Source organism: Chitinophaga parva (assembly GCF_003071345.1).
GTDB lineage: Bacteria > Bacteroidota > Bacteroidia > Chitinophagales > Chitinophagaceae > Chitinophaga > Chitinophaga parva.
The window spans coordinates 2,017,124-2,132,466 of the sequence record NZ_QCYK01000002.1 but is presented as its reverse complement, the minus strand read 5'-3'; the positions used below and the strand labels follow the sequence as shown (position 1 = coordinate 2,132,466).

Here is a 115,343-nt window from a genome sequence, read left to right as displayed (position 1 = left end):
CAACTGCATCACTACAAAGCGGAATTGGGCTACGAGCTGCTCCCCGCCTATTGGGGCCAGGGGATTATGACCAACGCCCTGGACCTCCTGCTGCAATACGCCTACGGGCAAATGGACCTCAACCGCATAGAAGCATTCGTAGAGCCAACGAACGAGCCATCCCTCAAACTGCTGCTGCGCCTGGGCTTTCACTATGAAGGCCGCCTGCGCGATAACTTCCATGAAAAAGGCCGCTTCACGGATGCACTGCTATACAGCCTGCTCCGCAAAGACTATGAGCAGATCTCCATCTGGGCGTAAGCCAATTAAAGTTTGAACCTGCATTAAATATTAATATATTTTACATATCTTGTAATCCCAAACGTCCTGACTATCTATGAAATGCATCGGTTTCGCCCTCTTCCTCGCGGGCATTTTTCCTGTTTTCTCCCCCGCACAAGCACAAACCATCGATACCATACGGGTCAATGACCACCGCCTGCAACTGGGCAGGCTGGCCACCGGCACGCACCGCTACCTGGTGTACAATGAAACTGCCGCCGGTGAGCGTACCAACATGTGGATCTGGGAACGTACGGTATCTACCGGCTTCCGCCCCGGTGCTCCCATCAAGGCTATCATGAAGCCTTATTCCTACATTGTTACACAGCACTGGTATGGCTCAGACGCCCAGCACGGCGAACGGAAGGTAACATCTGTGGTGCGCCACGAAGATTTTGCGCCGCTCTACCACTTCAGTGAGCTGACGGCCAGTGGTAAAACCCAGACGGAAGCCTTTGATTTCCGGGCAGACAGCGTGGTGACGCCTGATACGGTGGCCACCACGGCTCCCCGCACGGCCCAGGCGCTCGCGGAGCCCACTTACAACTGGGAACTGGACCTGGAGCTTTTTCCCCTGCTGCCGCTGAAGGCCGGCAAAACCATGGCCATTAACTTTTACCACCCCGGCGCCCCCCTGGCCCCGGCTTATTATAACTACACCGTACAAGGCAGTGATAACCTGCTGCTGTATAATGGCCGCAAAGCCAGCTGCTGGGTGCTCGCCATTGACTACGGCAAGGGCAATTACGCCATCTGGTGGATCGATAAAAAGAAGCATTTAGTGTGGAGAATGAAGGAATACTTCAATGGCCAGTACAGATTTAAAGTACTGATGACCAGCTAGTTTAGAGCATTCAATTACTAAATTGATAAATTGCCGGGTGATGCCATCCCCAGCCGTCCGGCCATTCAACCAACTAACCATCCTGATATGAATACCTGGAGAAATAAAGCCAAGGAATCCCTGCCTGGCCTGCGCGTAAATCTGCAGCGGGCCTCCCTGTACCAGGTTTTTTTTGACCTGCGGAATGCCCTGTATATGGCTCATCAAGCCAAGGACGAGCGCCTGCTCACGAACATCTACGGCTTTGCGGAATGGTGCTACCGCCACTCAGACATGTGGAATGCGGCCGGGGTGGCCTTTTACGAGCACCTGGGAGACGACGACCTGGTGCGCCGGGAGTTTCCCCGTTACGTATCACATTCCATTTACCGGGAAATAGAGCCGCGGCTGGCGGTGAGCCTCAGTGCTGCACAATTATATGAAATTCAGAAAGTCTACAGCTGTATGCGTTAATTTTATAGTAAACGCAAGCCTATGTGGTGGCTCTACGCCTTACTTTCTGCTTTTTTTGCTGCCCTCACTGCCATCCTTGCCAAAAAGGGCGTGAGCGGCGTATCGTCCGACCTGGCCACGGCCATCCGCACGGTAGTGATCCTCCTGGTGGCCTGGGGCATTGTACTGGCCCGTAATGAGTTAAAGGGATTGCCCGGGCTGAGCCGCAATAACTGGATCTTCCTGGTACTTTCCGGCCTGGCCACGGGGCTTTCCTGGGTCTTTTATTTCAAGGCGCTGCAGCTGGGCAAGGTGTCGCAGGTGGCGCCGGTAGACAAGCTCTCTGTAGCCATTACCATCATCCTGGCGGCCGTTTTCCTGCAGGAGGCTATTACCATCAAAACGGCCCTGGCAGCCCTGCTCATCATGGCCGGCACCCTGATCTTAATATTATAGCTTAAATAGAAAGGCCTGATCCTCAGCGGACCAGGCCTTTTGGCTATTGATATTTCCTTAACAAAATCTCTACACTATAACGGCTACCGGCACTATTTCGTATACACAACGCCGGTCGCCCCCAATAATATGTTGGCGCCGGCTCACCGTGGCCATACCCTGCATGACCTGCTGGAAGATGCGCAGCTCTGATTCACAGATGCCCTGGCATTCCCGTGCAGCGGAGCCAATGGGGCAATGGTTCTCGATGAACAGGTAATTATCCCCGTCGGGCTGGCATTCCGCCAGGAAACCTTCCCCGCTGCGGATAGCGGCAAAGCGCTCCAGGCGCCCGGCAATATCATCCCTGTCTTCCAGCTGTTCCAGGTAATGGGCGGCAGCGGCCTGCTCCCGGGCGGTCATTACCTGGTCCAGCCCATCAGGGCCCATGAGCTGCTGGATGGTCTGGATCAATTGGATGGAAAGGTCTGCGTGCGTATCGGGGAAGCGGGCATTACCGGCGGGGGTGAGCTGCCAGGTCTGTACCGGGCGGCCCACGCCTTTTGCTGTGGGCGCGGCGGCTTCAATAAAGCCAGCGGCAGCCAGCTTCTGCAGCTGCAGGCGGGCGCCTTCGCTGGTGATGCCCAACCACTGCGCCACGGCGGCAGCCGTAAGCGGCCCCCGGGTCTTCAGCAACATTAAAAAGCGATCGGCCGTTTGCATTTGCATGGCTATATAATTTTCCAAGTAACTACTTGTATTATTCTCAAATGTCGTAAATTTGTATCAGTTTAAAAAATACAAGACAAAGTGGCTGGTTATAGCGCATCAATTCTACCTATACCTAATATATCAGGAAAGATTGTAGCTTTGTCGCCCAGCAATACCGAAGGTCAGATTCAATTATTTCTTAATACGAATTTCTCCCTCGGGTTTCGTCTGTTCAAACCAAAAAACGGGATACTATGATCACAATATCAGCTAAAGCCCAGGATTATGTAACACGCCAGATGGAGCAGGAAAAGGCAGCAGCAGGAGCATTTCTGCGTGTAGGCGTTAAAGGTGGAGGATGTTCCGGCCTGGAATACCAGATGTCATTTGACACCAACCTGAAAGACAGCGACCAGGTATTTGAAGATAAAGGGATGAAGATCGTGGTGGATATGAAAAGCCTCCTTTACCTGTATGGTACAGAGCTGGATTATTCAGATGGTCTTAACGGCAAAGGCCTGGTGTTTAAAAACCCCAATGCCACCCGCACCTGCAGCTGTGGTGAAAGTTTTGCAGTATAACACAATAAGAACGGCCGCCCATCATCTTTTATTATATGGCGGCGCACCTGGTTCCAGCCGGCAGCCCATTTTGCCGGAGCTAAAGATTCCAAGAAGAGAACATGAAAAATAGCAACGATATCATCGACGACATTGCGAGTAAGGAGTATGAGTTCGGCTTCACTACGGATATCGAAATGGACATCCTGCCCAAGGGCCTGAATGAGGATACCATTCGTTTTATCTCTGCGAAGAAGAACGAGCCTGAATGGCTGCTGCAATGGCGCCTGAAGGCTTACGCTGCCTTCCTCAAAATGAAGATGCCTGACTGGCAACATTTCAAAATGCCGGAAATCGACTTCCAGGGCATTTCTTATTACGCTGCACCCAAGAAGAAAAAAGAACTCAAAAGCCTGGACGAGGTAGACCCCGAGCTGCTAGCCACTTTTGAAAAGCTGGGCATTCCCCTCAATGAACAGAAACTGCTGAGCGGCGTGGCCGTGGACGCGGTGTTTGACTCTGTATCCGTAGCCACTACCTACAAGGAAAAGCTGAAGGAACTCGGCATCATTTTCTGCTCCTTTGGCGAAGCCGTACAGGAACACCCCGAGCTGGTAAAACAATACCTGGGCTCTGTGGTGCCGCACTCCGACAATATCTTTGCCGCACTGAACGCAGCCGTGTTCTCTGACGGCTCTTTCGTATACATTCCCAAGGGCGTACGCAGCCCCATGGAACTTTCCACTTATTTCCGCATCAATGCCGAAAACACCGGCCAGTTTGAACGTACCCTCATCATTGCAGATGACGATGCATATGTGAGCTACCTGGAAGGTTGCACCGCCCCCAAGCGCGATGAGAACCAGCTGCACGCAGCCGTGGTGGAAATCGTGGCGCTGGAACGCGCGGAAGTAAAATACTCTACCGTACAAAACTGGTACCCTGGTGACAAGGATGGTAAAGGCGGTATCTACAACTTTGTAACCAAGCGCGGTATATGCCGTGGCGCGCATAGCAAGATCTCCTGGACACAGGTAGAAACGGGTTCTTCCATCACCTGGAAATACCCGAGCGTAATTCTCCAGGGCGATGACTCACAGGGTGAGTTTTACTCCGTGGCCGTGGCCCGCATGCGCCAGATCGCAGATACCGGCACCAAAATGATCCACCTGGGTAAGAACACCCGCAGCCGCATCATTTCCAAAGGTATCTCCGCCGGCTTTGGCGACAATACCTACCGCGGCCTGGTAAGAGTGGGACCAAGAGCGCAGTTTGCGAGGAACTTTACGCAGTGCGACTCCCTGCTGATCGGTGACCAGTGTGGCGCACACACCTTCCCTTACATAGAAAGCCGTAATAATACTGCTACCGTAGAACACGAAGCTACCACTTCCAAGATCGGGGAAGACCAGATCTTCTACCTGAACGCACGCGGTATTGATACTGAAAAGGCCGTAGCCCTCATCGTGAACGGTTATGCCAAGGAAGTACTGAACCAGCTACCGATGGAATTTGCGGTAGAAGCACAGAAATTGTTATCCATTACCCTCGAGGGTAGTGTTGGTTAATGAAGCAAAAACACAAGCACAAACAAGTATTATGTTATCAATTAGAAACCTGCATGCGGAAGTAGAAGGCAAGCAAATCCTGAAGGGTATCAACCTGGAAATTAACCGCGGCGAGATCCATGCGATCATGGGTCCCAACGGCTCCGGCAAGAGCTCCCTGGCATCTGTACTGGCCGGTCGTGAAAGCTACACTGTAACGCAGGGTGAAATAATTTTTGATGGACAGGACCTGCTGGAAATGGCACCCGAAGAGCGCGCCCGCGCGGGCATGTTCCTGGCATTCCAGTACCCGGTAGAAATACCCGGTGTGTCCAACATCACCTTCCTCAAAACTGCTGTGAACGAAATGCGCGCCCACAAAGGCCTGCCGCCGATGGAAGCCCGCGAGTTCCTGAAATACACCAAGGAAAAACAACAGCTGGTAAGCTTTGACGCCAACCTGATGAACCGTTCCCTGAACGAAGGTTTTTCCGGCGGTGAAAAGAAGCGCAACGAAATCCTGCAGCTCGCTATGCTGGAGCCCAAACTGTCTATCCTGGATGAAACAGACTCCGGCCTGGACATCGACGCCCTGCGCATCGTTTCCAATGGCGTGAATAAACTGAAAAACAGCGACAACGCTTTCGTGATGATTACGCACTACCAGCGCCTGCTGGAGTACATCGTGCCTGACTTTGTGCACGTACTGTACAACGGACAAATCGTGAAGACCGGTACCAAAGAACTGGCACTGGAACTCGAAGAAAAAGGCTACGACTGGCTGAAAGAAGCATATCACCTGAAAGAATCTGTTTAATCTGCATCATGACAAACGAGTTATCCACTCCATTCTATAACTACATCGTGGAGGGCTACCAGGGCTTCCTCGGCGCTACAGCGGGCAATTTCATGCCCCTGCGCGAAGCTGCTTTCAGCCGCTTCAAGGCCATGGGCATCCCCACGCTGAAATGGGAAGACTGGCGTTCCACCAACGTGCAATCCTTCCTGAAAGACGCTTTCACCTTCTCCCCCGCCCCGGCGGTTATCACAGACGCACAACTGGCCCCTGCCGCCATTGTAGGCCTGGACGCCTACCGCGTGGTGATGGTGAATGGTCATTTTAATCCTGCACTGTCCGTACTCCCCGCCATCAAAGGCGTTACCATCCAGCCCCTGGCGGAAGCCGCGGAACACCCGCTGGTAAAGGAACACCTGGGCCAGCACGTACACGTACAGGACCAGCCTTTTGTAGCCCTGAACACTGCCCTCTTTACCGGAGGCCTGTTCATTGAAGTGGCCAAAGGTGTAACCGTAGACAAACCCGTGCACCTCATCAATGTGTACACGGCGAATAATGAAAACGCTTTTGTACAGCCCCGCAACCTCTGGATCGTGCATACCAATGCCGCGCTGGAGATCGTGGAATCTGTGCTGGACCTGAGCGAGAACGGCATTGTACTGGTGAATGGCGTTACCGAAAGCGTAGTGAAAGAGAATGCAGAATTTTCCCACTACAACCTGCAGATGGCTGCCAAAGACGGCCGCTATATCCACTACACCGCTACGGAACAGGAGCAGTACAGCCGTTACCACCACTTTAATTTCACCCTCCCTGCTGCATCGCTCACGCGCAATAACCTGAGCATTGCCCTCCATGGCAGCTACACCGAGACCAACATGCGTGGCCTGTGGGTAGCTACCGAGAGCCAGCATGTAGACAACCATACTTTTGTAGATCACCTGCAGCCGCACTGTAACAGTAATGAACTGTACAAGGGCGTACTGCTGGATACAGCCAGGGCGGTATTTACCGGCCGTATCCACGTGGACCAGGTCGCACAAAAGACCAACGCTTTCCAGCAGAACAACAACCTGCTGCTCAGCGCAGACGCCAACATCAATTCCCAGCCCCAACTGGAAATTTATGCAGACGATGTGAAGTGCAGCCATGGCTTTACCGTGGGCCAGTTCAACGAAGAAGCCCTGTTCTACCTGCGCAGCCGCGGTATAGGCCGTGACGCCGCCCGCAACATGCTGGTAGGCGCCTTTGCCTACGATATTACCGACGACGTAAAGATCCCGGCCATCCAGGATTACATCGTGTCGCATATCGAACAATCGATCACAATTAACTAAGCACATTAGCTTTTAGCTATTAGCTTTTAGCCGTTAGCGAATAGTAGTTAGCAGCCAAAGGCTGACCACTAAAAGCCGACCGCTAAAAGCTTTTTTTATGCTCACAGCTCCCACAGCCACTACTCCCCTCGCATACGACGTAGAGCGCCTGCGCCAGGACTTTCCCATCCTGCGGCAAACCGTGTACGGCAAGCCGCTGGTATACTTTGACAGCGCCGCTACCACGCAGAAGCCAACGGCCGTGCTGCAAACCCTGCAGGATTACTACACGGGCTACAACAGCAACGTGCACCGTGGTGTGCACCACCTCTCCCAGGTGGCCACCGAGGCGTATGAAGAAGCCCGCCGCATCATAGCCCGCTATATCAATGCCGCCCAAAGCCATGAAGTGATCTTCACCAAAGGCACTACAGACAGCATAAACCTGGTGGCCAACGTGGTGGGCCGCAAGCTGGTGCGCAAAGGCGACAGCGTGGTGATCTCCGCCATAGAGCACCACTCCAATATAGTGCCCTGGCAGATCATGTGCGAAGAGCGCGAAGCCAGCCTGCGTGTGATCCCCGTAAGCGACAAGGGGGAACTGGATATGGACGCTTACGAAAAGCTGCTGGACGACAGTGTGAAGATCGTTGCCTGCACCTACGTATCGAATACACTGGGTACAGTGAACCCTGTGCAGGACATTATCCGCCTGGCCCACGCCAAAGGCATTCCCGTGCTGCTGGACGGTGCACAGGCCATCCAGCACATGGCAGTAGACGTACAGGCCCTGGACGTGGACTTCCTGGCTTTCTCCGGCCACAAACTATATGGACCTACCGGCATAGGCGTGCTGTATGGGAAAAGTGAATGGCTGGACAAACTGCCTCCATACCAGGGCGGTGGCGATATGATAAAAACAGTCACCTTTGCCAAGACCACTTACAACGAACTGCCCTATAAATTTGAAGCCGGTACCCCGGACATTTCCGGTGGCATAGGCCTGGGCGCGGCCGTGAAGTACGTGGAAAGCATTGGCGTGGCCAACATTGGCGCATGGGAACATGAGCTGATGCAATACGGCCTGGAAAAACTGGGTGAAGTGGAAGGCATCCGCTTCATAGGTCAGGCTAAAAACCGCGCCGGTGCGATCTCTTTCCTGGTGAAAGACATTCACCCGTACGACCTGGGCGAGCTGCTGGACAAGCAGGGCATTGCGGTACGCACGGGCCACCACTGCACGGAACCAATCATGGATTTCTTTAAAATACCTGGTACGGTGCGCGCCTCTTTTGGGTTGTACAATACCAAGGCGGAAATTGATACGCTGGTGGCCGGCGTAAAAAGGGCCGCCGCCATGCTCAGTTAATTTCCTTACTAACGCTAACGGATATACGCAATGACGATCAACGAAATACAGGACGAGCTCATATCGGATTTTTCTTTCTTTGATGAATGGATGGATAAATACGAGCACATTATTTCCCTGGGCAAAAACCTGCCCCTCATAGACCCGCAGTACAAAACACCGGAGAACCTGATCAAGGGTTGCCAGAGCCAGGTGTGGCTGCATACGGATGTGGTGGACGGCAGGCTGGTATTTACCGCGGATAGTGATGCGGTGATCACCAAAGGGCTGGTAAGCCTTATGGTGGCTGTGCTCTCTAACCACACCCCCAAGGAAATACTGGATGCAGACCTGTATTTTATAGACAAGATAGGCCTGAGCACCCACCTCTCGCCCACCCGCTCCAACGGGCTGCTGTCTATGCTGAAACAGATGAAACTGTACGCGCTGGCTTACCAGAACAAGGCGGGTAGCGCATCTTGAGCCATAAAAGTTTAAAACGATGAGTGAACCTTTAAGAGACCGGATAGAGGCCGTACTAAAAACGGTATTTGATCCCGAGATCCCCGTAAACATCTGGGAACTGGGCCTGGTATATGACGTGACCGCGGAAGCCGATGGCAAAGTAAAAGTGACCATGACCCTTACCGCCCCTGCCTGCCCCGTAGCCGGCGACATTGTGCGCGAAGTGGAAGAAAAGGTGAATGCCCTTGAAGGCGTGACCGATACCCATGTGCACCTTACCTTTGATCCACCATGGAATAAGGAAATGATGAGCGAAGAGGCGAAGCTGGAGTTGGGGTTTTTGTGATTCCATGTACAGCGTACAACGTACAACGTACAGCGTACAACGTACAGCGTACAACGTACTTTTTCCCCTTCATTGATCATCGTATACATACAAGACTTGAAAGGCCGCATCCTAACCAGATGCGGCCTTTTTATTACTAAAGACTAATGTACGTTGTACGCTGTACGTTGTACGCTGTACGTTGTACGCTGTACGTTGTACGTTGTACGATTTACTTAAAAAAACAATCCAATATCCTGAAGTAAATCTCATTATTCTGGTACACGCCACGGAACAGGGCACTACCGGGGCCGTAGGCAAATACCGGTACCGGGATGCCGGTGTGGTCGTTGGTGCTGAAGTGGGCAGTGAGGCGGCCTTCGCTGATCTTGCCATCCATGAGGGCCAGGCCGCTGGTCTCGTGATCTGCAGTAACGATCACCGTCGTGTGACCGTCTGCATCGGCAAATTTCAGGGCTTCGCCAATGGCTTCATCAAAATCCAGCATTTCGCTGACGAGGTATTGCAGGTTGTTCTTGTGACCTCCCACATCAATGAGGGAACCTTCTACCATCAGGAAAAATCCGTGGCCGGATGCATCCAGTTGAGCCAGTGCCTTTTTGAGTGCCGTTACTAAATAATTGCCGCGGCCTTCCGTCATGGACTTCAGATCGTTATTGCGCAGCAGCACCAGGGTGCGGCCTTGCTGGTCAGTGGCCCAGTCATTGATGTTATGGAACAAGGTGATGTTCTTTGCGGACAGGGTGTCTTTCAAACCCTTTCCCAGCGTGGCTTCCAGGTCATCCATACCGCTGCCTACCGCCAGCTGCATGTTAGCATTATTGACTAGCTGGCGCATGAGGGTGCGTACACTGTCGCGGTCTGGTGTGTGGGCATAGAAGGCTGCGGGCGTGGCCCCGCTGATCTCTTCCGTTACCAGCACACCGTTTTTAATATGGCTGCGCACCAGCGTATCCGCCAGGTTGGGAATGGCGGTGTAGGTTTTATCCATGCCCAGGACGCGGTTATTGGTTTTCTGCCCGGTGGCAAAAGCGGTGGCGCCGGCGGCAGAATCGGTATCATAGTCATCTGCACTTTGTGTTTCGGACAGGCCTATCTGCTTCATGGTAAAGAGGTTCAGCTGTCCGTGGTTGGCAGTAGCGCCGGCAAATTGCTGCGCCAGGCCGGTGCCATCACCGATCATGAAGATCACGTTCTTAGACTTTACACCGGTAGCATCGCTGGCGTAGGTGGGCTGGTAGATTGCATGCACGGGCAGGTTTGCCACGGTGTTTTGTTTGTAGCCGTGCAGGATGCCGTACAGTTCTTCCGGGTGGTCAGAACCTATCCAGTCCACGCCTATTTCCATTAGCTTGTAATACGTGCTGGGCGTGGAAGGTGCGCCCCAGTAGCGGAAGCGGAAGCCGGCGGCGTGCATCTTATCCACCAGGCCTTTTACTTTTGCCAGTTGCGCAGGTACCATGGTGCCTTTGCCATTCCAGTTGCTGAAGCGGCCAAAGTCCACGCTCACCATGTCTATGCGGGCATGCTGTGCGGGCGTGTAGGTTTGGGTATAATCGCCATCAAAGAAAAACAGTTTGTCGTATTCATCCCAATGCGCGGGTGTGGGCTTGTTGCCGGAGATCACCACTTTTACGGCATAGGGATTTACGCTGCGGTCAAAGTATTTACGGTAAGGTACCAGCGCCTGTTGCACAGCGGCCAGGGTGGCAGGGCCCGCGGTTTTCAGGTCTATGAGCAGTTGCAGGCTGTCGTCGTTTTCATAAGGCCTGCCGTGGTTCACGGCAAATTGGCGGATGATGGGCTGCACGTACAGGCGGTCAAAAGTACGCGCGGTGTCAATGTCTTTGGCGTCGTGGGCCACGTACAGTTTCCCGTCTTTCAGGTGCACGTCTGCTTCCACAGATCCGAAATGCACCATCACGGCTTCATAAAAGGGTTTGCTGCGTTCATAGTCATTGTGCGAGTGCGCATTCATCATAGAATACGTGCGCTGGGCCATTGCCGCCGGTATAGCGCCCATTGCGGCCAGTAAGAGTGCCGCCACTTGTTTTTTCATGATCTCCTTTTTAAAAACACCGGTGGCCATTGCACACCAGGCGGGAAAAATACAAAAATATATTTCCACCGCGCTAGTGGTGTAATGACCACCGGGCTATGTTTAACCTAAAATTTAAATTACCAACCCTGGTTCTGGGTGATCACACCATGACTGTTGTCGATCTCCTGCTGGGGCACCGGCCACACGTTGTGCACGTCCGGCTTGAAGGTGCGGGCTGGCCATACCACTTCATTTTTAGCACCGTGCAGGGGCAGGGCATATGCGGCCTGTGCATCGCCCCAGCGTACCAGGTCGCGGTGGCGGTCTGCAAACTCACCGGCCAGTTCGCAGCGGCGTTGTTTCTTCAACTCGTCCATACCGGCGTTGGTTACGGGCGGCAGGCCGGCACGTTTGCGCACCAGGTTGATCTCTGCATCTCCGTTCTTACCCTGCATGATCATGGCTTCTGCCTTAATGAGCAGTACTTCTGCATAGCGGATCAGCGGCACGTTCAGGTTAGTAGCCGGGTGGTCGCCATTAGAGCTGATGATGGTGCCAATAGGATTGGCATAAGAGAAAGGCTCCATGTACTTATTGAACTGGAAACCGGAAAGGCTGTTCACCGATTGATAGGCAATGCGCTTGCCGAAGTAAGTGAGGGAATCACCGGGCTTCAGGATAGTGGCTTCGCGGCGTTTGTCGCCCGCTTCGTAAGCTTTGTACAGCTCCATGGTGGGCATGTAATAACCCCAGCCATTGTACAGGCCCCAACCCTTGTTCTCCAGCATTACGCCCGGCAGGATGCTGCCATAGCCATTCTGCGTGGAACCATTGCTGGTTACAGACCAGATGTACTCCGCAGACCAGTTATTGGCGATCTTGAACACATCGGCAAAGTTGTCTAACAGGTGGTGCTTGCCGCTCAGGATCACGGAGTCTGCATAGGCTGCTGCATTGGGATAATCCTTTGCATACAGGTACATCTTTGACAGGAAGGCATAAGCTGCTGTTTTGTGCGGGCGGCCCCAGTCTTCTTTGGCATAGGTATCAAAATAAGGCAGGTTGGCCGCGGCCAGTTTCAGTTCCTGGGCAATGTAGGCATAGTTTTCCGCCACGTTCTTGGCGCGGGGCGTTACTACGCCGGTAGCCGTGGAGTTACGGTCAATGATGGGCACACCGGCTTTATCATTGCCATAATTGGATGCCAGCTGGAAATACATCAGGCCTTCCAGGAAGTAGGCTTCGCCCAGGATGCGCTTCTTCAGCGTTTCATCCATCTGGATGTTTGGTACATTCTTGATCACATCGTTTGCGCGCTTGATCACGATGTAACGCATTTTCCACTGGCCTTCGGTATAACTGCCACCAATAAACGAAGAATTGAAGTTCTTGATGTTGTCTCCCTCCGCTTTCACGCGGCCGGTTACCATGTCATCACTGGCATTGATAAACCAGAAGAAACCGCGACCGTAAAAGTCTTCGTTGTCAAACTGGTCATACATGGCGTTAGCGCCGCTGATGGCATCGTTCTGTGTTTTCCAGAAGTTCGTAGAAGTGGGAGAACCCTGGGGGGTAATATCCAGTTGCTTATTGCACGCGCCCAGCAGTGTGGTGGCGGCCAGCAGGCTTGCTATGATGGTATACTTTTTCATGTGTAATTACGCGTTCGGTTTAGAAGTTTACGTTCAGGCCCAGCAGGAAGGTGCGGGATTGCGGGTAGCGGCCCGCGTCAATGCCGTAGTGGTCCATGCCTACTTCCGGGTCCATGCCGCTGTACTTCGTGATGGTGAACAGGTTGTTGGATGTAACATACAGGCGCACCAGGTTCAGGCCTGCGCGGGTGGTGAGGCGTGCCGGCAGGGTGTAGCCCAGGGTCACGTTCTTCATGCGCAGGTAAGAGCCGTCTTCCAGGTACCAGTCGGAGTTGGTATTGAAATTACCATTGGCATCGCTGGCGGAAACGCGTGGAATGTTCGTATTAGTATGCTCAGGGCTCCATGCGTTGAGAATGTCTGCGAGCATGTTGTAACCCTGGCCGGTGCTTGCATTAAGGCCGGTAAACTTCACGGCGTTGAACAGGCGGTTGCCTTTCACGCCCTGCACAAACAGGTTCAGGTCAAAACCTTTATAGCTGGCGTTAAAGCTCACGCCATAAGAGAATTTAGGCAGTGCACTGCCCAGTACCTGGCGGTCGTTATTATCGATCTTACCATCGCCATTAAAATCAATGAATTTCAGGTCGCCGGGTTTTGCATTCGGCTGGATGGGCGTACCATCTTTACCTACATAGCTGTCTATTTCTTTCTGGCTCTGGAAAATGCCGGCTGTTTTTACAAGGTAGTAGCTGTACAGCGGGCTGCCCACCTGGTTCAGCAGGGGATTGAGGGTGCTGCGGATGTTCTCACCAATGGGTTGCGTGGTAACGCCACCGGGCAGGCCTTCCAGCTTGTTCACGATCTTGGATGCAGTAGCTGTTACACTGTACTGGAAATCACCTTTGGGATTACCGTTAAAGCCCAGGGCCAGGTCAAATCCTTTATCCACGGTATTGCCCCCATTCACCCAGGGGCCGGTGCTTACGCCATCCGCGCTGGTGGCGGGCTGCTTATACAGCATACGGTCGGTGTTCTTGTGGTACCAGTCGCCGGAAAAAGTAAGGCGGTTGGCAAAGAAGCCCAGGTCCAGGCCGGCGTCAAACTGTTTTGACTTGGCCCAGCGGATCCCCGGGTTTGATACGGCATCTACGGCGTAGCCATATACCGGCGTAGCATCAGGGCCCATGTAGGTAACGGTGCGGCTCAGGGGGATGTCCAATGCATTTTCCGGCAGGGAGCCCAGGTCGCCCAGGGTACCGTAGCTGGCGCGGGGCTTCAGGTTGGATAACCATTCCACATCATGCAGGAAGGCTTCTTTTTTCATCTGCCAGCCAATAGACCCGGCATAGTAGGTTTCAAAACGCTGCGCAGCACCTACACGGGAGCTACCATCGCGGCGGGCCAGTGCATTTACCAGGAAGCGGCCGTCATAATCATAGTTGGCGCGTGCAAAGAAGGATTCGATGGCCGTTTGTTTCAGGCTACCGTAAGTAGCACCGGGATCAGTGAGCACCAGGGCGCCGTTCTGCAGGTAGCGGTATTCATAACGTTCGTCATCAAAAGTAGATGCCGTAACCTGGAAGTATTCCTGCTTCCAGCTATCCCAGGAATAACCACCTACTGCATTGATGTAGTGTTTACCCAAATGCTTTTCGTAGGTCAGTGTCTGTTCTGCCAGCAGGTCCGAAGTATTGCTCTGTGCCTGCACCAGCGTATTGCCCAGGAAGATCTTGCCGATCTCCGGTACACGGGGCGTGAACTGTTTGAAGGTGCCATTGATCTTGGTCACTGCCAGGTTGGAACGGAAGGTGAAGTTCTTCAGGAAGTGCACATCCAGGTAAGGGTTCACAAACAGCTTATTACTGGGCTGGCGCAGGTCCAGGCGGCGCAGGTAGGCCACGGGGTTGATCTCATCGCCATAATTGCCCGCAAACTCCAGGGGCAGGCCACTAAAGCTGCCATCGGGCTGGTAAGGGCGGATGGATGGCGGGTAGAAAATAGCGGCGATGATAGCACCGGTATAATCGCTTTGTGTTTCTGCACCATTGCCATCCGTGGAGCTGTAGCTCATGGTTTCACCAAACTTCAGCCAGGGCTTCAGCTGGTGATCGGAATTGAGGCGGAAATTATAACGCTGGCCGTAAGTATTGAGCAGGATAGCGTCTGTTTTGCGGTAGCCAAAGCCCATGAAGTATTTAGACTTTTCATTGCCACCGCTGATGCTGCCATTGTAATCCTGGATCTTACCGGTACGGAAAATTTCATCCATCCAGTTGGTGCGGGTAGTGTAAGCATCCGGGTTCTGGTTGATGTCAAATGCCGGGCTGCGTTGCTTACCAGCGTTATCTGCCGCCAGGTTCTCCACGTCGGCAAACTGTTTTGCATTGAGCGTTTTCAGTTTTTTCCAGGCGTTCTGGTAGCCATACTTGGCATCGAGGTTGATCACCGCATTACCGGCCTTGCCTTTCTTGGTGGTGATAAGGATCACCCCACCACCGGCGCGTGCGCCGTAAATGGCCGCAGATGCGTCTTTCAGCACGGTCATGCTTTCAATTTCGTTGGGGTTGATCGTGGGTACAGACTCTGCATAGTACACAGAGCCGTCCACGATGTACAGCGGCGACTGGCCGTTGATACCACCCAGGCCGTGAATGTACACGTGCGGTGTGGAAGTAGGATCACCCCCTTCGCTGGTTATGGTAACGCCGGCCACTTTGCCCTGCATGGCTTCTTCCACGCTGCTTACAGAGCGGGAGCTCAGCTGGTCCATCTTCACTTCGGAAATAGCACCGGTGAGCTTAGAACGCTGCTGGGAAGTATAACCCACCACTACCAGCTGGTTGAGGTCCTCTCCTTTTACCTGCAGGCGCACGCTGATGGGCGCATCGCCGGTCACTTCCACTTCGCGGGTCTGGTAGCCGATCATGGAGATCACCAGTACTGCCTTTTCCCCACTCACTTCTACGCGAAAGGAGCCGGTAATGTCGGAAGTAGTCCCCTTGTTTGTGTTCTTTATTTTGATGGTAGCACCTGCCACAGGGCCGTTATCGTCCAGCACACGGCCCGTTACCTCATGGCCGGGAGCCGCTGCTACATTGGATGTTTCCGGGCTAACGGGAAAGATGATGATCGTGTTCTGCCGCTCTTCATACTGCAGGCCTGTTTTCTGCAGTAAGCCGTCCAGGATGGTGGACACGGGCTCATTCTTCCACGCGGCATGCTGCACGGTGAAGCCTTCCAATGCACGCTGGTCATAAGAAAAACGTACGCCGGCTTTTTTCTCCAATGCATTTACCGCGGTGGTCAGCGATTGCTTTTTAACTTCAAATACGGGCACCACGCTTTTAAGTGCCTGGGTGAATGCAGCAAAACTTTGTGCAAAAGGCGTAGTTGCCAAAAGCAACATCAGCACCGCCTTTCTACTGGTGTTAGATCGCATTGTTGTGTGTGATTTTGAATGAACTTTTAGGAGGTCCCTCGCCGCCAGCGCTTTTGCGGGTCGGGTACCCGTATCTTTTTTGTGTGGTATGCACTTTTTTTCCGCCAACTTACGGATGTGTGGTGGTGCGCACGAGGTACGTGCGGTCTCCTGCCGGTACAAAACGGATGGCAGGTGTGATGCTGATCTTCTCCAGGATATTCAGTTTGTCTTCCAGGTTCATGTGCTCATTGAAGTGCACATTAAAGCGGCCCTGCTCCGCGGGCATGTTCCTGAAATGCACGCCATAAAAGGCTTCCAGCTCAGTAAGTACTTCCCGCAGGGATACATTGCTGCACACCATTTCCCCGTTCACAAAACCTTTTGCTTCCACGGCGCTGGCACTATCCAGCAGCAGCCGGTTAGTAAGCGGGTTGTAAGTGAGTTTCTGGCTGGCCTGCAGTACACCCAGTGTCATCTTATCATATTGTACCTGTACTTTACCGGTGGCCACCATTACTTTCAGGGGCTCTTCTTTCCAATGGCGCACGTTAAAACTGGTGCCCAGTACTTTTATGCTCAATTGATGGTCGGCTACTATGAAAGGCTGGTCTGGCGCAGGTTGCACGTCAAAGAAGGCCTCCCCTTTTATCTTCACCAGGCGTTCCCTGCCGGTGAACTGTGCGGGGTATTCCAGGGTGGTGCCGGCATAGAGCCAGGCAGTACTGCCATCCGGCAGCTGTACAGATCTTACTTCCTGTGCGTTTGTACTAATGCTCAACCACTGTACGGGAGCGGGTTTCAGCAGGTACCAGCTGGTTACACCGATAAAGGGCAGCAGCACAGCGGCCGCCACCCATTTACGCAGTGAGAAGATCTTAACCGGTTTTTCTTTGATATGAAGATGCGCCATTACGTGGTCCTTCACGGCCTGGCGCGCATTTTCGGGCAGGAGTACCGGCTGGCTACCCGCCGCCAGTTGTTCCATCCAGGTATGCAACAGCACGATCTCTTCGGCGCTGCATTCACCGGCTTTGTACTTTTCAATAAGGGATAATAGTGATGACTTGTCCAAAATCTTACTTCGCTTTTCATGAAGTAGTCACTTTTGAAAGACGGTGTAACTATCCGGCAGGGCGAGTTAACAATTTGGTAATAATGGTTAGAGGAAGAGGGTCAGGAAGGACGACTTCAGTTGCAACCGCAGGCGCTTGGTGGCGGTATTAAGCTGGTTACGGATGGTCTGTTCAGAGGCATTGAGCAGGGAGGCTATTTCAGCCACGGTCTTATGTTCCATGCGGTGCATATAAAAGACCTGGCGCATGCGCGGGGGCAGGCTGTCTACATAATGATGCAGCTGCGCATATACTTCCTTCATATACAACTGGCTGGCGGTATGACCTTCTTCCTGGTCCACCAGTTTTGCAAAGCCCTGCTCATGGCGGCTGCGGATGTCTTCACTGCGCAGCGCATTGAGCAGGCGGTGGCGCAACATAAATACCAGGAACGCCTGTACACTTTCCGGCCGGGGCAGGGTGGTACGCTTCTGCCACAGCTCTATGAAAAAATTCTGCAGCACGTCCTGCACCAGGGCATGATCCTCAATGATGCTACAGGCGTAGCGCATCAGTGGCTCCCATTGCTGGTTAAAGAGCATTTCAAATGCAGTGGCATCGCCCTGCTGGAAACGGTCCCAAAAAATAATATCGGAGGTGGCAGCTATCATTGTACGGGATGACTGCCTCAAAAATAGGGGAAGCGTTGCAGCAAACGATTTTATAAAATTGTTAACACTTCAATGGCACGCCCGGTTTAGCCCCTCACCAGGGTTACCGCACCGGTCTGTTTGCGGTCCTGTCCCTGCGCATCGCGGTAAATGAGCACCCACACGTAAGCGCCTGCTTCCTGTAACTGTCCTTTGAAATACCCGTTCCACCCGGTACTGGGGTCGCGGGTGTCGAACAGGGGCTGGCCCCAGCGGTTGTAAATAGTGAGGCGGTAGTTCATGATGTTGGCGTATGCCCTGGGTTTGAAGATGTCATTGCGCCCATCGTTATTCGGGGTAAAAGCATTGGGCACCACTACCGCGCATTGGGCATCATTGCGGGTTACGCTGGCGGTGCCGCTTACCTGGCAATGGTTGGCATCACTTACCAGCACTTCGTAATTACCGGCATCCAGGCGGGTGAAGCTGTTTTCCGCCTGCCAATGTATGCCATCTACGCTATAGCTGTAAGGTGCCACGCCCCCATCCGGCACAATGGATACCTGGGGCTCCTCATTATCACACGTGATGGGATGAGTGGTGATATTATCGATCCGTAACACCGGCGGGTTATCAATGTCAATGCCATCCACCACGGTGGCACATCCTGCCGCATCGCGCACGCTTACGCTGTAAGTACCGGCGGCCAGGTTGCTGAACTGTGGTACATCCCGGACGGCGAGGCTGCTCATACTGTAGGTATAAGGAGCCTTGCCGCCAACGGTACTGAGCGTAATGGCGGCATCATTACGGTTACTGCAGGTGGGCGGTGTTATGTGCGGGGTAACGCTCAGCGCAGTGGTGCCCACGGTCACGGTACGGTTGCTTACAATGCCCATTGCATCTGTAACGCGTACATTGTAAGTACCTGCGGGCAGGTTATTCACGGTTGCGGTGGTGTAATTTCCCGGTGTCCATAAATACTGGTAGCCGGTGGTATTGTCCGCGATCTTTACCCGTGCGCTGCCATTTTCACTACCTGCGCAGGCGCCTGTCGTTTCCGTGCTGATCACGGGTAGTGCGTGTAGCGCAGTAGCAAAGTTATCAAAGAGGGTGGCGGTGTAGCGGCTGGATGCGCAACCCGCATCATTATCCGGGCCAATGATGATGTACCGCAGGTCTGTGGCGGGGGTGAACACCGCGGTATAACGCTGCCAGTCCTTGTGCATAAAGTTTTCCGTGTGCCAGAGCAATACTTGTTTTTCCGCGGCGGCATTGCTGCCATAAATAGCAAAGGAACCACTGCAAATGCCGGTGGAATAATAAGGCGGGTAAGCCAGGTCGAAAGAAACGGTGTAGGTAACGCCGGCCTTCATAGGCGCGGCGAGTTGCTGGCCAATGGCCTCGTCATAAAAAGGCGCATGCAGGCAACCCATGTAGGTGTTACCATCAGATGGTGCGTGGTGAATGTCACTAATGCCAGGCTGAATATCCGGCGTTTGCCCGAATTTGAACCAGCCTTTGGGTGCAGCATCCACCTGCGCCCCGTCTTCAAACGAGGGATTAGTGATGGGAATATCCACGCCGGTGGCGGTACTGTTATTGCTTCCCAGGCCTGCGCCGTCCGGCGGCATGACTGCCGTTTGGGCCAGGGCGCCGGTAGTAAAACCATTTAGCAATAAGAGCAACCCAAAACATCTAAAGTTGGCACAGGTTACGTCCCCGACGTACCGTAATACATCCAGCATACAAACTCAATAAAGTTGGCAATAGCTGTCAGCGCGGTTTGCTACGATCTCCGGCTGGTGCTCCACAAATAGCCGGTCAGCACCGGGAAGATCTAAAGGGCAGTCCCGCTGGCAGTCCCCGCGATTCCAGGCGGGTAGCATAGAGAAAAAACGCTGATGCGTTGTTGGCTTAGGTTTGGGTCCAGGAAAGATAGCACAGGACGGGGAAGCAGGAGCTCACTTCCACCGGCAACACGGTATTTTCCCCGATTGCAATGCGAAGTTAGTACAGTCTATGTCATGGCGCTTAGGTATAGGTGTTATTGATATGTTATTGCCCATCCCGGCAGACCGGCACAGGCTTTGCCTGCGCAAGGAACACGCGGGCCTTTACATTTATGCTTAAGTTTGTAAAACCGCGCAAAACGCATCGTTCATGTTATTCTTTAAACGAAACCCGGACCCCGTGCAAACGGAAGGATTCCTGGCCTGCATAGGCACCGATCTTCACTCCCACCTGCTCCCCGCTGTAGACGACGGCGTGCAGGACACCGCTACCAGCATTCACTTTATGCGCCAGCTGCAAGCCTGGGGCATCCGCCATTTTATTACCACGCCGCACATAAAATCAGAACGCTATGATAACTCCCCCGCCACCTTGCAGCCTGCGTATGAGCAACTGCAGGCGGCCATGCGGGAAGAGGGCCTTAACGTGCCACTGCACTACGCAGCGGAGTACTACCTGGATGAAACCATTGACGAGCGGCTCACCCAACCTTTACTCACCCTCAAAGACAAGCTGGTGCTGGTAGAAGTATCCATGGCCTTTTCACAGGCACCCATGTACCAGTGGCTTTTCCAACTGGAAACCGCCGGCTATCAACCCCTGCTGGCCCACCCCGAACGTTACATGTATATGCATGAAAATTTCAGCCAGTATGAAACCATCCGCTCCAAGGGTGTGCAACTGCAGGTGAACCTGCTCTCCCTGGCCGGTTATTACGGGAAGCCCATCCAGAAAATTGCGGAGCGCCTCATTGATGCAAAACTGGTGGACTACGTAGGCACGGACATTCATCATCATAAACACCTGGAGGCCCTGGAAGAACTGGGCCAGCGCAGGAAAATAGTGCGTATGCTGGAGACCTATGGGTTCAAAAACCAGCAGCTCTAAGGTCAGCGTATCAACGACAGGCTCCCCGTTTGTTTCATAGCCTGGTTCTTACCATTGGTATAAGTGACCATCCAGAGGTATTGGCCTATCTCCGCCTTACGACCATGGTCCATGCCATCCCAGCCCATCCCCGGATCGCTGGTGGCGAAAACCATGGAGCCCCAGCGGTTGTATACCGTAAGCCGGTAACTGGTCACCGCATCGTGCATCCATAAGCGGAAAACATCGTTCTTCCCGTCACCGTTTGGTGAGAAGGCGGTGGGGATGATCACCGCGCAGGTCACTTCATCCCGCGTGATCTCCGTGCTTCCCTGCACCGTGCAGTTATGACCGTCAGATACCTGGTAGGTGTAAGTACCCGGGGCCAGGTTTATGAACGCACTATCGCCCTGCCAGCTTTCCCCGTTTACTTTGTACAGGTAAGGTGCGGTGCCGCCTGTTGCCGTGAGGAGTATTTTGCCATCGTTGCTTTCACGGCAGCTGGTGGGGAAATTTTTCAAATCCGTGATGCGCAGCCCCTCCGGCTGGTTTACCACTATCCCATCCATGGCGATGCCGCAGCCCCAGGCATCCTTCACTTTTATATTGTAACTGCCGGCCATAGCGCCTTTCAGCACTGCGTTGTCACTGAAGGTGCGGCCACCATCGTAGCTGTACGTATACGGCGCGTTGCCCCCGCTGGGCTGCAGGGATACCTGCCCATCCGGCAGGCCATAGCAGCTGGCGTCTATCACGCTGGCGGTGGTTTGCAGGTCTATCTGGCCTACGTTTACAGACATCACCGTGTCTGTACCATTGGCGCTGCGTACCCGCACCGTATAACCGCCTGCGGCCAGGTGGGCGGCATGGGCAGACCGGAGGCCGGTTTGCTCCCATTCGTAGTTGTAAGGGCCTACGCCGGAAACCACGTTTACGGAAGCCTCGCCAGAATTAAAATCCCTGCAGGTGGCCCGGGAAGAGATGGTCACCACCGGCACCTCGCGGATGTTGCCGGAAAGGTTATCTACCAGGGCACCAGTGTAATAACCTTTACCGCAGGACATTTCCAGGTAAGGCCCCACGGTGAGATAACTATAGTCGTGCTTGGGCTGGAAGGTGGCAGTGAAACGCTTCCATTCCGTGTTATAGAATGCATGGGACACCCAGAGTGTTTCCGCCTTTTCTCCCAGGCTATTGCCTGCCCACACGGCAAAAGAGCCTGCACAGAGTATGTTTTCCGCGTACCTGGGCGGATAAGCAAGATCGAACGACATCGTGTATACATGGCCGGCACGGAGCGTACCGGATAACTGCTGGGAGAAGGCCTCCTGCCAGCCGTTGGAGAAAATGGCGCCTACGTAGGTCTTCCCATCGCTGGCGGACAGGCTGATGCCGGCAATGCCAGGCTGGGTGTCCGGTGTTTTGCCTACCCGCACCCATGGCGGGGGCGGATCACCAATATGGACAGGTCCTTCCAGAGACGGGTTTGTAATTGACACATCCTGTGCGTCAGATTGGATAGTTGCTGATAAAAGGATGCCTAACCAGCAGCAAAGAGGGAACAACCGGCGGGCAAGACCAGCGGAAATAGCTTTCATAGGACACGATCACTTCAAATAGGTATCTACTATAAGGTTTTCATCGGGCGCGTTGTGGTGCGGAACAAAGATATTCTTTAATTCAATAATAATTAAATTATAACTTATATGTTATTATACATCTTTGTGTTAGGGGCGGGTGCTTGTAACCGGGAAATATTGATTAGAATTGTGTTAATCTTTTAGGCCGGCGGCAGCCAGGCCTGCTTTTTGAAAAGGATCCATCGTCTCAAACCCACAGTGATGGCCACTAAACAACTAGGGCGTGTTGCGCGCTCCCTCTTATTTCCTGTATTGTCTCTTTGTGTTACAGCGAGCACAACAGTAGCACAAAAGCTTGCGCTCGGTAATGCGCCCCGTTTGTACGTTGGTATGGATGACTACGGAACTACGGCCGGGAATTTTTTCCGGCAAAACAATATTAGCACGCAGGTGCGCATCATATACGAAGGCAGCATTGATCCGCAGCGCGTGCACCAGGTCAATGCAGATTCCCTGAGGGCGGCCATTACCCGCGCATTCCCCGATCCGCAGCAGGGTGGCATCGGTGTGCTGGATATTGAATCGGCGCCCTACAGTACTATGCGGAAGGCCGATAGAGGTTCTGCGGATTTTAACAGTGCGGTGAATGACTATTTCATCAAGGCCATCCGCATTGCCAAAGCCACCAGGCCTAATGTATATTGGGGCTTCTATGGCTTACCGTATAATAATTTTGCCCGCAACAGTGCCGGCAGCTGGGATGCCACCTGCCAGAAGCTATCCCCCCTGTTCCAAGAAGCGGATATCCTCTTCCCCTCGCTCTATGAACGCAACAGCCGCTTTCTCACGGGCGCGGATCTGAATAGTGATAATGCCGACAATGTGCAGGGTTTCATGCAGCACATTCTATCCTTTGCCGTAAGGATCAACAAACCGGTAATGCCATTTATTTGGCACCGCTGGCATCCCAGTTCTGCCAGGGACGCCAATCACGTGATACCGCAGGATGAATTCTCCAGGTATTTACAATCCATAACAAAAGCTGGAAAAGGCAATCCCCTCTTCAAGGGCATTGTATGGTGGGGGGCAGACGTATACCTGTACCGGTACCATAAGGATCAACTGGGGGACGATGAAAGGCAGCAGAATAATTTCAGTGATTACCATGATTCCCTGCTGATGCAGTATGGGAAGTCCGCATTGAAGGCATTGCAATAGAAGACCGGATATATCCTGGAAACGACTAAGCCTGCAGTACAAAACCGCAGGCTTTTCAATTATGGCTTCATTTATTCAATAATTCATCCAAAAACCGCACCTGGCGGCACTTCCGTCCAGGAGGGCACTTTGGCGTTCCGCAGTACGGTGGCATTAGGGCCAATGACAGCGCCCTCGCCTATTTCCGCGCCGCCACCAATGTAAGCACCGGGATAAACGCTCACATAATCGCCCACTATTACATCATGGTCTACAGCGGCATTCATGTTGATGACGGCGTGTTTGCCTACCTGCACGCTGGCCTGCAGTACCGCGCCGGCCAGCACTACGCTTCCCTTACCCACCTCCGCACTGGCCGCTACTACTGCAGTGGGATGCACTAACGTGGCAAAAATATGCACGGACCTTTCTGCTATCAGCTTTCTCACTTTATTGTTGCCAATGCCGCACAGCAAAGGCACCTCCGGCCGGAAAGCCGTGCTATAAGGCATTCCCCCAGCGGCATCGTCAAAATAAGCCAGTACCTGCAGGCCGCAGGCGCCCGCCAGGTCTGCCAGTACGCGGGCGTGCCCGCCAGTGCCATAGATCAGGATCTCCTTCATATGCCGCGCGTCATCAACTGGGGTTTTACCAATGTATAACAGGCAGCCAGTGGCACCAGTACTGCTGTCCAGATGGCCAACGGCGATGCGAGGACCCCGCTTATCACCAATACAATAACAAGGGCCTGCAACGCTGCATAGGCGCTGCTTACCACCAGGTGGGGCACCTTCTTTTCATTAGCCAGGATCTGGTAAAAATGCAGCCGGTGGGCCTTGAAAATATTCTGGCGCAGCAGCAAGCGGTGCAGGATGGTGAGCACTGCATCTATGCCATATACCGCCAGGAACAACAGGTAGCTCCAATCTCCTGTTTGCAAAATCAGTTTCAACAACAGGGTGAGTACCCAAAAGGCAATGGTAACACTGCCTACATCGCCCGCAAAACATTTTGCCTTTTTGCGGAAATTAAAGAACAGGAACACTACGCAGGCCAGCATTGGCAGCCAGAGCATATCCGGGTGTACAAACGGCACCCGGTAATAATTCACATACTGCAGTCCTCCCAATACCACCAGGCTGTAGGCACCGGTAATGCCGTTGATACCATCCATGAAATTATACGCGTTGATAATGCCAATGACCAGCACATACAGCCCCAGGATCATGTACCATGGCAGGTAGGTAAAAACGCCCAGGTAAAGGAACATCAGCGTTACCGCCGTTATATGGAACACAATACGGATACGGTTTGACAAGGTGTACACATCATCCAGGAAGCTGATAGTGCCGATCACCAGGACGCCGAACGCCGGCAGCATAAAATCACGGGGATGCAGTGTCAGCGCGGCAAGTGCCGCTACCAGGAATATAATACCTCCGCCGCGAATGGTGATGCGGGAATGCGAACTTCTCTCATTGGGTTTGTCAATGATACTGTAATGGTCTGCCACGCGGAAATACACCAGCATGGCCCCAAAGAACACCAATACAAGTAACAGGTAGATCATACGAACTAATTATGCCGGAAAAAACTTTGAATCGTGAGTGATAATCCGTCGCGGGCAGATACGGGCATGTGCTCTATACGGAGCGCGGACTTGATCTTGGTGTTAGACACCACGTAACTCTCCGTGAGTTTCTGTAACCGCTCGGAGTTCAGGGGCAGGTGCAGGCGGTCTCCGGTCTTTGCCAGGAACTGCAGGGCTCCCTTGGGCACCCTGAGCAGGCGGGCCTTGCACTCCAGGGTATCTGCAATGAGGGCTACCAGCTCGTTAGAGGAGAGCACCTCATCATCTGCCAGGTTATACACGCCGGACGGCACGCCCGGGTGGCGCAACAGCTGGTATACCACATAGTTCAGGTTTTCCACGCTCAGGAAAGAACGCTGGTTCTTAAAGGCGGCCAGCGGGTAAGGTATCCCTCGGCGTACCACGCTGTAAAGCAGGTTCAGATTGCCCTTATTACCCGGACCATGGATCATGCAGGGACGGAAAATGATCACGCGTTTATTACGGGGCAAAGTGGCATTCAGCAGGTACAGTTCCGCCTCCCGTTTGGATTGCCCGTAAGCTGTCCTGGGCAATGTATCCGGCGTTTCAGTAAGAATGCCGTCCACCTGGTCAGCTACGGCCTTTACGCTGGAAAAATAAATAAAATCCCGGGCCTCGCTCTGCAAAAAATGATCAAAGAACGTTTTGGTAAGGCCGGTATTGATCTCAAAATAAGCACTGGGATCGCTCACATTTTTGGTATCGTGGGCTTTGCCGGCAAGATGGATGTAAACATCAACACCCGGCACTGGTTTCAAATTGCGAATATCTGTCCAGCTCACATCATCCTGCATTTCCGGCGTGCGGCATACCCGCTGCACGGTCACCTGCCGGTCTTGCAGGTAAGGCAGCAAGTTGCTGCCCACAAAGCCGGAAGCACCTGTTATCAATACTTTCATGGCTCTAAATTTTCTGGTTGGACACCACCATGGTGTCAGGCACCTGGATGGACTGTCCCTGTTCACTAACTGGCGCGGCTATACGTTGTATCAACTGATGATACTGCATGGCCACAGCTTCTTTGGAATAATTGCCTTCAATGAAAGCCCTTCCCGCGGCTCCTTCCGCCGGCAATTGTTCTCTTTCTGCATATGCTTTGGCAATTGCCGCCGCATAGCTTTCATTATCATTGAGCCCTACCTTGCGCTGGGCGTTTGCTTTACGCATCAGGTTACTCAGGGGGGAATCGCTACCGGTGCTTACCAGCACCGGGCGGCCGGATGCCAGGATAGTATAGATCTTGGACGGGAACCCGTCGTTATCCATATCCGCACTCATCACAATCGTATGCAGGTCTGCGCTGGCATTGATCAGGGGCATGGCTTCCCGGGGCTGGTAGTCTAACAGGAGGATCGTATTGATGCCCCGCTCCGCGATCTGCTCCCGCAGCCACGCCTTACGCACGCCATCGCCCACAATGAGGAAGGTTACAGGCAGGTGCTCCAGCGCCTTTGCCGCATGCAGCACCGGTTCCCAGTTCTGCGCAAAACCGATATTACCCGCATAAGCGATCACAAATTTATCATCCAGCCCATGCTGCGCAGAAAATGCGTTGTGGCGTGCACCCGGCATGTATAGCTGTGTATCCACGAAGTTTGGAATAACGTGCAGCTTGCGCACATCTTTAAAACGGGGGCGGATAATGTCAGAGAATTTATCATCAATGGTCACCACAGCGGCACTGCGGTTATAGATAAATTTTTCAATGCCTTTCAGCACCTTAATGAGCAACCCATTCTTCACCACTCCCTGGTTAATAGCAAAATCCGGGTAGATCTCCTGCACATTGTAAATAGCCTTCCCTCCTTTCAAACCTGCTATCAGTGCGCCTACTACGCCAATGGTGAGCGGCGGGGAAGGTGACAATACCACGTCAAATTTATTCAGGGACAGGCCAATGCCTAGTCCCAACACATGAAATTTAATAAAGTCCACGATGCGGCGCAGGGTTCCCTTAGCCTTGGTCATGGGAATGTGATACACCTCTACGCCATCATACATACTGGTGTAATAGAGGCCTCCCCGGCGTTTGATAAGCGGTTGCGCGGCAATGGCGCTTTCTACTTTATTGTAATGTGGCGTAGATGTAAGCACCACCAGTTCATGCCCGTATTTTTTCAGCTCACTTACCAGGTCGGCATACAGGTATGCGGTAGACACCCCATCGGGTTTAAACACAATTGAATGGATCAGGATCTTCGCCACGGTCACTTATTTTAAGATTTTACAATTGCTCACTCCATACCACACGCTTCACATAGTCCGTGTAAGACAGGATAATACGTACCACTTTATCAGACACATTGGGCATGCTGTAGTCAGCCACCGGCCTGAAATTGCGCGGCTCCCGCTGCTGGTTTTGCAGCTCCACGAGGCCCTGCATGATACGCTCCGGGTTGAGGCCTACCATCATCACGGACGCTTCTTCCATGGCTTCCGGGCGCTCATGCGCCTGGCGGATATTGAGCGCCGGGAAATTGAGAATGGAAGACTCTTCGGAAATGGTACCACTGTCTGACAATACTGCCTTGGCCTGCATTTGCAGGGAAATATAATCGCTCAGGCCAAATGGCTTTAGCTGCTGTACCAGGGGATCAAACTGCACGTTCTTTGCCTCGATCATCTTGCGCGTCCGCGGGTGGGTGCTCACGATCACCGGCAACTTATACGTTTGCGCCACGGTATTAAGCGTGGTCACCAGGTTATTGAAATTACGTTCTGAGCTGATATTCTCCTCCCGGTGTGCAGATACCACGAAGTACTCACCCGCCTTAAGGCCCAATGTTTCCAGTACATTGGATTGCCTGATCTTGGGCAGGTAATGGGTCAGCACCTCAAACATAGGGCTGCCGGTCTTGATCACGCGATCGGGCGGCAAGCCTTCCCGCAGCAGGTATTCGCGTGCTATATCAGAATAAGTGAGATTGATGTCGCTGGTGTGGTCTACAATGCGACGGTTGGTCTCTTCCGGCACGCGCTGGTCAAAGCAACGGTTGCCTGCTTCCATGTGGAAGATAGGGATCTTGCGCTTCTTGGCCGGGATGGCGCAGAGGCAACTGTTGGTATCCCCAAGCACCAGGAATGCATCCGGCTTTTCCGCCTCCAGGACAGGATCTATCTTAATAAGGATCTGGCCGATGGTCTCTGTGGCCGTTTTACCGGCAGCTTCCAGGAAGTGGTCCGGCTTGCGCAGCCCCAGGTCCTCAAAAAATATTTGGTTCAGCTCATAATCATAGTTCTGCCCTGTATGCACCAGCACATGGTCTATGGCTGCAGATGCATCCAGCTTGGCCAGTACACGTGCCAGTCTGATAATCTCCGGGCGTGTGCCCACTACGGTCAGTACTTTCAGTTTTTTCACTTTGCTTAGCTGTTAAACAGTTTCAAAATAAGTATCGGGATCATTGGGATCAAAGAATTCATTGATCCAGAAAACCGTGATCAATTCTTCCTCCCCGGTATTTTTGATGTTATGCGAGTACCAGGTGGGCATGTCCACATAAGCCGGTTCGCTGCCATCGAGTTCAAAATTGAGTACCTCCTCCGTGTTGTACTTGCGCAGTTGTATCAATGCCTTGCCTTTGATCACCAGGAAGCGTTCTATCTTCCGGGTGTGAAAATGATTGCCACGGGTAATGCCCGGGTGGGTGGTCGAAAAAGACACCTGTCCCCCCTGCTGCAGCTTGATCATTTCTACAAACACGCCACGGTTGTCCGCATGCTGCTTCAGCTTTACGGGGAAATGGGTACCCTGGTCTATGTAGCTGCGGAAAGTATTGAAGAGATGTACACTGGCCACATCCGGCAGTTCCGGGAAAATACCCTGTTCAAAATACAGGGCCCGGAATTCCTGCAGTTGCGCAAGCAATTCAGACACGTAACTTTCACTGGTATGCGCCACTTCCAGTTCTGCGGCATTTACTTCCCCGCGGATCACGCGGAGGATCTCTTTACACAATTCATCCACGTGGATCAGTTTCAGGTAGCCATCCTGGTCTATCTTCGGTGTTTCCCCATGTGTAAGCTGGTAGCAGAAAGTGGCCACTACGGAGTTGTAGAACGGCTTGCCAAAAGGCCCGTATACATTGGGAATGAGCAGGCCGGTAAACACAGCACCGTTCTCCCTGGCCCAGATAGCCAGCAGCTCACGGCCGCTTTTCTTGGACTGTCCATACAGGTTATCCCTTACCTCCTGGGTGGAGGAAGAGAAAATAACATGGGGCTTGCAACCCGCTGCTGCCACGGCTTCCAGCAGTTTGGTCACCAGCTCCACGTTGGTATCATGGATAAATTGCGCATCCGGGTGGCGGTTCATCGCCGCCAGGTGCACGATCACATCGCATTCTTTCACCCACGCTTCCAGGGCTGCAGCGTCGTCAAAAAAAGATCTATCAAAAGGAACAGGGGTAAATTCTTCCTTGAGCAGGCTCACTGTGTTATACAGATAACTGCCGATGAATCCCTGCTGCCCGGTAATGCCTATTTTTTTCATATCATATGTTGTTCCAGTCCAGCCAAAGGCCGGCATCAAACTGCCAGCGGTCCTCAGCAGATTGTTCCAGGGTAAGGTTTGAGTAGACCAGTAATACCGAATCTTTTTCCAGTGCTTTAATGCCGTTGGCAAAACCAGGCGGCACACTGAGCACCGCGGGATGACCGGCATTTAATGTTTCATAGAAAGCGGGCAGCATTGCGGATGGTTTGGACCAGTCATCCGGCTGTACCCATGCGACCGCAAAGCTGCCTTTTACCACGTAGAAATATTTATGTTCTACCTGGTGGCCCTGCCAGGCACGCACTACCGAAGTATCCGGGTGGGTGATCTGGTAAAAGCGCTTTACACCGGGGAATTGAAAGTCATTCACAAAAGCGATCTGTCCCCGGGCATCTGTGTGAGCGCCGCCCTTCAGCAGTGTTACACCTTCCATTATTTAGCCAGCATTTCAGGAGTGGCCGTAAGTTGTTCCTGCACGTAATCCAGCGCCAGCAGCATATCGCGCAGCTCTTCGTTGGTAAGCCGGTAAGTATTATGGGAATGGTAGTCTTCTGACTGGGCCACGCGGTTGTTGCCTTCAGAAAAATATTTGGCATAGTTCAGGTCACGGTCGTCGCTGGGAATGCGGAAGTAGCCGCCTTCATCCTGGGCTTTGCCGTACTCCTCGCGGGTCAGGAGGGTTTCATACAGTTTTTCACCATGGCGGGGGCCTATCACCTGGATATCGTTGGTGGCGCTGAAGATCTCCTGCAGCACCTGGGCCAGCTGCATAATAGTAGCAGCGGGCGCCTTCTGCACAAAAATGTCACCGGGGTGGGCATGCTCATAGGCATACAGCACCAGTTCCACGGCGTTGTCCAGCGACATCATAAAGCGTGTCATTTCCGGGTCGGTGATGGTGAGCGGTTTGCCAGCCTTGATCTGGGAGATGAACAGGGGGATCACGGAGCCACGGCTGGCCATCACATTGCCATAGCGGGTGCAGGTGATCAGGGGTTTGGTATGCAGGCGTGCTTTTGAAATAGCCACTTTTTCCATCATTGCCTTGGAAATACCCATGGCATTGATGGGATATACCGCTTTATCCGTACCCAGGCAGATGATCTTTTCAATGCGGTGCTTAATGGCTGCTTCCAGCACGTTTTCCGTACCAAGAATATTGGTGCGCACGGCTTCCATGGGATAGAACTCGCAGGAAGGCACCTGTTTCAGCGCTGCGGCGTGGAAGATGTAATCCACCCCTTCCATGGCATTGTCAATACTGCGGAAGTCACGGGCATCCCCCAGGTAAAATTTCACCTTATCATTGCGCAGGAAAATGCGCATATCTTCCTGTTTCTTCTCATCACGGCTGAAAATGCGGATCTCTTTGATATCCGTATTCATAAAGCGTTTCAGTACAGCATTACCAAATGAGCCTGTACCACCGGTGATCAACAAAGTTTTGTCCTTGAACATGGTCTATGTGCGTTAAAATTTTTAAGAATAATGTTGTACGTTATCGTAGATCCTGATCCACTTATCAATGTTCTTCTCTATGGAGAATTGTTCTTCACAAAGACGGAAGGCGTTGCTGCGCATTTCCTCATACTGCACCTCGTCCAGTTCCAGCAGTGCATCAATGGCTTGTGCCAGGCTTGCCGGGGCGTTGGGCACATGCATGCCGGCATTGTATTCCGGCAGCAGTTCCCAGGGTGTATTCAGGGATGCAATAACGGGCGTGCCCTGGTTCAGGGCCTCTATCACTACGTTGCCGAAGTTTTCCGTATGGGAAGGCAGCACCAGCACATAAGACTCTGCATAAGCCTTTAGCTTGGCGGCGCCTGCCAGGTGGCCTGCAAAGATCACGCGTTCCTCCAGCCCTAGGCCTTTGACCAGCTGTTGCAGCTGGTCAAAATATTCCTGCTGCCCGTCATGCTTGCCGACGATCTTCAAAGTGTATCCCTTGTGCAGAAATGCTTTGGAAAGACTTACTGCTTCTATGAGATTCTCGATAGCCTTAATAGGGTGAATACGGCCCACGAACAACAACTGCTTTGTAACGGGAACGGCTATACGGTCTTCCAGGTAACAATAGTTCGGGAACTCTATTACCTGTGTATTATTTCCAAATACGCTCCGGATCTCGGCGGTTTCCTTCGGTGAGGTGGCATGGAAAATGGCCTTGTGACTGATCTTTCGAAGGAGCTTCAGGATAGGTTTTTTCTTCCAGGCGGAGTATTGTAATGCAGCCGTTGCACACTCCCCTCTTGGTGACCAGATCCAGCGTTGGCCTTTCACATAACAATACATGGCTGCCAGGAATGCAGGGTAATAAAAAAGGCTGGATAAGTGCAGGATATCATCCTTCTGTAACTGGCGCAGGGTGCTCCACAACGCACTTACATGATTGCTGCAATATTTTATTTTGCCGAAACCATAGTCGGCCCATTTGTTTACTGCGATGTTGTGCTTGCTATGGTCAATGCCTTCCTGTGTAGTCAGCACCACTACTTCCTGGCTGCGCTGCTGCAAAGCTTTTGCATGCCAGTAAAGCGTGTTACTGGGCCCCCCTGTTTGTGCAGGGTAAAATGATCCGTTCGTTAAAATGATTCTCATTATATGTTGGCTTTCCTAGAAATGGCGGGGACATTGCACCAAAAACAACATTCATACCAATGTAGCCCGGAGGTGTCCTCTCCTATGTTACCTTACTGTTTCCACGGCGCCACCGGTTGTTTTCCACCGTTGGTAACGTGAGCTATCAATTCCCTGAAATACTGTGCAGCAGCGGTTCCGGAGATACGACCGGCCCAGGAGCGCAATGCATTCCTGCGTGCCATATCTATCTTTCCTTTATCTATCTGCATGGCGATCAGTGCCGCCAGCTCCTCTATGTTTTCGCTTTGAAATACAGCACCATTGCTATTATTAATTAACACCGATGCGCCGCAATGGTTACTGCAGATCACCGGTGTGCCCTGCATCAGTGCTTCATTCACTACGGCCCCCCACCCGTCACGGCGGCTGGGCAGCACAAACAGGTCGTGCGATGCCAGGAATTGTTGCGCCTCCTGGTTATCCATGAAATCATAGAAGCGCACCCGGTCCTGCAACTGGTATTGCTCCACCAACTGCTCCAGCAGCGGTTTTACAGGTCCCTGCCCTACTATATCCAGTTCAAAGTGCTGATTTTTTAAACGGCCCAGTGCATGTATCAGCAGGTCCACGCCTTTACGTGTGATCAGGGAACCCGTGAACAGGATACGGAACGGCGGCATCTCCACTTGCACCGCAGCTTCCACCGGCACTATAAAATATCCCCATTCAAAGATCTTATGATCTGGCCATGCTGCCTTATGGAACAATTCGTAGCCTTTATTACCGATCGCAAGTATAAAGCTCACGTGCGCATTGTAGCGCATGCGCTGCCAGACACCGCGCAGATGCCGTAACTGTCCACGCCAGCCAAGCCAGTCATAGGGCTCCGCCATGATCCCAATGCGCGCTTTCCTGCGCACCGCCAGTTGCAGCGCCTTTGAAGACACCGGTGAATAGTTGATACCACTGAATATGTGTACGGTCTGTGCATCAGCAAACTGCTGCTGCACCTGCACTTCAGATGGTCCTGTGATCACGGCAACCCCTTGCATGTCCGGCAACTGCCAGCCCATGCGCGCACGCTCATCGCTCATCGCTTTATCTGCCATGAGAACGATCTGCCAGCCACTTTCCTTTGCCAGTGCCGTGAGAAATGCAGATTGGTGAGGGCTTACGATGCCCTGCCAAAAAACAACTTGCATGTTACAATGCGTTATGACTTACTAAGAGCCAGATTATCAAAAATAGAAGGCGGGAAAACAGGCTGTGGCGAAGGTGCCGCCGGTACAACTTCAGGGGCAGGTTTCATAACCCCTATACCAAACAGCAGCCAGATGAATAGCCCCATTCCCCCGAATGAAAATAACGTAGCTTCCCCCACGTTTGTGGCAAAAGCCGCCAGTACCAGCCAAGGCAACGCGATACTGCGAGCACGGATGAACTGCCGGAACAGAATGAACAGGAACAGGTAAAAGAAAAATGCACCTATATACCCGATCTCTTCAAAAACGGAGATAAATAACAACCCTTTTTCCACAGTAGCACCCACCGGCAAATCAAATATGGGATCGCGCTGTACTTCCAGGTCACCACGATTTGATGGCAAGCCAAAGCCAATACCGAACACCGGGTGGGCGGCGATATTGCGCTCCTGGTCACCCAGCTTCTGGCCACGCGACATATTATACGAACCTTTGAGGTCGGCCACCGTATCACGTTTCAGTAAGAATTTATAAACAGAAGACTGGATATCATCATACTTAAAGATCACCAGCACCGCAATAGCCAGTATCGCCACCATGCCGCCAAGTTTCCTGAACGGGGTGCCAAACTGTTTCAGTAAAGAACGGTGGAAGAATAATGCAAATATGATCAACAGCCCTGCTGCCACTACGATAGCCGCCAGCCCTGTACGCCCCTGCGTTAGCACAAGCGACCCTGCACCTAGTAATAACATCAGTATGTTGAAACGGTTATGCCGCTGAAGGAACACAACCTCCGCCAGTAGCAGGGCTATGTAAGGTGAAAGGAATACCGCATATGCCTGCGGATGGTTGAGGATACCCTGGAAGCCGGTGCCATTGCGGGCAAAACCCACAGAAGGGATGGCCAGGAATGGCAAGGAAAGCAATACTACCAATACAAACAAAGTATAAAACCAGTTGATCCAATAATCAACGGTTTTGCGTGAATTAGCAAAGCCCAGCAGGATACTGGAAGCTGCCAGCCCAAACTGGAACAGCTTACTTATAGACACCATGCTTTCATAGCTGCTGTAAAAAGTGATCAGTGTAACTACCAGCAAAAAGCCCAGCAGTGCTTTATAATACACCGGCATGCCTGCCCGGTTACTGGTGATCACCTTGCCAGCAAACACAAAGATGAGCACTATGCGCAGGAGCGAGATCACCGTCGACAAAGGCGCGTGGAACAATACCGGGTTTACCGCAAAGATCAGGAAGCTCACCGTAAGTGCCTTAATGCCCTTGTCCACATCCTTGGCAGCCCAATAAATACAAAGAACGCACAGTACAGCAGCGCCGGCTTCCCCGGCCAGCAGGACCGCCAATACCAGGCCGAAGAACTTCGCGAATTCCTTCGTGAATTTCAGTTCGCTATTCCGTAAGCTTTGTAACATATTTTTCTCCTGAAATGATTGTTATAATGTTTTAAATATTGCCGCATCCTTTATCCAGCTCCCGGTTTCCGGATCAAAGCTTCGGATGGGTTTTGCCGGCACACCACCCACAATGGTGTAAGGCGGTACATTTTTGCTCACCACACTGCCGGCGGCTATCATGGCCATATCACCGATCGTAACACCCCCCAGGATGGTGGCGCCTACGCCTATCCAAACCCCATTGCCGATGGTAATATCCAGTGATTGGGGCCGGCCTGCCATGCGCGGGCCTGCAGGGTCCAGCTCATGCGTGCCGGTGATGATATTTACCCGGCTGGAAATATCACAGCGGGCACCAATTCGCACAAACGAGCGGCCGCCCAGTATTACGGTATCGTGCCCGATAAAAGTATCTTCGCCTACGCTGAGACGGATGGCCTGTGAAATACGCACGGTGGAAAAAAGGCGGCAGCTTGGATGCACATCCTGCCCTGCACTGCGCCATAGCTTTGCCTTCAGCCCAAAAAAACGGGAGTCGGGCAGGCGCTTTATAAATCCGGTGATCAGTGCATACTTCATAATAACACTACTTTTTTACGCAGGTACAAATAGCAAGGCAAAAAGAAAGTAACGAAGTAAAGACCGGCGTTGCACATATAGGTGTAGGTAACGCCTATCCGGGGCAGCAGCAACACTTTCATCCCAAAGCTCAATACGGCAAACACCCCAAAGAACCAGGTAAACCGCTTGATCTCATCAATAGCGATGAAAAAGGCGCTGTAAAAATTGTAGTTGATGATGATCACGGCATTCACCGCTACCACGGTGATCAGCAGCTGGGTCATGTTCTCCACGCTGCCATGCGTGAACCATTTAAAGAAATGCGCATTAACAATGAGCGAAAGCACCACCAAAGCCAGCAGAGCCGCACCATTCATCAAGATGCCTTTTGTAAAGAAATTATTCAGCCAGCGCATGTCTCTTCTCAGAAAGGCTTCCCGGTTGGTCACCCAGAAACTGGGTGTGGCCAGGGCCACCATCATCGGGAAAAGGTCGTACACCCGCTTTACCGTGGCAAAGCCCGCCACCGCACTCGGGTTGATAGCATTTGTAATGAGGATGTTATCAAACGATGAATAAAAAAGGTAAGCCAGGTTGATCACAAAAAAATAAACGCTGGTACCAAAGATCTCCTTCACGGTGCCTTTGTTAAACAAAGCCAGGCTGGGTACAAACTGGGGTTTGTTGATCATAAGCGTTATGGTATTGATCAACTGCCCGCTCACAGGCCCCAGCACATACATGAGAATGAGCTGCGACAGGGAAAAATGCAGGTAAATGCCCAGTAATACCAGCAGGATGGTCACTATTTTGCCGCTGGCCTCATAGTAATTCAGAAAGTGCCGTTCCTGTATAGCATAACGTATTTTCTGGAAGATCACCAGCGGAAAGTTTATTACAAAGTAAAGCACCACGATAGTGAGCGACCGCTTTGCCTCGCCAATGAGGTGCTGGTCGTCCACCTTGAGCAGGTGTGCCCAGTCCACATGATCCTTGGTGGCCAGGTACATGCCGCAAATAACGCAGGCAATGACAATGATCATCACGAAGGAAGAGGATACGATCTTTCTTTCCGTTTCCACATCCTTCTCCAGGTAGGTTTTGGCTACCATGTTGATCAGGTTATTCGTGATCCCGAAATCTGCAAAATTGAGGATCTCAATCACTGACACCACGGTGAGCCACAGACCCAGGGCTATTTCGCCGTGGGCCTTCAATACCAGGGGAATAATGAGTATTGTATACAAGTACCCCAATCCCCTGGGTATTACAGACGTAAGCGTCCCTTTGAGAATCACTTTGGCTCTATCGCCTATCACGAGTTTCATGTTTCCGTTTCACATTTTTAGAGCCTGGCATCTACCAGGTTCCGGTCTATCAGCGCCTTCGTATCAAAGATCACGGCGTTGTTACGTTTGAATTTCAGATAGTCGAAGTCGGCAAATTCGCGGTGGGATACGGCGATGATAATAGCATCATATACCACGTTCTTGTCCAGTGTTTTATGGATATCCACACCGTATTCTTCTTTCACTTCCTGCACATCTGCCCACGGATCATAAATGTCTACATCCAGGCCAAAGTTCTCCAACTCATGGTAAATGTCTACCACGCGGGTATTGCGCACGTCGGGGCAGTTTTCCTTGAAAGTGATCCCCAGGATCAGGGCTTTGGCACCTTTGATCTTGTGGTCCTTTTCAATCATCAGTTTTACTACCTTGTTCGCCACAAACTGGCCCATCATATCATTCACCCGGCGGCCGGAAAGGATCACCTGCGGATGATAGCCCAGTGACTGTGCTTTATGTGCCAGGTAGTAAGGATCCACGCCAATGCAGTGGCCACCTACCAACCCGGGTTTGTATTTCAGGAAGTTCCACTTGGTACCCGCTGCTTCTATCACGTCGTTGGTATCAATGCCAATGCGGTCAAAGATCAGGGCCAGTTCATTCACAAAACTGATGTTCACATCGCGCTGCGCATTTTCAATAGCCTTGGAAGCCTCCGCCACCTTAATATTGGACGCCTTGTGGGTACCCGCTTCAATGATAGAGCCATAAAGATTATCCACGCGCTCCGCCACTTCCGGGGTAGATCCGCTGGTCACTTTTTTGATCTTGGTCAGCGTGTTCACCTTATCACCGGGGTTGATGCGTTCCGGGGAATAGCCGGCAAAGAAATCCTTGTTAAATTTCAGACCGGACACTTTTTCCAATACCGGCACGCAGTCTTCTTCGGTGCAGCCTGGGTATACGGTAGACTCATAGATCACGGTATCACCCTTTTTCAGGATGCTGCCCAGCATTTCAGATGCCTTGATAAGCGGGCGCAGGTCCGGCGCTTTGAACTGGTCAATGGGCGTGGGCACGGTTACGATAAAAATGTTGTAGGCCCGGAGGTCTTCTTTGTTGAAAGAAAAACGCAGTCCGGTTTCTGATTTCTTATCTTTTCCTTTGGCAATGGCCTCATTCAGCGCTTCCAGGTCGGCTTCCTGGGTGCGGTCTTTACCAGCACTCAGTTCTTCTATACGTTCCTTGTTGATGTCAAACCCGAGGGTGTCGTACTTTTTTCCGAATTCAATGGCAAGTGGTAGTCCCACATAACCTAAACCGATAATAGCAATCTTGGCGTTTTCGACCTTGTCTTTAAGAACCTGGCTCATATATTTTTTCGAAAGTTTTCTATTGATAGATGTTATCTGGAGCTAGTTGTTTTTTTAAACCGTTTGAAAATCCCCTTGTTTGTTTCCTGATAACCATATGCATCGCCATAACCATAACCGTAACCATAACCATAGCTGTAGCCACTGCCAGCTTTTACATCGTTCACAATAAGGCCCATGTTTCCCAGCTTACGCTGCAGGTACAGGTCTTTGCAGAACAACAGCTGATGCTTGAACGTGTGCCCAAGTCTTACTACGTACAGGGATGCATCCGCGTAGCGGCCCAGCAGTTGGGCATCTGTCACCAGGCCTATAGGAGCACTATCTATGATCACGTAGTCAAATTCCGCACGCAGGTAAGCAAAGAGCGCCTCGGTCTTCTCCATCAGCAGTAGCTCTGCCGGGTTGGGAGGGATAGGACCGGAAGGGATCACCCAGAAATTCTCATGTTGGCCGGACGGCTTTAATAACTCATTTAATGGTGTCTGGCCAATTACATAGCTACTGAAACCGACATGATTGGCAAGGCCCAGCCTTTCGGATATTTTGGGCTTGCGCAGGTCCATTTCCACGAGCACCACTTTTTTGCCAGACATGGCGATGATGGTGGACAGGTTCATGGCGATGAAGGACTTGCCCTCGCCGCTCATGCTGGAGGTCAGCAAAATTACCTTTTTACCGCTGCCAGCCAAGACAAATTGCAGGTTGGTACGCATGGCGCGGAACTGCTCTGCCAGGGAGGTATGGGTATTTTTGCCTACCGTGAGGATGGCCTCACGCGGGCTATGCCCTATTTCGGCAATGATCGGCACCGGTAAGATACTGGTTATGTCCGTACGTTGGTTGATGCGTTTGTTCAAAAGATCCCTGAAATACAGCCAACCCATGGGAAGGCCCAGGCCTATGAGCAGGCCCAGGGCATACACCAGCGGGCGTTTGGGCTTAAAGGGCAATGGTTCGCTCTTACCGGCATCTACGATGCGGGCAATAGCAATATTTGAAGTTTTGGATATGGCGGATTCTTCGCGCTTTTTCAGCAGGAACAGGTACAACTCCTGCTTCACTTCCTGCTGGCGGGAGAAGTCAAGGTAAATGCGCTCCTTGCCTGGCACCTGGTGGATCTTATCCGTAAGCATACCGGCCTGGCGCTGCAGCTCTGCAATGCTTACATCAATGCCCCTGTTCAGCGAGGCCAGGTTGCTCTGCAGGTCTGTACGGAGGCCCGCCAGTTGCTCGTCAATATTGCGCACTACGGGATTATGCTCCGTGCTGGACATCATCTGGCGTTCCCGCTCCATTTCCAGGGTATTGTACTTCTGTACCAACGCCATGAAGCCGGGGTCCTGCACAATGAGAGAAGAGGGCATCACGCGTTTGTTATTCGTTTCATCTGCCAGGTATTGCTGCAGCGACTCCACCACGCTTTTACGCACCTGCTGGTCCGTAAGCTGCTTGGCAAAGTCTGTGGTACCTTCCACCAGGGCCTTTGACTGGGCCTGGAGGTCGGCTACCTCGTTCTGCTGCTTAAAGTTCTGGATATCCTTCTCTACCCCGCTCAGTTCCTGGCTTACCAGCTGCAGGCGGTTATCGATAAAGGCGATCGTACTGTCAGCGATGCGGTTCTTGTCGTCAATGCTGGCCTGCTGATAGGTGTCCAGCAGCGCGTTCACGATCTGCTCACCTTTACGGGGAATGGAAGAAATGAGGGAAAGATTGATCACGCTCACATCCTTGTTGGGGATGGCCGCCTCCAGGGCGGCCTGGTAATTCGCGGTGGCTTTATCGATGGAGGTTACGGACACCGTGTAATCTGAATTGGCCATATTTACCAGTTCATTGCGCATCACCTGCAGGATGCCTTCCTGTACATGCAGGGTATCTCCCCAATGGGCAGTTTTATCAACCCCGGCTTTTTTATTCTCCAGGTGAAATTGCTTACCGTCTGCAGTTTGCTGCACGGTATATTGCACATCGTTCAGGGTGTCTTTGAGGTAGATCCAGTGAAAGGTGAAAGGCAGGGCGCCCCATTCCTCCGTTTTCTTGATGCGGCCCTCCGCAAAGTAGGCTACGTTCAGCTGCAGTTTGCGCACCACATTTTCCATGAGGGTACGTGATTTCACGATCTCCAGCTCATTCTCCACGTTGCTCTTGCTATTGAAAAGATCCAGCTCGTCCAGCACATCTTTACCGGGTATATCACCACCCTTCTGCTGGTCTTCTACCAGGATCTTTGCATTGATCTTATAGTCCGGGGTTACATAACGCAGGTAAGCCCACGTGCCGGCCATACACACGATCACAGACAACAGGAACCAATACCAGTTCCTGGTAAACTTATCAAACAACTGCTGGAAGTCCGTGCTGCTATCCGCGGAGGTGCCAACGTGGTGCGTTGCGCCATTCACGGGGGTACCGTTTATATAATTATTCTCCTGCATAAAATAACTTTTAACTTTCTACTTCCTATTTAATCCTTGTCAACAATACGATCGCCAGCGTAGTTACCGCGGTGATGATCGAGATCCTTCTAACCGCAGAAACATCGGTGCCGGTCACCTTCTGCTTGTTCGGTTCTACATACACAACGTCTCCCTGTTTCAGGTAATAAAAAGGGGAAGTGAACAGGTTACTGTTATTCAGGTCGAAGCGTGCAAATTGTTTCTGGCCATTTTCCTCGCGGATCACCATCACGTTTTCGCGACGGCCGTAAATGGTCATATCCCCCGCCATGCCCAGGGCATCCAGCAGGGTTACTTTTTCGGAGGGCATAATGTAAGTAGAGGGGCGATTCACTTCACCAAGAACAGTGATCTTAAAATTGGCCAGTCTCACGTTCACTACCGGGTCTTTATAGAATTGTGCGGCCTTCTGGCGTACCAGTTCCCGCACTTCGTCAGTGGTCTTGTCTTTCACCTGCACCTTACCAACCAGGGGCAATTCAATATTGCCGTCATGGTCTACCAGGAAGCCACTTACTGCGCTGCCGGTATTAGGTACTACTGCCGCACCTGTGCCGCCACCGGGAGTGCCGGATGCCGCACCGGAACCAGCCAGTGGCCAAGATGCGCTATTAGGCTGATTGATCGCCATGGTAGCGCCAGGGTCCAGCGTCTGTACGGTTATCTGCAAAATGTCATCTACCTGTACCGTAGGGCTTTTATATACTGCTTGTGCTACTGCTTTACTGGTTAACGAATCCGGTACATCCTGGAAATATCCCATTCTTTTAGCGGAGCTGCAAGCCACCATTGAAAAAACAACTGCGATAATAATAGTGGTACGGATAAATACTACACCTTTCGCTTTGGCAAAAGCGTGCGTTCCCCAACTGAAAAATTTCATAAACTTGATAATAGTTTTAGCTCGTTGCTGCCCTGGCAAAATACATGCCATGCAGCCTGCTTCTGGCGTAATTATAAAGCGATCTTATCGTTTTTGTTCTGGTCCAGTTGTTCATACGCGGAGTTCTTGCTCAGGAACTCCGGCACCAGCTGCTTCATGCGCGCCACAGTGGGCATTACGTAATGTTTGCTGGCGCATTCTATCAGTTCATTGATCTGCTCAGACACTTCGCCAAAGTCATATTCCCGTACGGTTGCTATCATTATTTTTTCATGGTATGTAGGCAGTGTATTCTCTGCATTATTCAACAATTCTTCATACAGTTTTTCGCCCGGTCTCAGCCCCGTAAAAATGATCTTCACATCGCGCCCTAACTGGCGGCCAGACATCCGGATCATCTTCTTTGCAAGGTCCAGCACCTTCACGGGCTGTCCCATATCAAACACGAAGATCTCTCCCCCATTGCCCATGGCACCAGCTTCCAGCACCAGGCGGCAGGCTTCGGGGATGGTCATAAAATAACGGGTAATATCGGGGTGTGTAACGGTAAGCGGACCGCCGCTTTCCAGCTGTTTCTTAAACCGCGGGATCACAGAGCCATTGGAGCCCAGTACATTCCCGAAGCGGGTGGTGATGAAACGCGTAGGCGGTGCACCATACACCGGTCCGCCCTTGCGGTATACGTCCTGTAAATGCCTGTCGTATGATTGGGTGAAGATCTCCGCAATACGCTTGGAAGCCCCCATCACATTGGTAGGGTTCACCGCTTTGTCTGTGGAGACCATCACAAATTTTTCCACTTCATAGGCTACGGCCGTTTCCGCAAGAATGCGTGTACCTAACACATTGTTCATTACTGCCATGGACGGATGCTTTTCCATCATGGGCACGTGCTTGTAAGCAGCGGCATGATAAACCACCTTGGGCTCATACACTTCAAACAACTGCTGGATGCGGATCCTGTCGCACACATCAGCTATGTACGTGATCACCGGCATGGACGGATTGCTTTCTGCAATTTCCAATTCCAGTTCATGCAGCGGTGTTTCTGCCTTATCACAAAGAATCAGCACAGAAATGTCGTATTTCATCAACTGGCGGGCTATCTCGCTCCCAATGGAACCTGCCGCGCCGGTTACCAGCACGCCCTTGCCTTTCAGTTCACGGGCCAGTTCCTGGTTTTTAATATCGATCACAGACCGTTCCAGCAGGTCTTCAATACGAATGTCTTCTAACTGTTGAGGGCTCCAGCCCTGGTTCACCCAGGTAGATACGGCCGGCACTTTCTGGATCTTGAGGTCCAGCGCCAGGCAATCATCCACCAGTTTGTTCAGCGCTTCCGGCTCCATATGTTCTTCCGCCACGATGAGCAGCTTCACCTTCTCCTGCTTTACCATACGGGCCAGCTGCAAGCGGCGGGTACCATAAATGGGCAATCCATACAGGCTTTTACCAACACGGGTTGTATCGCTTTCCAGGAAGGCCACTACTTTAATATCAGAGGTCACATCATCCTGGATGGCCTGCTTCACCATCAGGCCGGAGTGCCCGGTATTATAGATGGCGGCGCGCGTAGTCTGGTTCTTGGAAGACTGTATAATAAAGGAGTACAAGCGCTTTACAGCCATGCGGTAAGTCAGCATGAGGAAGGTGACAATAAAGAAATTGATCAGCACTACAGAAATAGGAAATGCGCGGCCACTCTGGTTAAACAGGCCGGAGTAGTCTATATAAAAATAGAACAGCGTGGCCATAAGGTTCACGGTAGTGATGCGGCCAATGTCTGTTATGCTGGTATAACGTACCACACCAGTGTAAGTACGGAACAGGAGGAATAATACAAAGGAAGTGATGCCTACAATCTCCCCGATCTGCAGCAATGGATAATTAAAAAAAGCATCAAAGTCGAAATTGAGACGGAGCGCGAAAGCGGCATATACGGAAAAAAGGGCACAGGCAAGATCCAGCAGCAGGATAATCCAGGCTGGGGAAATGCGGTTTCTAAAAACGATCGGCTTGGTCATATAAAGAAGCATAGTTGCCAGGTGTAGCGCACACAAGGACCCGTCATCTTCAGAAGGCAAAAGACAAGGCAATGCGGCACTTACAACGTAGCACGTTGAAGGTGTAACTGGTAGAAAAAAGGTAATCCTACTCCGTAATGTGCACGAAGCATTTCATAAGGCTAGGAGAAAGGAAATAGAACAAGTGTAGCTGTTAGATCAATCGGTAAATGACAGTCCTACGTAGCTTCATAGTGATCGATGGTCATTGATGCTCTTCAGTCGCGTAGCAAACAACACGGAGGAGACGTGTTGGTCAAAAGCTGTGTCACAATTATCAATACATTCATCCTTCAATTGGCTCCGGTCTGAGTAATTAATAATAAATACAATCTGATAATAATGCTCGCTTTAGTTTCCTGCCGAACTAATGATCTCCGGCAGTTTTGTTGATTTAAAGAGACAAACATGGTACCAGTTATTCAAGAGATATGGTGCTTTGCAATATCGTTAATTTAAAATTAACTTTCATTCGTTTTTTTTAAATATTTGTTATTGCTTGTGCATCCTCGTTAAACAAATACTATACCAAGGTTTAGCCGGACCTAACAATAAACTTACGCACTTTTATCACATATTTATTAATCATAATGCAACGATTTCTGTTATACTTCCCCCTGGCTCCGCACCCGCCCGCCTGGCCCTTTGCTGCAAAAGAGCCTAAAATTGTTGTCTTAATACCACGTTCCGTTGCATTAAAGCACTAAAATGGAGAATTATTTATGGCTGACATCGCTATCAGTCCGGCAGGAATCCTTTACAATTAGTTAACGGATAAGCCCTGATTACCGTGCCAGATGGTGCAAAACCCGTTGATAAATATTCCATAAATGACGCCTCCATGTCGAAAAAAGTCGCCTTTATGTGCATGAGGCCGCCATCTAAAGCTAAGCACTCCTTATCCATTTTATCTATTCTCACTGTTGCGGTGCGCCGGCTGGCATACTGAAGTGAAGGTACAGTTGCGTACTGTAATTTGGCAGGACCCCATTCACCATTAAAACGATCAATCTATGCTATTGCCGTTAACCTACGGGGGCCAGGGAATCCGGTTCGACACCCTGCTACCCGCCCATTGTGAGCGGTACCGTATTGCGCACACCACGCTGAACGCCGCACAGGCACCAGGCCTCACTATCCTGATGCAGACCTCCCAATTGCCGCACAGCCAGATCACCCTTACCCACCTGCTGGCCAATGAGCCGGTGGAACTGCCCTTCCAGGCCAGTAAACAATGCGCCGTGATGCTTTTTGCCCTCAAAGGCAAGCTGGAGTTCCGGCTGGACCAGGGGCCGGATGTGCACCTGCAACATGTGCATTATAACCTGTTCCGCATGGACCGCAGCAGCGGGCACCTGCTGCTGCCCAGGGGCAAACACATCCTGCTCACCATCGCCTTTGACCGGCACTACCTGCCGCAGTACACTGCCAACTTTCCCTCATTGCAGGCCTTCCAGGAAACATCCTTCCCCGGCTGGCAGCCCCTGTACGCCCGCCACCGCACCATTGCGCTGGACATGCAGCGCACCATTGGCAGCCTGCGCCACTGCGCTTTTGAAGGCGCTGCCCGCGACTATTTCCTGGAGGCCAAGGTGGTAGAACTGCTAATGATGGCGCTCTATGAAACCCCCGAAAACGCAGCACCCCGCCAGCTCATGGTGCTCAAAAAACGGGACCAGGAAATGCTGGCCAGCGCCCGGAACCTGCTGCTGGAAAATATGGATGAGCATATCAGCACCCTGGAACTGGCCCGCCGCATCGGTATGAACGATTTTAAACTGAAACGTGGTTTTAAACAACTTTTCGGCACCACTATCTTTGAGTTTGTGACCGTTGCCAGGATGGAAGAAGCCAAACGCCTGCTGCGGGAAACGGACCTTCCCATTAAACGCATTGCCGCCGGCGCCGGCTATAAGAATATGAGCAACTTCATTGCGGCCTTCAAAAGGAGGAATGGCATCCCGCCGGGGGATTTTAAAAGGAAGAGCTATCAAATGGCAATGGGCGCCTGACGTAGTATCCATCCATATACCGGGTCATCAACCAAGCTATAAAAAGACAATATCCAATCCTGCTCATCTACACGTCTGGCGGAGGCGTAGCGCGGATTGGATATTGTTATTGGTGGGCCGGCAACGGTTATGTGCACCGCCAGGGCCTTGGAACGCGATCTTTTAGTTTACAGGGATGATGCAATAGCAGTTGTATGCATCACTTTGGAAATTGAAATTTGATGTTATGATTTTCCTGAAGGTTGAAATTGCTTCCTGGAAACTGAACTTACATCTTCCCCGGATAGATCCTCAGGAACACCTCTCCTGACCAGGGATTTTTTCCGTACAGGTTATTCAACCGGTTGTCTGCCGCATAGCCGGTGGCCTGGGCACCCGCGGCTACCCGCATATGGCCCACGTTAAGTATATCACGATTGAAGCCCAGGGTGAGCGCGTTTACAGGAAACACGGCATCATGCGGGAAACTACCTTCCAGGTTAAGTTCTTCCACATCTTTCTGCACAAACTCGTAGCGGGTGTATAACGCCCATTTTTGCAGGCGCAGGGCGGCTTCCAGCAGGGCGGCATTCTCTCCATCGTGGTCCTTTACTTTATTCAGGCCCCAAAGGGCGGTGACATCCAGCTGGCGGGTGTCGCCCAAAGGTTTGCTGTAGATGGCGGAAGCCGTGGTGCGGTGCACGTTCTCATCCGGGTGCAGGTCCTCGGGGCCTTTGATGTAACCATGCGATACCTGCAGGCTCCAATTCTCGCTGGGTGCAAAGGACAGGCGGCCGCTGTACGAATCAAAGCGCATGCGGTCAAAATTATAACGGTGTTCATCCGGCTCGCGGCCCGTGAAGCTGGAGACTTCCAGTTTCCATTTATCATACCGGTAGCCAATGGTGGCCACCCCGAAAGTGATGTGGGTACCATCATTCCAGTGGTGGCTCAGTGGGGCATCCGGGTCATAGGCCGCCGAGGGGCGATGCATGAACGCTACAGAGCCCAGGGCCGGCTCGCCGGGGTAACCGAAGTAAAAGGTGAGGTCTGATTTTTCATTAAAGGAATACGTATAGGCAACAGACAGTTCAGAGAACAGGTCGTGCGGGTGCTGATAGTCTACCAGGGGCTGTCCCTTATAGCTTTCACCCGTCTGGAACAGTAATGGGTAGCCATGGTTGCCGCCTATGAGCGCATCCAGCGAGAACATACTGCTAAAGCTGAACAGCCCTTTCTTCCCGACTTTGGTCTGGCCCATGAACATAAACCAGTTGGGCGCATCCCACTTCTCTCCGCCCCTTACGCCCTGGTGGCTTACATCCTGGCGCCCGTACCGCGGATAGATGCTTCCGTGCAGCATATACATCCACTTCTTAGACATGAACATATAACCATACATGGGCGATGCATCCGGCAGCCAGCCGGTACCCGAGCCATTGCGGTTCATGGGCAGGTGCAGGGAATAAGCGTGGCCCATGGGCATGGACATATCTCCCATGTCCATATTCATGTCCATGGCGGGTTTGCCGGTATCTGTAGCATGCTGCATGGAATCTGTTCCCATATGCATGTGTTGCATATCATGTTGTGCATTGGCCGCCAGGCCGGAAAAAAACAGCGCGGTAAATAATAGTACAAGCTTGCGTTTCATATTTGCAGGTCTTTTGTGTAATGAAATGAAATCATGCGCCAGCCAGGCATAATGCCTGCCGGCAGATCGGGGTGATACAACAAAAAGATCAGATCCTGAAAACGCAGTTGCGGAGGAATACCGGCACATCCGGCCCCGGTGGCCGCTGTGCAGGCAAATAGCCGCCAGCAGCAGGTACTGCCGCTACAGCGGGAGTATAACGGTAACGGTTATACGGTAATATAAAAGGCAGTAATCCAGGCAGCTCCGGCAGGCTGTGCACCGTGGCAGGGGCTTGCTTTTCTGACACCGTGCAGGCAGGAACATCCTTGCAGCACCCGCCGCCTGCTTTCTTTTGCATGCCACAATTAGGACAGGTATTGCCGGTACGGTCTTCACAAAAATCCCACCCGGTCAGCTTTCCCATGCAATAGTGCAAATGCACGGTGGCCCCGCTGGCCGTACCCAGGTAAAAGAAGGTGAATAAAAGTAGCAGGGCGCTTTTCATAAACCAAAGGTAGGATTCGTTTTGGAGACCTCGTTATATAATGATGAAACGTTGTTGCATAATTTTTTGTTCAAGGCACAGCGCACAATGTATTAGGTAACATTATCATGTAATCCAGCGGCAACCCGGTTTGATCGGGTGCGGTGGTATATTTTTTTGTGCGATCATTATACTTTGTACATTGTACACGGTTCGCTGTACAATTTAATACCTCGTACACTTTTTGCGGAGCAAACACAAAAACAACAGCATGGCACTTCTCTTTTCCCCCTTTACTATGGGTTCACTGACCTTGAAGAACCGCATCGTGGTATCGCCCATGTGCGAATACTCCAGCTATGATGGATTTGCAAACGACTGGCATTTAGTACACCTGGGCAGCCGCGCTGTGGGCGGGGCGGGCCTGGTGATCACGGAAGCGGCGGCGGTGCTGCCGGAAGGGCGCATCACCTCCCACGACCTGGGGATCTGGAAGGATGACCATATTGAATTCCTGAAACGCATCACGGATTTTGTGAAGGCCCAGGGCGCGGCAGCCGGTATACAACTGGCCCATGCCGGCCGCAAAGCCAGTACACAGCGGCCCTGGGAAGGCAACAGCAAAGTACCCGAAAGCGAAGGTGGCTGGGCGCCGGATGCACCGAGCGCAGTGCCTTTTAAAGAGGATTACCCCATACCGGTGGCGCTGGACCTGGCAGGCATAGACCGCGTTACCGACGCCTTTAAGCTGTCAGCAGCACGCGCGCTGAAGGCAGGTTTCCAGGTAATTGAAATACATGCGGCACATGGTTACCTGCTACACGAGTTCCTCTCCCCTTTCAGCAATGAGCGCACGGATGATTATGGCGGCAGCTTTGAGAACCGCATCCGCCTGCTGCTGGAAGTAGTGGCAGCTGTGCGTACGGTGTGGCCGGCAGACCATCCCTTGTTTGTGCGCATCTCCGCTACAGACTGGGCAGAGGGAGGCTGGACCATTGATGATTCGGTGAACCTGGCGGCGATCCTCAAAACCAAAGGGGTAGACCTGGTGGACTGCTCTTCCGGTGGCAACCTGCCCAAGGTGAAGATCCCTGTAGGCCCGGGCTACCAGGTACCGTTTGCGGAGGCCGTGCGCAAAGTAGGCATACCCACCGGCGCTGTTGGTATGATCACGGACGCCATACAGGCAGAGTCTATTTTGCAGGAAGGCCAGGCAGACCTGGTGATCATGGCCCGGGAGCTCCTGCGCGATCCCTACTTTCCCCTGCGTGCGGCCCACCAACTAGGCGCCCATGTGCAATGGCCGGTCCAGTATGAGCGCGCCAAGCTGTAGACCGGCCCGCTGGTCACCGTGTCCCAGCGGCCTCAATTGTAGAATTTTGTGGAGAATACTTCACAGCTGTACCCGCCAGGTGGGGCAAGCACTTGGAGAAACGGTGGTCAGCCAGCCGTTACACGGCCGCTTTACTGTAAATAGGAGCAGTCTGTTTAAGTAGCGCACATAAGCACCCGGCCACAGGTAGTGGCCTCACCCGTACAGGAAGTAAATGGTCCCTAAATAAAAAGCCCGCCTGCGAAGGCATCACGTGCCGGAACCCAGGGCTCCTTTACGCAACCTTACACGAAGCGAGGCATTGGAATAGTCAGGACAAGAACACGGCGGCAGCAGGCAGCCGTAAGGTGATCAGCAGCGCATAAGTTGGTCACTACCCTGCTACGTTGCAAGTAGTTTGCAAGGTAGCGTGAGCAGTGACCAATAAAAGCTTATTGCTGATCGTCTGACTGATGCTGTTGGGCTTGTCTTTTCTTACGGTTCTGATGGGCGGCTTCCCCGCCTTTGCGGCCTATTTCCGCCATGTGGCGGGAATCGCGGCTTACGGCCATACCGCCTTTACGTCCTGCGGCACGGGCCTCTTCAGAGTCGAACTGGTGCGCAGTACCTTTGGCATGTGCAGCCTGGCCGCCTTTGCTAGCTATTGCCCTTTGCTTTTCAGGGTCCATGGCTGCAAAGCCGCGGTGAGAAGTTTTACTTGCGTGCTGCTGTGTACCTACGTTACTGTTATTCATGATGTTTAAGTTTTTTGGGTTACGAAGGAAAATGTGAACATTCGCTGCAGTAGTATTCGAAAAACGCGTTTACATTAGAAAAACCGCCAAGAACTATGCCATCACCATATTTGGGCCGATGCGGCAGCTACCGGTTTACGGGGCTATATATAGGAGTACGCCGGCAGGATTCCTTCCAAATATGCAGATATATACCATATCTAATTGTGTCTTTGCGGGGAGCCTCATCCCCACTGCCATCCCCATTCTACAATTAGTCGAATTTTAAAATATCACTAATCGAATATGTGTAGACAAATGCCATTCAGCTTAAAACCCCGCTACTGACCATTATAAACGCCTGCTCCGCAGCTTCAGCAGGGTTTTAGCAGTGAATCCCATAAAAGCATATGATCATTACCAGGCACAGCTGTAGCAGACAATTATCTCCCGCCGGGGACCTGCCACCCCGTGAAAAGGAGCCCAACCTGGGCAAAACCAGCCGCGTCGTGTCCGTATCCGTGGGCGCGGCCATGCTCGTCAAAGGGCTGGTGCAACTGGAAGATAAACCGTTCCGTAGCCTGTTCCGCCTGGTCATAGGCGGTTACCTGCTGTGCCGGGGTATCAGCGGCCACTGCCCTGTCACTGAAAAACTGGACGACACCGTAGACAAGGCAGCAAACCTGGCCGCCAACACTTTCGCATAACCATTTCTCACATAAAACACATCATATGAAACACATGAACATCCTTGCCCTGGCCCTGCTGCTGGCCACCGGCACCGGGTTTGCCGCAGCAGCCCACCAGGACAGCACTTACCGGCAAGACACGACCAAAGTGCACAAGAAAACCACCAAGACGTCCAAGATGCACAAGAAAATGCCGAAGGACAGCACTAACACCAAACCCTGAGGCACTTAAAACAGCTGCCGGAAAAACGCTTTACAGCCGCCGCTCTTCCACCCGGGCTTCGCACCCACCGGAAGACCGGCGGCTTTTTTCATGTGGAGAGGCACCATTTTTGCGGTGGTCCCCGCCTGCACCAGGCGCTGATTTTTAACCACTACGGGTGTAACCGCCCTTGTTTACCATTGATCATTTAACCATTAGCCGCCAGCCGGGTAATTGTTGATTGCAGCAAGGGGCTGCGCTGACCACAGCGCCGGGCGCTTAACTTTTAACTTTTGCTAAAGCGATTTACTTTTTAACTATTAACGCCTTATTTTTAACCATTACACAATTGACCAATAACGGTAAAGATTATACGATAATCGCTACTGCTGGTACCATTAACGCCCTATACCTGGCATCGAATTTTAAAAATCACACGGTTCAATGAACAGTACTTTCAAGCGAAACTTAGTTATCGGCTTCGGATTGTCCCTATTCCTGCTGCTGGTAAGCTCCATTGCCTCTTATACCAGTATACAGAATTTGCTGCGCAGTGCTTACTGGGTGGACCATACCAACCAGGTAACGCTGGGATTGGAAAATGTAAAGAACTTCCTGGAAGGTGCGGAAACCGGCCAGCGGGGCTTCCTGCTCACCGGTGATGGCGATTTCCTGGAACCCTTCAACGGGGCGTTTGACAGTGCCCGCGCCAACATCAGGTATGTACGGAACCTCACTACGGATAACCCACCCCAGGTGGTAAGTTCCAGACAACTGGAACTGCTGGTGGACCAGTTATACCGGCTGCAGATAACCATGATGGAAGACCACAAAGCCGGCCACCCGGTGAACTATGACAGCCTGCGCAAGAGCAAAATGCTGATGGATAATGTGCGCGGTATTATTGCCACCATGGAAACCCGTGAGCAGCACCTGATGGGCGAACGCACGGAGCAAATGAAAAAGTTTGCCCTGTATACACCTGCCTTTATCATCCTGGCCGCCCTCCTCTCCCTGGTGATCACCGTGTTCTTTTACATCCGCGTGCAGCGCGACTTTGCGGAGAAAGAAAAAATGCAGTCCGCCCTGCAGCAAAAGGATGTGGAGATGGCCAAACGCATTGGCATTATCCGCGACATTGCCGCTACCATCGCGGCTGGCGATTATGCCGTGCGTGTGAGCGATACGGAATCTGATGCGCTGGGCAATGTGAGCGTGGCCCTCAATTCCATGGCCAACTCCCTGGAAACTTCCTTTACAGACCTGGCCAATAAAGAATGGCTGCAAACCGGCGTAGCGACTCTCAATAACAAAATGGTGGGTGAAAAAGATGTACAGAACCTCACCAGCCAGATCATAGAATTTGTAACCACTTATATACACGGCATTGCCGGTGCGCTGTACCTGCTGAATGCGGAAGACATGCTCTTCCTCAGCGCCGGCTACGCCCTGGACCGCGAAGCCAGGGAACGCAGGCTGCGCCTGGGTGAAGGCCTGGCCGGCCAATGCGCCCGAAGCGGGGAAATGATCCAGCTCAATGACATTGAAAGCAGTGATATCCGCGTGCGCATAGCCGGTGGTGAACTGAAACCCCGCTACCTCATTGCCCATCCCGTGTTCCATGAGCACCAGGTAAAGGGCGTGCTGGAAATTGCCTCGCTGACACCCTTCACTGAAAATGATCTTAACTTCCTGCAAACGATCTCGCACAACATAGGCCTGGTGATCGTAGCGGCAGAGAACCGCAACCGCATGCAGGAACTGCTGGAAGAAACCCAGGCACAGGCCGAAGAGCTGCAAAGCCAACACTCGGAGCTGGAAAACATTAACGCGGAACTGGAAATGCAAACCCAGCGCCTGGCCACTTCCGAAGAAGAACTGAAAGTGCAGCAGGAAGAACTGCAACAGGCCAACCGCGAACTGGAAGAACGCTCCAAACTGCTGCAGGAACGTAACCAGGTGATCCTGGAACGCAACCTTGAGATACAACGCAAGGCCGAGGAACTGGAACTGAGCACCCGCTATAAATCTGAGTTCCTGGCTAATATGAGCCACGAGCTACGTACCCCGCTCAATTCGATTTTACTCCTGTCGCGCCTCATTGCAGAAAATAATGAAGGCAACCTTTCCAAAGACCAGGTAGAAAGCGCGGAAGTGATCCAAAGCTCCGGCAAAGGCCTGCTGAACCTCATTGACGAGATCCTGGACCTCTCGCGCATAGAGTCCGGCAAGATGGAACTGGAATATACAGAAGTGCCCATCAAGGCGGTGGCGCAGGATATGCAAAGCCTCTTTGCCCCCATTGCCAAAGAAAAAGGCCTGGCATTTAATATTGCCACAGACCCGCTGCTGCCGTCTCTCATGGAAACGGATAAAATGCGCCTGGAACAGATCCTGAAAAACCTGGTGTCCAACGCGCTGAAATTTACCGCCGCGGGCAGCGTAACCCTCACCTTTTCCTCCCTGCCCGGTGATGCCGGCAGCGTGAAGATAGCCGTGCGGGATACGGGCATTGGCGTGCCGGTGGACAAACAGGCCGTGATCTTTGAAGCCTTCCAGCAGGCAGACGGCGGCACCCGCCGCAAATATGGCGGTACCGGCCTTGGACTGAGCATCAGCCGTGAACTGGCCAAACTGCTGGGTGGGGAAATACACCTGGACAGCGTACCGGATGAAGGCAGTGAATTCAGCATCATCATTCCCCTGCGCAAGCCGCGGGATACTGACGGTTACGCGCCCCCTGCACCTGTCACCAACACTACAGCCCCCGTGGCCGGTACTCCCGCGGCCAGTGGCAACGGCAGCGCCCACATTGCGCCCCGCCTCACCGCCGCGGTGATCCCACAGGATGTGCCGGACGACCGTAACAATATTACGCCTCATGATAAGATAGTACTGATCGTGGAAGATGATACGGCCTTTGCCAATGCCCTGCTGGCCTTCACCCACCAGCGCGGCTTCAAGGGCCTGGTATCTGTGCGCGGTGACCTGGTGATGGAAATGGCACTGCAATACAAACCTGCCGCCATCCTGCTGGACATTGTGCTGCCGGTAAAAGATGGCTGGGAAGTAATGGCCGAGCTGAAAGAAAACCCGCAAACGCGCCACATCCCTGTACACATCATGAGCTCCATGGAAGTGAAGCGGGAAAGCCTGCTGAAAGGCGCGGTGGACTTTTCCAACAAGCCTTTCCAGATGGAGCGCATGCAGGAAATTTTTCAGAAGCTGGAAGATGTGCTGAGCCGCCATCCCAAGAAAGTGCTGATCGTGGAAGAGAACATCAAGCACGCCAAGGCACTTTCCTATTTCCTCGATTCTTTTGAAGTGCAAACAGAGATCACGCACAGCATCAAAGACAGTATCAGCGAATTGATGAACCCCGACGTGAACTGTGTGATCCTTGATATGACGCTGGCAGACAAGCAGGCCTACGAGGCACTGGAACCCATCAAACACAATCCTGGCCTGGAAAACCTGCCTATCATCATATTCACAGGCCGCAACCTTTCCAAATCCGAAGAGAACCAGATCAAGCAATATGCAGACAGCATCGTGGTAAAGACCGCCCACTCTTACCAGCGTATCCTGGATGAAGTGGCGCTGTTCCTTCACCTGATCCAGGAAAAAAATGACCTGTACAAGAACACCAGCAACCGCCACACCACGCTGAAGGAAGCACTGGAAGGCAAAACGGTACTGATCGCAGATGATGATGTGCGCAACATTTTCTCCCTTACCAAAGCGCTGGAGCAACATAAGATGAAGATCATCTCCGCGCTGGATGGCAAGGAAGCCCTGGTACAACTGGAGCGCAACCCGCAGGTGGACATTGTGCTCATGGATATGATGATGCCCGAGATGGATGGCTACACCGCCATCAAGGAGATCCGCCAGCAGCAGCGCTGGAAAGGCCTGCCGGTGCTGGCAGTAACAGCCAAGACCATGAACGGCGACCGGGAGAAATGTATTGAAGCCGGTGCATCGGATTATATTTCCAAACCGGTGGATGTGGACCAGTTGGTGTCGTTGCTGCGGGTGTGGCTGTATGAGTAAAAGGAAGTGGCGGGCAGCTGATCTGATAGGGTTCACTTTGCCCGCATCTGTACCCGTTGTATATGCCGCGTATGCCGCATTTTTGCAAAAACAACAATGCTATGCAAGCCATTCCTTTCTACCAGGTAGATGCGTTTACCACCCTGCCTTTCAAAGGCAATCCCGCGGCAGTGTGCCTGCTGGAAGCCCCCCTCCCGGATGCCACGATGCAGGCCATTGCCATGGAGAATAATTTATCCGAAACCGCCTTCCTGCTAAAAGAAAATAACGGTTACCGCCTCCGCTGGTTCACGCCCACCAGCGAGGTAAAGCTATGTGGCCACGCTACCCTGGCAAGCGCGCATGTGCTCTGGGAACAGGGACTGGCGCCGGTTTCAGCGCCGTTGCATTTTTATACCCTCAGCGGGGAGTTGCTGGCCAGCCGCACACCAGATGGCGCCATTACGCTGGACTTCCCGGTGGCGGAAGGACAACCCGTTACACTGGGCGAGCGCCTGCAGGCGGCTATCCCGGCGCGGATCGTGCACGCCACTTTTCATAAAGACCGGTATGTAGTGGAACTGGAAAATGCAGCCGCGGTGGAACAGTTGCAGCCGGACTTCAGCGTATTTAAGCAGGAAGGGGGTGTGATCATTACGGCCCGCGGTGCGGAAGGCTCGGGATATGATTTCATTTCCCGCTTCTTTGCCAGTCATTTGGGCATTGATGAAGACCCGGTGACAGGATCGGCACATTGCTGCCTTGCCGCTTACTGGGCGCCGCTTTTAGGCAAGACGGAGTTCCTCGCCTACCAGGCATCGGCACGTGGCGGGGAGCTACGGGTGGTGCTGAAGGGTGAGCGGGTATTAATGACCGGCCATGCGGTAACAGTGATAGCGGGAAAGCTATTGAAATGGTCGTAACCATTCCTTGCAGCATGATGCAAAAGGCCTGAAATGCTTTACTGATAAGCATTCCAGGCCTTTTATAATATAACAGGTATTTTATTTCAGCTTTCCCGGGTCAGAGATAAAATTAAGGAAGGAATGGAACTTCTCCTGGTACCGGCGTTTGTCCAGCTTGTAGTAATAAGCGCCCTTCTTGGAGGTTTCTTTGTCCTTTTCCTTTTGCTTTACCAGCAGGCCGGTAGAGAGGATCTTGCGGCTGAAGTTGCGTTTATCAAAAGTGGTTTCATATACCGCTTCGTAGAGCTGCTGCAACTGCGGGATGGTGAAACGGGCCGGCAGCAGTTCAAACAGGATGGGATGGATGGCTGCCTTGTAGCGCAGGCGGTCCTTGGCCTGTTTTACCATTTCATCATGGTCGAAGATGAGCCGGGGCGTTTCCTGCAGGTCAAACCAGGCGGCCTGGTAATCGTTGCTGAGCTGCAGCTTATATTGATTGATATCGATGAGTGCAAAGTAAGCGATGGACACGGTGCGCTCCTTGGGATCGCGGTCCGGGCGGCCAAAGGCGCCCAATTGCTCCAGGTATACCCCTTCCAGGCCGGTGAGGGTCTTAAGGATACGGGCCGCTGCCACCGGCAGGTCTTCATCATGCTGCACAAAGCCACCCATGAGGCTCCATTTGCCCTTTGCCGGCTCAAAACTGCGCCTGATCAGCAATTGCTGCATGCTATTACCATCAAAACCAAAGATGATGCAATCCACCGCTATCAGTACGTGCTTTTGGCGGGTATATCCTGTCATAACGTAGTAATTCAATTGAACTACGAATATAATAAAAGCACGCACTTCCGTTCCTTTTTTTCCAGCACCGGCATCAGAAGCCAAACTTGTCGAACCGGTAGGAAAAAGACAGCATACAGTAGCGGGACAGGCGGTTGTTGCGGGTATCGGTGATCACGGCGCCATTCACGCTATGATATATACCGGTGTTTTCGTTGAGCAGGTCAAATCCCTGGAAGCGCAGGGCGCCCCGGTTGCCTTTCAGGAACTGGCACTCCACGTACATATTCAGTACTGTAGGATTGGCCCCTACCCCGCTGCTTAAGCCACTGTTCACTGACTTGGTGGCATTCCATCCCAGGATCATGTGCTTGCCGATGTAGTGCCTGGCATATAGCTCTACAAACAGGGTATTGGTGGTGGTATTGAAACCGCCGGTGGTGCTGTAATGCACGTTGTTGCTGTTAAAGCCGCCATTGGCTTCAATGTCCATCAGCCTGGGCAGGTTCAAACGCAGGCGCAGGCTTTGATTCCAGCTGGTGTTGGCACTGCGCTGCGCCAGGTCATTCATGTAGGAAATATTGTTGCCATAACTTACCGTGCCACTATACGTGAACGTCAGCTTGCGCTGCCACAGCGGCTGGGAGAAGTTGTAGTACACGTTGGCCGAGCGGGCGCCGTCTGCATTGACGTAGCGGATTTCCTGGATCACGGTGCTGCCCATGCCCGCCAGGTGGGCGGAGTCGTTGAGGATGTTAGCCACCACGCTGTTGTTCGTAAGGCTGCCGGTCATGCCCACAAAAAAGGAGTTGCCCTTCTGCACGTTAAAGCTGCGGTAGTTCAGGCTCACCGACTGGCTGAAACTGGGCTTCAGGCCGGGGTTCCCTACAACAGGATATTGGGGATTGGTGAGGTCTGTAACCGGCATCAGCTGCATAAAACCCGGCTGGCCGGGATTGCCGGCATAGGAAAAAGAAAACGACCTGCTGTTGCTCACCTGGTAGGTATAGTGTATGTTGGGACTGAAAGAGAACTGGGGCGTGCGTGTGGTGAAATCCGGGTGGGTAGAGGCGCCGGAAAGCACCTGTGGCAGGGCGCTCAAACCCAATAGCAGCCTATGTTTGGTACCACGCAGGTCGTAGCGCAGGGAAATGCGCTGGGACAGGAACGTATAATGGTAACTGTTACTCTGGGAGTCTACCCGTGTCTTCACATCGTCCGGGTCTATGTTCCAGGTTTCCCGGCTGGAGGTGTTGTTGTTCCGGGAGAAATTATAGGCCAGTTCCAGTACACTGGTCTTACCCACGGGCTCCGTGTACGAAAGACTGGAACTGAAAATATTGCTGCCGGCGGGTGCATGCACCTGCTGGTGCAGGGCAGTGTCCATGGCCAGGCTGTCCACGTAATCCAGGTGCGTGAGCGTGCGCACGTCCTGCTGGCTGGTCATGGTGTTATTGCCATAGGTAAGGTTGATGTTAAAATTGCGCCCCTTCTTCCGGAAGCGGTGGTTATACATCAGGGAAGCGTTGACACTGGTATTATCATTATCGCTGTAATTAGTATTGGTGCCATCAGAGATCTTTACCGGGTGCAGGTTATTCTGGGCAATGTGGAACTGGCTAATGCCTTCCGTCTCTCCCCTGCTCCGGTTGAAGCCCGGCGAAAAGCGCACCTGGTTCAGCGTATCCGGCTTATATTCCAGGTTGTAGTTGATGGCATAGCTGCGGTTATGACCCGTGTTCCGGTTCTGCTGGTTGTTCACGTTCACATAACTGCCGTCTATGGTCTGCTGGGCGGTGGTGCCGGTTACCAGTGACCTGTTTTCCGCGTAATTAATACTGCCATAACCGGTCAGTTTTTTACTGAAGGCGTCGCGGTAATTGAAGCCCAGGTTGTGCACCGCGTTACTGCCGTCGCTGCCGCTGATGCCGCCGTTGTCCCCAAAGCTGAAAAGCCCGGCGTTGCTGTTGTTCATATCGCCGGAGAGCGATAGCTGGCGGTCGCCTTTGAAGCGGCTTACATTCAGGCCGCCCAGGTGCAGGTTGCCTGTGCCGGCGCCCGCGGTGGCGGTCCCAAAAACACCACTGCTTTTGTCTGGTTTCAGGGTAAGGTTCAGCACTTTCTGGGGCTCCCCAACCTTGATGCCGGTAAGATTTGCCTGGTCTCCATAGTCGTCTATCACCTGCAGTTTTTCAATGATGCTGGCGGGCAGGTTTCTCAGGGCCTTGGCCACATCTGCCCCAAAATAATCCTTGCCATTGAGGCGCACCCGGGTCACTTCCTTGCCCTGGGCAGTCACCTTTCCGTTGTGGTCCATTTCCACCCCGGGCAGCTGGCGCACTACTTCACTCACGTTACTGCCATCCCGCACCTGGTAGGCCGCAGCGTTGTACTCCACGGTATCGCCATGGAAGGTAACCGCCAGTGGGCTGCCCCGCACCGTGACGGCTTTCAGCTGTTGTATATCAGACCGCAGCACAATGGTGCCCAGGGTGGCAGCGGTATCGGTGGGGGAAAAACTATAATCGTGTTTAAAGCCTGCATAGCTCATCATGAACACGGTGATATTAAAGCGGGGCTCTGTAACGTGGGGCATCTCAAAACTACCGTCATCACGGGTGATGGTGCCCGTAGTATCGCGGGGGCTTACCAGGCGGATGGTGGCGCCGGGCAATGCCTGGCCGCTGCTATCGCGCACCTGCCCCCTTACCACGCGGGTAGTGGTTTGGGCCCGGGTGGGAAGTCCGGCCAGCAGCAGGGTTACAAACAGCAAAAGCCTGTAGCAATTCATAAAGTCAGCTTTTTAACGAAGCCGTTGGCAATAGATGCATGGGTCTCCTGATCATTAAACATACATGGTACTGCGGAACATCCGTCATTTTTTTTTGTGTGTGCACTACGCCTGTACAATGATAAGCAAACAGGGAGTACCGTTACTGCAGCGAAATTATTTCGCTAAGTTGGAATTGGTTAACTGTTAATGGCCAGTGGTTAATCATTAATGGTTAACGGTCAATGGGTAATAATTGACGATCAGCGTTGATGATCATGGCGGGCCGCCACCGGTGGTGATTAACGGTTACCGGGTAAAAAAAGCGGGTGCGCCTGTAACCGGCACACCCGCTTTATCTGTAATTAAACAATTATTACACATGGCCCTGGGCATCATGGTCGGGCACGGAATTGAACTTCTTTTTCATCTCCTCCAGCTTGGCCTTACCATAAGCCCAGCGGGTGATGTTGAGGTACAATACCGGCACCATGAAAATGGCCAGGAAGGTAGCGGCCAGCATACCACCCAGTACGGTCACCCCCATGGTTTTACGGGAGTAAGCACCGGCACCGGAGGCAAATACCAGGGGCAGGATACCGAGCAGGAAGGCCAGGGAGGTCATGATGATGGGGCGCAGGCGCAGCTTGGCTGCTTCCACGGTGGCCGTCATCACATCCATACCACGGTCCACACGCTCCTTGGCAAATTCCACGATCAGGATGGCGTTCTTTGCCGCCAGGCCGATGAGGGTGATCAAACCGATCTGTGCATATACGTTGTTCGTAATGGTGGGGCCGGCCAGGTGCAGTGCGGCAATGGCGCCAAACACGCCCAGGGGCACCGCCAGCAGTACGGAGAACGGTACAGACCAGCTCTCGTACAGCGCCGCCAGGAAGAGGAATACGAACACGATAGACAGTGCAAAGATGTAAACCGTCTTGGAGCCGGAAAGGATCTCCTCGCGGCTCAGGCCAGAGAACTCATAGCCGTAGCCTTCGGGCAATACCTGGGCAGCTACTTCCTGCAGGGCCTTGATGGCATCACCGGAGCTGTAGCCCGGGGCCGCATTACCGTTGATCTCCGCGGAGCGGAAAAGGTTGTAGTGGGAAATCACCGGCGCGCTTTCAATCACCTTGTAAGAGGTAACGGTGCTCAGGGGCACCATATCACCATTCTGGTTGCGCACGTAGTACTTGGCCAGGTCCGTCATGTTACCACGGAAAGAGCTATCCGCCTGGGCTACCACGCGGAAGTTACGGCCGTAAATGGTAAAGTCGTTGATGTATACAGAACCCATGTAGGTTTGCAGCGCAGAGGCGATGGCAGAAATGGGAATGCCCAGTTTCTTGGCTTTCTCACGGTCTATTTCCAGCTGGTAGCCGGGCGTGCGGGCCGTGAAGAAAGAGAAGGGTCGGGACAATTCCTTGCGCTGGTTTGCCGCAGCCACGAAGGTGCGCAGCACGCTTTCAAATTCCTTAATGTCACCAGCGCCTTTTTGTTCCAGCTCAAAGGAGAAACCGCCGGTATTACCCAAACCAGGAATAGCAGGCGGCGGGATCACCACCACGTTTGCTTCCTTGAACTTGGACATCTGCTGTTGGAGGCGGGCCACCAGCGCGAAGATCTTGGACTTTTCCTGCTTGCGGTCGTCCCAGGGTTTCAACTGGCAGAAGATGGTAGCGGAGTTGGATTTAGAGGCGAAGGTGATGGCATTCAACCCACCCAACGCAGCGTAGTGGCCTATTTCGGGCACACTGTCCAGCTCATGCATCATCTGTCGCAGCAAGGTTACCGTACGTTCTGTGGAAGAAGATTCCGGCAGGTCAAAAGTGATATAGATACGGCCGTCATCTTCCGTGGGGATAAAGCCGGTAGACTTGCTGGCAAACAGGAAGTAAGCTGCCACGATGATGCCGCCCAGCAGGGCCAGGGCCAATGCGGAATGGCGCAGCACTTTTTTCACGCCCACGGAGTAGCGGGACGTTACATGGCCAAACCATACGTTGAACCGGTAGAAGAACTTATTCAGGCCCCTGGACTGGCTGCCCAGGTTAGAGGGTTTCAGCAGCAGGGTACACAGCGCCGGTGTAAGGGACAGGGCCACAAACGCGGAGATCAGTACGGAGATGGCGATGGTGATGGCAAACTGCTGGTACAGGCGGCCTACGATGCCGGGGATGAAGCCCACGGGCACAAACACCGCGCAAAGGATCAGTGCAATGGCAATTACCGGTCCCGAGATCTCTTCCATGGCGCGGTGTGTAGCATCCCTGGGCGACATGCCTTCATGATCCATGTTGTGCTGCACCGCTTCCACCACCACAATAGCGTCATCCACCACGATACCGATGGCCAGTACGAAACCGAACAGGGTAAGGGTATTGATCGTGAAATTTAGCGGGAAGAAGAAGATAAACGTGGCGATGATAGACACCGGGATGGCCAGTACCGGGATGAGGGTAGCGCGCCAGCTCTGGAGGAACAGGAACACTACGATGATCACCAGGACAAGGGCTATCAGCAGGGTTTCCACCACTTCATGGATAGATACGCGCACCACGGTCACAGACTCAAACGGCACTACATAGTCTACGTCTTTCGGGAAGGCTTTCTTCAGCTGCTCCATGGTGGCGATCACCGCATCGGCGGTGGAGATAGCGTTACTACCGGGGGCCTGGTATACGAGCAGGTAGGAAGCGCGTTTACCATCCACGAAGGAGTTACCGGAATAGTTGAATTTACCCAGTTCCACGCGGGCCACGTCTTTCATGTATACCACCGCACCATCGCTGGGGCGGGTTTTCACGATGATGTTGCCAAATTCTTCCGGTGTAACCAAACGGCCTTTTACAATGATGGAATACTCAAACGTCTGGCCCATCTGCTGGGGGGGCGTGCCTACAGAGCCGGATGCGATCTGCTGGTTCTGTTCAGAAATGGCAGCTTTGATATCATCCGCGGTAACGCCCATCTGCGCCAGTTTGGAGGGATTGAGCCAGATGCGCATGGAGAAATCATCTGCGCGGGTAAAGATATCACCTACCCCTTTTGCGCGGAGCAAGGCGTCTTTCAGGTAAATGTTGGTGTAGTTATCCAGGAAGGTAATGTCGTGCGTACCCTTGGGAGAAAACAAGGCCACCAGCATGAGGATACTGGGGTTACGCTTTCTAACGGTAAGGCCTATACGCTGTACTTCCTGCGGCAGGGTGGGCGTGGCAATGCCCACGCGGTTCTGCACGTCCAGTGCGGCAATGTTGATGTCTGTGCCCACCTCGAAGTTTACGGTGAGCGACATGGAGCCGGCGCTGGTAGAGTTAGAGGTCATATAGGTCATACCGGGGGTACCGTTCACCTGCACTTCCACGGGCGTGGCGGTGGTTTGTTCCACCGTTTGTGCATCCGCGCCAATGTAGGTACCGGTTACCTGTACCGTGGGGGGTGAAATTTCCGGGTATTGCCCTATTGGCAGGTTAATCATTGCCAGCAGGCCTACCAGTACCAGCACCACCGAAATAACGATGGCGGTCACCGGCCTGCGTATAAAAGTATCTGCAATCATAATCTTCGCTGTTTGAGCTGTTGAATCAATTATATCCGTCCAATCTGTGTTTCCTGGAGGAGCTGCCTATATGCGGCCCCGTTACTGCTGCAAGACGGTGTTATTTAGTGACCTTCCGGCTTTTTGCCACCTGCTTCTGCACTGGCGGGTTTGGCGCGCTGTGCACCAGCGGCGGCAGGCGCACCAGCGGCACCGGCGGGCGGGCCCAGGGTTATCTTGGAACTGTCGCGCAGGCGCTGGAAGCCTTCCGTGATCACCAGGTCTCCGGGCTGGATGCCGTCTGTTACCACAATGCGGTCGCGCAGCTTGGGGCCCAGGTGGATCTTACGTTGCAGGGCAATGGAGTCCTGTGCTACAAACACGAAAAACTCGCCCATCTGCTCTATCACAGCTTTGTACGGAATAACCATGCGCTGGCCTGAAAGATCATTCAGCACGCGCATGCTTACGCTCATACCATCTTTCAGTACATCTTTCGGGTTGGGTATTTCCACCTTCACGTTGATGGTGGCGGTCTGGTTGTCCACCCCGCGGTCTATAGCGTACAGGCGGCCATTATTTGTGTACATGGTACCATCCGGCAGCTGCACCTGGAAGGTAGAATCTCCTGCGCCACCTTTGCGGCCTTCATAAGCCACGAAACGGCTTATCTCCGTTTGGTTCACCACGAATTGTACGGCGATGGGATCTTCAGAAGAAATAGTGTTCAGCAGCGTAGTGCCGGGGCTTACCTGGGCACCCAGTTTTACCTGGGAAATGCCAATGCGGCCGGTAAACGGGGCTTTGATCACAGCATAATCCAGGTCTGTAGCGGCGCTGCGCACGGCTGCTTCCGCCACGGCCACCTGTGCCTTCTGGCTTTCAAATGCTGCTTCAGCATTATCCACCACCTGGCGGGCAATAGCGTCCTGCTCTGCCAGTTTATTGTAGCGGTCTATATCTTTCTGGGCCTTTACCAGGTTTGCCTTTGCGGAAGCCACGTTGGCTACGGCCTGGTTGTAAGCCGCTTCATATTTGCGACGGTCTATTTCATACAGCGGCTTACCTTTTTCCACCACCTGGCCTTCCTGGAAGAAGATGCCGGTAATGAAGCCGGAAACCTGTGCCCGTAATTCCACGGTATTCAGTGCCACCACGGTGGCAGGGTATTTATCATAGTAAATGGCGGCGGTATCCTGTACGGGTGCGGTCTGCACCGGCGTGGCGGGCGGGGCCTGCTGCTGTTGCTGCCCGGACTTGTTACCACAAGCGCTCCAGGCCATCGCACTGGCCGCACAGATCAGTAAAAGAGAGTGCTGTTTCATTCTGTCAGTATAAAGTATTATGTCTAAGGATTCCTTTCTTTTTATTGTACAATGTACAGCGTACAACGTACAACGTACTTAATATGCTAAAGTCAATGCTAACTGTTTTGACCCCGGATCAACGTAGGCGGTACGCGGTACGTTGTACGCCCTACGATTAAAACGTTTGCGGCGTCAGCGTGCCCACTGATTTCTGCAGGTCCACCTTGGCTACCAGTACATTGTAAAGGGCGTTGAAGTAGTTGAGCTGCGCGGTGCGCAGGTCGGATTCTGCCACGATCACGTCCAGGTAGGTTTTTACACCTTCGCGGTATTGCAGGTTTACGGTGCTGTACACATCGTTGGCCAGGTCTACGTTTTCTTTCAGGGTGTAGAAATCGTTGAGGTTACCCCTATAGGTAGCCATGGCCTGGGTGTACTCAGTGTTGATCTGCTCGCGGAGCTGCGCCAGGTCCCAGTCAGAACGTTTCAGCTGCAGTTCTGCAATGCGGATGTTCTGCGTACGCTTGGTGCCCTGGAAAATGGGGATGGCCAGCTGCAGGCCGGCGTATGAGTTAGGATAATCTGCGCTGTACAGTTTCCCGAATTGTTCGTTGAAATAAGCCAGGTTGTAATTGGCGTAGGCCGAGAGAGTGGGCAGGAAGGCCTGTTTATTATAACGGACCTCCGCCTGTAACAGCTGGCGGGTGGTTTGTTCCAACTGGTATTCAATACGGTTCTCGTACACCACCTGGGTGCTGGTATCCAGGGTGGTGGCCTGTTGCAGCATGGCTACAGAATCATACACCAGGGAGAGGGTGCCCGTTTCGGGGTAGCCCATTACCTGTTTCAGGAACGCATACTTGGCGCTCAGCAATTCCCCGGCGCTTTTCAGCTGGGCCCTGGCATTGTTGAGGGATATCTGGGCCTGCTTGTAATCCACCTTGTCCACTACGCCGCCCTGGTATTGGTTATACGCATCGCGCAGGCTGCGGGCCAGGCGGATGGTATCTTCCACGAGCACCTGGATCTGGCGCTGGGTGAGCAGTACATCGTAGTAGGCCTTACTCACATCCGCAATGGTGCTGATCTGGGTGTTGGCCGTGTTTTGGCGGGCCTGCAGGCGCACGGTCTTGGCAGTGTTGCTGGCCAGCAGTACATCCCGGTTGAAGATGTTCTGGGTAAGGCCCGCTCCCAGCGTGGAGGTGTTGGTCACACCCTGCCGGATCACCTGGCCGTTAAAGTTGGCCTTGGGCACCTGGAAATAGTGCTGGAGGCTGGCCGTGGCGTTCACCTGCGGGTACCAGTCTGCCAGCTTGCTTTTTACCTGCCGGTCGGTGATAGATTCATCGATCTGGGCTTGTTTCACTGCCGGCTGGTGCTGCAATGCGTACTGTACACAATCATGTACAGACGCCGTGGCCAGCAGGGAGTCGGTGGTGGTGGTCTGTGCCTGGGCACGGAAATGAAACGCAAGAACGCTCATTACCGACAGTACACTCATAATCGCTCTTTTCATAAATGGCTTTTGACAATCAAATGCGGCTTATACCAATCAAAATAATGAACAACAATAATAACAGAAAGACCTTTCTGTTTTGGACACGTTCGACGAATAACAGGTATTAACGACGAAATACAGCAGTCCGTTTGGTGAAATGACGAAATAGAACAGGCAAATCCGTGACTTCTACAAAGAACTGAGATAAGTACAAACTTTCATACTGTATTGTTTCAATATACATGAAAAGGTTTCCTTTTTGCTATCCGTACGGGTTTAAATGGTGATGCGAGGCGGTCAGGGTTCCGGGCCAGGTCGTCATCGCATTGTAATAAAAAATAATATTAATCGATTATTACGCTTAAGTGATTGCAGGTTGAGGTGGGGCAAAATTATGGATATATTCAATAGCGAGGCGCAACAAAATTCTGTAAATGGTAAAAAACCGGGTTTGCCGGGTGGGTTTGTTAAATAAGGTTAAGCCACTTGCAAATGTGCGCCCGGCAACACCGCGACAGGAATTTCCTGCACCCCGCCCCTGCCGCGGCTTTGTGCAAAACGCCATCTTCAGACCCTGAACAAAAAAACCCGGCCACGACAGCCGGGTTTTTCTTTTAATGCTACCTGAAAACTTTACGGGTTCTGCACCAGGTTCTTATTCAGGATGGTCTCATTTTCCGGGACAAAATGCACTACCCGCGGGTCACTGGCTTTGATAAGCTGGTAACCGCTGCCGGTGGGGCCGCCTGCCACATGGGTGCCCGGATAGTTGCGCACCAGGTCCAGGTTATTGCGGAACAGGTCCAGCTTGCGGGAGCACTCAAAGGCCAGTTCCAGGTGCCGCTCTTCCAGCACCACTTCCAGTACGGAGGCATGTCCCTTCAGGTCTCCCACGCTATAAAGCGCCGTGCCGGTGAGGCCTGCCCGCTGGCGGATGGTATTTACATCTTCAATGGCGGCTGCGTTGTTTCCCAGCTTGGCACTGGCCTCCGCCCGCACCAGGTACATATCGCCCAGGCGCAGGTATACCGGTGAGCTGAGGGTCACGATCCCATCCTGGTTGGAATATTTGAGGATGAAGTATTTCGGGTAGCCGTTACGGGTATTCACCGTGCCGTCGTCTGCCAGGGAGGGTTGTATGAACTTAGCGCGCACATCGGCCGGGTATTGGGCATACAGGTCGCGGATGGCACGGCTGGCATACATTTCACCATAGCCCAGGCCACCGGGCGACGTGTAATACATGGAACCGATGGAGCTCCAGTCCTGGTCATCCTTCAGGGTGTGATGGATAGCAAAAATGGTCTCGGGATTGTCTTCATTGCTCATGGTAAAATAACCCGGCAGGTCTTTGGTGGCCACCAGGGAATAATTGCCGGAGGTGATCACTTCATTGGCAAAATAGTAGGCAGAATCATTCTGGCCTCTGAACAGGTACACCCGGGCCATCAATGCGGCGGCGGCATTCTTCGTGGCATAGCTGCTGCTTTTATCATTACCCATCAGGCTATACGCTGTGCGCAGGTCGCTGACCACCTGGGCGTACACTTCCTTCACGGTGTTGCGGGCCGGCAGGTCCGTAATGCTGGGCTTCAGCACCAGGGGCACGCCCAGGTTGGTTTCCGCGCCCTGGATGTAAGGTCGGCCAAAGATATTCACCAGGTCAAAATAAGCCATGGCGCGCAGGTAATAGTTCTCCCCCAGCAGCTGTTGCTGTGCCGGTGTGCTGCCGGTGGGTATGGCTTCCAGCACCTGGTTTACCCCGTTGATCAGCTGGTAGGCTTTTCTCCAGAAGGCATTGGTGTTGGCCTGGTTAGCCAGGTGGGCGTAGTTGTAAGAATAGAATAAGGGGTCTGTGGTGGTACCACTCAGTGATACATTGTCACTCGCATATTCTATCATGATGTGGTAGTTGCGCACATAGTCCCCGTTCTTTAGCAGGGCATAGTTGCCCAGCGTCACAGATTCCAGGTTGGACGGGTCTTTCAGCACCACGTCTGATGCCTTGCCATCGTAAGGTTCTTTCTTGATGCTGCAGGCGCTGAAGCCCATGAGGGCCAGTAACAGTGCCGAAATGAATATGTTCCTTTTCATAAGAAGTTGCTTGATGGGTTAAAAGTTGATTTGCAGGCCTACCAGTAGTTTGCGGGCAAATGGATACTTGGTGCCAATATCCCCGCGGCTGTCTGCATCCGGGTCTATGCCGGAGAAATGTGTCAGCGTCCACAGGTTTTCCCCGCTCAGGGAAAGGCGGATGTTCTCTACTTTCAGGCGTTGCAATACGGTGGAGGGAAAATTGTAACCCAATGAAACATTGCGCAGGCGCAGGTAAGAACCATCTTCCAGGAAGCGGCTGGAGGTCTTCTGCGAATTTTTGTTGCCGCCTACCACGTACTTTGGATGCGTAGCATGATCGCCGGCATGCTCCCAGCGGCTCCAGCCCTTGTACAGCTCCATCATATTGTAACGGTTGTAGGCACCATCGTTGTCAAACAGCTCCCGGTTGCCATTGTATACCTTATTGCCCTGCACAAACACCAGGAACGCGCCCAGGTCAAAATTTTTGTAATTGAACGTAGTGCGGAAGCCCCCGGTGAATTTGGGCGTGCCGCTGCCTACAGCCATCTGGGTGGCGCTGTTGTAAGAATTGGTGGTGCCTTTGGTGCCATCCTGGTTGGTGATGGCCCAGAGCGGATCGCCGGTGGCGGGGTCTACGCCCATCCATTTACGCATATAAAAAGTGCGTATATCCGATCCCGTTATAAAGCGGAAGCGGCCCTGGGGGTCGTTGATCTCGGTAACCCCGTTGTAAAGAGAGGTGATCTTGTTCTTGTTATAGCTGATGTTAAAATCCGTGGTCCACTGGAAGTCCCTGGTCTGGATGTTTACGCTGCTGATGCCCAGTTCCACGCCCTTGTTGTTCACATCGCCTACGTTGCGCGCTATCGATGCAAACCCGGTGGTGCCGGGCAGCGGCACGTTAAAGAGCAGGTCTTTATTTTCCTTGTTGTATACATCCACGGTAATGTTTACACGGTCATGTACCAGGCCCAGATCAAGGCCTACATTGGTGGTGTACGCTTTTTCCCACGTGAGGTCCGGGTTATCCACCACGCTGGGGTACAGGCCGGGCACCCCGTCATAGGAGCCGGTCACGTTGTACTTGCCGTATGCTTTGTAGTTGGCGTTAGGGTCTGGCGACGGAGCGTGGGAATCGCTGAAGTCTGCATTGCCAGTGGTGCCGAAACTGGCGCGCAGCTTCAGTTTGGAGATAGTGTGACTGTGTTTCAGGAAGGCCTCTTCAGAAAGCAGCCAGGCGCCGCCAATGGCATAAAAATTACCATAAGGATGGGCGCTCCCAAAGCGGGAGGAACCATCCCGGCGGAAAGACCCCGTCAGGAAATAGCGCTGGTCCAGGTTCCAGTTTGCCTGGAAAAAATAGGAAATAAAGGCACTGGAATTTTTAGTGCCACCTACGCCCAAAGCCGCGCTGGTGCCGTCCAGGATGGAAATGCCCTGGGCTATACCGGTGCCGGAAGCGTCGGTGCTTTCAAAATAATTGTTCTGGTATTCTTCACCCAGCAGCAAGTCCAGGTCCTGGTTGGAACTGAGCCTGGTGCGGTATTTCAGCAGGTTGGAAGTGAGGTAGGAATATTGAAATTCGCTGTAATCCTCCAGTTGCCCGTTCACATCGGCGCCCGCGGCGGTGCGGGCATCGTAGATGGTTTGCGCGCGGAGGTAATCACCCGTCACCCGGTTGGTGGAGGAGAGGCTCCAGTGATCGCTGATGGTGTATTCCCCTTTGAGCAGGATGTCGCCATCAAAGGTTTTATAGCCGTAGCGGTTGTATTGCTGGTCGTATACAAAGTTGGTTACGTCGCGGCCATACCAGTTCACCGTACGGGGATCCACCGGCTTGCCATCTGCGCCGTAAGCCGCGTCCCAGGGCAGGTTCAGGTAGGACTGGTAACCACTGCCATTACTGTTGTTTGTCGACTTGCTGTAGCGCAGCGCAGTATTGAAGGTCACTACAAATTTCTTGCTTACCTGGTAATCGCTGTTAAGGCGCACGGAGCCGCGTTTGAGGCCGGTTTGTTTAAGGATCCCATCTTCGCTGTAGTAATTGCCACTCAGGTAGTAGTGGCCTTTGTCTGCGCCGCCGGAAATGGACAACTGGGCATCGGTGGTATTACCGGTGCCGTAGGCTTCCTTCAGCCAGTTGGTGTTATGTTTCAGGGCATCGCCGGGCAGTACCGTTTCCAGGTAGCTGTCAAAATCATTGCCGGTGTAAGTGGATTGATAATAGGCTTTTTGGAGGGCGTAATATTCAGGTCCATTCATCAGGTGAAAGTGGCCCTGGGAAAGGGAATTAGCGCCTTCCGCCACGCGGGCCACCACCTTGGCGCTACCGCTTTTACCACGTTTGGTGGTGATCACCAGCACCCCGTTGGCTGCGCGTGCCCCGTACAAGGTGGTAGCGGCAGCGTCTTTCAATACCGTCACAGATTCCACATCGCTGGGGTTGGGGTAATCACCGATCACGCCATCCACTACAATGAGCGGGTCACTGCCACCGGTAAGGGTGCCCACGCCGCGGATGCGGATGCTGGGCGCCGCATTGGGGTCGCCACTGCTGTTGCCAACGAAAACCCCGGCCACCTTGCCTTGCAGCATTTTGTCCACGCTGGCGGCTGTAACATCTTTGAGTTTTGTTTCGCTCACCACCGTGGCGGAGCCAGTTACAGATTTTGCGGCTTTGGTGTTGTAACCGAGTACTACCAGTTCCCCCAGGCTGGAGGTGCTGGCATCCAGGCCCACGCGCATGCCTGCCTTTGCGGGCAGGGTTACGGCGTTAAAGCCTACAAAGGAAAATGTGAGCGGGGCGGCCGGGGTGGCGTTTACAGAAAAATGGCCGTCGGTGCCGGTAACGCCCAGGGCTTTGTGGCCCTCAGATACGGATACGCCGATGAGCGCTTCGCCGGTAGAGGCGCTCACTACGCTGCCTTTGATGATTTGTTGCTGGGCGGTTGCTGGCTGGTACAGGCAACAGCAGATCACCCATGCCATCATGGTGATAAAATGCTTCATAAATACTTTTTGCGTGATGAAAGAGTTGGGTTACTGGATCCCTATGCTGAATAAATATTGGTGATGAATAAGATTGACAGTGCGCGGAGCGTTTTTAGGATGCCTGCGGGTGGGCTGACATTACAGATATGGCCGCGCCGGTTTTGCGTTTTTCATTCAGGTGATTCGTGGTTGATAACAGGTGAACAATGATGCCGGCTGATAGGATAATATTAGCGATGAAAAATTATCTTTGTAGCTATCAAACGTTTGCTTAAAATTTGGCATTGGGGGAAATGGGGTGCGCAATCGTTTGAGTGGTATTTTTTCCGTAACTTTTCCCCACCTGTTACTGTAGCATCCACCTGCTATGCATTTACTGGCCATAAAACCACCCTTATGACTGTCGTGGCATGCTCAATTTAAGACCGCTATAATACTTTTTTAAGCCCTTTTTAAGGGGTGCGGATTGCGCCCCGGCAATATTAAGGGTAGCTTTGTTCTCCATTTAATTTCAGAACCAAAACGTACAATGCAAATCCGGGTATCCTACTTACTGGGTGCTGCTATGCTGTTACTGGCCAATTTGCCGTTGTCTGCCCAGACAATTTATACCCTGCAAAAAGCCCTGCAAACGGCCAAAGCCACCAACCCAGTGCTCAAGACGCAAAGCTTCGATGTACATATTGCCGAAAGCGATATCACCACCGCCAGGCTGCGGCCCAATCCGAACCTTAGTAACCAGACCTTGCAGCAGCTGGACAAATACGCACCTAACACCAGCTGGTCCAGCGGCTATAACCGCCAGACCCTCTGGCAGCTGGCCAAGCCTATCCAATGGCCCAACCAGCGCAAGTACCGCATCGACGTGGCTAACCAGGGCTTCAACGTATCCCAGAAGAACTACGCGGAAGTGGAACGCAACCTCTTCCTGGAAGTGGGCAGCAAGTGGCTGGACGTATGGACCGCCCAGCGCCAGCTGGAACTGTTGAAGATTGCCAACACCAACGTGGACAGCCTTGTGGCCATCAACAAACTGCGCCAGGAAAAACAGGTGATCACCACCACCGACCTGTACCGCACCCAGTTACTCAGCAACCAGTACCGCCTGCAGATCATCAATGCACAGCAGGTATACGACAACGAGTTGAAGAACCTGAAGCTCTTACTGGGCGTGGCCGACAGCGTAGCGGTGGACACTACGGACACCTTTGCAGCCATTGACCATAACGCCAATGCAGATGCCCTGCTGCAACAGGCCATCAGTAACCGCAGCGACCTGCAACTGGCCAACGCCGCCCTGACCGCCAGCGCCAGCAACGTACAGTTCCAGAAGTCACTGGCCGTGCCCCAGCCACTGGTAGGCGTGATCTACAACCCGCAGAATAAAATTCAATACGTGGGCATCACCGCCGCCATAGACCTCCCCTTCTGGAACCGCAACCAGGGCGAGATCCGTAAGTCGCAATACATGCAGCAACAATCCACCCAGAACGTACAGGCCATCCAGCAACAGATCAATACCGAGGTACAAACTGCCTACAACAGCTTTGTGACCCAGCAGCGCAACCTGGAAAACTTTGCCCAGGTGCTGAACCAGTCTGAGGCCATCCTGAGCAGCGTGCGCTATGCCTACCTGAAAGGTGGCACCACCATCGTGGACTACCTGGAGGCGCAACGCAGCTGGCTGGAAACCCGCCAGGGCTATTATGACACCGTGGATGCTTACCGCAAGGCTTATATCCAACTTTTATTCGCGACCGGATTGATTAACCAATTAGCTCAATAATGCACATGAAACGCATCTTTTATATATGCTCCGCCCTTGCCGTGCTGGCAGCCTGCAAGGAACAGCCAAAGAACACCACCGCCGTAACGGCCTTCGTTCGCCCGGAGATCCGCGACAGCGGCCGGGTGATCTCTTTCCCGCAGGATACCGCCACCCTCTCGTTCTTCCAGACAGAAATCCTGGGGATGGACAGTGTATCTGCCAACTTTACGGCACCTGCCCACGTGGCCGCCACCGTGGTGCCTTCCACGGAAAACACCGGCCATAACCTGGTCCTGTTTGACGACGAAGCACTTACTACCAGCTACACGGCCCTGATCCAACACCAGATCGCGATCAACCAGATCTCCAATGTGAACATCCGCCAGAAACAGATCGACTATGACCGCCTGAAAGACCTGGCGGAACATGGCGCCGCCACCGGCAAGGATGTACTGGATGCGCAAACGGCACTGGCCATGGAGCGTACTAATTTGCAGAACGAACGCGCCGGTATCATTGACCAGGAAGCCAAGCTGAAAGAGGCCGGCTTTGACCCACACACCCTGCTCAACGCAAAAGCAGGCCAGGTGTGGATCACCTGCGATGTACCGGAAAGCCAGCTGAATAAACTGAAAGTAGGTGGTGTGGCCAGTGTGCACTTCACCTCCTTCCCGGATGAAACCTTCCAGGGCCGCATTGAATCTTTTGGCGATGTAGTGGATGACGTAACCCGCATGGTGAAAATGCGCATCTCCCTCAACAACAGCCAGAACCGCTTCAAGGCCGGCATGTTCGCTTCCGTATCCTTTGGCTTGAGCGAAGGCAAGCTGCTGAGCATTCCCCAATCTTCTATTGTAACCGTGCAGGGCAGGAACTACGCTTTTGTACAGGATTCTGTGAACGTGTTTGAACGCCGCGAGATCATCAGCGGGCAGCAGATCGGGGAGCGCATCGTGATCTTCAACGGCCTGCAACCCGGCGACAAGGTAGTGACCAAAGGCGCCATACAATTGAAAGGCTTATCATTCGGCTATTAATAAAAACCCCTATTGAACACTATGTTACAGGCACAGATCTACATTGATAAAGATGAACTGCGGGGCATGCAGCCCCTGTACCAGTTCATCATGCATTTCCTGCTGGAACAAAATGCAGCGGGAGCTACGGCTTTCCGCGGGCAATGGGGTTTTGGCGCAGGCCACCGGCTGAAAAGACCGGACCGCATCTTCTCTTTTGATGAACCACCTATGCTCATCACCTTTATTGACGAGGATGAGAAAGTAAAGCAGATCATAACCGAATTAAGAAAACACTACAAGGGTGGACTCATTGTCACCAACAAAGTAGAGCAATGGTAAAGCATGATTAGGAATATTCTCATACAAGCACTCAATACCCGCTGGGCAGTGATTGCCGGTGCAGTGGTGTTAATGATAGGCGGTATCATCTGCTTTAAGCTGATGAAGATCGAAGCTTATCCCGACATCGCGGATACCAACGTGATCGTGATAGCGCCTTATGAAGGCCGCGCCGCCGAAGAAGTGGAACAACAGGTGACTGTGCCGCTGGAACGCGCCCTCAACACCGTACCCAATGTAACTTCCCGCCGCAGCCGCACCATCTTTGGCCTTAGCCTGGTGCAGCTCAACTTTGAAGATGGCGTAAGTGATTACTTTGCACGCGCCCAGGTAAATGAACACCTGGCCACCGCGGAACTGCCGGATGGTGTAGTGCCCCAACTGGGCCCCCTCACCTCCGCTGTGGGCGAGATCTTCCGTTATGTAGTGGAAGCCCCACCCACCTATACCCCCATGCAATTGCGTGACCTGCAGGACTGGGTCATACGCCCCTACCTGTTGCAAACCCCGGGTGTGGCAGATATTGTAACCTTTGGCGGCCCGGTGAAGCAATACCATGTGCTTACCTCCCCGGATAAACTGCGCAAATACAACCTCACCCTCCAGCAACTGATGGACGCCGTGTCCAAGAACAACCAGAACACGGGCGGCAACATCGTGGAACGCGGTGGGCAAGGCTTTGCCGTGCGCGGCCTCGGTGCATTGAAAAGCACGCAGGACCTTGAAAGCATCGTAGTGTCCAATGTGAATGGCGTGCCGGTATACGTGCGGGATGTAGCCAGCGTGGAAGTGAACCCGCCGCCTCCCCAGGGCATCCTGGGCTATACCAATGCCAGTGCCGGTGTGGATGAGAACAGCGGCGTGGAAGGTATCATCTCCATGCGCCGCGGCGAGAACCCCACCGAAGTACTGAAGGCCATGACGCAGAAGATGCAGGACCTGCAGGCCAATGAACTGCCCAAGGATGTGCACCTGCGCGTAGTGTACGACCGCAGCACGCTGGTGAATTATACCCTTACCACGGTATCACATACACTGTTTGAGGGCATCAGCATCGTGGTGATCATCCTCATCCTGTTCCTGGGCAACATCCGCTCTGCACTGGTAGTGGCACTCACCATCCCGTTCTCCCTGCTGTTTGCCTTTATCCTCATGCGCCTCACCGGTGTACCGGCAAACCTGCTGTCGCTGGGTGCGATCGACTTTGGTATTATCGTAGATGGCGCGTGCGTAATGGCGGCGCATCTTATTCATAAGTTCAAGCATGCCACACCGGAAGAACGGTCTGAAGGCATCGTGAAACTTACACTGAATGCCGCCCAGGAAGTAGGCCGTGAGATATTCTTCTCTGTAACCATCATCATCCTGGCTTACCTGCCCATCCTTACCATGCAGCGCGTGGAAGGCAAGCTCTTCTCCCCCATGGCCATCACCCTGGCCTTTGCGGTAGTAGGCTCCATGATCGCGGCGCTCACCATCATTCCCGTGCTCATCTCTTTTGCCTATAAAAAAGAACTGCTGAAAACGGAAGACCATCACCATAAAAAGCCCGGCTTCTTTGCCCGGTTTAACCTGCTGGCATGGCTGGAAAAGAAATACGCGATCCTGGTAGAGAAAGTATTGACCAGGGCCAAACCCGTTACCATCATTGGTTTTGCCATCGTATTCATTCTCCTGGGCCTGGGTAGTAAAGTAGGTACAGAGTTCCTGCCGGCGCTGGACGAAGGCTCCATTTTCATGCGCTCCTTCCTGCCCGCGGGTACCAATATCCACGAGAACCAGAAGATAGCGCCCATCATCCGGCACATCGCCGCCAGCCACCCGCAGATTGAAACGGTGATCACCCAGAGTGGCCGTAACGATGATGGCACGGACCCCTTCCCGAGCAACCGTACGGAGATCCTGATGATGCTCAAAGATTACAGCGGATGGGTACATGATACCACCAAAGCAGAACTGGTGCAGACCATCAAGAACCAGCTGCAGCGGGCCTTACCAGGCGCCCAGCTTTCCTTTGGCCAGCCTATCATTGACCAGGTAACAGAGATCGTGAACGGCTCTGCCGCCGACCTGGCCATTGAAATTTCCGGCGATGACCTGATCTACATGCGTAAAGTGGCCGATTCCATCGTGAACATTGTGCGGGTAATACCCGGTGCTACGGAAACGGGCATTGAACAGGAGGGCCAGCAGGACCAGCTCTCCATCAAAATAGACCGCCAGGCCGCTGCCCGCTACGGTATTAACGTGGCAGATATCCAGACCATGGTGGAAGCAGCCATTGGTGGCAAACAGGTATCCGACCTGTACGACGGCACCAAGAAATACGACGTGATCGTGCGCTATTACCCGCAGGCGCGTAATAATATTGACGTGATCCGCTCCCTGCAGGTACCCACACCCGGCGGGGCCCTTATTCCCATGAACCAGCTGGCAGACATCCAGCTCACCCCCGGCCAGACCAACATCTACCGCGGCGACGGCAAACGCCTGCTCACGGTGAAGACAAACATCCGTGGGCGCGACCAGGGTGGCTTTGTGGCTGAGGCACAAAAGAAAGTAGGGGCCGCCATTCACATGCCCCAGGGCTACACAATTGCCTATGGCGGCCAGTTTGAGAACCTGGAACGCGCCAGTAAGCAGCTGGCCATTGCCATCCCGCTCACGGTGCTGATCGTGCTGCTGGTGCTCTTCATCCTGTTCCGCAACATCCGCTATGCACTGATGACCTTTGCCTGCATTTTCTTTGCGCTGGCAGGCGGGATCTCCGCACTGCTGATCCGTGGGTATAACTTCAACGTATCGGCCGGTGTGGGCTTTGTATCGCTGTTTGGCATTTCTGTAATGGCAGGGGTACTGCTCATTTCTTCGTATAACCGTGAGCGTGAGATGTTCCCCCGCGAGGACCTGCGCACGGTGGTGTCCCGTGCATCTTCCCAGCAACTGCGGGCGGTGATGATGATGCTGATCGTGGCCATCATTGGCCTGATCCCGGCGGCAAAGTCGTCCGGCATTGGGTCTGATGTGCAGCGTCCGCTGGCTACGGTGATCATCGGTGGGTTGACCACTACCCTGTTGTTTACGCCCTTCCTGCTGCCGCCATTCTATTACTGGATGGAGAAGCGTAAGCTGGAAAAGGCCGCCAGGCAAGCGCCTCCGGCTACTGAATAGGACACTTTTTAGTGAGAACTGTATATTGCGAAAAAGCGCACGCTATGATGGCGTGCGCTTTTTTTCGTATGTTAGCCGCAAATTACAACAGATGATAGACCAGGAAGAAATAGATGCCCTGCTTGCCGCCTCCGCGCTGGACCGTGTGGAGTATTGCATAGAACAGATCGTGGAAGAAGATGCGTTATGGGTACTGGGCACTGCGGAGGGGTTTACCATGTTCACCCAGGAAGACCAGGCGGTGTTTCCCGTGTGGCCTTACCAGGCGTTTGCTGAATTGCTGCGCACGGGTGATGAGAAGCCGGAATCCATAGCGCTGGAGCGTTTCCTGCAGCATTACCTGCCTATGTTCAGGGAGCAGCAATATAAGATCGCTATCATGCCACTGCCTACCGGGAAAGGTGTGGTAGTGAGCCCGCATGATTTTGCGGAGTATATTAAGGTGGCGCAGGATGCGAAGGATGATTATTAGTTCTCACCCGCTATAAAAAAGAGAAAGGCTGTTCATACAAAATGAACAGCCTTTCTCTTTTATTACCTTTTGCTTACTGTACCGCAGGCGCAGTCCAGGTATTATTAGATATTTTTGAATCCGGGAGTTGATGATCCGGGTCCAGGGTTACAGACTGGATCTCATCACCAGTCCATTTGTATGAGAATACTTCATTGCGCATCCAGATGTCTACCGGCAGTTTCACGCGGGTTACGGCGCCGTTCTTGGTCTTTATATCCATGATAACCGGCATGGCCGCGGGTTCCAGGTTTTCCAGGTAGATCACGGTTGCTTTCAGGCGGTCATTGTAACGCACGTCGTTCACGGCCTGGTCCAGTTTGCAGGTGCTGTAGAACCATTCTCTCCAGAACCAGTTCAGGTCTTCCCCGGCCACATTTTCAATGCTGCGGAAAAAGTCATCCGGCTGAGGATGTTTGAATGCCCAGCGCTCCACGTAGGTGCGGAAAGCACGGTCAAAACGTTCGGGGCCCAGGATCACGTTCCGCAGCAAATTAAGCCCTGTAGCGGGTTTGAAGTAACAAAGCACGCCAATGTTGCGTTCTTTCATCGCATCCGGCATGGTCATTACCGGTTCAAAAATAGGGCTGCTGAACATGCCTGCACGGGCGGTGATATTTTCCGGTTTTACGTTCCAGAAATTGTTGTTATACCCTTCGGTGGCCAGGCCATTGATAAAGGTATTGAAACCCTCATCCATCCAGGCATACAGTCTTTCATTGCTGCCTACGATCATGGGGAACCAGGTATGGCCAAATTCGTGGTCGGTCACATCCCACAGCTCGCGGTCGCGGGCAGTGTAACCGCAGAACACGATGCCGGGATATTCCATACCGCTCACATTGCCGGCCACATTGCTGGCAGCGGGGTAAGGATATTCAAACCATTTTTTGGAATTGAATTCAATGGAGGCTTTCGCGTATTTAGCAGCATTGCTCCAGCCATTGGCCACGTTACTTTCTACCGGGTAGGCTGCAATGGACAATGACTTTTTACCGCTGGGCAGGTTAATGCGGCAGGCATCTACGATAAATGCGGGGGAGGCACCCCAGGCCACATCGCGGCTGTTCTTGATCTGGAAATGCCAGGTCAGTTCTTTCTTAGCCGGGCGCGATGCCGGGTTGGTCACCTCTGCTGCGCCGCGGATGGTCACGGTGCTGTCGCTTTTCTTAGCGGCTTCCCAGCGTTTTACCTGCTCGGGGGTGTATACTTCCGCTGCGTTGAGCAGCTCACCGGAGCACACTACAATGTTGCGCGCAGGTGCGGTGATCTTTACATCATAATTGCCATATTCCAGGTAGAACTCGCCGGGGCCATTGTAAGGCTTGGTATTCCAGCCCAGCACATCATCGTATACGCATACCCGTGGGAACCACTGTGCAATGGAAAACACTTTGCCATTGGCAGTTTTCAGGATACCGTTACGGTCAGAGCCGTGCTCCGGGGTGGTAAAGCTGTATTCGATCTTCACCTGCAGCTTGCCGCCATTGGCTGCCAGCGCTGTGGGCAAAAATATCTGTATGCGCGTATCGTTCACCATGTACTCCGCCTCCGTTGTTTTGCCGGTAGCAGGATTTACGATCTTAATGGATTTGAATTTATAACCGCCGTCAAATATTTCACCGCGGGTATCATAGCGGCTGGCATTAGCCCCCAGGATGGCGGCGCCACGGGAGTCGTTGCGGAACAGGTTCTCATCGGCCTGCATCCAGATGAAGGACAGCTTATCCGGGCTGTTATTCACATAGGTCATTACTTCACTACCGGTGATCTCGTTGGTGCTGTCGTTCAGCGTGGCGCTGAGTTGGTAGTCTGCACTGTTCTGCCAGTACTTGCTGCCCGGAGCGCCGCTGGCAGAGCGGGTGTCCGTACCGTTCTTGGTGTAGAACAGGGGGCTGAACAACGCCTTGTAATCGTAATGATTGACGGGCTTACCAGTGTCGGCCGGGGCTTGCGCCATTACCGGCAACCCTGCACAGAAGGCCAGGATGCCGGACAGAATTGTACACTTCATCGTATTGGTTTAGATTATCTGATTGATGGTCCCTTGTGGATTATACAGTATAAACGGGTTGGTCCGCCTCAAGATAATAACAAAAAGCCGGATGTTATCGCAGTGGGGATCATTGGCCGTAATCAAGGATAACTGGCGCAGCGGTCAGCTGTGCTGGGTCATCATCACAATGGCGATGATAAGCGCCAGGATGGCCAGTACCAGCAGCGCGATCTTCATGGCGCTGTAAGGCCGTTCACCCGCCACCTCGCCCGTGCAGGCATTCACCACTACGTGATACAGTTTGTTGTTATACCGGTAAGCGCTGATCCACACCGGCAGCAGGATGTACTTCAGCCCCAGGTTATGATAGTTCACATCGTAAGTATCAATATGCTGCTCATCCCCGCCAATATCGCCACAGATGGAACTGCGGATCTCCCCGTCCATACGGCGTTTGGCAATGCCCAATGCTTCCGGTGCGGCGATGGTATAGGTTTCAGAGCGGAAGCCGCTGAGAAAGCGTTCATCAAAAGCACTCAGGTCCTGCAGGCGCCAGGGTTCCAGCTTTTCAGACAGTTTTTCCGGCAGGGATGGACTGGCAGATACCAGCACATCCTGGAAATCGCAATCCACGTATCCGGAAACATTGGACCAGCGGGTCTCTCTTTCCTCGTACGTTTCCGTGTGGGAGTCGCCATTGCTGTCTGTTACTGTGCGGGTACGGGTTACATAATAATAATCGCCACGCTGGCCCGTGTAGGTGGTATGGGTATCGGTATCAAAACTCCAGTAAGGAATGTAAAGCCCTTTCAATTGCTGGGAGGAGGTGTTGTTCACCTTCTTCACCAGGTCAGACGGGGCAAACCAAAGCTTGCCCAGCCAGGTGCGGAAATGACCGTAGGCATCCTGTTGCTTTACGGCAAATGGCAGCACATAGTGTGGCTTGGGAAGGGTCATGTCCTTTGCCTGCGCGATAACCAGCGGTGAGGCGCAGAAAGGGCATGCGTCTGATGTAACGTTGGGCAGCAAGGTAGTAGAAGCCCCGCAGTTGCTGCATTTCACCACCTTGGCGGCCTGGCCGTTCTGGGGTGTTATGGCGCTGGCAATGTAAGTATCATAATCTACCGGGGCAATGGCCACGGCTTCCACTTCAATTTTATTGACCGCACCACAATACTCGCAGGTAAGGCTGGAAGTGCCGGGGGCGTAATGCAGGGCTGCACCGCAATTGGAGCACTTGAGGGTGTTGTGGAGGGTGTCCGCTGTTTTCTCTTCAAAAGGCATTGGAAGCAAATACAAAGGGTGACGTAGTACCTGTTGCTAACAGGCGTGCGCAGCCTTTGCAGACTGCGCACGAAAGCTATTATTGTTCCGGTCAATGATCAAGGCAAGGGAGGCGGCATATTGGCCAGTATACCAGCCAGTTCCGGCAGTGCGCCGGCGGGCGACCATGCGGCCAGGCCGGCTTTCCATACCAGGGTTTGTGGGTTCAACTGGCCGGCGGTGACCATCTGCTGCAGGGCAGCCAGGTCAAACGGGCCTTGCTGCTGGCCATTCACCGCTACAAAAATCTGCGCGGTGGAGGGTAAGGGCGGCGGGGCAGCGGCACCAGGAGCCGGGGTGTTGCCGGGGAACTGGTTCTGCTGGAACACATTGCCCATCTGGCCGGCCATGGAGGCACCCAGGCCTGCACCAAAACCGGCGCCTACCAGGCCGCCGCCATTGGGATTCTTGGCGGCATCGCCCATGGCATTGGCAGCCTGGAACTGCGCATAAGCGCCCAGGTTACCAATAATGCCCATGCTGGAACGCTTGTCCAGCGCGGCTTCCACTTCTTCCGGCAGGGAAATGTTCTCGATGAGGAATTTGGTAAGATCGAGGCCCAGCTCATTGAACTCAGGGCTGATCTTGGTGGTGATGAGTCTTGATACTTCATCATATTGGGAGGCCAGGTCCAGGGCAGGGATCTTTGCTTCCGCAATGGCATCCATACCACGGCTCACGGCCAGGTTACGCAGTTGTTCATTGATCTCATCCACCGTGAATTCGGGATTGGTAGCGGCGATCTCTTTCAGGAAAATGCCGGCATCCTTCACGCGGAAGGCGTAGCTGCCAAACGCCCGCAGGCGGATGGGACCAAACTCGGCATCGCGCAGCATCACGGGGTTCTTGGTGCCCCATTTCTGGTTGGTGAACTGGCGGGTGCTTACAAAGAACACGTCCGCTTTAAAAGGACTATTGAAACCATACTTCCAGCCCTGCAGGGTGGCCAGTATAGGCATGTTCTGGGTGGTGAGGGTATACATCCCGGGCTGGAACACATCCGCGATCTTACCTTCGTTAATGAACACCGCTACCTGCGACTCTCGTACAGTGAGCTTGGCATTCATTTTAATTTCATTCTGGAAACGGGGGAACTTCCACACCAGGACGTCCTGGCTATTATCCACCCATTCAATAATGTCAATAAACTCGTTCCTCAGTTTGTCAAATAAACTCATTTGGCGGGGATTTTATTGGATTGAAATTACAGGAAATTCCGGTAAGTGCGATGCGTATTTATCACAACACCCTGTACTTCACAAACGCAATCATCTTCCCATCCGGGCTCCAACTCGGTACATTGATCGTCCCCTGACCGCCAAAGAACACCGGCGTAAGATCCCTTACCGTATGCTCCTTCAGATCATACAACCGCAGCTTCACCTGCTTCCCAAACGGATGGTCTCCATGCTGGCGCTCCAGGTACGTGATCACTACAAACTGGCTTCCATCCGGTGAAAGGTGCGCAAACCAGTTGTCATACCCATCCGCCAGTACCGGTTCCTGCCCGCTCCCATCCGGGTGCATGCGCCAGATCTGCATGGTGCTGTCGCGGTAAGCACAATAGTAGATGTACTGCCCGTCGGGACTGTATTCCGGGCCGTCATCCAGGCCGGCGTTGTCTGTGAGGCGCCTTTCTGTACCACCGTTTGCGGGAATCGTATATACATCAAAGTTACCATTGCGCTCCGCGCAGTAAGCCAGCGTTTGTCCGTCGGGGCTCCAGCCGTGCCAGTAAGATGGCCCGGTGGGTGTTATGCGGCGCGGTGCACCACCACAGGAAGGAATAATGGAGATCACAGAAGCGCCTTTCACACCGGCGCTATCGGGTATAAAATGGGAAATAGCGAGGTAATCGCCTTCCGGGGAAAAGCCATGGTCATTGTTCACGTCATGGGCGCTGCCGGTGGGGATAGGGCACAGCAGGGAATTGGCCAGGGTCATCTTCTGTCCTTCCGGCCAGCGCAGTGTGTACAATTTTCCATCACTGTTCACCAATAAACAAACGCCACTCGGAGCCCAGTTAGGGGCTTCCAGGTGGCGTTTGCCTTTATAGACAGTGGAAATGCCGCCGGTGGTAAGGTCTACCACCTGCACGGTACTTTCCACGTTATCGCGGTATTGTGCCGTAGCGGCGGTGGCGGTAAGAAGCAACAGTGCGGCGGGGAGTAAACGTCTCATAGCATGGATTTGTATCCTTTAATTTACAACATCCATGCTAAAACCCGCTTACCGTTCCAGTAATTCCCGTATCGCCGGGTCATGGTAATCCTTTACAAATGCAAGGATGTTCGGGTACTGCGCAAACTCATGGGCTTCATGCAAAGTAGTAATGGCCACTGCCTTCATACCCGCATTCAGCGCGGCTTCCACGCCTTTGGGCGCGTCTTCAAACACGATGCATTTTGCAGGGGCCACGCCCAGCAGTTCCGCGCATTTGAGGAACACTTCCGGGTGGGGCTTGCTTTGCTTCACATCGTTGGCGCTTACAATTACGGGAAAGTATTCGCGCAGTTGCAGGTTGTCCAGCACAAAATCAATATTGAAGGGAATAGCCGCGGTGCCGATGGCCATTTTAATGCCCTTGCGCTGCGCTTCCGCCAGCACCGGTCCCAACCCGCTGATCAGCTGCAGGTGTGGCTTGTAGGCGGCCTGGTAGGCCCGTTCCTTATCCATCGCAATGGCATCCGCCTGTGCCTGCGTAAAGTGATCTTCTCCAAATACGCGGGCCAGCAGTTCTTCATTCTTGCCATACATCTGCTGCTTCACCTGTTCATCCGTCAGGTTGGCGTGCAGTTCATTATTCAGCACATTGGCCCAGGCAATGAGATGGAAGCCCATATCATCTATCATGGTACCGTTCATATCAAACAGGTAAGCTTCCGGTGTAAAGTCCAGTTGTAGCATGGTATCGGTTTAAAACAACAATGGGCCTTTGCGGGGCCCATTGTGTAAATGATCTATTTGCCTTTGCGCTGCAGCACCTTCTGTACTGCGGCTACGATGTGGGCATCGTCCAGGCCGTATTTTTTCATCAGTTGTTCGGGGGTGCCGCTCTCGCCAAAGCTGTCGTTCACCGCCACATATTCCTGGGGCACCGGGTCGTTCTTGACCAGCACCTGGGCTACGCTGTCGCCCAGGCCACCCAGGCGGTTATGCTCTTCAGCAGTGACCACGCAGCGGGTCTTGGCTACAGATTTCAGGATGGCTGCTTCGTCCAGCGGTTTGATGGTGTGGATGTTGATGATCTCTGCATCAATGCCCATTCCTTCCAGGATCTCGCCAGCTTTGATGGCTTCCCATACCAGGTGGCCGGTAGCGATGATGGTCACGTCTTTACCTTCGTTCACCATCCAGGCTTTGCCGATCTCAAATTGCTGGTCGGGGGCGGTGAAGATGGGCACTACCGGGCGGCCAAAACGCAGGTACACCGGGCCTTCATGTGCTGCAATGGCGATGGTGGCAGCCTTGGTCTGGTTGTAGTCGCAGGGATTGATCACGGTCATACCGGGCAGCATTTTCATCAGGCCCAGGTCTTCCAGGATCTGGTGGGTAGCACCATCTTCACCCAGGGTAAGGCCTGCATGGGATGCGCAGATCTTCACATTCTTGTTGGAATAGGCAACAGACTGGCGGATCTGGTCGTACACACGGCCGGTAGAGAAGTTAGCAAAAGTACCGGTAAAGGGAATGTGGCCGCCAATGGTCATACCGGCTGCAATGCCGATCATGTTGGCTTCCGCAATGCCTACCTGGGTAAAGCGCTCGGGGAACGCTTTGATGAAAGCATCCATTTTCAGGGAGCCGACCAGGTCAGCACAGAGTGCCACTACCTTCTCATTGCGCTGGCCCGCTTCCAGCAGCCCGGCACCAAAGCCGGAACGGGTATCTTTCTTTTCGGTGAAAGTGTATTTTTTCATTGTTGATGTGTTGAGTGGTGGTATTAATAATCCTTTTCCGTAGAGGTCAGCTGTGCCAGTGCGGCGGCCAGCTGCTCATCGTTGGGTGCAGCGCCGTGCCATTTGTGCGTACCCATCATGTAGTCTACGCCCTGGCCCATGTTGGTGTGCATCAGGATTACCACCGGCTTGCCTTTACCTGTGCGGGATTTGGCTTCTTCCAGGCCTTTCACCACGGATTCCATATCGTTGCCGTTCATCTCCATTACATCCCAGCCAAATGCTTCCCATTTGGCGTGCAGGTTGCCGAGCGACAATACTTTTTCAGTAGGGCCATCGATCTGCTGGCCGTTGTAGTCAACGGTGGCAATGAGGTTGTCTACCTTGTTGTGGGGAGCAAACATGGCGGCTTCCCAGATCTGGCCTTCCTGCAGTTCGCCATCGCCATGCAGTGAGAATACCAGGTTATGATCCTTGTTCAGTTTTTTAGAGAGGGCTGCGCCAATGGCTACAGACAGGCCCTGGCCCAGGGAGCCGGATGCCATGCGGATGCCGGGCAGGTGCTCGTGGGTGGTGGGGTGGCCCTGCAGGCGGCTGTTCAGCTTACGGAAAGTTCCCAGTTCTTCTACCGGGAAGTAACCGGCGCGGGCCAGCGTGGAGTAAAACACGGGGGAAATGTGGCCGTTGGAGAGGAAGAAGAGGTCTTCGCCAATACCGTCCATAGAGAAGCCAGGATTGCGCTTCATGATCTGGAAGTAAAGGGCTACGAAGAAATCCGCGCAACCCAGGGAACCGCCGGGGTGGCCGGACTGGGAGGCGTGCACCATGCGTACAATGTCGCGGCGCACTTGTGCAGCAATATTGCTTAACTGTTGAACATTCATGTAACTAGAAATTTTATCCCGGGCAGGACCTGCCGGAAAATACGGATGTGGTATCAGGATGTGGTGTCAGTCACGCCCGGCGGCGCTATCGGGGCGAAAGCGCCGCGGGGTGAATGGTATACTACATTTTCTTGGCGTCTTCCAGGAACTTAGCCAGGCCAATGTCTGTAAGCGGGTGCTTCAGCAGGGCCAGGATTGCGTCCAGCGGGCAGGTACAAACGTCAGCGCCCAGTTCAGCACACTGGATAATGTGGTTGGCGTTGCGGATAGAAGCAGCCAGGATCTCTGTTTCAAAGCCCTGGGTAGCGTAAATGCTGGCAATCTGGCCAATCAGCTGGGTACCGTCCCAACCACTGTCGTCAATACGGCCAATGAAGGGAGATACGTAAGTAGCACCTGCCTTTGCAGCCAGGATAGCCTGGCCGGCAGAGAATACCAGTGTACAGTTGGTCTTGATACCGTTGTCGGTAAACCATTTGATAGCTTTGATACCGTCTTTGATCATCGGTATCTTCACCACGATATTTTTATGCAGGGAAGCGAGCTTCTTGCCCTCTTCTACCATGGATGCAAAGTCGGTGGACAGTACTTCCGCGCTGATGTCACCATTGGGCACGATCTCGCAGATGGTTTTGTAATGTTGCAGGATGTTATCCGTTCCTTTGATGCCTTCTTTAGCCATCAGGGAAGGATTGGTGGTCACCCCGTCGAGAATACCCAGGTCCTGGGCTTCCTTAATGTGCGCCAGGTTGGCGGTGTCAATAAAGAATTTCATGTCTGATGTTTTATTATTTGTCCTTTTGTAAAATCCAACATCAAAGAAAGTGATTTATCATGTAAAACGAAAACCCTAAAGGGAATAAATATAAAAAAGCCAATATTTAAAAGAATTCCCCAAAAACAATTTTCAACAGTAAAGCCTTAACAACAGGCGCTTTCAGCCTGCACGGCGTCCTGTATAAACAAAATGCTAAAAAAAAATTCCAATACCCCTATAGCGCTTATCTATTGGGATATTGGAATATGATCGTATGCCCTTTTGTCAGGCAGATAATTGTCCGGATGACATTTTCCAGGCTATTTCAGCCCTTAAGATGCAAAATGTACTTCGCTCAGCCCGCGGAGCTGGTTGGCGGCCATTTCCGGCGTAATATCCCGCTGGGGGCTGGCCAGCATTTCATACCCTACCATGAACTTCTTCACCGTGGCAGAGCGCAGCAGCGGCGGGTAAAAGTGCATATGCCAGTGCCATTCGGGGTGCGCACCGTCATTTACAGGCGCCTGGTGCATGCCGGCGGAGTATGGGAAAGAGGTCTGGAACAGGTTATCGTACCGGGTGGTCAGCCTTTTCAGGATGCTGGCCAGCCCTTTTTGCTCGTCCACGGTAAACTCCCGGATGTCTGCCACCTGGCGGCGGCTGATGATCATGGTTTCGTAAGGCCATACCGCCCAGAAAGGCACCAGGGCCACAAAATGTTCGTTCTCGCACACGATGCGTTCCTGTTTTTTCAGCTCCAGGTCCAGGTAATCCGCCAGCAGGCTGCGGCCATGTTTGGCAAACCAGGCTTTTTGCTGGTGCAGTTCCTTGACCAGTTCCGTGGGGATCTCGCTCTGGGCCCAGATCTGGCCGTGAGGATGCGGATTGCTGCAACCCATGATCTCCCCCTTGTTCTCAAAGATCTGGATGTATTTTATGAAGGGCTGTGCAGCAAGGGCCTCAAATTCATTTTTCCAGAGCGTCACCACTTTTTCGATCTCGCCCAGTTCCATCTGGGGCAGGGTGAGATCGTGCCGGGGAGAAAAGCAGATCACACGGCACTGGCCTTTCTGGCTATGGGCAATGAGCAGATCTCCTTCATTGACCTCGCCCGCCGGCGTATCCGGCAGCAGGGCGGCAAAATCGTTGGTAAAGGCGTATGGCTCCGTGTAAGCGGGATTGGCCACGCCTTCTGCGCGATGGTTGCCCGGGCACAGGTAGCAATCTGCCACGTAAGCCGGGCGCTGCAGGCCGGCAGCAGCTTCCACCTTGCCCTGCCAGGGGCGCTTGTTGCGGTGGGGCGATACGAGGACCCACTCACCGGTGAGCAGGTTGAAACGGGTGTGTACGTTTTGCAGTAAATCGGCTGCCATAGTGGAATCGTTGAGAATTGGATAAGGTTTATTGCCAGCGGCCCCCCGGGCCAATGCCGGCCCGTTGCCGGCACAAAAGAACAATATTTTTTTAATAAGCGTATTTTTTACCCATAAAAAATTTTGAAAGGCTATCGCCCTCCGGGATGGATAACATTAAGCAGGTTGGACCGCCACCACCCGGGAACGTATTTATTATTCCATAAAATTATCGTATCTTATACGCTAACTTACCCTTCCGGCATCATCCTTGAAACCAGTGAAGTATGTTATTTGAACACATTTACCTGACATCCGATCCAAAGCCGGCCACACCGCCGGAGCAGCCGCCTTATTCCACCGTGCCCAACGAGGAAGACATCATCGCCGACGGCTCTGCCGGCGCATTTGAGGCCACAGAGGTGGTCTCTGAAGAAGACCTTCATCCCTGCTATCCCGATCATCAAAAAAAAGGTAAGGATTACTATTGATTGATTATCTTTCAGTTCCGTATAGAACCACCGCTAAATGAGGTTTGTAGTAGCAATACTACAAATTCAATATTTCTATGTATTGTAAAACATTACAACGTAAATTGCGTTCTTGATCATAAGCAGAACCGTGTCCCTGAAAAAGCCGCATTTATCAGCATGCGCCTGTGAGCCCTGACGTGACCCAGTATCATTATTAGACTGAAAAATTCCTATGACTAACATCTTAATTGCTGATGACCACACAATTGTAAGGCTCGGCATCACGATCCTTATCCGCGATATGCTGCCCAAAGTCTATATCCGTGATGTGGACAATTTTGACCTGGCCCTCAAGGAGATGGCCAAACGGCATTATGACCTGATCATCCTCGACATCAATATTCCCGGCGGCGATAACCTGCAGATGATAGACGTACTGCGCCTGCGCCAGCCCAAGATCAAAATACTTATCTTTTCTGCATACGATGAAGAGCTCTACGCGCTGCGCTACCTGCAGGCCGGGGCAGATGGTTACCTGGTAAAACATTCTTCTGAACACGAGATCAAAACTGCCCTGCACCAGATCCTCAATAACGAAAAATACCTGAGCTCCAACATACGGCAACAACTACTGAACGGCAGCGTAAAAGCCCGTCCCACCGGCAATCCCCTGCTGGCCCTTTCTAACCGGGAAACGGAAGTCATGCAGTTGCTCATTAAAGGCAGCAGCGTGGCAGATATTTCCAAGACACTGCACCTGCAACTTTCTACGGTGAGCACTTACAAGACGCGCATTTTTGCAAAACTGGAAGTGAATAATATCATTGAGCTGGCAGACACTGTGCGGATGTATAGCAGCAGTAATTGAGTGTGCATCATGCTCACACCCCCAGCGTCACCTGCGCCACCGTCCCTGTATTACTACTCCACATTTTCAGGCGCCCGTTGATCTCTGCCAATAGCTCCTTTACAATGAAAAGCCCCAGCCCGTTTTCCGCCGGAAGATCCGGCCGGGAGGCGTCCGGCGGCTGGTTCACCCAGGCCATCCAACCTGCGTGCATGCCTACACCGCTGTCGGTTATTTCCAGTTTAATGGCGCCATCTTCCGCGGTGGCCTGCACGCGCACGGTGCCGGTCTCGGTGAACTTGATCGCATTATCCAGCAGGTTGTGTAAGATGATAGCCAGCATGGCACGGTCGCAATAAAGCTCCATGTCTTCTGTTACAGCATTTTCTATGCGGATGTGTTTTGCCGCGGCCATGTTGGAAAAGAGGGCTATCTTCTCGGCCACCAGGGCATGGAGCTGGATGCGTTCCTTTACCTGGTGCTTATGTTGCGCATGCAGTTTCACGTATTGCAGCAGGTTGTCCAGCAGGTGATACATGCGATAAGTAGCATCGTAGAAGGCTGCGGCATCGGCCTGCAGCCCATCGGCAGCGTTGATAACCCGTTGGCTCAGGGCGCGGGCGGAGATAAGGAGATAATATAACGGGCTCTTTACATCGTGAAGTATAGCGGTGATGAGCCGTTCCTGTACACGCAACCGTTGTTGCAGCACGCTTTCCAGTTGCTCCAGCTTTACCACGGTGTGTTGCATGGCTTCATATTCAACATGCATCTGCTCAAGCAGGGCTTTATCCTTACGTCGCCTGCGATAGAGGTCCCAGCGCAGCACGCCCAGCGCCAACAAAAAAAGCAATGCAAGGATGACGCCCCATTGGCCCAGGCCCAATACCAGCAAAGCTGGCAAGCCCGCCACAGCAGCATGTTCCAGCAGGGGTGCGTTTGACACTGCCACCAGGGATGGCGGTGCGGCTACCCTGTACTCCAGGTGTTGCCCACTGGCCGTTGCGGCCACGCCGTTCGCCTGATGCCAGGGTAAAAAAACAAGTAAACACGAAACGATTAAATTCATACCAAATTCCCACAAGAGCAGTACCCCGTATGCACCGGCTCCATCGCGTTTCCATGCAACTAGCCGGAACAATGGAGCAGCGGTTGATAAAATATAATGCAGATAACACAAGTCTTAGCCGGTTTGGGATAACATCGTCACAGTTTGGGTTAATGGCATGTATCTGAATCGGCAGCAATTTCACAGGGAGACGAACACTACTTATGCAATCAAACATCTTTTCTGATGGCGTATGCACTGCCATACCTGGTCAGCGCGCACACGGTTTCCGGCGCTGGTTCCTGGGTATGTTGTTGTAACTGACAGTAAAATCAGAGCTGATATCGGTGCCATCTGTACACGGTTATATTGTTACAAGGTCCTGTTGGGATAGCGTAGGTGTGGCATTAAGAGATCAGGCAAGACTGGCAGCAGGCATAGTCAATATTTACAAACTTAGTGAACAATTTTCACAATTACGTGAAATTAATACCCCCTCCGTCCGCAGTTGAACAACCGGTTATCAGCCCCGGTTTTTACCACCGGTCCGGAAGGGAGCCGCAAATTACCGCCAACCCTAAAAACTATCTGTAGTTTATTTTCTACAGTTACGGCCCAATGTAATGATGACCGCCTGCAATCCGCTACCATGGCTGGATACAGAGCACCACAGCCTAAATGTTATTGTCCGTTAACAATCCTTACGGCCCATAAAAAAGGAGCACGGAAGCCTTCTTTTTTTCTTACCTGCACCTACATAAAAAATCCCTATTCACAAGACTTTGCCTTGCAATAAACAATATCATATTTTAAACAATGAAAACGGGCTACGTACAATTTCGGGATATGGTAAGGCGTTCTTTCCGTTGGAGCTATCCCCGGGCATAAATTGGAATAGTGAGTTGGCACACAAGGCCGCGACGCGCGCAAAATTAAGCCGATAGGCCCTAAGTTGCTGTAGTATAAATGCTACAAATTAGGCAACAGATTGTGTTTAGCTTTGTGTCAACCGATGCCTTAAACCTATTCTTAAACCTATTCTCAAACCTTTTGTACACCTAGCCTGAAAACCTGCACTCCATTTTTCATCTTCATTCCCTATACTAATACAAACTGATTTTTTTCTAAACGCTTTATTAGATATAAGGATAAAATGACGACCGCCTATTCCTGGGCGGTTTTTTTGTCCCCGTGCGCAATGGCACAGGATGTGCTATCTCCTTCGCAGGCACCACTTACTTCTCATCTTAAATCATCATTATGAAAGCGATCTGTATTACGTTTTTAGCACTTACAACCATGTTACTGAGTAGCTGCCAGGTAGTAGGCGATATCTTCAAGGCTGGCGTATGGGTAGGCATTTTACTGGTGGCCGTGGTAGTGTTCGTGATCATCTGGCTGATCTCCAGGGGCCGTAGCTGACCTGCCATCGCACATCTCACCGGGCCTTCCCCTGCGCTTCCACCGCGGCGGTGGCGGCGGCTATCTGCGCGGGATCACCGAGGTAATATTGCTTTAGTGGATGCAGGGCCTCATCCAGTTCATACACCAGGGGGACGCCGGTGGGAATGTTGAGCTCCGCAATGGCATCGTCAGCAATATGGTCCAGGTGCTTTACCAGGGCCCGCAGGCTGTTGCCATGGGCTGCGATGATCACTTTTTTGCCGCTTTTGACCACGGGGGCCAGTTCTGTTTCCCAGTAAGGCACAAAGCGGTTCACTGTATCTTTCAGCGATTCAAATAACGGTAATGACGCGGGGGCAATGCCGGCATAGCGGGGGTCGTGCCCGGGAAAGCGATCGTCGTCCGGGGTAAGGGCTGGTGGCGGAATGTCGTAACTGCGGCGCCAGATATGCACCTGTGCTTCTCCATATTGGGCCGCCGTTTCCGCCTTGTTCAATCCCTGCAGGGCGCCGTAGTGGCGCTCATTCAGCTTCCAGCTTTTTATCACCGGTATCCAGAGCCGGTCCATTTCATCCAGGCAAAGATCCAGCGTTTTAATAGCGCGCTTAAGCACGGAAGTGTAGGCCACGTCAAACGTGTAGCCTTCCTGGTGCAGGATGCGGCCCGCCTGCGCAGCTTCCTGGCGGCCTTTTTCGGTGAGGTCCACATCGGTCCACCCGGTAAACCGGTTCTCTTTATTCCAGGTGCTTTCACCATGGCGGAGCAATACTAATTTGAACATGAGGATTTGTGTAAAAAGCGTGAAAGAAAAGCAGGATTCCCGTGCGCTGATGGCCGCTGCACAACAGCCATCAGCTGCCTGCAATTTTCGGTTAATTCCATGTTACTGACAAGAAATTTATCCTTTTCACCCAACCCGCGCCCGGGAGCTTAAGCAGGGCAGTACCCCCGTGATGATCAATAAAGCGCCGTAAGTGCCATTACTTTTGCAGTGACCGCAACACGATAGCTCCCCCATTTCCAGGCCTCCTTCGCCCAAAACGGTACTCAATTACACCGCCACAAGCCCACATTCCCCTAAAAGGTTAATATCCTATGCCCTTTCGTTAAAATCCGCCGCATTTCCTGCGCAAAACGTTCCTATTTTGTAACTTGATCCACGCCTTATTCCCGGCTCGCCGGGACCATTTGTACAAACGCCTTTAATGCAGAAACGCTCTCTCGGGGTAGCGGTAGTGCTGGTCACCGCCCTCTTTTTTTTATGGGGATTTGCGATCAACCTGAATCCCATCCTGATTCCACATTTGAAAAAAGCCTGCCAGCTCTCCGACATCCAATCGTCTTTTATTGACGCATCTACCTTCATGGCTTACTTCTTTATGGCCATACCTGCGGGCATGTTCCTGAAACGGTTTGGGTACAAAGTGGGCATACTGGCGGGCCTTGGCCTCTTTGTGCTGGGCGCCCTCCTCTTTTATCCCGCTGCCGGCACCCGCGCTTACGCCTTTTTCCTGGCTGCCATTTTCATCATCGGCTGCGGCTGTACCATCCTGGAATCGGCCGCCAACCCATATATGACGGAGCTGGGCGATATGGAGCAGCCCGGCAAGGGCGTGCACCTGCTCAACTTTGCACAATCATTCAACGGGCTGGCCGCCTGCCTGGCACCTTTACTGGGCCGGCAGTTCATCCTTTCCGGCACCACTTATACGGAGGCACAGCTGAAGGCCATGCCATCAGCAGACCTGCTGGCTTACCTCCAGCACGAGGCCTCCACTGTGCAGATCCCCTACCTGCTCATAGCCGCCGTGGTGGCCCTGGTAGCCGTGGTATGCTGGCGCACGCACCTGCCGGAGCCACAACCACCGCAGGAAGCCACTTCGCTGGACTGGTCCGTGCTCTCCGAGCCTAACCTGCGCCTGGGCGTTATTGCCCAGTTCTTTTATGTGGGTGCACAGGTGGGGGTGAGCAGCTTCTTTATCCGTTTTGCCTGGCATGCGGCCCAGACAGATGAAAAGCAGGCCGCCCTGTTGCTGGCCTACTTCCTGGCCTTATTCATGGCAGGCCGTTTTGTGGGCACTTACCTTATGCGGTTCATAGCTCCCGCCCGCTTGCTGCTGCTCTTTGCCGGCATCAACGTGTTGCTGCTCCTGCTGGCCGTTTTTGGCGAAGGACAGGCTGCCGTGTACGCTATTGGTGGGGTGGAATTCTTTATGTCCGTGATGTACCCTACCATCTTTGCACTGAGTATACGCGGCCTGGGCCCCCGTACCAAGGAAGGCACGTCTTTCCTGGTAATGGCCATTGCCGGCGGCGCCGTATTCCCGGTGCTCATGGGCTTCGTATCAGACATTACGCACAACATACAGCTGGCCTACGCGGTACCCATCATTTGTTTTGCCGTGGTAGCCTTCTTTGCATTTAAAAATATTGCGGTAAAGGAAGTACAACTTTCTGCAGCGCATTAACTATCTTCCTCTTATGAACAAATACTGCCTGGCCCTGGACCTGGTTGACACGCCGGAAGCCATTGCCTCCTACGACCGTTGGCACCAGCAGGTGTGGCCCGAAGTACTGCAAAGCATCCGCGATGCCGGCATTACCCGCATGGAAATATACCGCACCGGTAACCGCCTTTTTATGATCATGGAAACAACGCCCGACTTTTCCTTCGCCCGCAAAGCCGCCATGGACGCCGCAAACGGACGGGCACAAGCCTGGGAATCCCTGATGGCACAGTTCCAGCAACCCCTCCCCTTTGCCGCCCCCGGCGAAAAGTGGAAGTTGATGGAACAGGTATTTGCGTTTTGAAAATTGTACAACGTACAGCGTACAACGTACAGCGTACAACGACCCAGCCCGTCAGCAGGAAAGGCCCCGCGCAAACGACATTAAATTAAATACCGAACAAAACACAAGTACGTTGTACGCTGTACATTGTACGTTGTACGATTTTTATGCTCAAGATCGATACTCACCAACACTTCTGGAAGTACGACCCGGTACGCGACAGCTGGATCACGCCGGAGATGGCCGTGATCCGGGGCGATTTTTTGCCGGATGCCGTGCGCCCGCTCATGCAGCAGCACGGTATTTATGACGGCATTGCTGTGCAGGCAGACCAGTCACTGGCGGAGAATAATTTCCTGTTGGGGCTGGCCCATCGTTGTGATCATATCCGGGGTATTGTGGGCTGGATAGATCCGCGCATGCCGGACCTGCGCGCCCACCTGGAACGCTACCGGGAAGAGCCGCTGATCCGGGGCTTCCGCTATATTTTGCAGGACGAAGAAGACCGTGCGCTCATGCTGCAACCGGCATTTAAAAAAGGACTGAAGATGCTGGCGCAATACGATTATACCTTTGATATTGTCGTGCATACGGACCAGTTAGTACATATACCCATACTGGCGGCGGCTTTGCCTGGACAGCGCTTTATGCTGGACCACCTGGGCAAGCCTCCCATCCGCGACAAATCATTGCACACGTGGCGGCTTCGCCTGGAAAATATTGCGGCCCAGGAAAACGTGTATTGCAAATTGTCCGGCATGGTCACGGAGGCCGATTGGCAACGGTGGCAGCCCGCGGATTTTAAGCCCTACCTGGAAACCGTATGGGAATGCTTTGGCGCACAGCGCGTGCTCTTCGGGAGCGACTGGCCCGTATGCCTGCTGGCGGGCAGTTATGAGCAGGTGCATAACCTGGTGGACGATTTCGTGAGCCGCTTCTCCCATGCAGAGCAATCCGCCTTCTGGCACGGGAATGCGCAGCGTTTTTACAATCTTTGATCTTTCGTTTTACAACAGATATGGACCTTCAATTACAACAAAAAGTGATCATCGTTTCCGGCGGGGCAAAAGGCATAGGCAATGGCATTGTGAACGTGCTGGCCGCGGAAGGCGCGATCCCCGTGATCCTTGGCCGCGATCCGCGCGACAATGAAGCGGCCCTGCAGCACCTGGCCACCCTGGGCGCATCCGGCCTGGCCGTGACCGCAGAACTTTCCGATCCGCAGGCATGTGCCACTGCTGTACAAACGGTGCTGAATGCCTACGGGCGCATAGACGGCCTGGTGAATAACGCGGGACTCAATGACGGCATAAGCCTGGAACACGGCAGCTACGAGGGTTTCATGACCTCTCTGCACCGTAACGTGGTGCATTATTACCTGCTGGCACATCATGCATTGCCGGCGCTGAAAGCTTCGCAGGGAGCTATTGTGAACATCAGCTCCAAGACCGCCGAGACCGGCCAGGGAGGTACTTCTGCATATGCTGCCGCCAACGGCGCGCGCAATGCGCTCACCCGGGAGTGGGCTGTAGAGCTGCTGAAATACAATATCCGCGTGAACGCCGTGGTAGTGGCGGAATGCTGGACACCGCAATATGAGAACTGGATCCAGACCCTGCCCAATCCTGAAGCAAAACTGCACGAGATCACGCAGCGCATTCCCCTGCAGCACCGCATGACCACCGCAGAAGAAATTGCCAATACCACGGCTTTCCTGCTTTCCCCCAGGTCGTCACACACCACTGGGCAGCTGGTGCACGTGGATGGTGGCTATGTGCACCTGGACCGTGCGCTGGCCAATGCATAGCATATCGTGGCATACCATAAAAAAGATCCCGCCGCTGGAAAAGCAGGCGGGATTTTTTTATGATGGTGTTCTTTTTATGGCAATTTACTCTGCATAGATCCGTGCAAAATACCCACCACCTGGGGCCATGCTGATGGTCAACTGCTTGTTTGCCGGTACGTCGATGATCTCGCGTTTGTAATCTTTGGCGGCACGGTCTGCATTGGCGCCATCTTTAAATACTTCAGCCTTGTAATGCCCGTTGCCCAGGAAACCCAGGTCCAGCGTAAGATTGCGGGCCGTCCAGTTATTGAGGGAGCCTACATACCAGTAATTGCCAGACTGGCGCGCAATGGAAATGTATTGCCCCATTTCACCATTCAGGGCCATGGTATTGTCCCACACGGTGGGCACTGCCGAAATCAGCTCCGTACATTCTTTTTCCGCCATGTAATTGGTAGGTGCATCGCAGAGCATTTCCAGGGGCGATTCAAAGATCACGTACTCCGCCAGCTGGTGGCAGCGGGTGCCCTGGCTCATGGGCTCCGCATTTACGGCGCGGTAATTCCCACGGGTAGCATTGCGCATGGCGCCTTGTGTGTAATCCATGGGGCCTGCCAGCATGCGTAGGTAGGGAATGCTTACATCATACGTTACCTGGTCTGAATTGGTTTCCCACTTCATGTTTTCCAGGCCGTGCACGCCTTCAAAATTCACCACGTTCGGGTAAGTGCGTTGCAGGCCGGTTGGCTTATATGCCCCGTGGAAATCCAGCAGCAGCCTGTATTTGGCGGCAGTGGCGGCCGCCTGGTAGTAGAAATTTACCATGGCCTGGTCATCGCGGTCCATGAAATCCACCTTAAAGCCTGCCACCCCCATTTCGGAGAAGTGCCTGCATACTTTTTCAAGGTCACGGTTAAACGCGTTGTACCCCGCCCACAGGATGATGCGCACGCCTTTTTGTTTGCCATAATCCACCAGTTGCTGCAGGTCTATTTCCGGGATCACCTGGAAGAGGTCTGCTTTCAGGTTTACGGCCCAGCCTTCGTCCAGGATCACGTAATCAATGTGGTGGGCGGATGCAAAGTCGATGTAATACTTGTACGTATCGTTATTGATACCCGCTTTGAAATCCACGCCGTAAATGTTCCAGTCGTTCCACCAGTCCCACGCCACTTTGCCGGGCTTTACCCAGCTTACATCCGCCACGCGGGAGGGCGATGCCAGTTTGTACACCAGGTCATTGTCCGCCAGCTGGGTGTCCTGCGTGCTCACCGCCATAATGCGCCAGGGGAAGTTGCGCGCCCCTTCGCAATGGGCAATGTAAGGCTGGCGGGTTTTCACCACCCCCTGCAACATGTTGTGGCCACCGGCCTCGATGTCTTTGGGAGCCGGGGCAAACACGCCTTTCAGCGTTTGCCCGTGACCACCATTCACATACATGCCCGGGTAGTTCTCCAGGTCGGCCTCCGTGATGGCAATGTGCTTGCCACCGGCTGCATTGACCGCCACCGGCAAAAACGCCAGGCGGCGGCTGTCCAGGCTGGCCAGGGGCGCCACCGTGTAGGTATTTTCAAAGGAGTTATAGAATTGCGCATCAAACGAAGCGGGATTATCCTGGCGCACGTAAGGCACCCAGGCACTGTCATTGGCCGGGAAGTTGAACGTGGCTTCTTCATTCACCACATCAAAAGCGGCTTTCTTACTGGTGGCAAAACGGTAAGCCACGCCTTCATTATAGGCACGGAACACTACGCTGTAATCGCCTTTCAGCGCAAGTGTAAGTTCATTATAGTGATCATTGACGGTTTTTCTTTTATACACCGGCGCGCTGATAATTTGCTGCACGCTGCCTTTGTGCTGGGAGCGCACCAGGGCGGGCTTACCCAGGATCTCACCGGTGGAGAGCTGCAGGGAAATAGCAGAAGTATCAATGAGGGTTTCCCCATCGCGGAGTAACTGGTAACGCAGCTGAGGGCCGGTAAAAATGCGGGCAGACAGGTGCCCGTCCGGGCTTTGTACAGTATAGGCCTGCTGGGCAAGGGCGGGGGCCGCGGTGGCGCCGGCCAGCAACAGCGATGCGGCCATGGTTTTCAATGCTTGCATATAACGTGGATGCTTTTGAGAACGGTAAAATACAAAGCCCTTTTGATAAAGTGTGTTCTGTACACTATTATTTTTCCGGTGGCGCAAATTTTGATGTTAAAACATCAGTTTTGTTGTGTATTTTGCCCGGACACGTTTATAAAATTTCACTTATGACTACACGCCGGGACTTCCTGCGCAGTGCAGGTTTACTGTCTGCCGCAGCCCTTCTTGCTCCACGTTTTGCGGCTCATGCTGCCACCTCCAAAGAAAAACTGATCGGCCTTCAACTCTACACCCTGCGCACGGATGCACAGAAAGACATTAAAGGCACCATTGAAGCCATTGCCAAAACGGGCTACACCAACGTAGAACTGTTTGGCTACAACAGGCGCCAGTACTTTGGCCTGAGCGTGCCGGAAATGAAGGCGCTGCTGCAAGCCAATAACCTACAAACCACCAGCGCCCACTACGCCCTGATGGACTACCTGCTGAAGGGCAATGATGACGAGGTAAAAACCGTGATCGAAGATGCAAAAACACTGGGCCACGATTTTGTGACCATCCCCTATCTCATTGACAAGCTGCGCACCACTGCGGATGATTACAAAAAACTGGCAGACCGCTTCAACCATGCAGGAGAGCTGGTGAACAACGCGGGCATGCGCCTGGCTTACCACAACCACAATTTTGAATTCGGGGATCTCAATGGCACCAGGGGGTACGACATCCTGCTGGCCAACACAGATCCCAAGCTGGTACATTTTGAAATGGATATTTACTGGGTAGTGTATGCGGGCATCAAGCCGGAAGACCTGTTCAACAAATATCCCGGGCGCTTCCCCATGTGGCATGTTAAAGACATGCGCCTGCAACCGCAAAAGGAGAGCTGTGAAGTAGGTAAAGGTGTGATCGATTTTAAAAAGATCTTCCAACACAAGAAAGAAGCGGGCTTTGAAAACTTCTTTGTAGAACAGGAAGCCTACACTGCCGCGCCGCCCAAACAAGCCATCATCACCAGCATTGACTATATTAAAAAGAACCTGGTGTAATTTTTTTATTCCACATTAACAGATGGCCCGCGCCTTGCTGCGAGGGCTATTTTTCTTCCCCGGAAAAAACTGTTCCTTATGCGCAGGCAATTTTGTTTGATCCTCCTTTTCTTACTGGCTGCGGGCCCGCTGTGGGCGCAGCATACAGGCCAATACTACACCTCTTTTGACGGCACTAAGATCTACTACGAAGTAAAGGGCGATAAAGGCCCCGCCGTATTACTCATTCATGGTTTTATTGTAAACAGCAGTACCTGGAAAAAAGCAGCCCTCCCGGATACCCTCCTGGCACATGGTTTCCGCGTGATCACGCTGGACCTGCGTGGCAATGGCCTTTCAGACCACCCGCACGACAGCAGCGCTTATGCTCATGATGCAGAAGCTAAAGATATTATGGGTTTGCTCAATGCGCTGCATATCCGTAGCTATGATGTACTGGGTTATTCCCGTGGCTCCATCATTGCTGCCCGCCTGCTGGTGCTGGACAGGCGCGTGCACAAGGCCGTGCTGGGCGGCATGGGCATTGATTTTACCAACCCGCAGTGGCCGCGCCGGATTATGTTTTACCATGCCCTGCGTGGCGATAGCGTGCCGGAACTGGCCGGTATGATCCAATATGTGACCACCGCCGGCCTTGACCGCCAGGCCCTGGCCTGCATGCAGCAGGAGCAGCCCAGCACACCAGTGGCGGCATTGCAACAAGTGAAACAACCGGTACTGGTGATCCGTGGCAAAGACGATGTAGACAATGGTTCTGCGCCAGACCTGGCAAAGGTTTTCCCGCATGGCACGCTGATCACATCTGTGCCAGGCGATCATAACCATGCGGCGTCCACGCCGGAATTTGCAGCGGCCGTGGCGGGGTTCCTGCAATAATGCGGTCAGCTAATTTCCTTTCCCATTTGCGCCAGTACTTCAGCCAGCGTATCCGTCAATAACCGGGTATGGCCGGCTACATCATCCTGCCACCCGGTCCTGCTTTCCAGGTCTTCTATTACCGTGTACAGTTTTGAAATGGCCAGGTTGTGAATGCTGGGCCGCATTTTGTGCACTATGGCCTTGATGGTATGCAGGTCCTTTTCGCGGGTGGCTTTTGTGAGGTCACTAATGTAAGCAGGCGTAATGTCTGTGAACACTTTTACCATGCGCTGGACAAAGTCCGTATTGCCGCCGGCCATTTTGCGGAGGCCTTCCAGGGAGTATAGCGCACGCTGGTCATCCACTGCCATGGCGGTTTCCAGGATATTCACCTTTACGTCGGCCATCCGGCCCAGGAGGCGCAGGATGGTGCTGATCAGTTCCTGTTCATTCACGGGTTTCACCAGCCACTCGTTCATACCGGCCTGCAGGCATTTTTCACGTTCTCTCTGCAGCGCATTGGCAGTGAGGGCAATGATGGGCGTTTGCAGGCGCAGTTCCTGCCGGATGAGCCTTGCGGCATCATAACCGTTCATTACCGGCATCTGGATATCCATGAGCACTGCATCCACGTGGTTGCCCAGCATTACGTTCAGGGCCTGTCGCCCATCTTCCGCCTCCAGCACCGTGCCGCCGTGGTTCTTTAACAGGGAGCCTGCTACCAGGCGGTTAAATTCATTATCTTCTACTACCAGTATTTTCAGGCCTTTCAGTTCATCGGTCTGTTTGCGGACAACGCTTTCTTTTTTGGGCGGCGCCTCGCCTATGTTAAAGGTTAGCTCCACGTGTACGGTGGTACCGGTATGTTTTTCACTTTCAATGCTGATCTGCCCACCCATGAGCTCTACCAGCTGCTTGGTGATGGCCAGTCCAAGCCCGGTGCCGCCATATTCACGGGTGCCGGTACCATCTTCCTGTGAGAAGCTCTGGAAAATGCTGCGCAGGTATTCCGGGGAAATGCCAATGCCTGTGTCCTGCACGGCAAAGTGCAGGCTTACCTGGCGCTCCGCAATACGGTTGCAGGTTACGCTGATCTTCACCCAGCCCAGGTCTGTAAACTTTACCGCGTTGTTTACAAGATTCAACAAGACCTGGTTCAGGCGATAAGGATCACCCAGGAGGTGCTGGGGTGTGGTTTCATCAATATCTACGGTAAGTAGCAGGTTCTTTTCGCGGAGGCGGGGCTGCATGGTGGCCTGCAACTGGTACACCAGCTCAAACAGGTCAAAATGCACCTGCTTCAGTTGCAGCTTGCCAGCTTCCATTTTAGAGAAATCCAGGATATCATTGATGATCACGAGCAGGTTGTCTGCAGAGCGGTGTATCACGTTCAGGTAGCCCTGCTGCTGCTCATCCAGGACGGTTTGTTTCAGCAGCTCCGTCATGCCCAGGATGCCGTTCATGGGCGTGCGGATCTCATGGCTCATGTTTGCAAAGAAGATCTCTTTTGCGCGGGACGATTCTGCCGCTTTGAGATTCGCCTCGCGCAGTTCCACTTCCAGTTTTTTCTGTTCTGTAATGTCCAGGTGAATGTTAATAGCGCCTACCTGTGTATGCTGGCCGTCGTACAGGGGGGCGCCACTGATCAGCAGCCACTTTACATGGCCGCGCCGGTCGCGGGTCCGGATCTCGTAGGCGTCAGACACGCCTTTCTTGCGCAGCAGATTCTTTTCCCGCATCAGGGAAGTGTTCTCCCCGCGGGTGAGCACACTGTACACAGAGCGGCCTTTCAGCTCCTCTACCGTATAGCCGGTGATGTCGCAGAAACTTTGGTTGGCATAAATGATGTTTTCCTGGTTGTCTGTTTCCAGGAGGCCCAGGTTCATGCTTTCAATGATGTTGCGGTATTTTTCTTCACTGGTCTTCAATTTTTCGTTGGTGCGTACCTGTTCGGTTACATCGCGGAAGCGCCAAAGCCTGCCTGCAAATTGCCGGCCATCAAGGATCTTGATATGATCGCGCTGCAGAATGCGCTGATCATGGAGCAGCAATATTTCATTAAGGGTGGGGGTTTCCTGCTGCATTACCTTTTCAATGCCGGGCAGGAACATGCCAGGGTCATTGAACTTGCTGCGGATGGCCCTCCAGATCACCCGGGCGGGCAATTGCAATAACTGGCGGGCTTCCCGCCCAATGCCGAACAAGCGGCAAAAGGTATCATTCACCATCCGGGTATTGCCCTGTTCATCTTCCAGCAACACGGCCTCGTTCAGGTTAGACAGCACGTTGAACAATCGCCTGGAATCCTGTTCCAGCTTACGTTGCATGCGCTCTACCCCACTGCGGTCCACCGCCTTCTCCGCCGGCGTTACCGGCCCTGCATGCCCTGCCTGCTCTGCGGCCAGCTGGCGGCGCAAAACATCCAGTTCCGCTTCCGTTTTCCTGATCTGCGCTTCCAGGTCTTGAATGTTTGCCATGTCAGATATGGTTAGATGGTCCGTTTGTTAAATTGATTACCCGCTACAACTCCCCTGTTTGCATCATCTTGTAGATCGTGGAGCGGCCGATGTCCAGTTTCTCCGCCACCAGCACTACGTTATCCTGGTATTTTTCCAGGTAATTTTTGATGATCAGCCTTGTGTATTCGCGCAGCGTCATCTCTTTGCCTTCCAGGGGATCTTTGGTCAGGTCACTCATGAAGGTGATGTCTGCGGCTTCGATCTGGTGGTGCTCAGACATGACGGCGGCCAGTTCCACGGCGGCTTTCAGTTCCCGGATGTTACCGGGAAAAGGGTATTGCACCAGTTTCTGGCGCGCATCCGCGGAGAGTTTGTATTCCGTGTCTTTGTTTTCTTTGCTGTATAATTTCAGGAAATGCTGGGCCAGGAGCAGGATGTCTTCCCGCCGTTCGCGCAGGGGTGGCAGGACGATGGGCATGCCTACAATGCGGTAGTACAGGTCTTCCCGGAAGTGGCCTTTACGCACTTCATCCGCCAGGTTTTTATGTGTAGCTACCACCAGGCGGAAATCCAGTTTCACTTTGCCATTGCCGCCCAGGCGGGTCAGTTCCTTTTCCTGGAGCACGCGCAGCAGTTTGCTCTGGATGCCCAGTTCCAGTTCCCCGATCTCGTCCAGGAAAAGGGTGCCACCGTTTGCCTCTTCAAACTTGCCCGTCTTGCGTTGCTGGGCGCCGGTGAAGGCCCCTTTTTCGTAGCCAAACAGTTCGCTTTCCACCAGTTCTTTGGGAATGGCGGCCATATTCACTGCCACAAAGGGCTGGCTGGCGCGGGGCGAGTGGTAATGCACCGCCTTGGCCACCACTTCCTTGCCGGTACCGGTTTCGCCGGTAATGGACACGTTGATGGTGGAGGCAGCCGCTTTGTCAATGAGGCGGAACACCTGCCGGATAGCCGCACTATTGCCCACGATGGTATTGGAATAATCGTATTTCGTTTTCAGTTCGGCTTTCAGCTCACTGATCTCTTCTTTGAGGGAAAGATTTTCGCGGATGCGGATGATGGACTTCCACAACAGCTCTTTGGTATGATCGTCTTTTACCAGGTAATCATCCACTCCCAGTTTCAGGAGGCTTACGGCCGTAGTGATCTTGTCCTGCGCGCTGATCACGATCACCGGCAGGTGGGGCTGGGTGGCCCGGATCTTCCTGAACAATTCTTCCCCGTTGAGATCGGGCAGGGAAAAGTCAATGGTTACGAGATCCGGCTTTTTCGACAATTGTGCCAGGCACTCTTTGCCGGTTTTCAGCAAGGTCACTTCGTAGTCGGGGTTCAGGCCCAAATGATATTGCAAAATTTCGCCATACCAGGGATCGTCTTCTACAATGAAAATCTTGAACAAAAGCACGCGTTTTAAAAAGGGTTCCAATTGGATTTTGAAGATAGCAAATTTGATGCAAGAAACCGGGGACGCGTGCAAGAAAAACGGGGCGCAGGTATTTAACGGGAAAAAGAAAGCCGGGGGTAATCCCCCAGCTCGTCTACATAAACGGAAACCATGCTAAATTATTTATAAACAGGTATTGAGATCAGGTAATTATTTGTACCGATACCAGGTCATGAATCACGAACGAGGCTATGCCGGCCGGGCGCCGCGTTTCACTGTCACAGGGCATTTATGCTCATCCGCAATTCATACCGGTGATCGTTGTAAGTTTAGACAAATCCGGATAACAGGATAAAATACACATTTTACATTTACATCATCTGCATCAGGTACCCCGCAGGCGGGCGGCTTCGGCTACTTCCAAAACCCACCCCTCAATTCGCCCCGGCTATTGCCCGCCTGGCGGTTCCCTAACTATTCCACTCCTTCACATTCACACACTTCGTTTAATTTTCGTTGGCAAAAAACTCTAAGTTGGCACAGGCTCCACGTCATCAAACCATCCTCCCATTTTCTCAAGGGAACCGGTAATCAGGTTCCGGGATATCTTCTCAAAGGAAGGGATAAACAGGCACTACTCACCTATCAAACGTTCAAAATCAACAGGGATGTCTTCAAAGGCACGGATAAAAAATCTCCTCACAAAACTGCTGCACCGCTGTTAAAAAATGTTGTGATGTTATAACAGCCTGCGATGCGCATTATTTCAAAAAAAGTTAAAGGCACAGATCATGAAAAACCTAGCGGCGTACATTGGGCAGCTGTCGCAGCATTACCGGTTGTGGCTTCAGTGCCTGCTTTCCCGGCATCAATATGCTTGTCAAAAAACCAATCAGTTGCTGTAACATGTTCATAGTTTTTAAGTTGATAATAATACTTCAGAGGCTAAGGATAAACAGGCATCTTCACAGGGATAGTAACAAATATGCGTTGTAATTCTATTCTATTTATTCATCACCATGCTCACAGGAAAAAGAAACGGGAAGACTGTGAATTTTTCTTATTTAAATATTCCTGTACGGTAAATATCCGGTTCAACACTTCGGTGATCCTGGGGAGCACCGCTCCTTCTTTGGTGATGTAATCAAAAGCGCCTGCCTGTACGGCAGCTTCGGCCATTTTTTTTTCCTCCTGGCTGCTCATGAGCACCACGTAAATATTCGGGTTGTAGCGCTTAATGCGGTCCAGCACTTCCAGCCCCGGCATATCACCCGGCCGGTGGTCCAGCAACACAATGTCCGGCCCTTCTTTCAGCTTTTCCAGCACGGTTCCGCCGGAGGCAAAACCAGATACGTTCTTATAACCCTGTCCGTCTAAATAGGCACCGTACATTGTCAGGCTGAATGGATCATCGTCTACCAGGAAGATCTTTCTCTTAAGCTTATCGTCCATGCATCCCGTATTTGACAGTTATATTGCGAAACCAATGCCATCCCGGCCAGAAGCCATTCCAACGGGCCACCATGGCCCATCTGCGGTTTTGGCATCCTTGTGTGCCAGGTCCATTTCCTGGAAATCCGTCCAGAATCTGGAAAACCAGCGCCTTCCAGGAGCCGGCCCCGGCAGTATAAACAGCCAGTTGTGTATAACCATTTCACCCCATATCTAAGCCCTTCATGAACAGCCGGCCCCATGCCTACCTGAAAAAACAATGCGCCAGGCAACGTATTTAGGTGCCTGATTATTATCTTAGCTTTATCAAATTATGCCGCTTTATTCCGTGGACAGACAATCTTTTGAGCCATAAGCTATTACAATCTGAGATGCTGTTTCAGGGGCCCGCTATCATCCCTTCACCCGGGGCCCGCTGGTATTGCCTCACCACAACGTAGTGCACATAGGACAGGAGCATGAAACCGAAACCGCAAAAGGACAAGATCAATAAGAGGTTACTCGGCCTGCTGAACCAAACCCAACTCCGTGATCAGACGGGCAGTTGGGAGTGGAAGCAGGAAGAGGACGTTTTTGTCTGGTCCGATGCACTCTTTGCCCTCCACGAAATTCCTCCCACTAAAAACAACGAGCTTTCCAAAGCAGACGCCCTGGCCTTCATGATGCCGCGCGACAAAGTATTGTTCGAAGTACAACTGGCGGCCCTGCCGCCGGAAGGGGAAACCCGGTTCAACAGCCGCATCAAAGCCAAGAACGGGGAGAAGAAAAAGATCCAGGTAACCGCCTACCGCCTCACGGATGAAGAAGGCCAGGAAGTGGTTTTCGGGGAATACCGCTTTGTGCCGGTAGCAGTAAAACAGGCCAACAGCACCCATCATATTGCCGCCCTGCCGGTGGCTAACGGTAACGGCCATACGAAAATTGGGGACGGGCCGGCGGATGATATTTCACCGGAAATAGCCGCACAGTTGCGCGCTGCTGCGCATTTACAGGCCCTCAACAATTCTTTGCAGGAAAAGAACCAGCAACTGGAACAATTGAACGAGGAGCACGCCTCCTTTGCTTTCATTGCCAGCCACGACCTGCGGGAGCCCCTGCGCAAACTGCAGCTCTTCAGTGATATCCTGCGCAAGCAACATGCGGATGCACTGCCGGACGATGTAAAGGAATACCTGCTTAAAATTGACATCGCCGCCCAGCGCATGAACGCACTGGTGGATGACGTGCTGGTATTTGCCCGCATCCAGGAGCACCCGGAGCCGCCGGAGCCGGTGGACCTTACAGATACGCTGGCCCAGGTGCGGGAAGATCTTTACGATGCCGTAACGGAAACCTGCGCCCTCCTCCATCCTTTTGAACTGCCGGTGATAAAGGGGCATGCATCCATGCTGTACCAGCTGTTCTTCAACTTCGTGGCCAACAGCCTTAAATTCCGCAAGCCGGGGCTATCCCCGGTGATCATCATCCGCGGGCTGGTAAGACAGCCGTGGGAATGGCCGGGCGCAAACCCCGCACCTGCACATCCGTGGCTGCAACTGTCGTTTACAGACAATGGCATTGGCATGGAAGAAAAATATGCAGATACCATCTTCAAAATGTTCCAGCGCCTGCACAATCAAAATCTTTATCCCGGTACTGGCATGGGCCTGGCTATTTGTAAAAAAATAGCCGCCATGCACCACGGCTATATTGACGTGAAGAGTGAACCGGGCAAAGGCACTACGTTCACCTGTTATTTACAAGCGGAAGTGGTGGAGCAGTGATAGCTGCCAGGGTGGCTATGGCTGTGTACAGGATGATCCTGCTGCCGGTACCGCAGCGCATGAAAAAGGAATAAAAAATGGCCGGATATTTTTTATATTGATAGCCGTATAAAAAACGGTTTATGGATTCCTCGGTGGTAAGTTTTGGTGAAGTACTCTGGGATATTTTTCCCAACGCAACCCGTATCGGCGGCGCGCCGCTCAATGTAGCCTATCATTTAACAAAGCAACATATTCCCTGCACTATGATCAGCCGCGTAGGCCGTGATGAGCTGGGTCAGCGGCTGCTGGCGCAATTGCAGGACTGGGGCATGCCGGCCACCGGCATCCAGGAAGATGCCAACCAGCCTACCGGCACTGTGCTGGCCACCTTTGATGAAAAGCACGAGCCGCATTACGATATTGTCCAGCCGGTGGCATGGGATCACATTGAATGGCAGCCTGTGTATGAAACGTTGCTACAGCAGGCAGGCGCATTCGTGTTTGGCAGCCTGGGCGCACGCCACGCCACCACGCGGAAAACGCTTTTTACGGCGCTGGAAATAGCGCACCTGAAAGTGTTTGATGTAAACCTGCGTGCGCCTTTCTACACGTTTGACCTCATCCGGTCCTTGCTGGAAAAGGCCGCTGTGCTGAAGGTGAGTGTAAGTGAGCTGAAGCAACTGCTGGACTGGCTGGACAAGCCTTACGTTGCCGAGGCGGATGGCGTGCATTACCTCCAGGATAAATTTAAGATCAGCGAAGTGTTGCTCACCAAGGGGGTGAAAGGCTCGGTGTATTATGCCAAAGGTTATCACCATGTATTTCCCGCGGTGCCGGTAACCGTGCGGGACACCGTAGGCAGCGGAGATGCCTTCCTGGCGGGCTTCCTGGCGGGTAAACTGCGCCAGCAGGGGCCTGTGAAGGCCATGCAGAATGCCGCATGGCTGAGCGCCTTTGTGACCAGCAAGGCAGGCGCCTGCCCTCCCTATACGGACGAGGAGTATAACGCATTTGTGGGCGCGCATCCGCTATAACCCTCGCAGGTGGCAGGTCTCCACTGCCACTTTTTGTCTTTCACCCCGGCAGGCTTTCAGCAGTTCCGTGACCAGGATACCGTTCCCTGAAGCGACCGGGCATGCGGGCAATTCAGGACATAAACAGGGGGCTTTTATGCCATATTTTGTTATGTTTGCAGCAAACATCAAAACCGCTCCACGTATGAGAACGATCGCCTTGCTCTTGCATGAAGATGTAGTACTGTCAACTGTTTCCGGCGCCCTGGATATGTTTTATCATGTGAACCGCTATTACGAAGCCAATGGCCGGCCCCATCCCTTTAAAGTGAACCTGGTGGGTGTGGCCGATACCAATACCCTCTTGCATTTCCCCGAGCGTTATGTGCAATACCAGTGCCTCTCGCAGGCCAGCCGTCCCGACCTGATCATCGCCCCTGCCTGGTACGGGACCCCGGCAGAAACCCTGCCCAAGCACCAGCAACTGCAGCAGTGGATGCGCCAGCAATACCAGCAGGGCACGGAAGTCGCCAGCCTGTGCTCCGGCAGCTATTTCCTGGCGGAAGCCGGCATACTCGATGGTAAATGCTGTACCTCCCACTGGTATGATATGCCGGACCTGAAAAGCCGCTACCCAAACGTGGACTTCATGGCCGACCGCGTGATCACCGATATTGATGGCGTGTACACCAGCGGGGGCGCCTTCTCCTCCCTGAACCTGGTGCTGTACATGATCGAGAAATTTTGCGGGCGCGAGATCGGCATCTGGGCCAGCAAGATGTTCTCCCTGGACATTGACCGCGTGCAGCAATCACACTTTGCTATTTTCCATGGACAGCGTACCCACAATGATGAACTGATCCTGAAGGCGCAGGCCTTTATTGAAGCGTCTTTTGGCGAGCCGCTCTCCGTAGAGCAACTGGCGGAGCATACCAACATGAGCAAGCGCAATTTCATCCGCCGCTTCAAAAGTGCCACGCAGAACACGCCGCTGGAATACCTGCAACGCGTAAAAATAGAATCGGCTAAGAAAGCACTGGAAAAAAGCGAGGAGAATATCGCTACGCTGATGTATGATGCGGGCTATAACGACATCAAGACCTTCCGCAACGTGTTTAAAAAATATACCGGCCTTACGCCCCAGGACTATCGCCGCAAATACCGCAGGATGGCGTAGAAATCCTATCTTTGCGGATCAACCAAATGCTGTAATTCGATTGTATACACACTTCAAATGCTTTGCAGTGGCCGTTTTGTTGGCCCTGCCCTTTTCTGTACAGGCACAATCCGACCGGCTGGGCAGCTGGGATATTGCCACGGCCATGATCAACCCGAATAACCGCTTTTCTGTATGGCTTGAAACGCAAACCCGCTCCCAGGGCCTTACCCAGGACTTTTATTATTACGAGACCAAGGGTGGTTTAGTGTACAATATCCAGAAGAAAATGTCAGTGATGCTGGGCGTGGGCAACTACCACACCTTTGATTATCCCGGCAATTTCAAGGGGGGCGCGCTGGTAAAGGAGTTCCGCCTGTGGGAGCAACTGATCCTTAACAACAACATAGACCGGGTAAAAATAGAGCACCGTTACCGCATTGAGCAGCGCTGGCTCAATGGTGATTACCGCAACCGTTTCCGTTACCGCATCAATCCCGTGGTGCCCATCAATCATCCCAAAGTGGTGGCGCATACCTTTTATGTCACTGCTTTTGATGAAGTATTCTTCACGAACAGTGCGCCTTACTTTGAGCGCAACCGCTTCTTTGCCGGCGCCGGTTACCAGTTCAGCGACCTGTTTGCCTTCCAGGCAGGCTACATCCGCCAGTTTGATTACAACAAGGTGAATGATGGCAGCGGTAAAAATTCTATCCAGACAGTGTTCCTGTTTTACCTGGATAAGCACACGCTGCATCCCGAGCGCAGGCCCAATGTGATGGACTAAGCAGCTTTTTTCTCATGCCAGTACACGGTTTCCCAGCACCATTACGGCCGCTGCCACCACCGTGGGCCAGTAAGGCGAAGCGCCCACGACTCCCCGCGCCAGCACAGCACCAAAGAGGATAGTGATGATCATGTCCTGGGCCGACTTCTTACCGAAAATACGCATACCGCCCAGGCGCAGCAAAGCCAGGGATACAAAAAAGGTAACGAACGAACGGACACCCATCTGCAGTGCATCCAGGTGCTCACCCGTTCCCCACAACGTGTCTGTAATATTCATAAGGTTTTCTCTTTTCAATCCTGTCTGCCCAGCATGCCCTTAGCCCATGCACTCCATTGCAGTTTGGACACACCGATGGCGCCGGACGCGCCAATGATGGCATTGCGCACATCATCTACCACGTGCCCGGTATGCGTATTGGGCACTTCATTACGCCCGTACACTGTAGCGGTCAGCTGGTCGTAATTACGGGTGATCACAAAGGTGCTGGTAGCATCTTCGTTGAGGAAATGCGCCACCCCTTCCGTTTTGTGCAGCGGGTGCTGTGTGGGCCGGCTGCGCATATAGCTGATCTCTTGGTGGTCATTCAGCACCACATCTTCCACCTTTTCTATCAATACCCAATCGTAGCCCTGGCCAGTGGTGCTGCCGGGACCGGGTATGTCAATGCGGATGTACAGCCCCGCCTGGGCCGGCCCTTCCACGGCATTGCCATGAAGATCTATCAATTGAAAACCGGAGGAAAACCTGCCGCACAGGTCTTTCCAGCCGTTCACTGCCTTGAGGCGCACCACGGCTGCGGTAAATTCCGTGCGGGCGGCGTCTTCGCCGGCGGAGACATGGTGGGCGGCCGTTTCCGTGGCCTCGCCCTGGTGTTGTGCGGGTACAAAAGGAATGGCTAAACTGTCTGACATGGGCAATCCATTTTCCTGTGGAGCCCCGAAATGCATGCCAAACCCACGTATAACCCGTTATAGAAGTTGCAACATTTGTGTGTGTGTTGAAAAAATATTTACCCTACAGATTTTGTAGACTAATATTTTTAACTATTTTTGCTGTGGTAAAACTATTGCCCTTACCACCAGGCAGTTTTCATATCAACCGGTCAATCTTAACTGCAATCCGATGGCACACAGTAAACCGTCAGCAATCTTTATTCAACCAAATAACTTCCGGCCTGTAACAGGCGGTTGTTGTTGCTGTATGGGCTGCTAGTCCTGTATTCCCCTTCCTAATAACCGGTCTTCTTCATCAACATAATTGTATCGATATGCTTATTACCCGGCAGTGCCCGCCTTCCAGCCGGCATGGTCCTCCATAGCATTGAAAGGGGTTTCGTAGGATTCATTGGGCCCCTACCCTCCCGCTTTGGGACAGGGACAAAAAAATGGCCGGGAACAGTTGGCGCTGTTTCCGGCCTGACTAAAACAAAAGGCTCTCGTATGTGACGCGCAGCATTGCTGCCGGCGGCACGCCTATTTTTTAATCGTTAATCAAAAGTAATGAAAAAAAGTTTCTTTGCTGCGGCATGGCTATGCCTTTCCGCGCCGGCACTGGCGCAGGGACCGGCCACTGCTACTACCGCTCAAAGCAAGTCCCTGCACGGTACAGTAACGGACGGGAAGAACAGCCGCATTCCCGGCGCCACCGTGCAGATCAAGGGCTCTAAAGAAGTGAGTGTAACAGACAACAACGGCAACTTCGCATTTACAAGACCTCATACGTATCCCCTTACGCTTTCCATCAGCAACATCGGGTTTCAACCACAGGAAGTAGTGGCCACAGGCCCTGCCGTGGACGTGCATTTGCAGGAAAGCCAAAGCCAGTTGAACCAGGTGGTGGTAGTAGGCTATGGCACCCTGCGCCGCAGCGACATTACCGGTTCCGTAACCTCCGTATCAAAAGTAGCACTGGCACAACCGGCGGCTTCATTTGATAATTTATTACAGGGCTCCGTGTCCGGCGTATCTGTCACCCAGGCCTCCGGCCAGCCCGGCAGCACGGCCAATATCCGTATCCGTGGTGGCAACTCCATTTCATTCAGCAATGAACCGCTGTATGTGATCGATGGGTTCATCGTGTATACCAATAACAGTTACACCTCCACCGGCGCCGGCAGCGGCCCCGCAGTGAATGCACTGAGCACGGTAAACCCCAGCGACATTGAATCCATTGAAGTGCTGAAAGACGCTGCTGCTACGGCCATCTACGGCTCCCATGGCGCCAATGGCGTGATCATCATCACCACCCGCCGTGGTAAAAAAGGATCGGACGATGTGAACTATGCCGGTTACTATGGGACCCAGCAGGTGGATAAGAAGCTACCCCTGCTCAATGCAAAGCAATGGGGATCGCTGGTAAATGATATTAACGTGAGTGATGGCGTGGCCAGGACCTACACAGATGCACAGCTGGATGCACTTGGGCAGGGATACGACTGGCAAAGCGCGGGCTTGCGTCATGCCCCCATTCAAAACCACGAGTTATCCATTGCCGGTGGCGATGATAAATCGCGCTACCTCATTTCCGGTAATTATTTTGACCAGGATGGCATCCTGAAATCCACTTACTTCAAGCGCTATGCTGCCCGCATTAACTATGAACGGAATGTGTCTGACCGCTTCCGTGTGGGCGTGAATGCATTTGGCAGCAGCAGCCAGCAGCAACAGCCCGGTGTGGGCGTGGGCCCGCTGGGACCGGCCTTTTCCAACCTGTTGCTCACCGCACCGGTAGCAAAGATTTACAATGACGATGGCAGCTATTATACCGGCAGCCCGTTCTTCGACACGCCTAACACCAACCCCCTGCAGGATATTACGGCGGTGACGAATGTAAGTGATCTTACCCGAGTGCTGGCCAATATTTATGGTGAATACCGCCTTACCCGCGATCTGAAGCTGAAAGTGGCCGGGGGCGCGGATCTGATCAATACCAAGCAGAATTATTACGCACCCTCCTACACTAGTTTTGGTAATCCCGGTGGCTTTGCATCCGTAGGCCAGATCAAATCCACTACCTGGCTTAATGAAAATACGCTGACGTACGACCACACCTTTGGCAGTGATCATTCCCTCATTGTGCTGGCGGGCTTCACTACCCAGAAAGCCACCGATGAATCGGCAGTAGCTTCTGTGAAGAATTTTTCCAATGACCTTACCGGGTATAACAACCTGGGCGCAGGCTCCACGCCGGTATTGCCCACTTCCAATGCGCATACCTGGACCATGAACTCCTGGCTGGCCCGCATCAATTATTCGTACCTGCACAAGTACAACCTTACATTGTCTGCCCGTGCAGACGGATCGTCTGTGCTGGGTGCCAATAATAAATGGGGCTATTTCCCCTCCGTGGGCTTTTCCTGGAACGCATCGCAGGAAGACTTCTTTGCAGGTATCCGCAACACGGTGTCTAACCTGAAGGTGCGTCTCTCCGCCGGTAAGACCGGCAACTCGGGCATTCCTGCCTACAGCTCGCTGGCTGCGGTGATCCCTACTAACTATTACTTTGGCGGCACCCTGGTAACGGGCTTTGCACCGAACCAACTGGCTAATCCAAACCTGAAGTGGGAAAGCACCGCCCAGTACAATGCCGGTGTGGATATAGGCTTCCTGCAAGACCGCATTTCCGTGGTGGCCGATGTGTACTACAAGAAAACATCCGACCTGCTGCTGAATGTGCCGCTCCCGCTGTACACCGGCTATGCCAGCGCCATTGAGAACGTGGGCAGCGTGGAAAACAAAGGCTTTGAAATAGGCATCAACACGGAGAATATCCGCACCAGCAATTTCTCCTGGAAAACCAACCTGGTGTTTGCGCACAATGCCAACAAGGTAGTGAGCCTGGGCCCCGGGGTGGACAACTTCATCCCCACGGTGCAACTGGGCCAGATCTCTCCCATGATCGTGAAAGTAGGCCTGCCGGTGGGTACCTTCTGGGGCTACACCACGGACGGGTTGCTGACCAAGGAAGATATTGCCAATGGCGTGCCCCTGCTCACGGGCGTATCCCAGCAGGTGGGCGACCGTAAATATGTAGCGCTGAACGGCCACAAAAGCGTGACCATTGCAGACAAGCATAACCTGGGCAACGCACAGCCCAAGTTTACCTTCGGCTTCTCCAACAGCCTTTCCTACAAAGGGTTTGACCTCAACTTTTTCCTCCAGGGCTCTTATGGCAATAAAATCTTTAACCAATACCAGCAAATCCTGGAACGCCCCACCCTGTCGCAAAATGCTGCTGCGCTGCTGGCAGACCGCTGGAGTGAAACCAATCCTGATGGCAAGCTGCCCAAGGCTACCAATGCACCGGTGGCTCAGGTAACAGACCGTTACGTGGAAGACGGCTCCTACCTGCGTTTGAAGAACGTTTCCTTCGGTTATAGCCTGCCCAAATCCGCACTATCACATATCCACGTGAAGCAGATCCGTGTGTATGTGCAGGCGCAGCACCTCTTCACCATCACCCACTACACCGGCCTGAACCCGGAGGTGAACTATTTTGACGGTGACAACACCAAACAAGGCATAGACCAGGGCCTTTACCCCGCCGCAAAGACCTTCCTGGCAGGCGCCAATTTCACTTTTTAATTGTACAGTGTACAATGATACTAACGGTAATGAATAAACGAATTATGAAAAAGGGACTACTCATATTTGGCAGCCTGGTGATGCTCAGTGCGTGCAATAAGCTCGTTGAAAATCCCAACGCGCTGATCTCCCAGCAACAATATTATAAAACGCAGGCGGATGCCATAGCGGCCGCCAACGCGGTATACAACACACTGAACAGCGCCGCGGGCGACTTCCCCATGTACGGGCGGCAGTTAAACCTGATGACGGACAATGCCAGCGATAACCATAACTTCAGTCCAAGCAACACCAACCCGGATGTGCGCGCCATGGGGACAGTGACCTATGTGCCGGCCAACGGGCGCATTCTCAAGAACTGGCAGCAACATTACTTTGGCATTAACCGCGCTAACCTGGCGATTGACAACATACCGAATATCCCGGAAGAAAAATTCACGGACCAGCGCATACAGGCGCGCACTATCAACGAAGCAAAATTCCTCCGCGGGCTGCTGTACTTTAACCTGGTGCGCCTTTTTGGCGATGTGCCGCTCATCCTGCACAATCCCACTTCCGTGGACATCACAGCCCTGCAAGTGCCCCGCACCTCGCGCGACGCTGTGTACCGGCAGGTGATAGCCGATCTTACTGATGCCACCAACCTGCCCAAATCATATACCGGCGCAGACGTAGGAAGGGCTACCAGCGGAGCCGCCCACGCGCTGCTGGCCAAGGTGTATGTGACCCGCCACGACTGGCAACATGCGCTCACAGAATTACAGGCTGTGCTTAACGGCGGCTATGGTTACGGGCTGTTCTCTGATTACAAAGATGCGTTTCAAAAATCTACCAAGAACGGCATTGAGCACATCTTCTCCGTGCAGTTCCAGACCAACGGCGGTGAGGCAAACAGCGTGCAGTACCTGAGCCAGAGCTTCAACTCTTTCAATACCGGCACCTACCCCATTGACATCATCTCCGACAGCAG

Annotated in this window: 90 protein-coding genes and 1 pseudogene (2 of these 91 running past the window's edge); 39 read left to right on the top strand and 52 right to left on the bottom strand. The window is 52.9% G+C overall.

Annotation, left to right across the window (positions count from 1 at the left end; all coding sequences use genetic code 11):
• The 4 genes from DCC81_RS18815 to DCC81_RS18800 form a co-directional block, all read left to right on the top strand.
• Positions 1-300, top strand: partial view of a GNAT family N-acetyltransferase gene (locus DCC81_RS18815; protein ID WP_165806643.1) — the 3' portion only. Its footprint begins 261 nt before the window's first position; only the last 300 of its 561 coding nucleotides appear in the window; its start codon lies beyond the left edge, outside the window; it ends in the stop codon at positions 298-300.
• Between the two features lie 76 nt (positions 301-376).
• Positions 377-1,165, top strand: a complete 789-nt coding sequence (locus tag DCC81_RS18810; RefSeq protein ID WP_108688114.1) for a DUF3108 domain-containing protein — start codon at positions 377-379, stop codon at positions 1,163-1,165.
• Between the two features lie 87 nt (positions 1,166-1,252).
• Entirely contained in the window at positions 1,253-1,618 is a 366-nt protein-coding gene (locus tag DCC81_RS18805) for a DUF7674 family protein (RefSeq protein ID WP_133177717.1), read from the top strand.
• Between the two features lie 21 nt (positions 1,619-1,639).
• Positions 1,640-2,053, top strand: a complete 414-nt coding sequence (locus tag DCC81_RS18800) for an EamA family transporter (protein ID WP_108688112.1) — start codon at positions 1,640-1,642, stop codon at positions 2,051-2,053.
• A 69-nt stretch (positions 2,054-2,122) separates the two neighbouring features.
• Here the strand turns inward: DCC81_RS18800 and DCC81_RS18795 are convergent, their stop codons facing one another.
• Positions 2,123-2,761: a helix-turn-helix transcriptional regulator gene (locus DCC81_RS18795; RefSeq protein ID WP_240613023.1), complete on the bottom strand. Its 639-nt coding sequence runs from the start codon at positions 2,759-2,761 to the stop codon at positions 2,123-2,125.
• 236 nt (positions 2,762-2,997) lie between these two features.
• Between DCC81_RS18795 and DCC81_RS18790 the strand changes: the two genes are divergently transcribed.
• From DCC81_RS18790 to DCC81_RS18760, 7 genes are all read left to right on the top strand, one after another.
• Positions 2,998-3,324 carry a HesB/IscA family protein gene (locus DCC81_RS18790; protein ID WP_108688110.1) on the top strand — a complete coding sequence of 109 codons (327 nt, stop codon included), beginning with the start codon at positions 2,998-3,000 and terminating at the stop codon, positions 3,322-3,324.
• A 101-nt stretch (positions 3,325-3,425) separates the two neighbouring features.
• A complete protein-coding gene (sufB, locus tag DCC81_RS18785) occupies positions 3,426-4,871 on the top strand; it encodes a Fe-S cluster assembly protein SufB (RefSeq protein WP_108688109.1) in 1,446 nt (481 codons plus the stop codon).
• A 31-nt stretch (positions 4,872-4,902) separates the two neighbouring features.
• Positions 4,903-5,667: a Fe-S cluster assembly ATPase SufC gene (gene sufC / locus DCC81_RS18780; protein ID WP_108688321.1), complete on the top strand. Its 765-nt coding sequence runs from the start codon at positions 4,903-4,905 to the stop codon at positions 5,665-5,667.
• A gap of 8 nt (positions 5,668-5,675) precedes the next feature.
• Complete coding sequence (gene sufD, locus DCC81_RS18775) at positions 5,676-6,986, top strand: Fe-S cluster assembly protein SufD (RefSeq protein ID WP_108688108.1); 1,311 nt, start codon at positions 5,676-5,678, stop codon at positions 6,984-6,986.
• Positions 6,987-7,083: 97 nt separating this feature from the next.
• Positions 7,084-8,334 carry an aminotransferase class V-fold PLP-dependent enzyme gene (locus DCC81_RS18770; RefSeq protein WP_108688107.1) on the top strand — a complete coding sequence of 417 codons (1,251 nt, stop codon included), beginning with the start codon at positions 7,084-7,086 and terminating at the stop codon, positions 8,332-8,334.
• 30 nt (positions 8,335-8,364) lie between these two features.
• A complete protein-coding gene (locus tag DCC81_RS18765) occupies positions 8,365-8,796 on the top strand; it encodes a SufE family protein (RefSeq protein ID WP_108688106.1) in 432 nt (143 codons plus the stop codon).
• Positions 8,797-8,815: 19 nt separating this feature from the next.
• Entirely contained in the window at positions 8,816-9,124 is a 309-nt protein-coding gene (locus DCC81_RS18760) for an iron-sulfur cluster assembly protein (protein WP_108688105.1), read from the top strand.
• A gap of 211 nt (positions 9,125-9,335) precedes the next feature.
• On the opposite strand, the gene DCC81_RS18755 is transcribed toward DCC81_RS18760, so the two are convergent.
• The 6 genes from DCC81_RS18755 to DCC81_RS18730 all read right to left on the bottom strand — a co-directional run bounded on the left by DCC81_RS18755 (position 9,336) and on the right by DCC81_RS18730 (position 19,571).
• A complete protein-coding gene (locus DCC81_RS18755; protein ID WP_165806642.1) occupies positions 9,336-11,183 on the bottom strand; it encodes an alkaline phosphatase in 1,848 nt (615 codons plus the stop codon).
• A gap of 119 nt (positions 11,184-11,302) precedes the next feature.
• Entirely contained in the window at positions 11,303-12,817 is a 1,515-nt protein-coding gene (locus tag DCC81_RS18750; RefSeq protein ID WP_108688103.1) for a RagB/SusD family nutrient uptake outer membrane protein, read from the bottom strand.
• Positions 12,818-12,836: 19 nt separating this feature from the next.
• Positions 12,837-16,199, bottom strand: a complete 3,363-nt coding sequence (locus DCC81_RS18745; RefSeq protein ID WP_108688102.1) for a TonB-dependent receptor — start codon at positions 16,197-16,199, stop codon at positions 12,837-12,839.
• A gap of 109 nt (positions 16,200-16,308) precedes the next feature.
• On the bottom strand, positions 16,309-17,253 hold the full coding sequence (locus DCC81_RS18740; protein WP_108688101.1) for a FecR family protein: 945 nt from the start codon (positions 17,251-17,253) through the stop codon (positions 16,309-16,311).
• Positions 17,254-17,340: 87 nt separating this feature from the next.
• Positions 17,341-17,904 carry an RNA polymerase sigma-70 factor gene (locus DCC81_RS18735; protein WP_108688100.1) on the bottom strand — a complete coding sequence of 188 codons (564 nt, stop codon included), beginning with the start codon at positions 17,902-17,904 and terminating at the stop codon, positions 17,341-17,343.
• A gap of 86 nt (positions 17,905-17,990) precedes the next feature.
• Positions 17,991-19,571, bottom strand: coding sequence for a T9SS type B sorting domain-containing protein (locus tag DCC81_RS18730; protein WP_165806641.1), 1,581 nt, complete (start codon positions 19,569-19,571; stop codon positions 17,991-17,993).
• 475 nt (positions 19,572-20,046) lie between these two features.
• Here DCC81_RS18730 and DCC81_RS18725 point away from each other — a divergent pair, with 475 nt between their 5' ends.
• Positions 20,047-20,784 (top strand): tyrosine-protein phosphatase, encoded by a 738-nt coding sequence (locus DCC81_RS18725; protein ID WP_108688098.1) that lies wholly within the window; start codon positions 20,047-20,049, stop codon positions 20,782-20,784.
• Between the two features lie 2 nt (positions 20,785-20,786).
• On the opposite strand, the gene DCC81_RS18720 is transcribed toward DCC81_RS18725, so the two are convergent.
• Positions 20,787-22,262, bottom strand: a complete 1,476-nt coding sequence (locus DCC81_RS18720; RefSeq protein WP_165806640.1) for a T9SS type B sorting domain-containing protein — start codon at positions 22,260-22,262, stop codon at positions 20,787-20,789.
• A 531-nt stretch (positions 22,263-22,793) separates the two neighbouring features.
• On the opposite strand from DCC81_RS18720, the gene DCC81_RS18715 reads away from it, so the two are divergent.
• On the top strand, positions 22,794-23,561 hold the full coding sequence (locus DCC81_RS18715; protein WP_165806639.1) for a hypothetical protein: 768 nt from the start codon (positions 22,794-22,796) through the stop codon (positions 23,559-23,561).
• 83 nt (positions 23,562-23,644) lie between these two features.
• Here the strand turns inward: DCC81_RS18715 and DCC81_RS18710 are convergent, their stop codons facing one another.
• From DCC81_RS18710 to DCC81_RS18630, 17 genes and pseudogenes are all read right to left on the bottom strand, one after another.
• Positions 23,645-24,163, bottom strand: coding sequence for a PglD-related sugar-binding protein (locus DCC81_RS18710; RefSeq protein WP_108688095.1), 519 nt, complete (start codon positions 24,161-24,163; stop codon positions 23,645-23,647).
• Positions 24,160-25,110, bottom strand: coding sequence for an MraY family glycosyltransferase (locus DCC81_RS18705; RefSeq protein WP_108688094.1), 951 nt, complete (start codon positions 25,108-25,110; stop codon positions 24,160-24,162). Before DCC81_RS18705 ends, DCC81_RS18710 begins: the two co-directional genes overlap by 4 nt.
• Positions 25,111-25,115: 5 nt before the next feature.
• Positions 25,116-26,051, bottom strand: coding sequence for an NAD-dependent epimerase/dehydratase family protein (locus DCC81_RS18700; protein ID WP_108688093.1), 936 nt, complete (start codon positions 26,049-26,051; stop codon positions 25,116-25,118).
• A 4-nt stretch (positions 26,052-26,055) separates the two neighbouring features.
• Entirely contained in the window at positions 26,056-27,357 is a 1,302-nt protein-coding gene (locus DCC81_RS18695) for a glycosyltransferase family 4 protein (protein WP_165806638.1), read from the bottom strand.
• Between the two features lie 19 nt (positions 27,358-27,376).
• Positions 27,377-28,513 carry a non-hydrolyzing UDP-N-acetylglucosamine 2-epimerase gene (gene wecB / locus DCC81_RS18690; RefSeq protein ID WP_108688091.1) on the bottom strand — a complete coding sequence of 379 codons (1,137 nt, stop codon included), beginning with the start codon at positions 28,511-28,513 and terminating at the stop codon, positions 27,377-27,379.
• A 12-nt stretch (positions 28,514-28,525) separates the two neighbouring features.
• On the bottom strand, positions 28,526-29,644 hold the full coding sequence (locus DCC81_RS18685) for a polysaccharide biosynthesis C-terminal domain-containing protein (RefSeq protein WP_108688090.1): 1,119 nt from the start codon (positions 29,642-29,644) through the stop codon (positions 28,526-28,528).
• A 1-nt stretch (position 29,645) separates the two neighbouring features.
• Positions 29,646-30,080 (bottom strand): cupin domain-containing protein, encoded by a 435-nt coding sequence (locus DCC81_RS18680; protein ID WP_108688089.1) that lies wholly within the window; start codon positions 30,078-30,080, stop codon positions 29,646-29,648.
• The gene (locus DCC81_RS18675; protein WP_108688088.1) at positions 30,080-31,105 is read right to left on the bottom strand and encodes a polysaccharide biosynthesis protein; all 1,026 of its coding nucleotides are present in this window, start codon (positions 31,103-31,105) and stop codon (positions 30,080-30,082) included. Before DCC81_RS18675 ends, DCC81_RS18680 begins: the two co-directional genes overlap by 1 nt.
• Positions 31,106-31,126: 21 nt before the next feature.
• Complete coding sequence (locus DCC81_RS18670; protein WP_108688087.1) at positions 31,127-32,245, bottom strand: glycosyltransferase family 4 protein; 1,119 nt, start codon at positions 32,243-32,245, stop codon at positions 31,127-31,129.
• A 92-nt stretch (positions 32,246-32,337) separates the two neighbouring features.
• A complete protein-coding gene (locus tag DCC81_RS18665) occupies positions 32,338-33,429 on the bottom strand; it encodes a glycosyltransferase (RefSeq protein WP_108688086.1) in 1,092 nt (363 codons plus the stop codon).
• An 11-nt stretch (positions 33,430-33,440) separates the two neighbouring features.
• Positions 33,441-34,865 carry an O-antigen ligase family protein gene (locus DCC81_RS18660; RefSeq protein ID WP_108688085.1) on the bottom strand — a complete coding sequence of 475 codons (1,425 nt, stop codon included), beginning with the start codon at positions 34,863-34,865 and terminating at the stop codon, positions 33,441-33,443.
• Positions 34,866-34,946: 81 nt separating this feature from the next.
• Positions 34,947-35,111, bottom strand: a pseudogene (locus tag DCC81_RS26100) (DapH/DapD/GlmU-related protein); the annotation flags it as partial.
• 311 nt (positions 35,112-35,422) lie between these two features.
• Positions 35,423-36,736, bottom strand: a complete 1,314-nt coding sequence (locus tag DCC81_RS18650; protein WP_108688083.1) for a lipopolysaccharide biosynthesis protein — start codon at positions 36,734-36,736, stop codon at positions 35,423-35,425.
• 17 nt (positions 36,737-36,753) lie between these two features.
• Complete coding sequence (locus DCC81_RS18645; protein WP_108688082.1) at positions 36,754-38,070, bottom strand: nucleotide sugar dehydrogenase; 1,317 nt, start codon at positions 38,068-38,070, stop codon at positions 36,754-36,756.
• 32 nt (positions 38,071-38,102) lie between these two features.
• Positions 38,103-40,508 carry a GumC family protein gene (locus tag DCC81_RS18640; RefSeq protein ID WP_108688081.1) on the bottom strand — a complete coding sequence of 802 codons (2,406 nt, stop codon included), beginning with the start codon at positions 40,506-40,508 and terminating at the stop codon, positions 38,103-38,105.
• A gap of 25 nt (positions 40,509-40,533) precedes the next feature.
• A complete protein-coding gene (locus DCC81_RS18635) occupies positions 40,534-41,412 on the bottom strand; it encodes a polysaccharide biosynthesis/export family protein (protein WP_108688080.1) in 879 nt (292 codons plus the stop codon).
• Between the two features lie 71 nt (positions 41,413-41,483).
• Positions 41,484-43,436: a polysaccharide biosynthesis protein gene (locus DCC81_RS18630; protein ID WP_108688079.1), complete on the bottom strand. Its 1,953-nt coding sequence runs from the start codon at positions 43,434-43,436 to the stop codon at positions 41,484-41,486.
• A gap of 1,052 nt (positions 43,437-44,488) precedes the next feature.
• On the opposite strand from DCC81_RS18630, the gene DCC81_RS18625 reads away from it, so the two are divergent.
• On the top strand, positions 44,489-45,487 hold the full coding sequence (locus DCC81_RS18625) for a helix-turn-helix domain-containing protein (RefSeq protein WP_108688078.1): 999 nt from the start codon (positions 44,489-44,491) through the stop codon (positions 45,485-45,487).
• 268 nt (positions 45,488-45,755) lie between these two features.
• Here the strand turns inward: DCC81_RS18625 and DCC81_RS18620 are convergent, their stop codons facing one another.
• Entirely contained in the window at positions 45,756-47,120 is a 1,365-nt protein-coding gene (locus tag DCC81_RS18620; RefSeq protein ID WP_108688077.1) for a hypothetical protein, read from the bottom strand.
• Between the two features lie 88 nt (positions 47,121-47,208).
• Entirely contained in the window at positions 47,209-47,607 is a 399-nt protein-coding gene (locus tag DCC81_RS18615; protein ID WP_108688076.1) for a hypothetical protein, read from the bottom strand.
• 250 nt (positions 47,608-47,857) lie between these two features.
• On the opposite strand from DCC81_RS18615, the gene namA reads away from it, so the two are divergent.
• The gene (gene namA, locus DCC81_RS18610; RefSeq protein ID WP_108688075.1) at positions 47,858-48,919 is read left to right on the top strand and encodes an NADPH dehydrogenase NamA; all 1,062 of its coding nucleotides are present in this window, start codon (positions 47,858-47,860) and stop codon (positions 48,917-48,919) included.
• A 431-nt stretch (positions 48,920-49,350) separates the two neighbouring features.
• On the opposite strand, the gene DCC81_RS18605 is transcribed toward namA, so the two are convergent.
• The gene (locus tag DCC81_RS18605) at positions 49,351-49,653 is read right to left on the bottom strand and encodes a KGG domain-containing protein (RefSeq protein WP_108688074.1); all 303 of its coding nucleotides are present in this window, start codon (positions 49,651-49,653) and stop codon (positions 49,351-49,353) included.
• 389 nt (positions 49,654-50,042) lie between these two features.
• Between DCC81_RS18605 and DCC81_RS18600 the strand changes: the two genes are divergently transcribed.
• The 4 genes from DCC81_RS18600 (at position 50,043) to DCC81_RS18585 (ending at position 55,478) form a co-directional block, all read left to right on the top strand.
• A complete protein-coding gene (locus DCC81_RS18600; protein WP_108688073.1) occupies positions 50,043-50,339 on the top strand; it encodes a YgaP family membrane protein in 297 nt (98 codons plus the stop codon).
• A gap of 25 nt (positions 50,340-50,364) precedes the next feature.
• Entirely contained in the window at positions 50,365-50,544 is a 180-nt protein-coding gene (locus DCC81_RS18595; protein WP_108688072.1) for a hypothetical protein, read from the top strand.
• Positions 50,545-50,967: 423 nt separating this feature from the next.
• On the top strand, positions 50,968-54,576 hold the full coding sequence (locus DCC81_RS18590) for a response regulator (protein WP_108688071.1): 3,609 nt from the start codon (positions 50,968-50,970) through the stop codon (positions 54,574-54,576).
• A 101-nt stretch (positions 54,577-54,677) separates the two neighbouring features.
• Positions 54,678-55,478 carry a PhzF family phenazine biosynthesis protein gene (locus DCC81_RS18585; protein WP_108688320.1) on the top strand — a complete coding sequence of 267 codons (801 nt, stop codon included), beginning with the start codon at positions 54,678-54,680 and terminating at the stop codon, positions 55,476-55,478.
• 81 nt (positions 55,479-55,559) lie between these two features.
• Here DCC81_RS18585 and DCC81_RS18580 read toward each other — a convergent pair whose 3' ends face one another.
• From DCC81_RS18580 to DCC81_RS18550, 7 genes are all read right to left on the bottom strand, one after another.
• The gene (locus DCC81_RS18580; protein ID WP_108688319.1) at positions 55,560-56,264 is read right to left on the bottom strand and encodes an NUDIX hydrolase; all 705 of its coding nucleotides are present in this window, start codon (positions 56,262-56,264) and stop codon (positions 55,560-55,562) included.
• Between the two features lie 73 nt (positions 56,265-56,337).
• A complete protein-coding gene (locus tag DCC81_RS18575) occupies positions 56,338-59,034 on the bottom strand; it encodes a TonB-dependent receptor (protein ID WP_108688070.1) in 2,697 nt (898 codons plus the stop codon).
• Between the two features lie 355 nt (positions 59,035-59,389).
• On the bottom strand, positions 59,390-62,575 hold the full coding sequence (locus DCC81_RS18570; protein WP_108688069.1) for an efflux RND transporter permease subunit: 3,186 nt from the start codon (positions 62,573-62,575) through the stop codon (positions 59,390-59,392).
• Positions 62,576-62,679: 104 nt separating this feature from the next.
• A complete protein-coding gene (locus DCC81_RS18565) occupies positions 62,680-63,879 on the bottom strand; it encodes an efflux RND transporter periplasmic adaptor subunit (protein ID WP_108688068.1) in 1,200 nt (399 codons plus the stop codon).
• 157 nt (positions 63,880-64,036) lie between these two features.
• Positions 64,037-65,377, bottom strand: a complete 1,341-nt coding sequence (locus DCC81_RS18560) for a TolC family protein (RefSeq protein WP_108688067.1) — start codon at positions 65,375-65,377, stop codon at positions 64,037-64,039.
• 615 nt (positions 65,378-65,992) lie between these two features.
• Positions 65,993-67,453, bottom strand: coding sequence for a RagB/SusD family nutrient uptake outer membrane protein (locus DCC81_RS18555; protein WP_108688066.1), 1,461 nt, complete (start codon positions 67,451-67,453; stop codon positions 65,993-65,995).
• Between the two features lie 18 nt (positions 67,454-67,471).
• On the bottom strand, positions 67,472-70,447 hold the full coding sequence (locus DCC81_RS18550) for a SusC/RagA family TonB-linked outer membrane protein (RefSeq protein WP_108688065.1): 2,976 nt from the start codon (positions 70,445-70,447) through the stop codon (positions 67,472-67,474).
• Between the two features lie 511 nt (positions 70,448-70,958).
• On the opposite strand from DCC81_RS18550, the gene DCC81_RS18545 reads away from it, so the two are divergent.
• From DCC81_RS18545 to DCC81_RS18525, 5 genes are all read left to right on the top strand, one after another.
• Complete coding sequence (locus tag DCC81_RS18545; protein ID WP_108688064.1) at positions 70,959-72,215, top strand: TolC family protein; 1,257 nt, start codon at positions 70,959-70,961, stop codon at positions 72,213-72,215.
• A 5-nt stretch (positions 72,216-72,220) separates the two neighbouring features.
• Complete coding sequence (locus DCC81_RS18540) at positions 72,221-73,234, top strand: efflux RND transporter periplasmic adaptor subunit (protein WP_108688318.1); 1,014 nt, start codon at positions 72,221-72,223, stop codon at positions 73,232-73,234.
• A gap of 21 nt (positions 73,235-73,255) precedes the next feature.
• A complete protein-coding gene (locus DCC81_RS18535; RefSeq protein ID WP_108688063.1) occupies positions 73,256-73,555 on the top strand; it encodes a DUF190 domain-containing protein in 300 nt (99 codons plus the stop codon).
• A 3-nt stretch (positions 73,556-73,558) separates the two neighbouring features.
• Positions 73,559-76,726 carry an efflux RND transporter permease subunit gene (locus DCC81_RS18530; RefSeq protein ID WP_108688062.1) on the top strand — a complete coding sequence of 1,056 codons (3,168 nt, stop codon included), beginning with the start codon at positions 73,559-73,561 and terminating at the stop codon, positions 76,724-76,726.
• Positions 76,727-76,817: 91 nt separating this feature from the next.
• Positions 76,818-77,198: a DUF2750 domain-containing protein gene (locus DCC81_RS18525; RefSeq protein ID WP_108688061.1), complete on the top strand. Its 381-nt coding sequence runs from the start codon at positions 76,818-76,820 to the stop codon at positions 77,196-77,198.
• Between the two features lie 73 nt (positions 77,199-77,271).
• On the opposite strand, the gene DCC81_RS18520 is transcribed toward DCC81_RS18525, so the two are convergent.
• The 9 genes from DCC81_RS18520 to DCC81_RS18480 all read right to left on the bottom strand — a co-directional run bounded on the left by DCC81_RS18520 (position 77,272) and on the right by DCC81_RS18480 (position 87,469).
• Complete coding sequence (locus tag DCC81_RS18520; RefSeq protein WP_108688060.1) at positions 77,272-79,251, bottom strand: M1 family metallopeptidase; 1,980 nt, start codon at positions 79,249-79,251, stop codon at positions 77,272-77,274.
• Positions 79,252-79,395: 144 nt separating this feature from the next.
• The gene (locus tag DCC81_RS18515) at positions 79,396-80,517 is read right to left on the bottom strand and encodes a zinc finger domain-containing protein (protein WP_108688059.1); all 1,122 of its coding nucleotides are present in this window, start codon (positions 80,515-80,517) and stop codon (positions 79,396-79,398) included.
• 98 nt (positions 80,518-80,615) lie between these two features.
• On the bottom strand, positions 80,616-81,734 hold the full coding sequence (locus DCC81_RS18510) for an SPFH domain-containing protein (RefSeq protein WP_108688058.1): 1,119 nt from the start codon (positions 81,732-81,734) through the stop codon (positions 80,616-80,618).
• Positions 81,735-81,795: 61 nt separating this feature from the next.
• Positions 81,796-82,737 carry a TolB family protein gene (locus tag DCC81_RS18505; protein ID WP_108688057.1) on the bottom strand — a complete coding sequence of 314 codons (942 nt, stop codon included), beginning with the start codon at positions 82,735-82,737 and terminating at the stop codon, positions 81,796-81,798.
• Between the two features lie 48 nt (positions 82,738-82,785).
• A complete protein-coding gene (locus DCC81_RS18500; protein ID WP_108688056.1) occupies positions 82,786-83,463 on the bottom strand; it encodes an HAD family hydrolase in 678 nt (225 codons plus the stop codon).
• Between the two features lie 53 nt (positions 83,464-83,516).
• A complete protein-coding gene (locus DCC81_RS18495; protein ID WP_108688055.1) occupies positions 83,517-84,476 on the bottom strand; it encodes a transketolase family protein in 960 nt (319 codons plus the stop codon).
• 23 nt (positions 84,477-84,499) lie between these two features.
• On the bottom strand, positions 84,500-85,339 hold the full coding sequence (locus DCC81_RS18490; protein WP_108688054.1) for a transketolase: 840 nt from the start codon (positions 85,337-85,339) through the stop codon (positions 84,500-84,502).
• A 121-nt stretch (positions 85,340-85,460) separates the two neighbouring features.
• The gene (gene fsa, locus DCC81_RS18485) at positions 85,461-86,114 is read right to left on the bottom strand and encodes a fructose-6-phosphate aldolase (protein ID WP_108688053.1); all 654 of its coding nucleotides are present in this window, start codon (positions 86,112-86,114) and stop codon (positions 85,461-85,463) included.
• Between the two features lie 314 nt (positions 86,115-86,428).
• Positions 86,429-87,469 carry a UDP-glucose--hexose-1-phosphate uridylyltransferase gene (locus DCC81_RS18480; RefSeq protein ID WP_108688317.1) on the bottom strand — a complete coding sequence of 347 codons (1,041 nt, stop codon included), beginning with the start codon at positions 87,467-87,469 and terminating at the stop codon, positions 86,429-86,431.
• A 266-nt stretch (positions 87,470-87,735) separates the two neighbouring features.
• On the opposite strand from DCC81_RS18480, the gene DCC81_RS18475 reads away from it, so the two are divergent.
• Together DCC81_RS18475 and DCC81_RS18470 are read left to right on the top strand one after the other, a co-directional pair.
• The gene (locus tag DCC81_RS18475; RefSeq protein WP_108688052.1) at positions 87,736-87,939 is read left to right on the top strand and encodes a hypothetical protein; all 204 of its coding nucleotides are present in this window, start codon (positions 87,736-87,738) and stop codon (positions 87,937-87,939) included.
• Between the two features lie 214 nt (positions 87,940-88,153).
• Positions 88,154-88,789 carry a response regulator gene (locus tag DCC81_RS18470; protein ID WP_108688051.1) on the top strand — a complete coding sequence of 212 codons (636 nt, stop codon included), beginning with the start codon at positions 88,154-88,156 and terminating at the stop codon, positions 88,787-88,789.
• A 13-nt stretch (positions 88,790-88,802) separates the two neighbouring features.
• Here the strand turns inward: DCC81_RS18470 and DCC81_RS18465 are convergent, their stop codons facing one another.
• Positions 88,803-89,780 carry a sensor histidine kinase gene (locus DCC81_RS18465; RefSeq protein ID WP_165806637.1) on the bottom strand — a complete coding sequence of 326 codons (978 nt, stop codon included), beginning with the start codon at positions 89,778-89,780 and terminating at the stop codon, positions 88,803-88,805.
• A gap of 1,296 nt (positions 89,781-91,076) precedes the next feature.
• Here DCC81_RS18465 and DCC81_RS18460 point away from each other — a divergent pair.
• On the top strand, positions 91,077-91,238 hold the full coding sequence (locus DCC81_RS18460) for a phosphatidate cytidylyltransferase (RefSeq protein WP_108688049.1): 162 nt from the start codon (positions 91,077-91,079) through the stop codon (positions 91,236-91,238).
• A 16-nt stretch (positions 91,239-91,254) separates the two neighbouring features.
• On the opposite strand, the gene gpmA is transcribed toward DCC81_RS18460, so the two are convergent.
• Positions 91,255-92,001 carry a 2,3-diphosphoglycerate-dependent phosphoglycerate mutase gene (gpmA, locus tag DCC81_RS18455; RefSeq protein ID WP_108688316.1) on the bottom strand — a complete coding sequence of 249 codons (747 nt, stop codon included), beginning with the start codon at positions 91,999-92,001 and terminating at the stop codon, positions 91,255-91,257.
• 424 nt (positions 92,002-92,425) lie between these two features.
• On the opposite strand from gpmA, the gene fucP reads away from it, so the two are divergent.
• From fucP to DCC81_RS18435, 4 genes are all read left to right on the top strand, one after another.
• Positions 92,426-93,688 (top strand): L-fucose:H+ symporter permease, encoded by a 1,263-nt coding sequence (fucP, locus tag DCC81_RS18450; RefSeq protein WP_108688048.1) that lies wholly within the window; start codon positions 92,426-92,428, stop codon positions 93,686-93,688.
• Between the two features lie 13 nt (positions 93,689-93,701).
• Positions 93,702-94,031: an L-rhamnose mutarotase gene (locus tag DCC81_RS18445; protein WP_108688047.1), complete on the top strand. Its 330-nt coding sequence runs from the start codon at positions 93,702-93,704 to the stop codon at positions 94,029-94,031.
• Between the two features lie 146 nt (positions 94,032-94,177).
• Complete coding sequence (locus tag DCC81_RS18440) at positions 94,178-95,008, top strand: amidohydrolase family protein (protein ID WP_108688046.1); 831 nt, start codon at positions 94,178-94,180, stop codon at positions 95,006-95,008.
• A 20-nt stretch (positions 95,009-95,028) separates the two neighbouring features.
• Positions 95,029-95,817, top strand: coding sequence for an L-fucose dehydrogenase (locus DCC81_RS18435; RefSeq protein ID WP_108688045.1), 789 nt, complete (start codon positions 95,029-95,031; stop codon positions 95,815-95,817).
• A gap of 84 nt (positions 95,818-95,901) precedes the next feature.
• Here DCC81_RS18435 and DCC81_RS18430 read toward each other — a convergent pair whose 3' ends face one another.
• On the bottom strand, positions 95,902-97,902 hold the full coding sequence (locus DCC81_RS18430; RefSeq protein WP_205686363.1) for a glycoside hydrolase family 97 protein: 2,001 nt from the start codon (positions 97,900-97,902) through the stop codon (positions 95,902-95,904).
• 152 nt (positions 97,903-98,054) lie between these two features.
• Between DCC81_RS18430 and DCC81_RS18425 the strand changes: the two genes are divergently transcribed.
• Both DCC81_RS18425 and DCC81_RS18420 read left to right on the top strand, forming a co-directional pair.
• On the top strand, positions 98,055-98,933 hold the full coding sequence (locus tag DCC81_RS18425; RefSeq protein WP_165806636.1) for a sugar phosphate isomerase/epimerase family protein: 879 nt from the start codon (positions 98,055-98,057) through the stop codon (positions 98,931-98,933).
• Between the two features lie 78 nt (positions 98,934-99,011).
• Positions 99,012-99,809: an alpha/beta fold hydrolase gene (locus DCC81_RS18420; RefSeq protein ID WP_108688043.1), complete on the top strand. Its 798-nt coding sequence runs from the start codon at positions 99,012-99,014 to the stop codon at positions 99,807-99,809.
• A 5-nt stretch (positions 99,810-99,814) separates the two neighbouring features.
• Here DCC81_RS18420 and DCC81_RS18415 read toward each other — a convergent pair whose 3' ends face one another.
• From DCC81_RS18415 to DCC81_RS18405, 3 genes are all read right to left on the bottom strand, one after another.
• Positions 99,815-102,268, bottom strand: coding sequence for a PAS domain S-box protein (locus tag DCC81_RS18415; protein ID WP_108688042.1), 2,454 nt, complete (start codon positions 102,266-102,268; stop codon positions 99,815-99,817).
• A gap of 43 nt (positions 102,269-102,311) precedes the next feature.
• On the bottom strand, positions 102,312-103,655 hold the full coding sequence (locus tag DCC81_RS18410; RefSeq protein ID WP_108688314.1) for a sigma-54-dependent transcriptional regulator: 1,344 nt from the start codon (positions 103,653-103,655) through the stop codon (positions 102,312-102,314).
• Between the two features lie 1,002 nt (positions 103,656-104,657).
• Positions 104,658-105,086, bottom strand: a complete 429-nt coding sequence (locus tag DCC81_RS18405; RefSeq protein WP_108688041.1) for a response regulator — start codon at positions 105,084-105,086, stop codon at positions 104,658-104,660.
• A 458-nt stretch (positions 105,087-105,544) separates the two neighbouring features.
• Between DCC81_RS18405 and DCC81_RS18400 the strand changes: the two genes are divergently transcribed.
• The 4 genes from DCC81_RS18400 to DCC81_RS18385 all read left to right on the top strand — a co-directional run bounded on the left by DCC81_RS18400 (position 105,545) and on the right by DCC81_RS18385 (position 109,787).
• The gene (locus DCC81_RS18400) at positions 105,545-106,849 is read left to right on the top strand and encodes a sensor histidine kinase (RefSeq protein ID WP_108688040.1); all 1,305 of its coding nucleotides are present in this window, start codon (positions 105,545-105,547) and stop codon (positions 106,847-106,849) included.
• 122 nt (positions 106,850-106,971) lie between these two features.
• A complete protein-coding gene (locus DCC81_RS18395; RefSeq protein WP_108688039.1) occupies positions 106,972-107,865 on the top strand; it encodes a carbohydrate kinase family protein in 894 nt (297 codons plus the stop codon).
• 184 nt (positions 107,866-108,049) lie between these two features.
• Complete coding sequence (locus DCC81_RS18390; RefSeq protein ID WP_108688313.1) at positions 108,050-109,021, top strand: GlxA family transcriptional regulator; 972 nt, start codon at positions 108,050-108,052, stop codon at positions 109,019-109,021.
• Between the two features lie 67 nt (positions 109,022-109,088).
• A complete protein-coding gene (locus DCC81_RS18385; RefSeq protein ID WP_165806635.1) occupies positions 109,089-109,787 on the top strand; it encodes a DUF2490 domain-containing protein in 699 nt (232 codons plus the stop codon).
• A 12-nt stretch (positions 109,788-109,799) separates the two neighbouring features.
• Here DCC81_RS18385 and DCC81_RS18380 read toward each other — a convergent pair whose 3' ends face one another.
• Both DCC81_RS18380 and DCC81_RS18375 read right to left on the bottom strand, forming a co-directional pair.
• Complete coding sequence (locus tag DCC81_RS18380) at positions 109,800-110,066, bottom strand: DUF421 domain-containing protein (protein WP_108688037.1); 267 nt, start codon at positions 110,064-110,066, stop codon at positions 109,800-109,802.
• A gap of 14 nt (positions 110,067-110,080) precedes the next feature.
• Positions 110,081-110,701: a hypothetical protein gene (locus DCC81_RS18375; protein ID WP_108688036.1), complete on the bottom strand. Its 621-nt coding sequence runs from the start codon at positions 110,699-110,701 to the stop codon at positions 110,081-110,083.
• Between the two features lie 588 nt (positions 110,702-111,289).
• Here DCC81_RS18375 and DCC81_RS18370 point away from each other — a divergent pair.
• Both DCC81_RS18370 and DCC81_RS18365 read left to right on the top strand, forming a co-directional pair.
• Complete coding sequence (locus tag DCC81_RS18370; RefSeq protein ID WP_108688035.1) at positions 111,290-114,373, top strand: SusC/RagA family TonB-linked outer membrane protein; 3,084 nt, start codon at positions 111,290-111,292, stop codon at positions 114,371-114,373.
• A gap of 44 nt (positions 114,374-114,417) precedes the next feature.
• Positions 114,418-115,343, top strand: partial view of a RagB/SusD family nutrient uptake outer membrane protein gene (locus DCC81_RS18365; protein WP_108688312.1) — the 5' portion only. It continues 556 nt past the right edge of the window; only the first 926 of its 1,482 coding nucleotides appear in the window; it begins with the start codon at positions 114,418-114,420; the stop codon falls past the right edge of the window.

Coding starts and splice junctions, on each gene's coding strand:
- DCC81_RS18810 (WP_108688114.1), top strand. CDS start 377: ATGAAATGCATCGGTTTCGCCCTCTTCCTCGCGGGCATTTTTCCTGTT.
- DCC81_RS18805 (WP_133177717.1), top strand. CDS start 1,253: ATGAATACCTGGAGAAATAAAGCCAAGGAATCCCTGCCTGGCCTGCGC.
- DCC81_RS18800 (WP_108688112.1), top strand. CDS start 1,640: ATGTGGTGGCTCTACGCCTTACTTTCTGCTTTTTTTGCTGCCCTCACT.
- DCC81_RS18795 (WP_240613023.1), bottom strand. CDS start 2,761: ATGCAAATGCAAACGGCCGATCGCTTTTTAATGTTGCTGAAGACCCGG.
- DCC81_RS18790 (WP_108688110.1), top strand. CDS start 2,998: ATGATCACAATATCAGCTAAAGCCCAGGATTATGTAACACGCCAGATG.
- sufB (WP_108688109.1), top strand. CDS start 3,426: ATGAAAAATAGCAACGATATCATCGACGACATTGCGAGTAAGGAGTAT.
- sufC (WP_108688321.1), top strand. CDS start 4,903: ATGTTATCAATTAGAAACCTGCATGCGGAAGTAGAAGGCAAGCAAATC.
- sufD (WP_108688108.1), top strand. CDS start 5,676: ATGACAAACGAGTTATCCACTCCATTCTATAACTACATCGTGGAGGGC.
- DCC81_RS18770 (WP_108688107.1), top strand. CDS start 7,084: ATGCTCACAGCTCCCACAGCCACTACTCCCCTCGCATACGACGTAGAG.
- DCC81_RS18765 (WP_108688106.1), top strand. CDS start 8,365: ATGACGATCAACGAAATACAGGACGAGCTCATATCGGATTTTTCTTTC.
- DCC81_RS18760 (WP_108688105.1), top strand. CDS start 8,816: ATGAGTGAACCTTTAAGAGACCGGATAGAGGCCGTACTAAAAACGGTA.
- DCC81_RS18755 (WP_165806642.1), bottom strand. CDS start 11,183: ATGAAAAAACAAGTGGCGGCACTCTTACTGGCCGCAATGGGCGCTATA.
- DCC81_RS18750 (WP_108688103.1), bottom strand. CDS start 12,817: ATGAAAAAGTATACCATCATAGCAAGCCTGCTGGCCGCCACCACACTG.
- DCC81_RS18745 (WP_108688102.1), bottom strand. CDS start 16,199: ATGCGATCTAACACCAGTAGAAAGGCGGTGCTGATGTTGCTTTTGGCA.
- DCC81_RS18735 (WP_108688100.1), bottom strand. CDS start 17,904: ATGATAGCTGCCACCTCCGATATTATTTTTTGGGACCGTTTCCAGCAG.
- DCC81_RS18725 (WP_108688098.1), top strand. CDS start 20,047: ATGTTATTCTTTAAACGAAACCCGGACCCCGTGCAAACGGAAGGATTC.
- DCC81_RS18710 (WP_108688095.1), bottom strand. CDS start 24,163: ATGAAGGAGATCCTGATCTATGGCACTGGCGGGCACGCCCGCGTACTG.
- DCC81_RS18705 (WP_108688094.1), bottom strand. CDS start 25,110: ATGATCTACCTGTTACTTGTATTGGTGTTCTTTGGGGCCATGCTGGTG.
- DCC81_RS18700 (WP_108688093.1), bottom strand. CDS start 26,051: ATGAAAGTATTGATAACAGGTGCTTCCGGCTTTGTGGGCAGCAACTTG.
- DCC81_RS18685 (WP_108688090.1), bottom strand. CDS start 29,644: ATGAAAAAAATAGGCATTACCGGGCAGCAGGGATTCATCGGCAGTTAT.
- DCC81_RS18680 (WP_108688089.1), bottom strand. CDS start 30,080: ATGGAAGGTGTAACACTGCTGAAGGGCGGCGCTCACACAGATGCCCGG.
- DCC81_RS18675 (WP_108688088.1), bottom strand. CDS start 31,105: ATGTTCAAGGACAAAACTTTGTTGATCACCGGTGGTACAGGCTCATTT.
- DCC81_RS18670 (WP_108688087.1), bottom strand. CDS start 32,245: ATGAGAATCATTTTAACGAACGGATCATTTTACCCTGCACAAACAGGG.
- DCC81_RS18665 (WP_108688086.1), bottom strand. CDS start 33,429: ATGCAAGTTGTTTTTTGGCAGGGCATCGTAAGCCCTCACCAATCTGCA.
- DCC81_RS18660 (WP_108688085.1), bottom strand. CDS start 34,865: ATGTTACAAAGCTTACGGAATAGCGAACTGAAATTCACGAAGGAATTC.
- DCC81_RS18650 (WP_108688083.1), bottom strand. CDS start 36,736: ATGAAACTCGTGATAGGCGATAGAGCCAAAGTGATTCTCAAAGGGACG.
- DCC81_RS18645 (WP_108688082.1), bottom strand. CDS start 38,070: ATGAGCCAGGTTCTTAAAGACAAGGTCGAAAACGCCAAGATTGCTATT.
- DCC81_RS18640 (WP_108688081.1), bottom strand. CDS start 40,508: ATGCAGGAGAATAATTATATAAACGGTACCCCCGTGAATGGCGCAACG.
- DCC81_RS18635 (WP_108688080.1), bottom strand. CDS start 41,412: ATGAAATTTTTCAGTTGGGGAACGCACGCTTTTGCCAAAGCGAAAGGT.
- DCC81_RS18630 (WP_108688079.1), bottom strand. CDS start 43,436: ATGACCAAGCCGATCGTTTTTAGAAACCGCATTTCCCCAGCCTGGATT.
- DCC81_RS18625 (WP_108688078.1), top strand. CDS start 44,489: ATGCTATTGCCGTTAACCTACGGGGGCCAGGGAATCCGGTTCGACACC.
- DCC81_RS18620 (WP_108688077.1), bottom strand. CDS start 47,120: ATGAAACGCAAGCTTGTACTATTATTTACCGCGCTGTTTTTTTCCGGC.
- DCC81_RS18615 (WP_108688076.1), bottom strand. CDS start 47,607: ATGAAAAGCGCCCTGCTACTTTTATTCACCTTCTTTTACCTGGGTACG.
- namA (WP_108688075.1), top strand. CDS start 47,858: ATGGCACTTCTCTTTTCCCCCTTTACTATGGGTTCACTGACCTTGAAG.
- DCC81_RS18605 (WP_108688074.1), bottom strand. CDS start 49,653: ATGAATAACAGTAACGTAGGTACACAGCAGCACGCAAGTAAAACTTCT.
- DCC81_RS18600 (WP_108688073.1), top strand. CDS start 50,043: ATGATCATTACCAGGCACAGCTGTAGCAGACAATTATCTCCCGCCGGG.
- DCC81_RS18595 (WP_108688072.1), top strand. CDS start 50,365: ATGAAACACATGAACATCCTTGCCCTGGCCCTGCTGCTGGCCACCGGC.
- DCC81_RS18590 (WP_108688071.1), top strand. CDS start 50,968: ATGAACAGTACTTTCAAGCGAAACTTAGTTATCGGCTTCGGATTGTCC.
- DCC81_RS18585 (WP_108688320.1), top strand. CDS start 54,678: ATGCAAGCCATTCCTTTCTACCAGGTAGATGCGTTTACCACCCTGCCT.
- DCC81_RS18580 (WP_108688319.1), bottom strand. CDS start 56,264: ATGACAGGATATACCCGCCAAAAGCACGTACTGATAGCGGTGGATTGC.
- DCC81_RS18575 (WP_108688070.1), bottom strand. CDS start 59,034: ATGAATTGCTACAGGCTTTTGCTGTTTGTAACCCTGCTGCTGGCCGGA.
- DCC81_RS18570 (WP_108688069.1), bottom strand. CDS start 62,575: ATGATTGCAGATACTTTTATACGCAGGCCGGTGACCGCCATCGTTATT.
- DCC81_RS18565 (WP_108688068.1), bottom strand. CDS start 63,879: ATGAAACAGCACTCTCTTTTACTGATCTGTGCGGCCAGTGCGATGGCC.
- DCC81_RS18560 (WP_108688067.1), bottom strand. CDS start 65,377: ATGAAAAGAGCGATTATGAGTGTACTGTCGGTAATGAGCGTTCTTGCG.
- DCC81_RS18555 (WP_108688066.1), bottom strand. CDS start 67,453: ATGAAAAGGAACATATTCATTTCGGCACTGTTACTGGCCCTCATGGGC.
- DCC81_RS18550 (WP_108688065.1), bottom strand. CDS start 70,447: ATGAAGCATTTTATCACCATGATGGCATGGGTGATCTGCTGTTGCCTG.
- DCC81_RS18545 (WP_108688064.1), top strand. CDS start 70,959: ATGCAAATCCGGGTATCCTACTTACTGGGTGCTGCTATGCTGTTACTG.
- DCC81_RS18540 (WP_108688318.1), top strand. CDS start 72,221: ATGAAACGCATCTTTTATATATGCTCCGCCCTTGCCGTGCTGGCAGCC.
- DCC81_RS18535 (WP_108688063.1), top strand. CDS start 73,256: ATGTTACAGGCACAGATCTACATTGATAAAGATGAACTGCGGGGCATG.
- DCC81_RS18530 (WP_108688062.1), top strand. CDS start 73,559: ATGATTAGGAATATTCTCATACAAGCACTCAATACCCGCTGGGCAGTG.
- DCC81_RS18525 (WP_108688061.1), top strand. CDS start 76,818: ATGATAGACCAGGAAGAAATAGATGCCCTGCTTGCCGCCTCCGCGCTG.
- DCC81_RS18520 (WP_108688060.1), bottom strand. CDS start 79,251: ATGAAGTGTACAATTCTGTCCGGCATCCTGGCCTTCTGTGCAGGGTTG.
- DCC81_RS18515 (WP_108688059.1), bottom strand. CDS start 80,517: ATGCCTTTTGAAGAGAAAACAGCGGACACCCTCCACAACACCCTCAAG.
- DCC81_RS18510 (WP_108688058.1), bottom strand. CDS start 81,734: ATGAGTTTATTTGACAAACTGAGGAACGAGTTTATTGACATTATTGAA.
- DCC81_RS18505 (WP_108688057.1), bottom strand. CDS start 82,737: ATGAGACGTTTACTCCCCGCCGCACTGTTGCTTCTTACCGCCACCGCC.
- DCC81_RS18500 (WP_108688056.1), bottom strand. CDS start 83,463: ATGCTACAACTGGACTTTACACCGGAAGCTTACCTGTTTGATATGAAC.
- DCC81_RS18495 (WP_108688055.1), bottom strand. CDS start 84,476: ATGAAAAAATACACTTTCACCGAAAAGAAAGATACCCGTTCCGGCTTT.
- DCC81_RS18490 (WP_108688054.1), bottom strand. CDS start 85,339: ATGAATGTTCAACAGTTAAGCAATATTGCTGCACAAGTGCGCCGCGAC.
- fsa (WP_108688053.1), bottom strand. CDS start 86,114: ATGAAATTCTTTATTGACACCGCCAACCTGGCGCACATTAAGGAAGCC.
- DCC81_RS18480 (WP_108688317.1), bottom strand. CDS start 87,469: ATGGCAGCCGATTTACTGCAAAACGTACACACCCGTTTCAACCTGCTC.
- DCC81_RS18475 (WP_108688052.1), top strand. CDS start 87,736: ATGTTATTTGAACACATTTACCTGACATCCGATCCAAAGCCGGCCACA.
- DCC81_RS18470 (WP_108688051.1), top strand. CDS start 88,154: ATGACTAACATCTTAATTGCTGATGACCACACAATTGTAAGGCTCGGC.
- DCC81_RS18460 (WP_108688049.1), top strand. CDS start 91,077: ATGAAAGCGATCTGTATTACGTTTTTAGCACTTACAACCATGTTACTG.
- gpmA (WP_108688316.1), bottom strand. CDS start 92,001: ATGTTCAAATTAGTATTGCTCCGCCATGGTGAAAGCACCTGGAATAAA.
- fucP (WP_108688048.1), top strand. CDS start 92,426: ATGCAGAAACGCTCTCTCGGGGTAGCGGTAGTGCTGGTCACCGCCCTC.
- DCC81_RS18445 (WP_108688047.1), top strand. CDS start 93,702: ATGAACAAATACTGCCTGGCCCTGGACCTGGTTGACACGCCGGAAGCC.
- DCC81_RS18440 (WP_108688046.1), top strand. CDS start 94,178: ATGCTCAAGATCGATACTCACCAACACTTCTGGAAGTACGACCCGGTA.
- DCC81_RS18435 (WP_108688045.1), top strand. CDS start 95,029: ATGGACCTTCAATTACAACAAAAAGTGATCATCGTTTCCGGCGGGGCA.
- DCC81_RS18430 (WP_205686363.1), bottom strand. CDS start 97,902: ATGCAAGCATTGAAAACCATGGCCGCATCGCTGTTGCTGGCCGGCGCC.
- DCC81_RS18425 (WP_165806636.1), top strand. CDS start 98,055: ATGACTACACGCCGGGACTTCCTGCGCAGTGCAGGTTTACTGTCTGCC.
- DCC81_RS18420 (WP_108688043.1), top strand. CDS start 99,012: ATGCGCAGGCAATTTTGTTTGATCCTCCTTTTCTTACTGGCTGCGGGC.
- DCC81_RS18415 (WP_108688042.1), bottom strand. CDS start 102,268: ATGGCAAACATTCAAGACCTGGAAGCGCAGATCAGGAAAACGGAAGCG.
- DCC81_RS18405 (WP_108688041.1), bottom strand. CDS start 105,086: ATGGACGATAAGCTTAAGAGAAAGATCTTCCTGGTAGACGATGATCCA.
- DCC81_RS18400 (WP_108688040.1), top strand. CDS start 105,545: ATGAAACCGAAACCGCAAAAGGACAAGATCAATAAGAGGTTACTCGGC.
- DCC81_RS18395 (WP_108688039.1), top strand. CDS start 106,972: ATGGATTCCTCGGTGGTAAGTTTTGGTGAAGTACTCTGGGATATTTTT.
- DCC81_RS18390 (WP_108688313.1), top strand. CDS start 108,050: ATGAGAACGATCGCCTTGCTCTTGCATGAAGATGTAGTACTGTCAACT.
- DCC81_RS18380 (WP_108688037.1), bottom strand. CDS start 110,066: ATGAATATTACAGACACGTTGTGGGGAACGGGTGAGCACCTGGATGCA.
- DCC81_RS18375 (WP_108688036.1), bottom strand. CDS start 110,701: ATGTCAGACAGTTTAGCCATTCCTTTTGTACCCGCACAACACCAGGGC.
- DCC81_RS18370 (WP_108688035.1), top strand. CDS start 111,290: ATGAAAAAAAGTTTCTTTGCTGCGGCATGGCTATGCCTTTCCGCGCCG.